Annotated in this window: 85 protein-coding genes and 1 tRNA gene; 25 read left to right on the top strand and 61 right to left on the bottom strand. The window is 66.5% G+C overall.

Annotated elements, in window-relative coordinates; genetic code table 11:
• Positions 1–121: 121 nt before the first annotated feature.
• Positions 122–559, bottom strand: a complete 438-nt coding sequence (locus BLS42_RS18020) for an RDD family protein (RefSeq protein WP_090583630.1) — start codon at positions 557–559, stop codon at positions 122–124.
• Between the two features lie 284 nt (positions 560–843).
• On the opposite strand from BLS42_RS18020, the gene glnA (BLS42_RS18015) reads away from it, so the two are divergent.
• Together glnA (BLS42_RS18015) and BLS42_RS18010 are read left to right on the top strand one after the other, a co-directional pair.
• Positions 844–2,268, top strand: a complete 1,425-nt coding sequence (glnA, locus tag BLS42_RS18015) for a type I glutamate--ammonia ligase (protein ID WP_090583629.1) — start codon at positions 844–846, stop codon at positions 2,266–2,268.
• Positions 2,269–2,484: 216 nt separating this feature from the next.
• Positions 2,485–4,680 carry an acyltransferase family protein gene (locus BLS42_RS18010; RefSeq protein WP_176803517.1) on the top strand — a complete coding sequence of 732 codons (2,196 nt, stop codon included), beginning with the start codon at positions 2,485–2,487 and terminating at the stop codon, positions 4,678–4,680.
• Between the two features lie 46 nt (positions 4,681–4,726).
• Here BLS42_RS18010 and BLS42_RS18005 read toward each other — a convergent pair whose 3' ends face one another.
• The 6 genes from BLS42_RS18005 to glnA (BLS42_RS17980) all read right to left on the bottom strand — a co-directional run bounded on the left by BLS42_RS18005 (position 4,727) and on the right by glnA (BLS42_RS17980) (position 11,109).
• Positions 4,727–4,927, bottom strand: a complete 201-nt coding sequence (locus BLS42_RS18005) for an AsnC family protein (protein WP_256336551.1) — start codon at positions 4,925–4,927, stop codon at positions 4,727–4,729.
• A 45-nt stretch (positions 4,928–4,972) separates the two neighbouring features.
• Positions 4,973–5,623, bottom strand: a complete 651-nt coding sequence (locus BLS42_RS18000; RefSeq protein WP_090583626.1) for an MBL fold metallo-hydrolase — start codon at positions 5,621–5,623, stop codon at positions 4,973–4,975.
• A gap of 70 nt (positions 5,624–5,693) precedes the next feature.
• On the bottom strand, positions 5,694–6,209 hold the full coding sequence (locus tag BLS42_RS17995) for a GNAT family N-acetyltransferase (protein ID WP_090583625.1): 516 nt from the start codon (positions 6,207–6,209) through the stop codon (positions 5,694–5,696).
• Positions 6,210–6,258: 49 nt separating this feature from the next.
• Complete coding sequence (locus BLS42_RS17990; protein ID WP_090583624.1) at positions 6,259–6,675, bottom strand: VOC family protein; 417 nt, start codon at positions 6,673–6,675, stop codon at positions 6,259–6,261.
• Between the two features lie 72 nt (positions 6,676–6,747).
• Complete coding sequence (locus BLS42_RS17985) at positions 6,748–9,759, bottom strand: bifunctional [glutamine synthetase] adenylyltransferase/[glutamine synthetase]-adenylyl-L-tyrosine phosphorylase (protein WP_090583622.1); 3,012 nt, start codon at positions 9,757–9,759, stop codon at positions 6,748–6,750.
• A 9-nt stretch (positions 9,760–9,768) separates the two neighbouring features.
• Positions 9,769–11,109, bottom strand: a complete 1,341-nt coding sequence (gene glnA, locus BLS42_RS17980; RefSeq protein ID WP_090583620.1) for a type I glutamate--ammonia ligase — start codon at positions 11,107–11,109, stop codon at positions 9,769–9,771.
• Between the two features lie 262 nt (positions 11,110–11,371).
• On the opposite strand from glnA (BLS42_RS17980), the gene panB reads away from it, so the two are divergent.
• The 3 genes from panB (at position 11,372) to BLS42_RS17965 (ending at position 13,790) form a co-directional block, all read left to right on the top strand.
• On the top strand, positions 11,372–12,337 hold the full coding sequence (panB, locus tag BLS42_RS17975; protein ID WP_090583618.1) for a 3-methyl-2-oxobutanoate hydroxymethyltransferase: 966 nt from the start codon (positions 11,372–11,374) through the stop codon (positions 12,335–12,337).
• 281 nt (positions 12,338–12,618) lie between these two features.
• Positions 12,619–13,008, top strand: coding sequence for an SHOCT domain-containing protein (locus BLS42_RS17970; protein ID WP_090583617.1), 390 nt, complete (start codon positions 12,619–12,621; stop codon positions 13,006–13,008).
• Between the two features lie 23 nt (positions 13,009–13,031).
• Complete coding sequence (locus BLS42_RS17965; protein WP_090583615.1) at positions 13,032–13,790, top strand: MBL fold metallo-hydrolase; 759 nt, start codon at positions 13,032–13,034, stop codon at positions 13,788–13,790.
• 44 nt (positions 13,791–13,834) lie between these two features.
• On the opposite strand, the gene BLS42_RS17960 is transcribed toward BLS42_RS17965, so the two are convergent.
• Both BLS42_RS17960 and BLS42_RS17955 read right to left on the bottom strand, forming a co-directional pair.
• A complete protein-coding gene (locus BLS42_RS17960; protein ID WP_090583613.1) occupies positions 13,835–15,865 on the bottom strand; it encodes a phage holin family protein in 2,031 nt (676 codons plus the stop codon).
• Between the two features lie 143 nt (positions 15,866–16,008).
• On the bottom strand, positions 16,009–16,173 hold the full coding sequence (locus BLS42_RS17955) for an SPOR domain-containing protein (RefSeq protein ID WP_018772367.1): 165 nt from the start codon (positions 16,171–16,173) through the stop codon (positions 16,009–16,011).
• A gap of 131 nt (positions 16,174–16,304) precedes the next feature.
• Here BLS42_RS17955 and map point away from each other — a divergent pair, with 131 nt between their 5' ends.
• Together map and ppgK are read left to right on the top strand one after the other, a co-directional pair.
• On the top strand, positions 16,305–17,183 hold the full coding sequence (gene map, locus BLS42_RS17950; protein WP_090583612.1) for a type I methionyl aminopeptidase: 879 nt from the start codon (positions 16,305–16,307) through the stop codon (positions 17,181–17,183).
• Positions 17,184–17,279: 96 nt separating this feature from the next.
• Entirely contained in the window at positions 17,280–18,083 is an 804-nt protein-coding gene (gene ppgK / locus BLS42_RS17945) for a polyphosphate--glucose phosphotransferase (RefSeq protein ID WP_090583611.1), read from the top strand.
• A 215-nt stretch (positions 18,084–18,298) separates the two neighbouring features.
• On the opposite strand, the gene nrdR is transcribed toward ppgK, so the two are convergent.
• The 3 genes from nrdR to BLS42_RS17930 all read right to left on the bottom strand — a co-directional run bounded on the left by nrdR (position 18,299) and on the right by BLS42_RS17930 (position 20,951).
• Entirely contained in the window at positions 18,299–18,802 is a 504-nt protein-coding gene (gene nrdR / locus BLS42_RS17940) for a transcriptional regulator NrdR (protein ID WP_090583610.1), read from the bottom strand.
• Positions 18,803–18,917: 115 nt separating this feature from the next.
• On the bottom strand, positions 18,918–20,270 hold the full coding sequence (gene hisD / locus BLS42_RS17935) for a histidinol dehydrogenase (protein ID WP_090583609.1): 1,353 nt from the start codon (positions 20,268–20,270) through the stop codon (positions 18,918–18,920).
• Between the two features lie 90 nt (positions 20,271–20,360).
• The gene (locus tag BLS42_RS17930; protein ID WP_090583608.1) at positions 20,361–20,951 is read right to left on the bottom strand and encodes a hypothetical protein; all 591 of its coding nucleotides are present in this window, start codon (positions 20,949–20,951) and stop codon (positions 20,361–20,363) included.
• Between the two features lie 195 nt (positions 20,952–21,146).
• On the opposite strand from BLS42_RS17930, the gene BLS42_RS17925 reads away from it, so the two are divergent.
• Positions 21,147–21,605: a flavin reductase family protein gene (locus tag BLS42_RS17925; protein WP_090583640.1), complete on the top strand. Its 459-nt coding sequence runs from the start codon at positions 21,147–21,149 to the stop codon at positions 21,603–21,605.
• 79 nt (positions 21,606–21,684) lie between these two features.
• Here the strand turns inward: BLS42_RS17925 and dnaE are convergent, their stop codons facing one another.
• From dnaE to dinB, 23 genes are all read right to left on the bottom strand, one after another.
• Entirely contained in the window at positions 21,685–25,242 is a 3,558-nt protein-coding gene (gene dnaE, locus BLS42_RS17920; RefSeq protein WP_090583607.1) for a DNA polymerase III subunit alpha, read from the bottom strand.
• 64 nt (positions 25,243–25,306) lie between these two features.
• Positions 25,307–26,269: an RluA family pseudouridine synthase gene (locus tag BLS42_RS17915; protein ID WP_090583606.1), complete on the bottom strand. Its 963-nt coding sequence runs from the start codon at positions 26,267–26,269 to the stop codon at positions 25,307–25,309.
• Positions 26,262–26,840, bottom strand: coding sequence for a signal peptidase II (lspA, locus tag BLS42_RS17910; RefSeq protein WP_090583603.1), 579 nt, complete (start codon positions 26,838–26,840; stop codon positions 26,262–26,264). The genes BLS42_RS17915 and lspA overlap by 8 nt, the downstream gene beginning before the upstream one ends.
• Before the next feature lie 167 nt (positions 26,841–27,007).
• On the bottom strand, positions 27,008–27,703 hold the full coding sequence (locus tag BLS42_RS17905) for a DivIVA domain-containing protein (RefSeq protein WP_090583602.1): 696 nt from the start codon (positions 27,701–27,703) through the stop codon (positions 27,008–27,010).
• Positions 27,704–27,866: 163 nt separating this feature from the next.
• Positions 27,867–28,175, bottom strand: a complete 309-nt coding sequence (locus BLS42_RS17900) for a YggT family protein (protein WP_090583598.1) — start codon at positions 28,173–28,175, stop codon at positions 27,867–27,869.
• 137 nt (positions 28,176–28,312) lie between these two features.
• The gene (locus BLS42_RS17895; protein ID WP_090583594.1) at positions 28,313–28,843 is read right to left on the bottom strand and encodes a cell division protein SepF; all 531 of its coding nucleotides are present in this window, start codon (positions 28,841–28,843) and stop codon (positions 28,313–28,315) included.
• A gap of 87 nt (positions 28,844–28,930) precedes the next feature.
• On the bottom strand, positions 28,931–29,728 hold the full coding sequence (locus BLS42_RS17890) for a YggS family pyridoxal phosphate-dependent enzyme (protein WP_090583593.1): 798 nt from the start codon (positions 29,726–29,728) through the stop codon (positions 28,931–28,933).
• Complete coding sequence (locus BLS42_RS17885) at positions 29,721–30,485, bottom strand: purine nucleoside phosphorylase YfiH/LACC1 family protein (RefSeq protein ID WP_090583592.1); 765 nt, start codon at positions 30,483–30,485, stop codon at positions 29,721–29,723. The genes BLS42_RS17890 and BLS42_RS17885 overlap by 8 nt, the downstream gene beginning before the upstream one ends.
• A gap of 114 nt (positions 30,486–30,599) precedes the next feature.
• The gene (ftsZ, locus tag BLS42_RS17880) at positions 30,600–31,817 is read right to left on the bottom strand and encodes a cell division protein FtsZ (RefSeq protein WP_090583591.1); all 1,218 of its coding nucleotides are present in this window, start codon (positions 31,815–31,817) and stop codon (positions 30,600–30,602) included.
• A gap of 309 nt (positions 31,818–32,126) precedes the next feature.
• Positions 32,127–33,026 carry a cell division protein FtsQ/DivIB gene (locus BLS42_RS17875; RefSeq protein ID WP_090583590.1) on the bottom strand — a complete coding sequence of 300 codons (900 nt, stop codon included), beginning with the start codon at positions 33,024–33,026 and terminating at the stop codon, positions 32,127–32,129.
• Positions 33,019–34,419, bottom strand: a complete 1,401-nt coding sequence (gene murC, locus BLS42_RS17870; RefSeq protein ID WP_090583589.1) for a UDP-N-acetylmuramate--L-alanine ligase — start codon at positions 34,417–34,419, stop codon at positions 33,019–33,021. The genes BLS42_RS17875 and murC overlap by 8 nt, the downstream gene beginning before the upstream one ends.
• Before the next feature lie 4 nt (positions 34,420–34,423).
• Positions 34,424–35,548, bottom strand: a complete 1,125-nt coding sequence (gene murG / locus BLS42_RS17865; protein ID WP_090583588.1) for an undecaprenyldiphospho-muramoylpentapeptide beta-N-acetylglucosaminyltransferase — start codon at positions 35,546–35,548, stop codon at positions 34,424–34,426.
• 10 nt (positions 35,549–35,558) lie between these two features.
• Positions 35,559–36,983, bottom strand: a complete 1,425-nt coding sequence (gene ftsW, locus BLS42_RS17860) for a putative lipid II flippase FtsW (RefSeq protein ID WP_256336549.1) — start codon at positions 36,981–36,983, stop codon at positions 35,559–35,561.
• 2 nt (positions 36,984–36,985) lie between these two features.
• On the bottom strand, positions 36,986–38,587 hold the full coding sequence (gene murD, locus BLS42_RS17855; protein WP_090583587.1) for a UDP-N-acetylmuramoyl-L-alanine--D-glutamate ligase: 1,602 nt from the start codon (positions 38,585–38,587) through the stop codon (positions 36,986–36,988).
• Positions 38,569–39,678, bottom strand: coding sequence for a phospho-N-acetylmuramoyl-pentapeptide-transferase (gene mraY / locus BLS42_RS17850; protein WP_090583586.1), 1,110 nt, complete (start codon positions 39,676–39,678; stop codon positions 38,569–38,571). The genes murD and mraY overlap by 19 nt, the downstream gene beginning before the upstream one ends.
• Entirely contained in the window at positions 39,675–41,255 is a 1,581-nt protein-coding gene (gene murF, locus BLS42_RS17845) for a UDP-N-acetylmuramoyl-tripeptide--D-alanyl-D-alanine ligase (RefSeq protein WP_090583585.1), read from the bottom strand. Before murF ends, mraY begins: the two co-directional genes overlap by 4 nt.
• 6 nt (positions 41,256–41,261) lie before the next feature.
• The gene (locus BLS42_RS17840) at positions 41,262–42,947 is read right to left on the bottom strand and encodes a UDP-N-acetylmuramoyl-L-alanyl-D-glutamate--2,6-diaminopimelate ligase (protein WP_090583580.1); all 1,686 of its coding nucleotides are present in this window, start codon (positions 42,945–42,947) and stop codon (positions 41,262–41,264) included.
• Between the two features lie 178 nt (positions 42,948–43,125).
• The gene (locus BLS42_RS17835; RefSeq protein ID WP_090583579.1) at positions 43,126–44,928 is read right to left on the bottom strand and encodes a peptidoglycan D,D-transpeptidase FtsI family protein; all 1,803 of its coding nucleotides are present in this window, start codon (positions 44,926–44,928) and stop codon (positions 43,126–43,128) included.
• A 41-nt stretch (positions 44,929–44,969) separates the two neighbouring features.
• Positions 44,970–45,647, bottom strand: coding sequence for a cell division protein FtsL (locus BLS42_RS17830; RefSeq protein WP_090583578.1), 678 nt, complete (start codon positions 45,645–45,647; stop codon positions 44,970–44,972).
• On the bottom strand, positions 45,644–46,642 hold the full coding sequence (gene rsmH, locus BLS42_RS17825) for a 16S rRNA (cytosine(1402)-N(4))-methyltransferase RsmH (protein WP_090583577.1): 999 nt from the start codon (positions 46,640–46,642) through the stop codon (positions 45,644–45,646). Before rsmH ends, BLS42_RS17830 begins: the two co-directional genes overlap by 4 nt.
• Positions 46,643–46,827: 185 nt before the next feature.
• The gene (gene mraZ / locus BLS42_RS17820) at positions 46,828–47,256 is read right to left on the bottom strand and encodes a division/cell wall cluster transcriptional repressor MraZ (RefSeq protein ID WP_028275887.1); all 429 of its coding nucleotides are present in this window, start codon (positions 47,254–47,256) and stop codon (positions 46,828–46,830) included.
• A gap of 401 nt (positions 47,257–47,657) precedes the next feature.
• Positions 47,658–48,029, bottom strand: a complete 372-nt coding sequence (locus tag BLS42_RS17815; RefSeq protein ID WP_090583572.1) for a DUF3040 domain-containing protein — start codon at positions 48,027–48,029, stop codon at positions 47,658–47,660.
• A gap of 304 nt (positions 48,030–48,333) precedes the next feature.
• Positions 48,334–49,554, bottom strand: coding sequence for a DNA polymerase IV (gene dinB / locus BLS42_RS17810; protein ID WP_090583638.1), 1,221 nt, complete (start codon positions 49,552–49,554; stop codon positions 48,334–48,336).
• Between the two features lie 163 nt (positions 49,555–49,717).
• Between dinB and BLS42_RS17805 the strand changes: the two genes are divergently transcribed.
• Both BLS42_RS17805 and BLS42_RS17800 read left to right on the top strand, forming a co-directional pair.
• Entirely contained in the window at positions 49,718–50,245 is a 528-nt protein-coding gene (locus tag BLS42_RS17805; RefSeq protein WP_090583570.1) for a hypothetical protein, read from the top strand.
• Positions 50,242–51,336, top strand: a complete 1,095-nt coding sequence (locus tag BLS42_RS17800) for a polyprenyl synthetase family protein (protein ID WP_090583569.1) — start codon at positions 50,242–50,244, stop codon at positions 51,334–51,336. Before BLS42_RS17805 ends, BLS42_RS17800 begins: the two co-directional genes overlap by 4 nt.
• Positions 51,337–51,461: 125 nt before the next feature.
• Here BLS42_RS17800 and BLS42_RS17795 read toward each other — a convergent pair whose 3' ends face one another.
• Entirely contained in the window at positions 51,462–51,815 is a 354-nt protein-coding gene (locus BLS42_RS17795) for an Rv2175c family DNA-binding protein (RefSeq protein WP_026538795.1), read from the bottom strand.
• A 306-nt stretch (positions 51,816–52,121) separates the two neighbouring features.
• On the opposite strand from BLS42_RS17795, the gene BLS42_RS17790 reads away from it, so the two are divergent.
• Positions 52,122–53,507 carry a lytic transglycosylase domain-containing protein gene (locus BLS42_RS17790; protein WP_090583568.1) on the top strand — a complete coding sequence of 462 codons (1,386 nt, stop codon included), beginning with the start codon at positions 52,122–52,124 and terminating at the stop codon, positions 53,505–53,507.
• Between the two features lie 103 nt (positions 53,508–53,610).
• On the top strand, positions 53,611–55,770 hold the full coding sequence (locus tag BLS42_RS17785) for a Stk1 family PASTA domain-containing Ser/Thr kinase (RefSeq protein ID WP_090583567.1): 2,160 nt from the start codon (positions 53,611–53,613) through the stop codon (positions 55,768–55,770).
• 108 nt (positions 55,771–55,878) lie between these two features.
• On the opposite strand, the gene BLS42_RS17780 is transcribed toward BLS42_RS17785, so the two are convergent.
• Both BLS42_RS17780 and BLS42_RS17775 read right to left on the bottom strand, forming a co-directional pair.
• Positions 55,879–57,270, bottom strand: a complete 1,392-nt coding sequence (locus BLS42_RS17780) for a class II 3-deoxy-7-phosphoheptulonate synthase (protein WP_090583566.1) — start codon at positions 57,268–57,270, stop codon at positions 55,879–55,881.
• An 88-nt stretch (positions 57,271–57,358) separates the two neighbouring features.
• Complete coding sequence (locus BLS42_RS17775; RefSeq protein ID WP_090583564.1) at positions 57,359–58,210, bottom strand: lysophospholipid acyltransferase family protein; 852 nt, start codon at positions 58,208–58,210, stop codon at positions 57,359–57,361.
• A gap of 113 nt (positions 58,211–58,323) precedes the next feature.
• Here BLS42_RS17775 and BLS42_RS17770 point away from each other — a divergent pair, with 113 nt between their 5' ends.
• From BLS42_RS17770 to BLS42_RS17760, 3 genes are read left to right on the top strand one after another with little or no spacing between them, the layout of a single operon-like run.
• Entirely contained in the window at positions 58,324–59,139 is an 816-nt protein-coding gene (locus BLS42_RS17770; protein ID WP_090583563.1) for an alpha/beta hydrolase, read from the top strand.
• Positions 59,136–59,939 carry an alpha/beta hydrolase gene (locus BLS42_RS17765; protein WP_090583562.1) on the top strand — a complete coding sequence of 268 codons (804 nt, stop codon included), beginning with the start codon at positions 59,136–59,138 and terminating at the stop codon, positions 59,937–59,939. The genes BLS42_RS17770 and BLS42_RS17765 overlap by 4 nt, the downstream gene beginning before the upstream one ends.
• Positions 59,932–60,660 carry a hypothetical protein gene (locus BLS42_RS17760; RefSeq protein ID WP_371129612.1) on the top strand — a complete coding sequence of 243 codons (729 nt, stop codon included), beginning with the start codon at positions 59,932–59,934 and terminating at the stop codon, positions 60,658–60,660. Before BLS42_RS17765 ends, BLS42_RS17760 begins: the two co-directional genes overlap by 8 nt.
• 82 nt (positions 60,661–60,742) lie before the next feature.
• On the opposite strand, the gene BLS42_RS17755 is transcribed toward BLS42_RS17760, so the two are convergent.
• The gene (locus tag BLS42_RS17755) at positions 60,743–61,834 is read right to left on the bottom strand and encodes an ROK family glucokinase (RefSeq protein WP_090583561.1); all 1,092 of its coding nucleotides are present in this window, start codon (positions 61,832–61,834) and stop codon (positions 60,743–60,745) included.
• 237 nt (positions 61,835–62,071) lie between these two features.
• On the opposite strand from BLS42_RS17755, the gene BLS42_RS17750 reads away from it, so the two are divergent.
• Entirely contained in the window at positions 62,072–63,895 is a 1,824-nt protein-coding gene (locus tag BLS42_RS17750) for an AMP-dependent synthetase/ligase (RefSeq protein ID WP_090583560.1), read from the top strand.
• Positions 63,896–64,006: 111 nt separating this feature from the next.
• Here BLS42_RS17750 and BLS42_RS17745 read toward each other — a convergent pair whose 3' ends face one another.
• Positions 64,007–67,402: a pyruvate carboxylase gene (locus tag BLS42_RS17745; protein WP_090583559.1), complete on the bottom strand. Its 3,396-nt coding sequence runs from the start codon at positions 67,400–67,402 to the stop codon at positions 64,007–64,009.
• A 318-nt stretch (positions 67,403–67,720) separates the two neighbouring features.
• Here BLS42_RS17745 and BLS42_RS17740 point away from each other — a divergent pair, with 318 nt between their 5' ends.
• Entirely contained in the window at positions 67,721–68,596 is an 876-nt protein-coding gene (locus tag BLS42_RS17740) for a ParA family protein (protein WP_090583558.1), read from the top strand.
• A 110-nt stretch (positions 68,597–68,706) separates the two neighbouring features.
• On the opposite strand, the gene BLS42_RS17735 is transcribed toward BLS42_RS17740, so the two are convergent.
• The 5 genes from BLS42_RS17735 to gcvH all read right to left on the bottom strand — a co-directional run bounded on the left by BLS42_RS17735 (position 68,707) and on the right by gcvH (position 71,922).
• A complete protein-coding gene (locus tag BLS42_RS17735) occupies positions 68,707–69,303 on the bottom strand; it encodes a MerR family transcriptional regulator (RefSeq protein ID WP_090583557.1) in 597 nt (198 codons plus the stop codon).
• A 353-nt stretch (positions 69,304–69,656) separates the two neighbouring features.
• The gene (locus BLS42_RS17730) at positions 69,657–70,160 is read right to left on the bottom strand and encodes a bifunctional nuclease family protein (protein ID WP_090583555.1); all 504 of its coding nucleotides are present in this window, start codon (positions 70,158–70,160) and stop codon (positions 69,657–69,659) included.
• On the bottom strand, positions 70,160–70,882 hold the full coding sequence (locus tag BLS42_RS17725) for a transcriptional regulator FtsR (RefSeq protein WP_090583547.1): 723 nt from the start codon (positions 70,880–70,882) through the stop codon (positions 70,160–70,162). Before BLS42_RS17725 ends, BLS42_RS17730 begins: the two co-directional genes overlap by 1 nt.
• Before the next feature lie 17 nt (positions 70,883–70,899).
• Positions 70,900–71,376, bottom strand: coding sequence for an FHA domain-containing protein (locus BLS42_RS17720; protein ID WP_090583546.1), 477 nt, complete (start codon positions 71,374–71,376; stop codon positions 70,900–70,902).
• Between the two features lie 159 nt (positions 71,377–71,535).
• A complete protein-coding gene (gcvH, locus tag BLS42_RS17715; protein WP_090583545.1) occupies positions 71,536–71,922 on the bottom strand; it encodes a glycine cleavage system protein GcvH in 387 nt (128 codons plus the stop codon).
• Positions 71,923–72,119: 197 nt separating this feature from the next.
• On the opposite strand from gcvH, the gene BLS42_RS17710 reads away from it, so the two are divergent.
• Both BLS42_RS17710 and BLS42_RS17705 read left to right on the top strand, forming a co-directional pair.
• Positions 72,120–72,989, top strand: a complete 870-nt coding sequence (locus tag BLS42_RS17710; protein WP_090583636.1) for an Fpg/Nei family DNA glycosylase — start codon at positions 72,120–72,122, stop codon at positions 72,987–72,989.
• Between the two features lie 123 nt (positions 72,990–73,112).
• Positions 73,113–73,697: an adenylate kinase gene (locus BLS42_RS17705; protein WP_256336547.1), complete on the top strand. Its 585-nt coding sequence runs from the start codon at positions 73,113–73,115 to the stop codon at positions 73,695–73,697.
• 87 nt (positions 73,698–73,784) lie between these two features.
• Here the strand turns inward: BLS42_RS17705 and BLS42_RS17700 are convergent.
• From BLS42_RS17700 to BLS42_RS17655, 10 genes are all read right to left on the bottom strand, one after another.
• A tRNA-Pro gene (locus tag BLS42_RS17700) sits at positions 73,785–73,861 on the bottom strand.
• A gap of 149 nt (positions 73,862–74,010) precedes the next feature.
• On the bottom strand, positions 74,011–75,561 hold the full coding sequence (der, locus tag BLS42_RS17695) for a ribosome biogenesis GTPase Der (RefSeq protein ID WP_090583543.1): 1,551 nt from the start codon (positions 75,559–75,561) through the stop codon (positions 74,011–74,013).
• Positions 75,558–76,238, bottom strand: a complete 681-nt coding sequence (locus BLS42_RS17690; RefSeq protein ID WP_090583635.1) for a lysophospholipid acyltransferase family protein — start codon at positions 76,236–76,238, stop codon at positions 75,558–75,560. Before BLS42_RS17690 ends, der begins: the two co-directional genes overlap by 4 nt.
• A gap of 73 nt (positions 76,239–76,311) precedes the next feature.
• Positions 76,312–77,085: a (d)CMP kinase gene (cmk, locus tag BLS42_RS17685; protein WP_256336546.1), complete on the bottom strand. Its 774-nt coding sequence runs from the start codon at positions 77,083–77,085 to the stop codon at positions 76,312–76,314.
• Positions 77,085–78,194 (bottom strand): prephenate dehydrogenase, encoded by a 1,110-nt coding sequence (locus tag BLS42_RS17680; protein ID WP_090583542.1) that lies wholly within the window; start codon positions 78,192–78,194, stop codon positions 77,085–77,087. Before BLS42_RS17680 ends, cmk begins: the two co-directional genes overlap by 1 nt.
• A 2-nt stretch (positions 78,195–78,196) precedes the next feature.
• Complete coding sequence (locus tag BLS42_RS17675; protein WP_090583541.1) at positions 78,197–79,453, bottom strand: pseudouridine synthase; 1,257 nt, start codon at positions 79,451–79,453, stop codon at positions 78,197–78,199.
• 119 nt (positions 79,454–79,572) lie between these two features.
• Positions 79,573–80,154 (bottom strand): SMC-Scp complex subunit ScpB, encoded by a 582-nt coding sequence (locus BLS42_RS17670; protein WP_371129614.1) that lies wholly within the window; start codon positions 80,152–80,154, stop codon positions 79,573–79,575.
• Between the two features lie 101 nt (positions 80,155–80,255).
• On the bottom strand, positions 80,256–81,188 hold the full coding sequence (locus BLS42_RS17665) for a segregation and condensation protein A (protein WP_256336545.1): 933 nt from the start codon (positions 81,186–81,188) through the stop codon (positions 80,256–80,258).
• Positions 81,189–81,232: 44 nt separating this feature from the next.
• The gene (locus BLS42_RS17660) at positions 81,233–82,132 is read right to left on the bottom strand and encodes a ParA family protein (RefSeq protein ID WP_090583539.1); all 900 of its coding nucleotides are present in this window, start codon (positions 82,130–82,132) and stop codon (positions 81,233–81,235) included.
• Between the two features lie 300 nt (positions 82,133–82,432).
• Positions 82,433–83,788, bottom strand: a complete 1,356-nt coding sequence (locus BLS42_RS17655) for a cation:dicarboxylate symporter family transporter (RefSeq protein ID WP_090583538.1) — start codon at positions 83,786–83,788, stop codon at positions 82,433–82,435.
• A gap of 138 nt (positions 83,789–83,926) precedes the next feature.
• Between BLS42_RS17655 and BLS42_RS17650 the strand changes: the two genes are divergently transcribed.
• Both BLS42_RS17650 and BLS42_RS17645 read left to right on the top strand, forming a co-directional pair.
• The gene (locus tag BLS42_RS17650) at positions 83,927–85,639 is read left to right on the top strand and encodes a sensor histidine kinase (protein WP_090583537.1); all 1,713 of its coding nucleotides are present in this window, start codon (positions 83,927–83,929) and stop codon (positions 85,637–85,639) included.
• A complete protein-coding gene (locus BLS42_RS17645) occupies positions 85,636–86,355 on the top strand; it encodes a response regulator (protein WP_090583536.1) in 720 nt (239 codons plus the stop codon). Before BLS42_RS17650 ends, BLS42_RS17645 begins: the two co-directional genes overlap by 4 nt.
• A 27-nt stretch (positions 86,356–86,382) precedes the next feature.
• On the opposite strand, the gene BLS42_RS17640 is transcribed toward BLS42_RS17645, so the two are convergent.
• Entirely contained in the window at positions 86,383–88,293 is a 1,911-nt protein-coding gene (locus tag BLS42_RS17640) for an AMP-binding protein (RefSeq protein WP_090583534.1), read from the bottom strand.
• A gap of 189 nt (positions 88,294–88,482) precedes the next feature.
• Here BLS42_RS17640 and BLS42_RS17635 point away from each other — a divergent pair, with 189 nt between their 5' ends.
• The 4 genes from BLS42_RS17635 (at position 88,483) to BLS42_RS17620 (ending at position 92,759) form a co-directional block, all read left to right on the top strand.
• On the top strand, positions 88,483–89,142 hold the full coding sequence (locus BLS42_RS17635; RefSeq protein ID WP_090583532.1) for a GntR family transcriptional regulator: 660 nt from the start codon (positions 88,483–88,485) through the stop codon (positions 89,140–89,142).
• Positions 89,135–90,655 carry an MmgE/PrpD family protein gene (locus tag BLS42_RS17630; RefSeq protein ID WP_090583530.1) on the top strand — a complete coding sequence of 507 codons (1,521 nt, stop codon included), beginning with the start codon at positions 89,135–89,137 and terminating at the stop codon, positions 90,653–90,655. Before BLS42_RS17635 ends, BLS42_RS17630 begins: the two co-directional genes overlap by 8 nt.
• Complete coding sequence (prpB, locus tag BLS42_RS17625) at positions 90,655–91,557, top strand: methylisocitrate lyase (protein WP_090583528.1); 903 nt, start codon at positions 90,655–90,657, stop codon at positions 91,555–91,557. Before BLS42_RS17630 ends, prpB begins: the two co-directional genes overlap by 1 nt.
• 62 nt (positions 91,558–91,619) lie before the next feature.
• The gene (locus BLS42_RS17620) at positions 91,620–92,759 is read left to right on the top strand and encodes a bifunctional 2-methylcitrate synthase/citrate synthase (RefSeq protein WP_090583526.1); all 1,140 of its coding nucleotides are present in this window, start codon (positions 91,620–91,622) and stop codon (positions 92,757–92,759) included.
• A gap of 65 nt (positions 92,760–92,824) precedes the next feature.
• Here BLS42_RS17620 and BLS42_RS17615 read toward each other — a convergent pair whose 3' ends face one another.
• The 5 genes from BLS42_RS17615 to BLS42_RS17595 form a co-directional block, all read right to left on the bottom strand.
• Positions 92,825–93,703 (bottom strand): hypothetical protein, encoded by an 879-nt coding sequence (locus BLS42_RS17615; RefSeq protein ID WP_090583524.1) that lies wholly within the window; start codon positions 93,701–93,703, stop codon positions 92,825–92,827.
• A gap of 168 nt (positions 93,704–93,871) precedes the next feature.
• Entirely contained in the window at positions 93,872–94,360 is a 489-nt protein-coding gene (locus BLS42_RS17610) for an 8-oxo-dGTP diphosphatase (RefSeq protein ID WP_090583522.1), read from the bottom strand.
• Between the two features lie 35 nt (positions 94,361–94,395).
• Entirely contained in the window at positions 94,396–94,764 is a 369-nt protein-coding gene (locus BLS42_RS17605; protein WP_090583520.1) for a hypothetical protein, read from the bottom strand.
• Between the two features lie 395 nt (positions 94,765–95,159).
• On the bottom strand, positions 95,160–95,663 hold the full coding sequence (locus BLS42_RS17600) for an RNA polymerase sigma factor (protein ID WP_176803513.1): 504 nt from the start codon (positions 95,661–95,663) through the stop codon (positions 95,160–95,162).
• 147 nt (positions 95,664–95,810) lie between these two features.
• Positions 95,811–96,674, bottom strand: a complete 864-nt coding sequence (locus BLS42_RS17595) for a hypothetical protein (RefSeq protein ID WP_090583516.1) — start codon at positions 96,672–96,674, stop codon at positions 95,811–95,813.
• Positions 96,675–96,926: the final 252 nt, after the last annotated feature.

The raw sequence follows: 96,926 nt of genomic DNA, 5'->3' as shown, positions 1-96,926 counted from the left end.
TCGCTGCGCCCATCTGACGCACATGGCCGCTATGCGCGGAGGTTAGCGGCCATTCGTGGCAAACGGACAAGGGGCCGCCGCGCCCTGGCAGCCTGGCACCGCCGTCGGACACGGCCGAAAGCTACAACCGGACGAGCACGGTATTCATGGCCTTGTCGTGGAGGCCGCGCTGGTCCGGGTCGAAGATGACGGCAGGGATAACGAGGCACAGCAGCAGCGTGCGCACCAGGGCCGCGAGCGGGCCCGCCGGGCCTCCGCCCAGCCGGACCACGTGGATCCCCACGATCCGGTGGCCGATGCTGTAGCCGAGGGTGCCGATCAGCAGGATCTGCTCGATGGCAAACACGGCAAGGGTGGCCCAGGAATCGCCGGCGAAGGCGAAATTGCTGATCAACAGCGCGATGCCCCAGTCAATGCAGATCGCCAGGATGCGCCGGCCGGCACGGGCGATCGATCCTGACCCGGCGTCGGGCAGTCCTAGCCGCTCCCCCGGGTACCTGGAGATGCCGGATGTGTCCGGCCCGGTGAGCCATGAACCGATGTCTTTGCGATCTACCACCCTCCAAGCTTATCGGCTCTGGCATGTCCACAGTGTGGGCGGTAGGGTGTCACACTGTGGACCGTATAGGCCACATTGTGGACCGGCGGCTAGCGTTTACGTGTCAGGGCATTCTGTAACCTCCCCGAAACAAGGCGGACACTGCGGGGAAATCCCATGTCCTTAGGGTGGTAACAGTTGCTAGCGACTGCGAAGCGGGGGAACTTTTGTGCTTTCCCCGCTGTTGGACTGCGCTGGACCAATGTGCCTGACGGCCAGATTTTTCATATGCGTAAGGAGCATAGATGTTCAAGACTGCGGACGAAGTCCTCAAGTTCATCAAAGACGAAGACATCAAATTCGTCGATATCCGCTTCACCGATCTCCCTGGCGTTCAGCAGCACTTCAACGTGCCCGCCAAGAGCGTTGACGCCGACTTCTTCGTCAACGGCCAGCTGTTCGACGGATCTTCGATCCGCGGCTTCCAGGGCATCGCCGAGTCTGACATGCAGCTCATCCCGGACGTCACGACGGCGTTCCTCGACACGTTCCGCATGGAGAAGACCCTTGCGCTGAACTTCTCGATCGTGAACCCGCGTACCGGTGACCCGTACCACCGCGATCCCCGCGGCGTGGCCGAGAAGGCAGAGGCCTACTTGGCTTCCACCGGCATCGCCGACACCGCGTTCTTCGCACCCGAGGCCGAGTTCTTCGTCTTCGACAACGTCCAGTACCAGTCCTCGCCGCAGGGCAGCTTCTACAAGATCGACTCCGAGGAAGCGCACTGGAACACCGGCCGTGAGGAAGAGGGCGGAAACCTCGGCTACAAGACCCCGGTCAAGGGCGGTTACTTCCCGGTCTCCCCCACCGACAAGCAGGTCGACCTGCGCGACGCCATGTGCGTTGCCCTGGACGAGGCCGGCCTTGAGGTCGAGCGCAGCCACCACGAAGTCGGCTCCGCCGGCCAGGCTGAGATCAACTACAAGTTCACCACCCTGACCCACGCGGCTGATGACCTGCAGAAGTTCAAGTACGTCATCAAGAACACCGCCGATGCCTGGGGCAAGTCGGTGACCTTCATGCCGAAGCCGGTCTTCGGTGACAACGGCTCGGGCATGCACTGCCACCAGTCGCTGTGGACCGGCGGCGAGCCGCTGTTCTACGACGAGAAGGGCTACGCTGGTCTGTCCGACACCGCCCGCTGGTACATCGGCGGCCTGCTGAAGCACTCCTCCGCCGTCCTGGCCTTCACCAACCCGACGGTGAACTCCTACCGCCGCCTGGTCAAGGGCTTCGAAGCCCCGGTCAACATGGTCTACTCGCAGGGCAACCGCTCCGCCGGTATCCGTATCCCGATCACGGGTTCCAACCCGAAGGCCAAGCGCATCGAGTTCCGCGCACCGGACCCCTCCTCCAACCCGTACCTGGCGTTCGCCGCCCAGCTGATGGCCGGAATCGACGGCATCCGCAACCGGATCGAACCCCCGGCTCCGATCGACAAGGACCTCTACGAGCTCCCCGCCGAAGAAGCCAAGGACATCCCCAAGGCTCCGGGCACCCTCGAGGAGGCCCTGGACGCACTGGCCGAGGACAACGAGTTCCTGCAGGCCGGCGGCGTCTTCACCCAGGACCTGATCGATACCTGGATCGAGTACAAGTACGAGAACGAGATCCGTCCGCTCTCGCTGCGCCCGAACCCCTACGAGTTCGAGCTCTACTACGGCGTCTAGCATCATCACGCGGCACGATCTCCCGCAGTAAGCGGAGTGGCCGCAATAATCGCCAGACAGAAAAGGCGGGTCCCGGGTTTGACCACCTGGGGGCCCGCCTTTTTGCGCACTCCGGAACGCGTCAGGCTTGCCGCTGCTCAGCCCCAACGGCAGGCTGGGTCCGTGCGGGTCTGTAGGATTGCAGGACCTGTAGGTCTCAAGTGGGGAAAGCATGTCGTGTCGCAACTGACGTTGGCCAAAATCAGGTCCTCGGCCGGACCTGGCCAGCCAGCCCCAAAAAGCAAACGTCGGGACATCCAGGGGCTCCGCGCCATCGCCGTCCTGGCCGTCGTATCCGACCACCTCCTGCACTGGCCGTCAGGCGGCTTTGTAGGCGTGGACGTGTTCTTCGTTATTTCGGGATTCCTCATCACCGGGCTTCTGCTCCGGGAGTACGACAGGACGGGGACGGTCTCGTTCTCCGGCTTTTACCGGCGACGCGTCCGGCGGATCATGCCAACCGCCGCCGTCGTTCTGGCCCTAACCTCTGCGCTCAGTTTCTTGCTGTTCAACGCCAGCCGTGCACAGCAGACCGTGGAGGACGCCGCGTGGAGCCTCTTCTTCTCGGCCAACTGGCATTTCGCCGCCGCCGGCACTGACTACTTCCAAGGCTCGGGACCGGTTTCTCCGCTGCAGCATTTCTGGTCGCTGGCCGTGGAAGAGCAGTTCTACTTTGTCTGGCCTGGGCTTATGCTGCTGATCTTCTGGCTGGGCCGGCGTGCGGGCACGTGGGGCAGGACGAAGACCCGCAAGGCTGTGGGCGTCGCAATGCTCGTCATTGTGGTGCTGTCGTTTGGCTGGGCCCTCGTTGAGTCGGCAGGGAGTCCGACGGTCGCCTACTTCTCGACTTTTACGCGCACCTGGGAACTGGGCGTGGGTGCGCTGCTGGCCGTGTCCGCTTCAGCGCTCGGGCGCATTCCGTCGATGCTTCGCCCGGTCCTGGGATGGGCCGGTCTCGCCGGTATCTTCTGGTCCATCTTTACGATTGGCAGTGACATGCCCTTCCCGGGCCCGGGGGCCGCATTGCCGGTGCTGGCGACAGCGCTCGTGGTCGCTGCCGGCACCGGCGGGGAGCAGCGGCATCTCTGGCCGCTTACCAACGGAGTATCCGGCTACGTGGGCGACATTTCATATTCGCTGTACCTGTGGCATTTCCCGGTCATTATCTTCCTGGGCTCATTCATCCCCCAGGGCACCCTGCTGTTCAATGCGGCGGCGGCCTCAGCCGCGCTGGCGCTGTCCGTGGTGTCGTTCCACTTCATTGAAGAGCGCGTCCGGAAGAGCGGTTGGCTCGACAATTGCGAAGCCGCGACGGCCAGCCGTGGGGATCGCCGGCGCAGGCGGTCCAGGCAGAGGCGCAGGACGCGGCTTATTACTGTCAGTCTGCTCGCTGTGCTGGGCCTCGGCACTTGTGCGTATGGGCTCATCAGTAACCAAACCGCCGGCACTGAAGCGTCGGTGCAGGACGCGGCGCCAGCATCCCCGCTCGAAGCCGGGACAACACCGGAGGCCGCCAGGGCCCACGCTCTGGAGGAAGCCTTGGCCGCGGACAGTTGGCCCAGGCTGACCCCGGACATCGGCGAGCTGAAGGCCAGGGGGTACAACAACATTTCCTGCCACGTCAGCCCAAGCGAACCGGATCCCTCCGACGCCGACGTCCTCGAAACCTGCCTGAACGGGGACAAGGCCGCACCGAAGACCGCGTTTCTGCTGGGCGACTCCTACGCCGCATCGCTGTCTCCCGGCGTCATCGCTGCCCTTGTCCCGGAGGGATACAGGGTGGTGGTTCTGGCACGAAGCTCCTGCCCTGCCGTGGGTATTGCCGTGAAGCTGGGCGATGGTTCGGAATATCCCGGGTGTTCCGATTTCCAAGGCTTCATGAGAACACAGGTTGCCAAGTATCAACCTGACCTGGTGATCCTGAGCAGTTGGCATGGCCATGTCGTGAACCGGCTCGCGTCCGGAGCAACCGGTCCTGAGGCCATGAGCCAATGGAAAACGGCACTGACGGCTACCGTGAAGGAGCTTTCGGCTTCTGCCAAGCGCGTCGTCGTCGTCTCAGGGACTCCCTCCGGCCGCAACCTCCAGGAATGTGCGACGCCGCTCAGCAAACCGGCGGACTGCGTCGCACCCGTCCCCGAAGCGTACAAAACGTTCACCGAAGCCGAGCGGTCCGCCGTAGGGTCGCTGGGCAGCAAGACAATCGGCTACGTTTCGGTGCAGGACTGGTTCTGCGCCTCTGGCCGCTGCCCGCCGTTCATCGGGAGAAACCCGGTCTATGTCGACGGCGGGCACCTGACCGCAGCCGCCGCGGAGGCGTTGGGTCCGCTGCTGCGCGCAGCCCTGCTACGGCCGCTCCCCAAAGACAGCTAGGGTTCCGGCGCGGCTGGAACGTTCCCCGGAATCTAGGCCCGTCGCTTCAGCGCTTTCCGTACTTCTTGTGCACCGCCTGCTTGCTGATGCCAAGGCATACCGCGATCGCCTCCCACGAGAGTCCCGCCCCCCGGGCACGCAGCACCATCTCGGTTTCCGTTCGCGCCAGTTCCTTGTGCAGCTCCGCCACGGCGTAGAGCGCCTCGGCCGGGCCTTTACCGTCCATCGAGCCAATCAGTGTTTCCACGCCACACCTCCTGGCGTCAACCCTAGTTGACAGACAATGCCGACGTCAACTACCGTTGACGATGGCGAGGAGACGGCGCAATGCCCCGACGGGGTCGGGAATCTCCGGCCCGTGGGAAAAGAGCATCCGATCCGGCTCCAGCAAGCTCAGCTTCCGAAGCGACTCCTCGGCCTGCGCGGAGTCGGCCGTAAACTGCTCCGGCGCCCGTCCCATGGCACCCCCAACAGTCCCCAGGGCGTCCCCCACGAACAGCATTCCGTCGTCGTGCAACAGGCTGATGTGTCCTGCAGTATGCCCAGGGGTCTGCAAAACGCGAAGGTTCCGGACCTTGTCACCCTCCAAGAGCTGGTGCGGCGGCGCGGCGGAGCGGATCTCCGGGCAGTCCGCCGCGCCGGCCCAGATCGCAGCCCGTGGGCTCCGGGCCACGACTTCGCCGAGGCCCCCCACATGGTCTGGATGCCAATGAGTGAGGACGACGTCTGTGATGTCACTCCAGCCTGCTCCGACGCGGACCAGGGCCGCCCCAATTGCGTCGGCGCTTCCAGTTGGACCCGCATCGATCAACAGCACTCCCGCCGTGTGGGGCACTACGAAACAACGTACGTCCATCGTCAACTCAACCGGCCCTGCCATTCCGGCGGGGATGCGGAGCTCCTGGATGACCGGTTCCACCGGGATCTGCGAGTGGTCCATCATGAACCTTTCTGGAGGCGGATCATGACCCAATACTGACGCACCCGGTGTCCGAGTCAAGGTGCGCTTCCGTTCAGAATGCCCGGTACATGATGCGTTGCGGGCCGGCGTCGCCGCCTTCGTAGCGGCCGCGGTCCTCGAATCCGGCCTTGCGGTAGGCCGCCAACCCGCCGGGGTTCAGTTCGTTGACGGAGAGTACGACGCCGGCCTGGCCGCTGCCCAGGCCCGCCGTCAGTTTGGCGGCCTCCCGTACTGCGGCCTCCGCGGCGAGGGTGCCGAGGCCCTTGCCTTGCTGGCGCCGGTCGATCAGGAAGCCCCGCAGGAGCCAGGCGGAGTCGTCGTCGGGCCAGCCGGCCAGGGTCGCGGCACCGTTCTGGAGCGTCAGCACGCCAACGGCGGTCCCGTTCTCATCCACGGCGAACGGGTGGCGGGCCTCTTCCTCGAGCCCCATCAGCATCATCCGCAACGGGTCCCCGACGAACTTCTGCTGCCCCTCACCGAGCTCCAGCAGCGCGATCTCCCCAAGCTTGATGGCCCGGGCGTCGTCGTCGAGGTTCTTCAAGGGCAGGAGCCACACATGTCCAGACATGTAGACAGCGTACCCGCGCCGGCGGCGCCTGCCGCCAAGCGTAAAGCAGCTACAGCGCAGCGTCCTTGGGCGGCCCGGCCGGATCCATCCAGAAGACTTCCCAGAGGTGGCCGTCCGGGTCCTGGAAGCTGTGCGTGTACATGAAGCCGTAGTCCTGGGCCTCCTCCGAGGCCGTGCCCCCGGAGGTCAGGGCGGTGCGGATGACCTCGTCCACGGCTTCGCGGCTCTCCAGCGAGAAGGACATGATGGCCTCTGCGGTGTCCGCAGTGGCGGCGACGGACTTCGAGGTGAAGGTCTTGAAGTAGGTCTCGACGAGCAACATCACGTACGCGCCGTCATTGACGATCATGCAGGTAGCGTTCTCATCAGTGAAGTCGGGGTTGAAGGAGAATCCCAGCGCCGTGAAGAACTCAACGGTCTTATCGAGGTCCTTCACGGGAAGGTTCACAAACAGTTGCCTGGCCATCCGCCCAAGGTAGCACCGCGCGGCAGCACGTGTCAGTAGGCGTGTCAGTAGCCGGCTGGCAGCCGCCGGGCGCTACTGGCCGTAGAAGACGCGCTCGAAAACCGCCCGGGCACGCCGGCTGAGCCGCAGGTAGTCCTCCTCCAGCGCCGCGGCGTTGCCCTGCCCGTAGCCGCACCAGCGCGCCACCGCCTCAAGGTCGCGGCGGGAGGACGGCAGCAGGTCCGAGGACCGGCCGGTCCAGATGACGTTGGCCGAACGGATCCGGCTCGCCAGCCGCCAGGCCCGGAGAAGGATTTCGGTGTCCTCCGCGTCGATGAGATCCAACGCAGCGGCCGACTCGAGGGCCTCCACGGTGGACGTGGTCCGCAGCTCCGGATGTTTGCCGGCGTGCTGAAGCTGGAGCAGCTGCGCGAGCCATTCGACGTCGCTCAGCCCGCCCCGGCCTAGCTTCAGGTGCCGGGCGGGATCTGCTCCTCGCGGCAGGCGCTCCGCCTCGACCCTGGCCTTGACCCGACGGACCTCCCGCACGTCCTGATCCGCCAACGACTCCGGGTACCGGATGGTATCGATCAGCGCCACAAAATCCTCAGCCAGGGCATCGTCGCCGGCCATGGGGCGCGCCCGCAGCAGCGCCTGGGCCTCCCAGACGAGGGACCACCGGCGGTAGTACTCGGCATAGGACTCCAAGGACCGCACCATGGGACCGCTCTTGCCCTCGGGGCGCAGGTCCGCGTCCACCGCCAGCACCCGTTCGGCCAGGATCGCCGGTTTGAGCGGCTGGGTCAGCAGGCTGGAGAGCTTGCCCACTATCTGCAAGGCCTGCGCCTGTGCCTCCTCGTCCGGCACGCCGGGGAGTCCACGGTGGACGTACATGACATCGGCGTCCGAGCCGTAGCCGATCTCCCGGCCGCCCTGACGGCCCATCGCGACCACCAGCACGTGCGTCTTCAGCGGTTCTTCGGCGGTGATTATCGTCTCCGCCACGCGCAGCGCCCCGAGGACGGCTGCCCGGTCAGTATCCGCGAGGGCTGCCCCGACCTGGTCCTGGTCCAGCAGCCCCTCACTGTCCGCAATGGCGATCCGCAGGATTTCCCGGCGCCGGATCAGCCGGATCAGCCGCATGGCGCTCTCCGGATCCGCGTGCCGGGACATCTTCGAGGTGATTTCAAGCCATTGGGATTCGAAGCTGAGCGGCACCAGGTCCTTGTCCGTGCCCAGCCAGGCCACGGACTCGGGCGAAACCTCCAGCAGGTCCGCGATCAGCCGGGAATTGGCGAGCACGTGGCAGAGCCGCTCGGCCGCGACCGTCGAATCCCGAAGCATGCCCAGGTACCAGTGCGTCGTGCCAAGGGCCTCGCTGACGCGCCGGAAGGCGAGCAGCCCGGCGTCGGGGTCCACGCCGTCGGCGAGCCAGTCCAGCAGGATGGGCAGGAGCTGGCGCTGGAGTGCGGCGCGCCGGCTCACGCCGGCGGTGAGGGCCTCAATGTGTCGCATGGCGCCGCGGGGATCAAGGTAGCCGAGGGCCGCGAGGCGGCCTTGGGCGGCTTCCGGAGTCAGGCGCGCCTCTTCACTGCTCAGGGTGGCGACGGTATTGAGCAGGGGGCGGTAGAAAATGCGTTCGTGGAGTTCCCGCACGGAGCGCTTGGTCTTTCGCCAGGCGGCGACCAGGGCGTCCGGCTTGGGCCGCTCGGCGGAGAACGGTCCCAGGACTGCCTTGGCGAGGGAGCGCAACGACGCATCGTTGACCGGCATGAGGTGGGTCCGGCGCAGCTGGAACAACTGGATCCGGTGCTCGAGCAGCCGCAGGTAGCGGTAGTCGCGGTCGAATTCCGCGGCGTCGGACCGGCCGATGTACCCGCCGGCGGACAGCGCGGCGATGGCCGAGGTGGTGTCCCGGCAGCGCAACGATTCATCGGACTTGCCGTGCACGAGCTGGAGCAGCTGGACGGTGAATTCGACGTCGCGCAGCCCTCCGCGGCCCAGCTTGATCTGCCGCTGTTCCTCCTCGGCCGGAATGTGCTCGGTGACGCGGCGGCGCATGGCGCGGACGGATTCGACAAAGCCTTCCCGGCCGGCCGAGGACCAGATCAAGGGCGTCACGGCAGCTTCGTAGCGGGCCCCGAGTGCCCTGTCACCGGCGATGGTCCGGGCCTTCAGGAGGGCCTGGAATTCCCAGCTCTCGGCCCAGCGCGCGTAATAGCTCTCGTGCGAGGCGAGGGTCCGGACCAGCGGCCCGGACTTGCCCTCGGGCCGGAGGTTCGCGTCCACTTCCCACAGCCCGGGTTCGCGGCTCGTGGACATGATCGCCCGCGAGATCCCGGAAGCCAGGACAGTGCCGATGGTGGTGGCCAGGGTTTCCTCCAGCGCACCGGAATCGATCACGTAGATAACGTCGACGTCGGAAATGTAGTTCAGTTCGCGGGCCCCGCACTTGCCCATGCCGATCACGGCGAGACCGACGTCGGCCACCTCCGCGGCGTCGAACTTCTCCGCAGCCTCGGCCCGGGAGACGGCGAGGGCCGCCTCGAGGGCGGCGCCGGCGAGATCTGCCAGTTCCGCACCGGCAGCCGGCATGAAGTCCAGCGGATCGGCTGCACACAGGTCCTTGACGGCGAGCTCCACGAGCCCGCGCCGGTAGGCGGTCCGCAGGGCCGCGTAGGCTTCCTGTCCGCTAAGGGCCGCCACCGGCCGGGCGGACTTGGGATCGGCCCGCACCGACTGCAGCAGCCGGGCCCGCAGGGCCACGGCGTCCGCGGCCAGCGGTTCCGGGCTGACCCTGACCTCGAAGGCGTCGAGGTGCTCGGGATGGCGGATAAGGAACTCACCCAGCGCCTCGGAGGCCCCCAGGACCCGGTACAGCGGTTCGCTGCTTTCCGGGTCCGCGACGGCAAGCTTGCGCAGGTCCGGGTGCTTCTCGATCAGCCGGACCAGGGACTGCAGGGCCGTGTCCGGGTTCGCCGCCAGCTGCAGCCCGGCGAACAGGGCATCCTGGTCGAGCCCCTCCAGTTCCCGGGCCGCCAGGAACCGCTCGCCCTTGTCCAGATCACTGAAGCCGGCGGCAATGAGGCGTCGTGCCAGGCTCATTGGGACAGCCTACAGAATGCCGAGATTGCGTTGCAGCTCGTAGGGCGTCACCTGGAGGCGGTAGTCCTGCCATTCTGCACGCTTGTTGCGCAGGAAGTGCTCGAACACCTGCTCGCCGAGGATCTGCGGCATCAGTTCGGATTCCTCCATGGTCCGGATCGCGTCGTGCAGGCTCGCCGGCAGCGGGTCGTGTCCCATGGCCCGGCGTTCCGCTGAGCTCAGCGACCAAATGTCGTCCTCCGCCGCCGCGGGCAGCTGGTAGCCCTCCTCGATGCCCTTCAGGCCGGCGCCGAGGAGCACGGCGTAGGCCAAGTAGGGGTTGGCGGCGGAGTCGATGCCGCGGTATTCGATCCGCGCGGACTGGCCCTTGCCTGGCTTGTACAGCGGGACGCGGACCAGGGCGGAGCGGTTGTTGTGGCCCCAGCTCAGGTAGCTCGGCGCCTCTCCCCCGCCCCAGAGCCGCTTGTACGAGTTCACGAACTGGTTGGTGACCGCCGTGAATTCGGGTGCGTGCTTGAGGATGCCGGCAATGAACTGGCGCGCCGTCTCAGAAAGCTGGAACTCTGCACCGGCCTCGTAAAAGGCGTTCGTGTCTCCTTCGAAGAGCGAGAAGTGCGTGTGCATGCCGGAGCCCGGGTGGGCGGTGAAGGGCTTGGGCATGAACGTGGCATACGTGCCCTGCTGCAGCGCGACTTCCTTGATGACCGTCCGGAACGTCATGATGTTATCCGCGGTCTGCAGTGCGTCCGCGTAGCGCAGGTCGATCTCGTTCTGGCCCGGCCCGGCCTCGTGGTGGCTGAATTCCACGGAGATGCCCACCGATTCGAGCATGGTCACGGCGGTCCGGCGGAAGTCCTGGGCCACGCCGCCCGGGACGTGGTCAAAGTATCCGCCCTCGTCCACCGGGATGGGTGATCCGTCGGGGCCCGGCTGCTGGGACTTGAGCAGGTAGAACTCGATCTCGGGGTGGGTGTAGCAGGTGAAGCCCATGTCCGCGGCCTTGGCCAGGGTGCGCTTGAGGACGTTGCGCGGGTCAGCGGCGGAGGGTTCGCCGTCGGGCGTCAGGATGTCGCAGAACATCCGCGAGGTGGCCTCGGTCTCGCCGCGCCACGGCAGGATCTGGAACGTGGCCGGATCCGGCTGGGCGAGCATGTCGGATTCAAAGACGCGGGCCAGGCCTTCGATCGATGACCCGTCGAATCCGAGTCCTTCCTCGAAGGCGCCTTCCACCTCGGCCGGGGCCAGGGCCACGGACTTGAGCGATCCCACGACGTCGGTGAACCAAAGGCGCACAAACCGCACATCGCGCTCTTCGATCGTCCGCAGGACAAACTCTTGCTGGCGGTCCATACTGGCCTCTTTCCGGTTCTTCCATCCGCCCCGGGCCCGCCTTTCATGGGCCCCGCGGCTGCACACGCTTCACTTTACTAAGCATTGCCATCGATTGCTGAAGCCGGAGCCCCGCGTAACACACCGTTAACACAAAGGCGGACGATTTCGCGGCGTGCGGCGGCGTTGCTCCCCCAAGCGGGCCGTCCGTGTGACGTGATTCACGGGCAACGGAGACGTTCCCCGGTAGCTGCGGCACTTCGTATCGCATTACGCTCGTGGCATGGCCACAAGTAACAGCTCTGATTCCAGCACGCCCGCAGAACTTGCGGCCCCCTACGGCAACGGCCCGGCAGCGGCTACAGCGGCCGTCCCTTCCGGAACCACGGGCGTAACCACTAGCGGTGGCCCCGGCGGCGGCCCGGGCGGGGCTGCGGAGGCGTCCCGGAAACCGGCGGCCAGGATCCGCACGCATCATCTGCACCAGGCCAAGGTCAACGGTGAGCGCTTCGCCATGCTCACCGCCTATGACCAGTACACCGCCGAGATTTTTGACCAGGCAGGCATCGAGGTGCTGCTGGTGGGCGATTCGGCCTCCAATAACGTCTTCGGCAACGAGACCAGCCTTCCCGTGACGGTGGACGAGCTCATTCCGCTGTGCCGGGCCGTCGCCCACTCCGCGCGGCGGGCCCTGGTAGTCGCGGACCTGCCGTTCGGCAGCTACGAGGTCTCCGCCCAGCAGGCGGTGGCTACCGGCGTGCGGTTCTTGAAAGAGGGCCTTGCCCACGCCGTCAAGATCGAAGGCGGAAAGTTCTATGCCGAGACTGTCCGCGCCATGGTCCAGGCCGGCATCCCGGTCATGGCGCACATCGGCTTCACCCCGCAGAGCGAGCACGCCCTCGGCGGCTACCGGGTCCAGGGCCGCGGCGATGACGCCCAGCGGTTGATCGACGACGCCGTCGCGCTGGCCGACGCCGGCGCGTTCTGTGTGCTCATGGAAATGGTCCCGGCCGCCACGGCGGCCGCCGTGGATGCCGCCGTCGAGGTCCCCACGATCGGCATCGGCGCCGGCAGCGCCACCACGGGACAGGTCCTGGTGTGGCAGGACATGGCGGGGCTGCGCGGTGGCAAGATGGCGAAATTCGTCAAGCAGTATGCGGACCTGCGGACCTCGCTCAGCGACGCCGCGAAGGCCTACGGCGAGGACGTGCGTTCCGGCCAGTTCCCGGGCCCGGAGCATTCCTTCTAGACGGCTGCTCCTTCTAAGTGACGCTTCGCTCTCCGCTCCTACGTAGGGGAAGCAGCCCGTCGGGCGGGGTTACTGTGGCATGCCACGGGGCGTTCGGTACTGATGTGCAGACCCTGAACTGGGCCGACACCTCATCCTTCACGGGGGATGCATTGCCCCGCCCGTCCGGGCAGGCTGGCCATTAAGGTCTGCATCAGGCCTCAAGATGTTCCGCCGGCCCGGACGGATTCATGCGCGAAGCGCTGGGTCAGGCTCCGGCGGACACGAGTGGAGGAGTATCGATGGACACGAATAGCTTCTGGGACGTCCTGCTGTGGAGTTTCTGGTTCTTTATCTGGATCGCCGCACTGATGGTGTGGTTCCGCTGCCTGATGGACTTGTTCAGCGACCGCGAGCTTAGCGGCTGGGCCAAGGCCGGCTGGGTGATATTGCTGATCTTCGTGCCCTGGCTCGGCGCCCTCATCTACCTGATCGCCCGGGGCCGCAGCATGACCGATCGTCAGATGAAGGCGATAGCCCAGCAGCAGGCTGCCCAGCAGGAGTACATCAAGCAGGCCGCAGGCACGACGTCCAGTCCGTCCGCCCAGATCGCCGACGCCAAGGCGTTGCTCGATTCCGGAGCCATCGACCAGACCGAGTTTGATTCCCTTAAGGCCAAGGCCTTGGCCTGACGCGATAACGGGCGACGCCCGGCATGAGAATCACCTGGCTGGGTCATTCCTCGGTGGTTCTGGATCTGGACGGGGTTCGGGTCCTGACCGATCCGCTGCTTCGTGCCCATGCCGGGCTGTTGCGGCGCCTGGCACCGCGGCCGGATCCGGCGTCGTGGAGCCAGCCGGACGTGGTGCTCCTCTCCCACCTGCACCACGACCACGCCGAGCTGCGCTCCCTGCGCATGCTGCGCGGGGCAGCACTGATGAGCGCTCCGGCGAACGTTGCCTGGCTGCGTCGCCGAAAGCTGACGCACACGGTTCCCTTGGGGGACGGCTGGACCCCGGTGGGCAGCGGGGTCGAGATTCGCCAGGTGCCGGCCGAGCATCGCAGCCGCCCCATGCCGCACCGTCCTAACGACGCCAATGGCCAGCTGGTTCGGGGCCCATCGGGCATCGTCTGGATCGCCGGCGACACGGGGTTGTATTCGGAGATGGCCGCGATCCCCGCCATGGCGGGAGGGCCTATCGATGTCGCCCTGGTGCCGGTCTGGGGGTGGGGACCGAGGCTCTCGGCGGGACACCTGTCGCCCGAGACTGCGGCTCGGGCTGTTGCGATGAGCGGCGCGCGATTCGCCCTGCCGGTGCACTGGGGAACGCTGCACCCCCCGTTCGTCACACAGTTTGCCAGGCGCTGGATCGAGCAGCCCGGACACCGGTTTGCTGACGCCGTGGCGGAGCAGGCTCCTGGCTGCACGGCAGTGGTCCTCGCCCCCGGCCAGTCATGGGTGGCGCCCGTGTGAGCCAGGGGGCTCGAACTGTGGCCCCGCACCCGGGGTTCTCCTCCCTAACCGCGGGACGCCGTCGTGGCTCGCTGGCCGCAGGACTCGAGCATCGCCACCAACACCCTGTGGAGTTCTCCGGCACCTTCGATCCGCTCGGGCAGTCCCACCATGAGGTCGGCCGGGGCCATCAGCACGGCGCGGTCCTGCCAACCGCCGAGGCCCCCGTGGGATCCGACGAGGCCTTCAAACGCTGAGACGTCGTCGGTCACGGGATCGACCGTACTGTTGACGTAGAGATCCGGTGCCTCGGGGTGCAGCAGCGCACGGGCGAGCACCCGCGCCGCGTGGGACCCGAAGCTGGCCAACGGATCGGTGCCCTCCACAGCGCCGCTTTCGATGTTGAGGCGCCCACTGCTCCCGATCGCCCACGCCCGGCCGTCTTCATCGATGCCGGCGACAAAACCGACGCCGGGATGGCCTGCCAGGCCGGGGATCAGGGCTGGCCACTGACTCTCGAGGGCTTGGAGGGTCAAGCGCCGCTCACCCCGCACGTAGACCAGGCCCAGGTTGCCTGAGCCCAACACGACCACCGGATCCTCGGCGTCGCCGGGAGCCGACGTCTGTTGTGCCTTGGTCAGCACGTCGTCGGCACGGCCGGCCAGTTTCCCGGTCATCCCGCCAGTCGAGATGTCCCCGGCGATGGAGTCCGCGCGCCCGAGCCCTTCCACGGACGCGTCGACGTTCTGAACGTGTTCGTTCATGAGTTCGGAACACAGATCGCCGAGGGTCTGGCCATACTGGTCGGCGAAGGGGGTGCCCTGGGACTGGCCGTGGTCCGAGAGCACCACCAGCCGATAGCGGCGGGGAGCGAACTCGGCGAGCTGGGCCAGGGATCCGAGCGTGCGGTCCAGGCCATCCAGGGCCGCGAGCGATTCCGGTCGGAACATGCCTGCGTGGTGGGCGATCTCGTCGTAGTCAACGTAGTCGACATAGATGCACTTCGTGCCACGACGCAGCTCCTCTGCCACCAAGGCCGTGTTCAGGTCTCGCAGGATACCGTTAGTGACTGCTCGCAGCAGGGCGAAGGTCCAGTCTCGACGCACACGCGGATTGAGGTCACGCTTGACCTGTCTCCGGGCCTGCCAACGCTCCTTGAGGATCTCAGCGACTGTCCGCGTGAAGCTACGCATGAATCCGTTCGGCGACGCAAAAAACCAGGCGAACGCACGACGGGTTTGGGTAGACCCGCGCCGGACCTCCACCCGGCTCATCGTCAATAGCGATCGGGGCGCGTCACCGGTGAACAGGTTCGAAATGGAGACGCCGTCGTCGCAGAGCAGGCCTTGGCCCGTGCTGTGCCTTTCCTCGATCACCCGGGCGTCTGCCGGACGGTTGGCCACCAGGACCCGTTTGAGCTCACGGTCATACCACCGGAAGGCAGGGATCCCGTCTACGGTACCGTGCAGAATGCCCAGCTGGCTGGCTGGCGTGGTGCATGGCAGCTGCGGAGTCCATTCACGGAACTGGTAATCCCCCGAGGTCAGCCAGTTCCGGATATGGGGTACGGCCCCGGACTGGACCGCCCACTGCAAAACCGGGAAGGGGACACCGTCGAGCTGCACGAAAAGAACGCCGTCAATCTCCGGATCGGTCACCGTTTCCTGCCGGCGCGCCCTTCCCGCCAGCGAGGCGATGAGTCCGTCATCAGTTCCGGCCGTGCTGGCCCACGAGATGAGCGTGCCCACGACCGCACTGACCCAGGTTGCGACAAGGGCGGTCCATGGCGTCGACTCGATGCCAGGCACCAGAAGGATGGCGACATACATGATCAGGGCCTGCCCGATCAGAGCGGTAAGAAGCACCGCCAGCCAGCCCACCCTGGCAGAGATCTCCACCAGCGCGGGGCGGAGGATCAGACCCACGATGCCCGCCACCGCTGCCACGGCGGCGTAAGCCCACCAACTGGTTGCTGAGAACCCCGGCAGCAGCGCGCCGGTGATAATGAGGGCTACCGTCGAGGCAGCCCAGGCAACGGCCAGCCTGGCCAGGTCGGTGACTCGGGCGCCGCGGGTGCGGGTAACGCTCGTCGGCATTTTCTCAGTATGGCTGGCCGTAACCGGCTGGCACTCACCCTCACAGGGTGAGAATGACGGACTGAGAAAAATCAGTCCCGGTGCGGGGTGTCCGGTCTGCGATTGCCAGGGGATGCCCTCATTGGCGCGGCAGGCGGAACGGGCTAGTCGTCCTCGTCCTTGTCCCACGCCTCATTACGCGCCTTGACCTTTTCCAGGGCGTGTTCGGCTTCCTCACGGGTCTTGTACGGTCCGATCAACTGACTCCAGTCGGACATCGCGTCTTCCTCGATCTCGTGAGTATTGACGTTGTACCAGTATTCGGGCATCGGGGTTCCTTCACTGTTATTCCGGCTGTTTCCTGCTGGTTTCCGGAGGTATTTTCCGGGCCCCATTTTCCGGGCTCTGTTTTCCGGGCTCCATTTTCCGGGCAGAGCCCGGCTGCTTATATGATCAATCTATGCCTTCACTAGCCTCAACCGCACCCATCGGCACGCTTGTCCCGGGGACAGTGAGCCCGCAGCTTCCCGTACCGCCCTCCATCCCCCGTCCGGAATATGTGGGCAAGCCGGCGCCTGCAAAGTTCACAGGCTCAGAGGTCAAATCGGCAGAGACCATCGAAAAGATCCGGATCGCCTCCAAAATCGCCGCCCAGGCCATCGTGGAGGTCGGCAAGTACATCGAGCCCGGCGTCACCACCGACCATCTGGACCGGATAGGCCACGAGTTCCTGCTGGACCACAACGCGTACCCCTCCACCCTCGGCTACCGGGGCTTTCCGAAGTCCCTTTGCTCCTCCCTCAACGAGGTCATCTGCCATGGGATCCCGGACACCACGGTAGTGCAGGACGGCGACATCCTGAACATCGACATCACGGCCTTCGTCGGCGGCGTTCATGGCGACACCAATTACACGTTCCTGGTCGGCGATGTCGACGAGGAATCCCGCCTCCTCGTCGAGCGCACCCGGGAATCGCTGAACCGCGCCATTCGGGCCGTAGCTCCGGGACGCGAAATCAACGTGATCGGCCGGACCATCGAGTCCTATGCAAAACGCTTCGGCTACGGCGTGGTCCGCGACTTTACCGGACACGGAGTCGGGGAAGCCTTCCACACCGGGCTGATCATTCCGCACTACGACGCCGCGCCCGCATACAACACCACCATGGAAACCGGTATGGTGTTCACGATCGAGCCAATGCTGACCCTGGGCACCGTTGACTGGGACATGTGGGCCGATGAATGGACCGTCGTGACCCGCGACCGCAAGCGCACTGCCCAGTTCGAGCACACCCTGCTCGTCACGGAGTCCGGTGCCGAGGTCCTCACGCTGCCCTGACCGCCCGCTCCACACGCTATTTCCCCGAACATCCCGCTCTTTCACCCGGGCCCGGCCCGGTCACCACAGCCCGCCCCTGCCACGAACGGAACGACATTGGCCAAGAAGGACGAAAAGTCGAAGAAGAACGCCCCCTTGATCGGCATTGACATCGGCGGCACCGGTATCAAGGGCGGGATTGTGGACCTGAAGAAAGGGAAGATGATCGGTGACCGCGTGCGCTTCCCCACGCCGCAGCCCTCCACCCCCGAGTCCGTGGCCGAAGTGGTCGCAAAGGTTGTCGCCGAGCTCACGGCACGTCCCGACGCCCCCGACGCCAGCAGCCCCGTGGGAGTCACCTTCCCCGGCATCATCCAGCACGGTGTGGTCCACTCGGCCGCGAACGTGGATAAGTCGTGGCTGGAAGCCGACATCGATGCCATGCTCACGGCACGTCTCGGCCGCCCCGTGGAGGTCATCAACGACGCCGACGCCGCCGGCCTCGCCGAGGCCCGCTTCGGTGCCGGCGAGGGGATCGACGGCACCGTGTTGGTGATCACCCTGGGCACGGGCATCGGCTCGGCCTTCATCTTCGACGGCAAGCTGGTTCCTAACGCCGAACTCGGCCACCTGGAGATCGACGGCTTCGACGCCGAAACCAAGGCCTCGGCCGTGGCCCGTGAACGCGAAGGCCTCAGCTGGGAACAGTACAGCGTGCTGCTGCAGCGCTACTTCTCCCACGTGGAGTTCCTGTTCTCCCCCGAGCTCTTCATCGTGGGCGGCGGCATCTCCAAGCGCGCCGACGAGTACCTGCCGCACATGAAGCTGCGCACTCCGATCGTTCCGGCCGAACTGAAGAACGACGCCGGTATCGTGGGCGCGGCCATCGAGATTGCCCTGAAGCACAAGCTGGCCAAATAAAGGCCCGCCAAATAAAAGCGAGTGAGCTGTAAAAGCCAATTGAGCTATCACTCCGGGTCGTTCTGAACGCTGGGAACGACCCGGAGTGATAGCTCAATTTTTTTGGAGCCGGTGGTGGCCGCGGCTTCCCCTCCGCTGCCACCACCGGAGTCTGTGGTGGATCCTAGGACGCAGTCACTAAGACAACAGTCACTAGGACAAAAGAATCACAATAATTACGACGGCGCCTCAAGAGTGCGCTTGTCCGGGCTCTTGCCGTCCCGGCCCTTGGTCTCCGCCTCGTGGCGAAGCAGGGAAATCGCCGATTCGAAGTCCTCCAGCGACTCGAAGGCCTGGTAGACGCTGGCGAACCTCAGGTAGGCGACCTCGTCGAGACGCTGCAGCGGCTCCAGGATCGCCAGACCGACTTCGTGGGCATCGATTTCGGCGGCGCCGGAGCCCCGGATCGTCTCCTCGACTTCCTGCGCCAGCAGAGCGAGATCGTCTTCGGTGACCGGACGGCCCTGGCAGGCCTTGCGGACGCCGTTGATGACTTTGCTGCGGCTGAATGGTTCACCGACGCCGGAGCGCTTGATGACAGTCAGGCTGGTGGTTTCCACCGTGGTGAACCGGCGGCCGCATTCGGGGCACTGCCGGCGGCGCCGGATGGCGGAGCCGTCGTCGGCGATCCGGCTGTCCACGACGCGCGAATCAGGGTTACGGCAGAACGGGCAATACATGTCGGTTCCCTCCCTGTCGCAAGTGCAGCCGGCGCTGCCCTGTATCCCCAGTTTACGACTACATGTAGCCGAATAACAAGCCTGTAATTACTACATGTAGTGGTCTGGGCCTTGGCTACCGGGCGGCGAACCGTACCGTGACGGCCTCGCCGTGGGCGGGCAGGTCCTCCGCGCCGGAGAGGCTGACGATGTGGCCGCTGACCTGCTCCAACGCTGAGCGGGTGTAGTTGATGACCTGGATGGCCCGCAGGAACGTGGTCACGTTCAGTCCGGAGGAGAAGGCCGCCGTGCCACTGGTGGGCAGCACGTGGTTGGAGCCGGCGCAGTAGTCGCCCAGGCTCACGGGGCTGTAGTCCCCTACGAAGATCGCACCGGCGCTGCGGATCCGGCCGGCCACCCGGGCGGCATCGGCGGTCATGATTTCAAGGTGTTCCGCGGCGTACGCATTGCAGGCGGCGATGCCCTGCTCCAGGTCCTCGACCAGCACCACCCCGGACTGCGGGCCCGAGAGTGCCTCGCGGACGCGGCTGGAGTGCTTGGTGGCAGCGGCCTGCCGCTCAAGCTCCACGCGGACGTCGGCGGCGAGGGCCTCTGAGTCGGTGAACAGAACCGATGCCGCCTTGGGGTCGTGCTCGGCCTGGCTGATGAGGTCCGCGGCCACAAGGGCGGGAGTGGCGGTGGAGTCCGCGAGGATCGCAATCTCCGTGGTGCCGGCCTCGGAATCGATCCCCACAACCCCCTTAACCAGCCGCTTGGCAGTCGCCACGAAGATGTTGCCCGGACCGGTCACGACATCCACGGGGTCGATCCCGGGGAGGTTCCCGGCGTCGGACGCGTCGGCCGGGATGCCGTACGCGAAAGCGGCGATGGCCTGTGCCCCGCCAATCGCGTAGACCTCGTCGATGCCCAGCAGGCAGGCCGCCGCCAGGATCGTGGGGTGCGGGAGGCCGCCGAAGTCCTTTTGCGGCGGCGACGCCAAGGCAATCGATTCGACGCCGGCGGCCAGGGCCGGGACCACGTTCATGATCACCGAGGACGGGTAAACGGCCAGGCCGCCGGGGACGTAAAGCCCCACACGCGCCACCGGCACCCAGTTCTGGCTGACCACGGCGCCTTCGCCGAGCTCGACGTCGATGTTCGCCGGCCGCTGGGCGTCAGCGAAGGCGCGGGCACGCTTGATGGACTCCTCGAGTGCCGCGCGCACGGCCGGATCCAGGCCCTCAAGGGCCGCACGCAGCGCCTCGGCCGGGACCCGGGGGTGCGTCTGCTCGACGCCGTCGAAAGCCAGTGCCAGCTCCCGGAGGGCGCTGATGCCGCGCGTACGGACGGCGGAGATGATCTCCAGGACCTTGCCCTCGGCGTCGGCCATGGTGCCGGACTGTGCCCGGGGCACGGCAGCGCGGAGTCCGGCGAGGGACAGTTGCGCACCGCGCACGTCCACCGTGCGGAAGTTGAGGGCGGCGGTCATCGGGGTCACGGGGCTGTCAGGAGTTAGGCTCACCCGATCATTTTACGTGTCCTGCCGCAGCGGGCCGTCGCTGTGACGCGGCCCCAGAACTTAGCGGCGAGGTTTGCCGCCGGAGCCCGGGAAGAGGGTGTTCAGGAAGATAGCCAGGGCGATCGCCGCGGGCCAGATGGCGAGGACCGCATAGGAGCGCAGTGAGAAGGCGATGCTGGCGCTGGCCGATGTATCCGCCGGCGCTCCCCACCACTGGGCGCTGAGCACGCCGGTTCCCCACGCGATGAGCGCGCCGGCAAGGCCAGCGAGGACCACCAGGATGACGGTGCCGGGTCCGGGCTGGTGGTGCTTGGTGCCGGCGACGAACGATCCGGCGATGCACCCTGCGAGCAGGAACAGCCCCGCCAGCACAAGGTCCCTGGGCAGCCAGGTTGCCGTGTTGGTGCCGGCGGCGAGGTCCGGGTCTCCCGTCAGGAGATTCAGGCCCGACGGCGCCAGCAGCCACCAGAGCAACCCCACCGGAACGCCGGCGGCCGCGATGACGGCGGCCTTCCGCCAGGGGGTCCAGTCGGGTCCGGGCTGCTCAGGGTTTGTCTCAAGGGAAAGGTTTGTCTCAAGGGACATCGGCCGGTCCGGCTGCGCCGGCTCCCCGGTGTGGTGGACGGGGCCGTCTACTGCGGGCTGTGTCATGCAACAAACGGTAACAAGGATTCCGCCGGCGCATGAGAACGCCCGGCAGCACATGACGGCGGAAGTAAAGAAAATGCCGCACTCGAACACCGGCGCAATACGCTGGCAGAGTAGGAACTACGACACGCACGTGCAGCAGGGAGATGGATCGCAGTGGCCACAGATGAAGGAATCTCCGAGGGGACATTCAAGGAAATGTTCCGGCGGCACGCGGCGGGCGTCGCCATCATCACCGCCAACCACAACGGTGTCCCGTTCGGGTTCACGGCAACCTCCGTTGCCTCGCTGTCCGCCAAGCCGCCGCGCTTCACGTTCAACATGGCCAGGACCTCCAGCTCGTGGCCGGCCGTGGCGAACACGACCTACATTGGCGTGCACATGCTCGGGCTGGAAAACCAGGAGCTCGCCGACCGCTTCGCCCGGGCCGGCAACCGGTTCGACGGCGACCACTGGGAGCTCGGACCCCACGAGGTGCCCGTACTCAAGGGAGTCAGCGGCTGGCTGATCGGCAAGGTCCAGATGCGGCTCTCCTTCGAGAACAACGCCGTTGTGGTGGTCGAGGTGGTGGAGGGCCAGGTCGGCGACGACGGCACTCCCCTGCTCTACCACTCCGGGGCTTACAGCCAGCCCGTTCCGCTCGACTACGAGATCTGAGACGGCCGGCCGCCCGTCCGGCCGGAGCTGGCCCCCGTCACTAGTGACCGGGGCTAGCGTCACTCACTAGTGGCCTGCGCTAGTTGTCCAGGCACGTCGGGCCGAGTAGCACCTTCAAATCGCCGAACAGCGACGGGCTCGGATTGACGCGCAAATGCACCGGCAGGCCCATGACCTCCACCCGGGTGTCGCCCTGCAGGTGCAGCCGGACCTCGGAGTTTCCGCGGTGGGTGCGCAGCACGTCGCCCAACTCAGTGACCACGGCCTCGGTGGCCTTGTGGGTGGCCATGGTGATGACCACCGGCCCGTTCTGGCTGTCGCTGAGGTCCGGCACGGAAAGTTCCATGCAGTTCAAGGTGACGGCGCCGTCGTCGCGCCGTTGCAGGCGGCCCTTGACCACCACGATCAGGTCCTCCGCGAGCACCGAGGCGATGGGGCCGTAGACCTGGCCGAAGAACATGACCTCCATGGAACCGGCGAGGTCCTCGATCTCGGCGCGGGCGTAGGCGTTGCCGCTTGCCTTGGCGATCCTGCGGCTGAGCGAGGTGATCATGCCCGCGATGGTCACGATCGCGCCGTCCTGCGGGCCGTCTTCGGCGATGATCGAGGTGATCGACCGGTCGGCGTGCTGGCTCAGGAGCCCTTCCAGCCCTTGCAGCGGGTGGTCGGAGACGTAGAGGCCGAGCATGTCGCGCTCGAACGCCAGTTTGTCCTTCTTCTCCCATTCCGGCAGGTCGGGGATTTCCGTGCTGAGCGAAGCCTCGGGCTCCTGGTCCTCAAAGCCGGCGAAGAGGTCGAACTGGCCGATCGCTTCGTTGCGCTTGAGGGTGATGACGGAGTCGATCGCCTCTTCATGGATCATGGCCAGGGCCCGCCGGGGATGGCCCAGCGAGTCGAAGGCGCCGGCCTTGATCAGGGATTCGATGGTGCGCTTGTTGCAGACCACCGCGGGGACCTTCATGAGGTAGTCCTTGAAGGACGTGTAGGCGCCTTCTTTTTCGCGCGCCGCCACCATGGCTTCGACGGCGTTCACGCCGACGTTGCGGATGGCGCCCATGCCGAAGCGGATGTCGGTGCCAACAGGGGTGAAGTTGAGGGCTGACTCATTGACGTCGGGCGGCAGCACCGTGATGCCCATCCGCCGGCATTCGTTGAGGTAGATCGCCGACTTGTCCTTGTCGTCGCCCACCGAGGTCAGCAGCGCAGCCATGTACTCCGGGGCGTAGTGCGCCTTCAGGTACGCGGTCCAGTAGGAGATCACGCCGTAGGCGGCCGAGTGCGCCTTGTTGAAGGCGTAGTCGGAGAACGGCAACAGGATGTCCCAGAGGGTCTTGACCGCGGCCATGGAATAGCCGTTGTCCTGCATGCCCTGGGAGAAGCCCGCGAACTGCTTGTCCAGCTCGGATTTCTTCTTCTTGCCCATGGCGCGGCGCAGGATGTCGGCCTGGCCCAGGGTATAGCCGGCGAGCTTCTGCGCCACGGCCATGACCTGCTCCTGGTACACGATGAGCCCATAGGTCCCGCCGAGGATTTCGGACAGCGGTTCCTCGAGCTCGGGGTGGATCGGGATGACCTCTTGGATCTTGTTCTTGCGCAGCGCGTAGTCGGTGTGCGCGTTGGCGCCCATGGGTCCGGGCCGGTAGAGGGCCAGCACAGCGGAGATGTCTTCGAAGTTGTCAGGCTTCATCAGCTTGAGCAGGGAGCGCATGGGTCCGCCGTCGAGCTGGAAGACGCCCAGCGTGTCTCCCCGGGCCAGCAGCTCGTAGGACGCCGTGTCATCCAACTCAAGGGTTTCGAGGTCGAGGTCGATGTCCCGGTTCATCTTGATGTTTTCCAGGGCATCGGAAATGATCGTCAGGTTTCGCAGCCCGAGGAAGTCCATCTTGATCAGGCCGAGGCCTTCGGACGTCGGATAGTCGAACTGGGTGATGACCTGGCCGTCCTGGAAGCGGCGCATGATCGGAATCACGTCGATGATGGGGTCCGAGGACATGATGACGCCGGCGGCGTGCACGCCCCATTGCCTCTTCAGACCCTCGATGCCCAGGGCCGTCTCGAAGACCTTGGCAGCCTCCGGGTCAGTGCTGATCAGTTGGCGGAAGTCGCCGGCCTCGCCGTAGCGCTTGGATTGGGGGTTCTGAATGTCGGCCAGCGGGATGTCCTTGGCCATGACGGCCGGCGGCAGCGCCTTGGTCAGCTGCTCGCCCATGCTGAACGGGTAGCCCAGAACGCGCGAAGAGTCCTTGAGGGCCTGCTTGGTCTTGATGGTGCCGTAGGTGACGATCATGGCGACGCGTTCGTCGCCGTATTTGCGCGTGACGTAGTCAATAACTTCGGAGCGGCGCCGGTCATCGAAGTCGACGTCGAAGTCGGGCATGGAGACGCGGTCCGGGTTGAGGAAGCGCTCGAAGATCAGGCCGTGATGCAACGGGTCAAGGTCGGTGATACGCATGGCGTACGCCACCATGGAGCCGGCACCTGAGCCACGCCCGGGACCGACCCGGATGCCGTTGTTCTTGGCCCAGTTGATGAAGTCGGCCACCACGAGGAAGTAGCCCGGGAAGCCCATGGAGGTGATGACTTCCAGCTCATAGTCGGCCTGCTTGCGGACCTTGTCCGGGATGCCCTTGGGATAGCGGTATTGGAGTCCCTTGTCGACTTCCTTGACCAGCCAGGACGTTTCGTCCTCCCCCTCCGGGCAGGGGAACCGGGGCATGTAGTTGGCGCCGGTGTTGAACGAGACTTCGCAGCGCTCGGCAATCAGGAGCGTGTTGTCGCACGCCTCGGGATGGTCACGGAACAGCTCCCGCATTTCCTGCGGTGACTTCAGGTAGTAGCCGCTGCCGGAGAAGGCGAAGCGCGAGCCGCCGTTGTCGTAGGTCGGCTCCAGGAGGGTGGAACCGGACTGGATGGCCAGCAGGGCCTCATGCGCCTTTGCGTCGTGCTCGTGCGTGTAGTGGAGGTCGTTGGTGGCCACCAGCGGCAGGTTCAGGTCCTTGGCCAGGCGCAGCAAGTCGCCCGTGACGCGCCGCTCGATGTCCAGGCCGTGGTCCATGAGCTCGCAGAAGTAGTTCTCCGCACCAAAGATGTCGCGGAACTCGGCCGCAGCCTCAAGCGCCTCGCGGTACTGGCCCAGGCGCAGCCGGGTCTGGACCTCACCGGACGGGCAGCCGGTGGTGGCGATGAGCCCTTCCGAGTAGGTGTTCAGCAGCTCACGGTCCAGCCGGGGCCATTTGCCGAAGACCGAGTCCAATGATGCAATCGAGGAGGCCCGGAAGAGGTTCCGCATGCCCACGTTGTTATAGCTGAGCAGGGTCATGTGCGTGTACGAGCCACCGCCGGAAATGTCATCCTTGCGCTGATGTTCCTCGCCCCACCGCACGCGGGTCTTGTCCGTGCGGGCGGTCCCGGGAGTCACATAGGCTTCGACGCCGATGATCGGCCTGATGCCCTGGTCGGTTGCCCGCTTCCAGAAGTCGAAGGCGCCAAACAAGTAGCCGTGGTCCGTCGTGGCGAGGGCCGGCATGCCGAGCCGCTCGGTTTCGTCGAACAGCTCACCGAGCCGGGCGGCACCGTCCAGCATCGAGTACTCGGTGTGGTTGTGGAGATGGACAAACGAGTCGTTGCTGGAAGTCACCGCACCATTCTAGTGCCGAGCCACGACGGCGGCGTGCAACCACGACGGCGGGAGCGGAACCTGCTCAGGCGTTTCCGGATTCCAGGACCGTGAGCGCATACTTCAGGTCGTCCGGGTACTCGCTGGTGACGGTAACCCGCTCCCCCGTCCGGGGGTGGTCGAAGGACAGTTCCCGGGCGTGCAGCCACTGCCGGGTCAGTCCGAGGGTGGCGGCCAGCCGCGGGTCCGCGCCGTAGGTGAGGTCGCCGGCACAAGGGTGCCGCAGGGCCGCGAAGTGCACGCGGATCTGGTGGGTGCGGCCCGTTTCGAGGTGCACCTCCACCAGCGAGGCCTTCCCGAAGGCTTCCAGGACCTCGTAGTGCGTCACCGAATCACGGCCATCTTCGATCACAGCGAACCGCCAGTCATGGCCCGGGTGGCGGCCGATGGGCGCGTCGATGGTGCCCGCCAGCGGGTCGGGGAGGCCCTGGACCACGGCGTGGTAGACCTTGTCCACGGTGCGTTCCTTGAAGGCCCGCTTCAGTACGGTGTAGGCGTTTTCGGTTTTGGCAACCACCATGACGCCGGAGGTCCCGACGTCGAGCCGGTGGACGATGCCGGCGCGCTCGGGGGCGCCCGACGTCGATATCCGGTACCCGAGACCGGCGAGGCCACCTACCACCGTGGGCCCGACCCAGCCGGGCGAGGGGTGGGCGGCCACGCCGACCGGTTTGTCGATGACAACAAACTCGTCGTCGTCCAGCAGGATCAACAGGTCGTCCACTACTTCCTCCACGATTTCCAGGGGGTCCCTGCGGTCCGGCACGACGACGTCGAGGACGGTGCCGGGGGTGAGCTTGAGGGATTTGCCGACGCTCCTGGCATTGCTGGTGACGTGCCCCTCGGCGATCAGGGCGGCTGCCTGAGAGCGGGAGATGTCCATGAGCCTGGCCAGCCCGGCGTCCACGCGGGCGCCGGCCAGGTCCTCCGGAACAGTGAACCGCAAGGGCCCCGAGGCTGTCGCGTTATCAGGGGTGTTCTCAGACATCCTTGGCCACCGTATCCTTCGTGTGGCGTGAGCCGTCCAGGGAGATCCCGCGGAGCGTGAGCAGGCAGATGATCACGACGGCGGAGACCACCGCCGAGTCGGCGATGTTGAAGATCGCGAAGTTTGGGAGCTGGATGAAGTCCACCACGTGGCCCATGGCGAAGGAGGGCTCGCGGAACAGCCGGTCCGTCAGGTTACCGAGTGCGCCGCCGAGCAGCAGCCCCAGCGCCAGCGCCCACCAGAGCGAGCCGAGCTTGCGCAGCTGCAGCAGGATCGCGACGGCCACGGCCGCCATGATGATCGTGAACACCCACGTGACGTTCTCGCCGATCGAGAACGCAGCCCCGGAGTTGCGGATGTAGAACCAGTGCAGGAGCGGCGGAAAAACGGGGATCCGCTCGCCCTCGGTCATGGTGCTCGTGACCCAGAACTTAGTCAGCTGATCGAACACGTAGGCGAACACCGCGAAGGCAGCGAACAGGACAAACAGCGTTGCCCGGCGCGGCCGGGCGTGCACAGGCTGTGCCGCCTCGACAGGCTGCGTGGCGTCTGGTGATGGTGCGTCAGTCATAGGGCTTTCGTTCGGGAGCCAGTGCGGAGACCGGGGTCGGGTGCCCGGCAGGCGCCGGCCACCGGACCCGGTGGCGGCACCGTGCAGGAATAAGACAGTGCGGGAAAATGAAAAGCCGGCGGCCGAGGAAACCTCAGCCACCGGCTTTCAGAATACTTGCTTTATGCCTAGCTGTTGGCCTCGACCTCAGGGGCTGCCACGGAACCGCGGGCATCCAGATCGCGGAGCTGGCCTTCGATGTAAGCCTTCAGGCGTGAGCGGTAGTCGCGCTCGAAGCCGCGAAGCTGCTCGACCTTGCGTTCCAGCACGGAGCGCTGCTGCTCGAGGGCACCAAGGATCTTGCGGGACTTTTCCTGCGCATCGTTGACGAGGCTGCTGGCCTCGATCTGGGCTTCGGCGATGATCTTGTCCCGCTGCTGCTCGCCGTCGGCGACGTGCTTGTCGTGCATCTGCTGCGCCATGGCGAGCAGGCCGGCGGCGGACTCGGAAGCCGGGGTGACACCGGAGCGCGCCTGTTCGACTTCCTGGGCTGCCTTGGCTGCCTGCTCGGCTTCCTTCTTGTTGGCTGCTTCTGCGGCCGCCTTTGCCTTGGCCTCGGCCTCGGCCTTGGCGGTGTCTTCCTTCTCGGCCTTGACGGGCGCCGCAACCTTTTCCACCACGGGTGCGGCGGCTGCGGAGCTGGCAGGCGTGCCGGCGCCGGATTCGGCGAGCTTCTTGCGCAGCTCGTCGTTCTCCTGGTTCAGGCGCCGAAGTTCGACGACGATCTCGTCCAGGAAGTCATCAACCTCGTCCTGGTCGTAGCCTTCGCGGAACTTGGTCGGCTGAAAGCGCTTGTTGACAACGTCTTCTGGCGTCAAAGCCATCTGGTCACCTCGTTGGTCTAGTTAGTCAGTAGGCCTTCCGGCCGTCAAAACTACGGTACCTAAATATGGTCTGGTTCCTCTAATTCAACACCGCAGTGTCAAACCGGAGTTTCTTTCGGTTGGGGCCTAGCCCCGGGCAAGCCGCCTGTGCTGCTGCGGCGGCTCATGCTGCGATCGGCTGGGCGTACACCAGGCCCTTGACGATCCACATCGCCACGCTGACTGCCACGAACAGCAACAGGAACCCTATGTCCAGCGACATTCCGCCCAACCGCAGCGGCGGGATGAGCCGGCGGAGCAGTTTGAGGGGCTTGTCTGTGACCGAATACACAGCATGGGCGGCGACGAGTGCCATACCGCGCGGCCGCCAGCTTCGGGCAAACATCTGCACCCAGTCGTAGACCAGGCGGATGATCAACGCCACGAAGAAAAGCAACAGAACGATATAGACGAGCCCCAAAACAATTCCCATGAGCTAACTCATATCTCCATGTTCATTCCGGATACCGCAGTGTCCTAAGGAAAGTGTTACTTCTATTTCAACACGGATAATTCCGCACGGATGCCAGGCAGGTGTCCCCGCCTGGCATCCGTACCGAATATTCGGGCCTAGCTCTGGTTGAAGAAACTCGCCTGGGTCTCGCTGACCTTCTTGTCGTCGCCAATGACTTCGATATACGACGGCGAGAGCAGGAAGACCTTGTTTGTTACCCGTTCGATGCTGCCGCGGAGGCCGAAAACGAGTCCGGCCGAGAAGTCCACGAGGCGCTTGGCGTCAGCCTCCCCCATGTCGGTGACGTTCATGATGACCGGGATGCCGTCGCGGAAGCTTTCGCCGATGAGTTTGGCGTCGTTGTACGACCGCGGATGGATGGTCGTGATTTGCCGGAGTCCGGTGGTCTCTTCGCGGCTCGATGCCGCACGCTTGATGGGTGTCACAGGTGCGCGATATTCCTCTTCAGCGGCTTGAGGCTCTTCCCGGGGGACCTCGCGGACGGGCGTCGGCGCACGTCGTTCCTCGCGGTCCTGCTCCATGGATTCGTCCTCATCCTTGTGCGGTGTGGGGTGCTCAGACTCGTAGTGTTCGTCGCCGTCGGCGAGCCCAAGATAGATCATTGTCTTGCGCAGAGCGCCAGCCATGGTCGACTCCTAATCTTGTCCGTAAGCGGGCCGCTTAATGACCAGACAGCCTTGGAATCCCCGCCATTACCTTCCAATACGTCGAACTTACCGCAGGGCCGGACGCGGACCGAGAATATCGGAGCCAATGCGCAGGTGTGTCGCACCGAAGCGGACGGCTTCTTCGAGGTCCTGGCTCATTCCGGCGGATATCCCCGTGGCGTCCGGAAATTGTTCTCTCAGCCGCCCGGAAATGCCTGCCAGCTTCTCGAAGGCAGCCGCCGGATCCGCCCCGAGCGGGGCAACGGCCATGACACCGGCGAGCCTCAAACCGGCGGCGCCGGCCAGTTGTTCGGCCAGCGCGGGGACCTCCCCGGGGGCTGCGCCGCCGCGGTGGGCCCCTGCGTCCTCGTCCAGGCCGACCTGGATAAAACAGTCCAGGGGCGGGCGCCCGGTGCGTTCGCTTTCGGCTGCCATCGCCTTGGCAAGGGCGGAAGCCAGGGCCTCCCGGTCCACGGAGTGCACCGACGCGGCATACTTCACCACGGACTTGGCCTTCTTACTTTGGAGCTGGCCGATGAAGTGCCAGCTCAGGCCGAGATCCACGAGCTGCGCCGCCTTTTCCGCGGCCTCCTGGTCGCGGTTTTCCCCGACGTCGGTGACGCCCAGCGACGCCAGCCGCCGGACGTCCTGCGCCGGATGGAACTTGGTGACGACGATCAGGCGTGGCGGCGCCGCCTGGCGGCCGGCGGCGGCCACGGCGTCGTTGATCCTGCGGCGCACGGCCGAGAGGTTCGCGTCCAGCTGGGCCAGCCGGGGGCCCTCCAGCGCGTCCGGCCGGCTCTCCCCCGGCAGATTGACCGGCTTGACCACGTCGGTGTCCGGTACTTCCACGGGCTCAGTCATGGCCATGCGCCCTGGCCCCGTGCGTCCCGTCCGTCCAGGCCAGCCCGGCGAAGCGGCCGGTGTGGCTGTTGCGGCGGTACGAGAACAGGGTGTCGTCCTCGAGGGTGCAGCCCCCGGAGTATTCGATCGCGACGCCCGTTGCTTCCAGCTGGCTCCGGACGCCTGCCGGCAGGTCCAGGCCGGGGGTGCCGGCGGACGTCGTGCACCAGGTGGCAGGCACGGCTGCGGCAACGTCCGCGCGCAGGGCTTCGGGGACCTCATAGCAACGGCCGCAGACCGAAGGCCCAACCCAGGCGCTGATGCTGTCCGCACCGAGCTCCCGCAGGCGGGCCACAGCGGCCGGCACCACGTCGGCCGCAACGCCGGGCCGTCCGGCGTGGACGACGCCGAGGACAGGTGCCCCCGCCACGTCCTCGCCGATTAGTACGACCGGCACGCAGTCCGCTACCAGGACGGCCAGCGGCTCGGTCCGGGAAACCATGGCATCGGCAGTGGGGGCAGCCGGAGCTGGGCGCGGGGACTCCGCTGTCGCCGTCTCCATCTCAGTGGAGCCAACGATCGTGGCGACATCATTGCCGTGAACCTGGTTCATGTACCGGAAGGAGCGCCCGCCAAGACCGGCGGCCGCTTCGAGCTCCGCGCGCCGGCGGTGGACCGCCGCGGGGTCATCGCCAACATGCAGTGCCAGGTTCCCGGCTCCGGCGTCGGTGAAGGCCACCCATACGCCCGGCCGGACTTCAGCCCGCCAGCAAAACAATCACAACACCGCCATCGACATGTCCGGAATACCTACGTTCATACAATCCACCGTAACCCGCCGCAAAGCAGCATGGCACCGCCGGACGGCGGTGCCATGCTGAAGCGGAACGATTTACTTGAGGAAGTCAGGGACATCCAGGTCATCGGAGTGCCGGCCGGACAGGTCCGGCTCCACGACGGCCGGCAGGTCGACGTCGAAGCCCGAATCGGCCGGTACCGCAGAGGGACGCTGCTGGCCCCAGCCGCCGTAGCCGGAGGCGCCGACAGTGGCGTGCAGCGGCTGGACCGGGGCGGAGACGGGTGCCTGCGCCGGAGCGGGCGCGGCGGACGCGGGCCGCTGCGGCGCGGCCGGCAGGGACTGGTCCATGGACGGCGAGGTGGCCTTGACGTCGTCGAAGCCGGCGGCGATAACGGTGACGCGTGCCTCGTCGCCGAGGGCGTCGTCGATCACGGCGCCGAAGATGATGTTGGCCTCCGGATGGGCGACTTCCTGGACCAGGCGGGCTGCCTCGTTGATTTCGAACAGGCCAAGGTCCGAGCCGCCCTGGATGGACAGCAGGACGCCGTGCGCGCCGTCGATCGATGCTTCCAGCAGCGGCGAGGCGATGGCCAGCTCCGCAGCCTTGACCGCACGGTCCTCGCCGCGGGCAGAACCAATGCCCATCAGCGCGGAACCTGCACCCTGCATGACGGACTTGACGTCGGCGAAGTCGAGGTTGATCAGGCCGGGGGTCGTGATGAGGTCCGTGATGCCCTGGACGCCGGAGAGCAGCACCTGGTCGGCGGAACGGAACGCATCCAGGACCGAGACGTTGCGGTCGCTGATGGAGAGCAGACGGTCGTTCGGGATCACGATCAGGGTGTCGACTTCGTCGCGCAGGGCGTCGATGCCGGCCTCGGCGGAGCCTGCCCGGCGGCGGCCTTCGAAGGTGAAGGGACGCGTGACGACGCCGATGGTCAGCGCACCGAGTGAACGGGCGATCCGGGCGACGACGGGGGCGCCGCCTGTACCGGTTCCGCCGCCCTCGCCGGCCGTGACGAAGACCATGTCTGCGCCCCGGATGACCTCTTCGATTTCATCGGCGTGGTCCTCGGCGGCCTGCCGGCCAACCTCAGGGTTCGCGCCAGCACCGAGACCACGGGTCAGTTCACGCCCGACGTCGAGTTTGACGTCGGCATCGCTCATCAACAATGCCTGGGCATCGGTGTTGATGGCAATGAATTCGACGCCGCGAAGACCGACCTCGATCATGCGGTTGACTGCGTTCACGCCACCGCCGCCGATGCCGACGACCTTGATGACGGCCAAGTAATTCTGCGGAGCTGCCACGTTACGTGTCCCTTGTTCGTGTACTAATGCGAAAACTGATCGAGTCCTGCTTGAAGCTTTGAACCTTAACCTTCGACTTGAAGGTTATAGTTATGTCAAGTAACTCATGTCTGTGACGGTATTTCCTATGCAGGGGACATTCAATAACCGGCGCCGCGTGTCGCGCGAATACCGGGCAAATCACCCCTGTAAGTAGTCCCGCGACCGGCTGGACGTCCCCTGGACGTCCCGCGGGTTGCCCGCGGGACATCCTGCGGGTCGTCCCGCGGGTGGTCCCTCCGGGCCGCGTGCAGCGATACTGGCAGCAAGCTACCGGGTGACCGGGTGCCGGGGCACGCTGACATCGTAGACGTTGACGGGGTTCTTCGGATCGGCCGGGACCTTCAGGAGGGCCGAAAGTACCCGCGCCTTCAGCGCCTTCTCCCCCGCGTTGCCCCAGAGGATTGTCTGCCCGTCGACGAGTTTGAGTTCGACGGCGTCGGCGGAGGCGGCGGAGGCGTTTGAGAGCCGGGCCAGCACATCTCCCGGCAGTGCCCCCAGCACCGCAGTGATGGCGTGGAACAGGTCCTTCGGAAGCGTCCCGCTGCCACCGTCGATCACCGGGAGCGACACCGAGGCGGCATCGGCGGTGGTGCTGAGCTGCACACCGTCGACGTCCACCAGCTGGAATTTTTTGCCCTGCTTGACCAGGGCCACGGGAATGCGCTCGGTGACGTGCACCTGCAAGGTGCCGGGCGGCAGCGCCTTCGCGGTGACGTCCTTGACCTGCACCAGCGGCTTGAGCAGGGCGGTGACCTCCTCCTCGCTGATCTGCGGCAGCGGCTTGCCCTGAAGGGGCGCGAGGGCCGCCTGAACCTGATTCGGTTTTAGCAGCTTCGTGCCCTCCACCGTGACCGTCCGCAGGGCAAGCACCGGCGAGTAGACGGCGGCCGCGACGATCCCTGCCATCAGCACGGCAAGGATGCCGATGGTACTGAGCACGATGCGCCGGCGGCGTTTGCCCTTGGGCTCGGGGAAGGACAGCACATTGCCGGAACCGTTGTCCGATGTGACCTGCGGTTTCCGCGGGTTCTGCGCGTTGCCGCTCCCGGTGTCCACGGCGTTCTTGGACGCCGAAATGACATCGGTGCCCGTTCCGCCGGGCGGCCGGGAGCCGGTTCCGGAGGCGTTGGATCCGCCCCGGTAGGTGGGCCGCCTGGTGCTAGGCACCGGCGGCCCCGGCCGTGAGGGCGTCGACAACCAGCGGCCCGTAGGCCGTGACGTCGCCTGCGCCGGCGGTCAGCACGATGTCCCCGGGCCCGGCGGCCGCGAGCAGTGCCTGCACAGCCGCCCCGCCGGGTCCGACGAGGCGGCCGCCGGAACCGAGGTGCTCGGCGATCAGCTCGCTGGTAACGCCGGGAATGGGATCTTCGCGGGCAGGATAGATGTCCAGGACCAGGGCCGTGTCCGCCGCGTTGAGGGCTTCGGCGAACTCGCGGGCAAATTCGCGGGTCCGGGAAAACAGGTGGGGCTGGAAGAGTACGTGCACCTTGTGTTCCCCGGCGACGGCACGTGCCGCGGACAAGGCGGCCCGGACTTCGGTGGGGTGGTGGGCGTAGTCGTCGTAGACGCGGACGCCGCGCCCTTCGCCCTTGAACTCGAACCGGCGCGAGGCCCCGGAGAAGTGGGCCAGTGCCGCCGCCGCGGTGTCCGGCGCGACGCCGAGTTCGACCGCCACGGCGAAGGCGGCGGCCGCGTTGAGCGCGTTGTGCCGGCCCGGAACCTGGAGTTCGACGGCGAAGGTGCCCCCCGTCGTCGAGATACCCATCCGGCCCGGTTCGGCGTCGTGCAGCCTGATGGCGGCGTCGGCCGCCGTCCCGTACAGCACCACGCGGGTGTTGCCGCGGGCCAGGGTGCGCTCGGCGAGGGCCCTGGCCCCGGGGTCGTCCGCACAGGCCACCAGGACGCCGTCCGCGGGGAGCAGGGCCGTGAAGCTGTCGAAGGAGGCGTAGACGGCCTCTGCGGTGCCGTAGAAGTCCAGGTGGTCCGGCTCGACGTTGGTCACCACGGCGATCGTGGGGCGGTAGTTCAGGAAGGAGCCGTCCGACTCGTCGGCTTCCGCCACGAAGATCCCCGAGCTTCCGTGGGCCGCGTTGACCCCGAGCGCCGGGACGTTGGCGCCAATGGCGAAGGACGGGTCCAGTCCGGCGCCCTGCAGCAGCACCGTGATCATGGAGGTCGTGGTGGACTTGCCGTGCGTTCCGGCGACTGCCACCACGGTGTCCTCCGCCATGGTGGCGGCCAGCGCCTCGGAGCGGTGCAGCACCGGGAGCCCGGCGGCGCGGGCCGCTGCGAGCTCGGGGTTCTCGGGCCGGATCGCCGAGCCGGCGACCACCGTCTGGGCGTCGCCGAGGTTGCCGGGACCATAGCCCACGGCGATCCTTGCCCCGGCGGCTGCGAGGTCCGCCATGACGGGCAGCGACTTGGCGTCGGAGCCGCTCACCGGGACGCCGCGCGCCACCATGATGCGGGCAACGGCGGACATGCCGACGCCGCCGATGCCGATGAAGTGAACGCGGCCAAGGGATTCCAGGGAACGTGTTCCGTGTTGGGGCTGGGTCATGGCTCTACTGCTTCCTGCCGTGCTGGTTTGAGGACGCGACTTCGAGGATGAGGTCGGCCATGCGCCGGTCCGCATTCCGGATGCCGAGCTGTTCGGAACTGGCGGCCATCTGTGCCAGCCTGTCCGTGTCCAGGAGCAAGGGAATGATGTTCTCGCGGATCCAGTCAGCGGAGAAGGCCGTGTCGTCGACGATCAAGGCGCCGCCTGCGGCGACAAGACCTGCGGCGTTCAGCGCCTGCTCGCCGTTGCCGATGGGCAGGGGGACGAAGACAGCGGGCACGCCCACCGCGGCCACCTCGCAGACCGTGGCGGCACCGGCACGGGCCAGCAGCAGGTCCGCCGCGGCATAGACGGTTTCCATGCCGTCCACGTACTCCACCTGCCGGTAGCCCGGCGCGGCGAGCGGCTTGCCGTCGGCGTCGTGCACGGACTTGCCGCGGCCGGTGATGTGCAGCGTCTGCACGCCGGCGTCGGCGAGGGCTCCCACGGCCGCGGCGAGTGACCGGTTGATGCTCTGGGCGCCCGAAGAGCCACCTGTGACGATCAGCGTCGGTTTGTCCGCGTCCAGCCCGAGCGCCTGCCGTGCACCGGCCCGGGCGCCCGCGCGGTCGAGGCCGGAGATCTCGGGGCGCATCGGCATGCCCACGTGCCTCGCACGGCCCAGTTTGGTTGCGGCGAAGGCGACGGCCACGTGGGCGCCGAGGCGTGCGCCGACACGGTTTGCCAGGCCGGGTCGGGTGTTGGCCTCGTGGACCACGATCGGGATCTTCCGGCGCCGTGCCGCGAGGTACATCGGCGTGCACACGTAGCCGCCGACGCCCACCAGGACGTCGGCACCTGCCTCATCAAGGATGGAGCCCGCCTGCTTCACCGCACCGGCCATGCGGCCCGGAAGCCGGAGCAGGTCCGCGGAAGGCTTGCGCGGGAGCGGGACCTTGCTGATGGTGGCGAGGTCCAGCCCGGCCGCCGGGACCAGCCGCGCTTCCATCCCGCCGGGGGTGCCGACAGCCAGGAGCTGCACTCCGGGGCGGGACTGCCGGAGGGCGCCGGCGATGGCCAGCAGCGGGCTGATATGTCCGGCGGTTCCGCCGCCGGCAAGGACCACGGACAGGGGTGACTCGGTGTTCATGAAGGGCTGTTTACGCTTTCGTACGGTTCTTGGAGGCGGGGGTCTTGCGGGTGGGGATTTTGGTTGTCGGCTTTTTGGCCGAAGGCTTACTGGCCGCCCGGGCAGCGCGGGCGCTCCTCACGGAATTCGCGAACGCGGCCGGCCCGAACCTGAGCATCTTCTTCGGCTGCATGCCCGGGTCCATCTGGGCCCGCGCCAGGGACAGGACGACGCCGATTGCACACAGCGACATCAGCAGGGCCGAGCCGCCGTAGGAAATGAAGGGCAACGGGACGCCGATCACCGGTGCCAGCCCGGTGACTACGGCCATGTTGACGCTCGCCTGGCCCAGCAGCCACACCATGATCGCGCCGGCCAGGACGCGGTGGAAGACATCATGCTGGGCGACGACGACCCGGTAGATGGCGGCGCCGAGGATGGCGAAGAGGACCAGGACGACGAGGGTTCCGACCAGTCCGAGTTCCTCGCCGATGATCGCGAAGATGAAGTCGTTGTGCGCCTCTGGGATCCAGCTGTATTTCTGCCGGCTCTGGCCCAGTCCGACGCCGAACCACCCGCCGGACGCGAGCCCGTACAGGCCGTTGGTGGACTGGTAGTTCAGGTTGGAGCCATCGGCGCAGGACTGGCCCGTCCATGACAGGATGCGGCACATTCGGTTCGGGCTCGTGATGGCGAGGACCGTCGCGAAAACGGCCAGGAATGCCCCGGCAATGCCGAAGAAGTAGAGCCGGACGCCGGCGAAGAACAGCGCGGCGGCCACGATGATCATCACGATCATGGCCGTGCCGAGGTCGTTTCCGGCGAGAATGAGGCCCAGGACCGCAAGGGCACCCGGGACCACGACCGGAATGAGCGCGTGGCGCCACTGGTGGAGGAGCTTCGCTTTGCGGTCAAGCACCGTGGCCATCCAGAGCGCGAGGGCAAGCTTGGCGGCTTCGGAGGGCTGGAAGGTGAACGGCCCGACGTCGATCCAGTTCTGGTTGCCCAGGGCGCTGCGCCCTACCAAAAGGACCAGGCCCAGCAGCGCAATGGCCAGCCCCATGACAAGCCAAGCGATTCGCCGGAGCCAGACGACGTTGACGCGTGAGAGGACAAACATCGCGAAGACGCCAATCGCGGCGAATCCGCCCTGTTTGAGGGCCGCGGAGTACGGCGACTCCCCCGCCGCGATGGCTTCCACACTGGAGGCGGAGAGGACCATCATGATGCCGATCGCCGTCAAGGCCAGGGTGGAGCCAAGGATCAGGTAGTACGTGGATCCATTGCGGGACTTGCCGGTGCCTTCAAGCGCGGACCAGAATCCGCGGTTCCAGGCACGCACGCGGTCCGCCGGAGTGACGGCTGGAGCCGCAGGGGTCCGGCTGCCGGCGGTCCTGGTGGCGGACGTGCCGCCGGCGGTTCGTGCCGCCGTCGTACGTGTGGGCGTGCTCACCATTGTTACTCCTCGCTGGTCTGAGCCTGCCCTTCCACGAGCTCGCGGACAGCTTCGATGAAGGCATCGCCACGGTGAGCATAGGAAGAGAACTGATCCATGGAAGCAGCCGCCGGGGCGAGCAGCACAGTGTCCCCGGAGGCGGCCAGCTGCGCCGCCGAAGCAACGGCCTGGGCCATCACAGTCTCGCCGAAAATCGGCGAAGGCCCTGCGTCGGCTTCAGCCGTTCCGGCAGTCTGCACGTCTTCAGTCTCGCCCTTGGCCGGCAAGATCACGGGGACATCCGGCGCGTGTCGCTTCAGTGCGGCCTGCAGATCGCTGGAGTCCGTGCCGATCAGGACCACAGCCTTGAGCCGGTTGCCCTGTTCCTGGATCAGGGAGTCGTAATTCACGCCTTTGGACAAGCCTCCGGCGATCCACACCACGTGCTGGAAGGCGGACAACGCGGCGGCGGCGGCGTGCGGGTTGGTGGCCTTGGAGTCGTTGACCCAGAGCACACCCTCATGGCGGGCCACGGGCTGGATCCTGTGGTCTCCCGGAAGGTAGTCCAGCAGGCCCTGGCGGACCGCCGACGGCTCCAGGCCGTAAGCCCGGACCAGGGCGGCCGCTGCCAGCGCGTTCGCCACCATGTGGCGCGGGGCAGCCGACCCCAGGTCAGCAATCGAGGCGAGTTCGGCAGCGCTGTCCTTGCGTTCGGCGATGAACGCGCGGTCCACCAGCAGTCCCTCCACGACGCCGAGCATGCTGATAGCCGGCGTCAGTGTGGTGAAGCCCACGGCCCGGCAGCCTTCCACCACGTCCGCGTCCTCGACCATGCGCTCGGTCTCGATCTGCTCGGCGTTGTAGATGCAGGCTTTCTGCGTGTTCGCGTAGACCTTGGCCTTGTCGGCCAGGTAGGAGGTGTAGGAACCATGCCAGTCCACGTGGTCTTCAGCGACGTTGAGGCACACGCTGGCCACCGGGGACACCGAGTGGCTCCAATGCAACTGGAAACTGGAGAGTTCCACCGCGAAGACGTCGTAGTCCACCGGGTCGCGCAGGGCGTCCAGGATCGGGGTCCCGACGTTGCCTACGGCGATCGCCTTGAGCCCGGCGGCCTGGAGCATGGACTCCGTCAGGCCGACTGTGGTCGTCTTGCCGTTGGTGCCCGTAATGGTCAGCCAGTCGGCGGTCTTGCGGCCCTTGCGTTCGCGGAGCCGCCAGGCGAGCTCGACGTCTCCCCACACCGGGATGTGCGCCCGCGCCGCTGCGGCGAGCAAGGCCTGGTCCGGGCGCCAGCCCGGGGACGTTACCACCAGGTCGGGCTTGTGCCCGTCGATCTTCGGAACCGACTCCACCGCTTCTTCGCCCAGCAGGACGTCCGCCGCGCCAACGATCCGGAGCGTGTCAGCCTGGGCCAGCGCCTTGGCGCTGGTGGCGGTGTCCACCACCACCACCCGGGCACCGAGTTCAATCAGGGTATCGGCGGCGGCGAAGCCCGAGACGCCGATGCCCGTGACCACGACCCGCAGGCCGGACCAGTCGGAGTCCCAGGTGGTGAGTCCCTGCAGCCGGGGTGAGGTGGTGAGGGGGGCGGGGATGGATCCGGTCACAGGAGCACCACCCATTCGGCGTAGAAGATGCCCAGGCCCGCGGCGACGAATAGTCCGCACAGGATCCAGAAGCGGACCACCACCGTCACCTCGGCCCAGCCCTTGAGTTCGAAGTGGTGCTGCAGCGGCGCCATCTTGAAGAACCGTTTGCCCTTGGTGAGTTTGAAGTAGCCCACCTGGATGATGACCGAGAGAGTGATGAGGACGAAGAGGCCGCCGATAAAGGCCAGCAGCAGTTCGGTGCGGGACAGGATGGCGAATGCTGCGACGGCACCGCCGATCGCGAGGGAACCGGTGTCGCCCATGAAGATCTTCGCGGGCGAGGTGTTCCACCAGAGGAACCCGACCATCGCCGCGCTCAGGATGGCGGCCAACAAGGCGAGGTCCAGGGGGTCGCGGACCGAATAGCAGCCGCCGCCGGCCTGCCGCGGAGACCCGCACGCCTGGTTGCTTTGCCAGATGCCCATGAGCGTGTAAGCCCCGAACACCATGACCGAAGCGCCGGCGGCCAGGCCGTCGAGGCCGTCGGTGAGGTTCACGCCGTTGGTCGCGGCGGTGACGATCAGATTGGACCACAGCACGAACAGGATGGCACCGAGCACGGTGCCGGCAAAGGCCAGGTTCAGCCACGGGATGTCGCGCACCAGGGAGATCTGGGTGGACGCCGGCGTCAGTCCCGCGGAGTTCGGGAACCGCAGCGCCAGGACGGCAAAGATAATGCCGACGGCGGCCTGGAGGATCAGCTTGGCCTTGGCGTTCAGTCCCAGGCTGCGCTGCTTGGAGATCTTGATGAAGTCGTCCAGGAACCCGACCAGCCCCATGCCCACCATGAGGAACAGCAGCAGCAGCCCGGAGGCGCTCGGTCCCGGGGAATGCGGGTTCATCATCCACATGAACAGGTGGGTGAGAAAGTAGCTGACGAGGACCGCCACCACCACAACGGTGCCACCCATCGTGGGCGTGCCGCGCTTGGTGTGGTGTGAGGTGGGTCCGTCGTCCCGGATGAATTGTCCGTAGCCCTTGCGGACCAGGAACCGGATGAACAGCGGGGTGCCCACAAACGCGAGAAGGAGCGCCATTCCGGCGCCCATCAGCAGTGCAATCACAGCTGTGCACTCCCTTCGGTGGCGGTTGCGGCAGTTCCCTCGGCAGGTCGCTCGGGAGAGTCTTTGGTGGCATGTGGGGGTAATGCTATCCGATCCCCCAAGTGGCGCAGCCCGATGCCGTTCGATGACTTGAACAGGACCAGGTCGCCGGGCTGGAGCTCGGCTTGAAGAAGCTCGTAGGCCTCGTCCACAGTTTCGGCGAACACACATTCATCGCCCCAGGAGCCCTCGTTGACGGCGGAGACATACAGCGACCGCGCCTCCCGGCCCACCACGACGAGGCGGGAGATGTTGAGCCGCACCACCTGGGTGCCGACTGCCATGTGCTCGCGGATGGAATCCGGGCCAAGTTCCAGCATGGCGCCCAGGACCGCCCAGGTGCGGCGGCCGCGGCCCAGCTCGGCCAGCGTCCGCAGTGCGGCCCGCATGGACTCCGGGTTGGCGTTGTAGGCATCGTTGATGACGGTCACGCCGTCGGGACGCTCCGTGCGCTCCATCCGCCAGCGGCTGGCGGCGGCCTGCGCGCTGAGCGAGGCCGCGATCTGCGCGCCAGGGATGCCGGCCGCGTGCGCCGCGGCCGCAGCCGCGAGGAGGTTGGCCATGTGATGGGCACCGATCAGCTTGGCGGCGACGTGGTACTGGGTTGTCCCGTGCAGTGCATTCCCGTTCGGGGGGGTCCCCTGTTGGCTCCCGTCGCCGGGCAGGAAAAGCTCAAATTCCGGATGGCCTTCGGCGTTCAGTTCCACGCCCTCGGCCCTAACCACATCGGCCTGGGCCACGTCCGCCTGGCCTGTGTTGGCCGGGCGGGCGGTGTAGCCGAGCACCCGGGCCCGGGTCCGGGCAGCCATCGCGGCCACACGGGAGTCGTCCAGGTTCAGCACGGCGGTGCCCCCTTCAGGGAGCGCCTCGACGAGTTCGCCCTTGGCGACTGCGATGTTGTCGACGCCGCCGAATTCCCCAGCATGGGCGGAGCCGACGCCGAGGACGACGCCGATCTCCGGCCGGACCATGTCCGCGAGGTATTGGATGTGGCCGATGCCCGTGGCGCCCATCTCGATGACGAGGTAGCGGGTATCGAAATCGGCTTTGAAAACGGTGAGCGGGACGCCGATCTCGCCGTTGTAGGACCCCTGGGGCGCTACGGTGGCGCCGTCGGTGTCGGCGGCCGCGAAGATTCCGGCGAGCAGGTCCTTCGTGGTGGTCTTGCCGGCGGAACCGGTGATGCCGATCACGGTGAAGGCGGCGCCGGCAGCTGCGCGGCTGGCCCGGATCCGGCGGACGGATTCAGCGGCCAGTGCGCCCATGGCAAGGACAGCGTCCTCAACGACGACAGCGGGATAGTTCGTTCCGACGGCGTCGGCGACCTCGCGCTCTACGAGTGCCAGGACGGCGCCCCGGTCAAAGGCGGCGCCCACGAAGTCGTGTCCGTCGGCGTTCTCCCCCGGTTTGGCCACATAGAGGGAACCCGCCGTGGCCTCGCGGGAGTCGGTCACCACGGATGCCGGGGTAATTCCGGGTTCCGCGGCGAGCCGGCCGTTGGTTATGTCGGCGATTTCCGCCGCTGTAAGTGCAATCATCTCGGTTTAGGACTCTATCCGGTGGTCTTCGAGAACGGTGAATCCCCGTGCTGTCAAGGCGTTCCGCAGCTCCACCCGGTCATCCAGTGCCAGGTTGACTCCCTTGACTTCCTGCCACACCTCGTGCCCGCGCCCGGCCACGAGGATGGTGTCCCCGGGCCCGGCGAGCTCTACGGCCTTCAGGATGGCGGCGTCGCGCGGGAAAACCTCCAGTACCGTGCAGTCCAGGCCTTCGTCGTCCTTGGCCGCCAGGGCCCCGGCAAGGACGTCCGCGCGGATGGCCGCCGCGTCCTCGTCGTGGGGATCGTCGTCGCTGACAATCACGGTGTCCGCCAGGCGGGCCGCGATGGCACCCATGGCGGGCCGCTTGCCCTGATCGCGCTGTCCGGTGGCGCCGAAAACGATGATCACCTTGGATCCGGGCTCCGGGGACCGGACGGCTTCGAGGGCACGTTCCAGGGCGTCGGGGTTGTGCGCGAAGTCCACGACGGCCGCAGGGGCCGTGGACACGAGCTGCATCCGGCCGGGCACGGCGACGGTGAAGGGGTCTGCGGCGTGCAGGGCAGCCTGCACGGCGGCAGGCTCGTGGCCACTGGCGAGCACCATCACCGTGGCCAGCGCGGCGTTGGCGACGTTGAAGCCTCCCGGCAGGCCGGTGTGGACGCGCAGCTCGGCGCCGTCGCGGTGCCGGAGTACGAAGTCGGAGCCGAGGCCCCGCGGAGCGGTCCGGGCCACCGTCCAGTCCGCGGTCGCGACGGCGGTCCCGGCCGCGGTCCCGTCGGCGTCAGCCTCTCCCCTGCCGGTGGTCCCGGCCGTGGCCAGGGTCGTCACCGGGATTTCGGCGGCGGCCGCGAGCTTCAGGCCCCAGGCATCATCGATTGTCACCACCGCGGCACGGGCGCGTTCCGGCGTGAACAGCCGGGCTTTGGTCTGGAAGTACTCTTCCATGGTCCCGTGCAGGTCCAGGTGGTCCTGGGTGAGGTTCGTGAACCCCGCGACGTCGAACACCACGGCGTCCACGCGGTGAAAGGACACGGCGTGCGAGGAAACCTCCATGGAGGCGGCATCGAGCCCGCGTTCGCGCATGAGCGCCAGCAGGGCGTGCACATCCGTGGATTCCGGGGTGGTCAGCAGGCTCGGGATCGGCTCGCCGCCGGCCAGGATCTCAATGGTCCCGATCAGCCCGGTCCGTTTGCCCAGCGCCCGCAAGAGCGCATTGATGAAGTAGGTGGTGGTGGTCTTGCCGTTGGTGCCCGTCACGCCGAAGAGGGCCGGCGCCCCGGCGCCGTCGGGCCGGCTCTGGTAAATGAGGGCTGACAGCCGGCCGACCACGCTGCGCGGCTCGTCGGCCAGCAGCACCGGGACGGGGATGTCATTGGCCAGTGCCAGCAGCCGCGCTCCGGCGTCGTCTGTCAGGACCGCCACGGCGCCGGCGTCGACGGCCTGGGCCACGAAGTCGGCCCCGTGCCGTGTGGCGCCCGGCAGGGCCACATAGAGGTCTCCCGGGCGGACCGACCGGGAATTCAGGGAGATCCCGGTGACCGGGACGGCGCTGGATGCCCCGGGAACGGCGACGCCGATCGCCGCACCGATGGCTGCCAGCGGCACTGCGGCAACCGCAGTGGGCCGGAAGCCCGGGGTGGAGTCATGGCCGGACGGCGCGGAAGCATCGGGGTCGGTGAGCTCTGACAAGTGGATCTCCGTTGTGGTGCTAGTGGATCGGGCACTAAAGTATCGGGCACTGAATGAATCGGGCACTGAAAGAAATCGGGCACTGATGGACCGGAACCTTCGCGCGAAGACATGCTCCGGCACGCAGGCACTGGGAGGGGCCCCGGCTGGTGATTTCCGGGTGCCGGTGGAACAGGCGTTACTTGGCGTACTGCGGCAGCCGCGAGGGTTCGCCGGTGGAGGGCTGGACGTTGAATGTGCGCAGCGTCTGGCTCATCACTGAACGGAACACCGGTCCGTTGGTGATTCCGAAGATGCTTCCCTTGGGCCGTTGCAGGACCACCTCAACAATAAACCGCGGATTGTCCATGGGCGCCATTCCGATGATCGAGGCGGTGTAGCCGCAGAAACCGGATTTGCCGTCGTCGCACGGGGATTCGGACGTTCCTGTCTTGGCGCCCACCCGGTACCCGTCGATCGCGGCCTCCTTGATCTCGCCCTCGGTCACGGCGCTCTCAAGGATGTCGCGGACCTGCTTGGCGGTCTCCTTGGAAACGATTTGCTGCGGGTCCTTGGCCGGGACTTTTTCCTCGGTTCCGTCCGGGTTGATGTAGCTGTCGATCAGCCGCGGCTGGAGCATGACGCCGTCGTTGGCGATGCTCTGGTAGGCCCGGACTGTCTGAAGGGTGGATTGGGCGACGCCCTGGCCGAAGAGGACGGTGTACTGCTGGCGGCCATCCCACTGGTCGGCCGGGGTCAGGATGCCCTTGGATTCGGCCGGGAGCCCGATGTCGGGGGCCTCACCGATCCCGAACTTCCGCAGCCAGGCATAGCGCTGGTCCTTGCTCAGGCGTTGACCCACCATGACCGTGCCGGTGTTCATGGAATAACCGACGATTCCGGCCAGCGTCCGGCGCTCGGTGCCGTGTTCGAACGCGTCGCTGAAGGTCTGCCCGTCCACGGTGTAGGTCGGCGGAATGGTGAAGGTGTCCATCGGGCTGGATTTGCCTTCTTGGATCGCGGCGGCGGCGGTGATCATTTTCTCCACCGACCCGGGCTCGTAGGAAGCGGTGACGGCCCGGACACCGCGGTTCTCGGCGGCGACCTTGCCGGGATCGTTGGGATCCGGGGCGTCGGTGTCGGCCATAGCGATGATGTTGCCGGTCTTGACATCGGAGACTACGATCACGCCCCATTCGGCGCTGAGCTTGTCCTTTTGGCTTTGGATCGCCTGCTGGGAGAAGTACTGCAGGTCCGAGTTCAGTGTGAGCTTGATGTCCTTGCCGTTGATCGCCGGCGTCAGCTCGTCCACGCCCACAGGGATGCGCAGTCCGTCGGCGCCGATTTCGAACACGCGCCTTCCCGGTGTCCCCCTGAGGATGTCGTTCTGGGTCTGTTCGAGACCTGCCTGCCCCGTGGTGCCGTCATGCAGGAACCCGACAATCCCGCCGGCCACCGAGCCGTTGGGGTAGACGCGCTTGCTGGTGCCTTCGGTGACAATGCCCGGAATCTGCAGCTTGGAGACCCGGTCCTCGACGTCCGGCTTCAAGTCCTTGGCCACGATGTAGTACCGCTGCAGTCCGGTCAGGGCGTCGCGCAGGGCGCCACGGTCCATGCCGAGCACGCCGGCCAGCTCGGAGATGCCCTGGTCCCGGGTGACCTTGACGAGCTCTTCCTTGCCGTTGATGGTTTCGAACCGGCGGAAGGATTCCGTCTTCGTGTTGACGGTCTGGTCCACCACGACGTTGTAGCGGATGACACTGCTGGCGAGGACCGTGCCGGAGGAATCGAGAATACTGCCCCGCTCGGCAGGCAGCACTGTAGGCGTGAGCCGGTTGTTGAGGGCGGCCTCCGCCATGCCCCCGATGTCCAGGCCCTGGACCATGAACAGCTTGCTGCCGACCACCAGCAGGAGCGCCAGCATGATGCCGAGCCCCCAGCGGAGCCGCCGGGTGGCGTTTGGGGCTTTCGCCTTGCTTGCCTTGCCGGAGTTCTTCGCCACGGTGAGTCCTTGCTGCTTGCCTTGCTGGTGGTCAGTGAACGTTACTGCCCGGGTGTCTTCTGTGCGGGGGCGGGAACCGATCCGCCGTGGAGCTCCACGGCGGGTGCGGGAGGCGCCGCGGCGGGAGGCGCCGCCGCGCGTGCGGGTGCGGGCTCTGCGGCTGCCGGCGCCGGCACGGTGTCCGCCGCTTTTCGCTGGGCGAGCGGCTCATTCTCCGACACCGGAGGAACAACGTTGAGCTCTCCGGCGACGGCGGGTGCGGCGATGACGGCGCCCGGGGCATCGCCCTTGACGGCCGGTTTGGCCTTGCCGGTGACGCTAAGGGTGGAGAGGTCGATCTGGCCCTTGGCGAGGGAAGCCACCATGCCCAGTTCCGTCGCCTTGGCCGCGAGGTTCTGCGGGGCGTCGAAGTTCTGGACTTGCTGGGTGAGGTCTTGGTTCTGCTTGGTCAGGGTGGTCTGTTGACTGCGGAGCTCGACCAGCTGGTACTGGGCGGAGGAGACGGAAATGTTCAGGACCAGCACGGCCATGAGGGCAATCGCCAGGAGGCCGAAGCAGAGGACCACGAAGGGCGCGCGGCGTTTGCGGGGCACGGAGCGGACCAACGACAGCGGAGTGCGTGCCTTCCGGGTCTTTTCAGTGCCGGGGTGGCGGCCGGGCAGGGCACGTGCAGTAGCGCCCTGGGCAACGGGGTAGCTGTTGACGGCGGCGGTGCTCATGCGGTTCTCCTGGCTTTGATGCGTTCGACGGCGCGCAGCCGGGCGGACGCCGCGCGGGGGTTTTCGGCGATTTCAGCGGCGGTAGGTACCTCGGTGCCCTTTGTCAGGGTTTTGAGTTCGGCTTTGTGCTCTTCGAGCTCGACCGGGAAGCCGAGCGGCGCCGAGGACTTCGATCCGGCCTGGAAGAAGCCCTTGACGATCTTGTCTTCCAGGGAGTGGTAGGACATGACCACCACGCGGCCACCGAGTGCGATGGCCTCGATGGCTGCCGGGATGGCGCGCTCCAGGACGTCCAGTTCCTCGTTGACCTCGATCCGGAGTGCCTGGAAGGTGCGCTTCGCGGGGTGGCCGCCGGTCTTGGCGGCGCCGGCGGGCACCACGGACCGGATCTGTTCGACGAGTTCGCCGGTGGTGGTAAGGGGCTTTTCTGCGCGCGCGGCCACGATCCTGTTGGCGATGCGGCCGGCGAACTTCTCTTCGCCCCATTTCCGGATGATCCGGACGAGATCCTCTTCGCTGTAATTGTTGACGACGTCGGCCGCAGTCTGGCCGCGGCTGGTGTCCATCCGCATGTCCAGGGGCGCGTCGAAGGAGTAGGCAAAGCCTCGCTCCCGCTCGTCCAGCTGGAGGGACGAGACGCCAAGGTCCATCAGCACACCGTGAACTTCGGTGAAGCCCAGGTCCGCGAGGACGTCCGGAATTTCGTCGTAGACGGCGTGCACGAGATCGGTCCGGCTCGCGAAGGGTGCCAGCCGCGCCCCCGCCAGCGCCAGGGCTTCCTCGTCGCGGTCGATGCCGATCAGGTGGAGGTCGGGAAAGCGCTGGAGGAGGGCCTCGGAGTGGCCGCCCATGCCGAGCGTCGCGTCGATCACCACGGGGGTCTCGCCGCGGCTCCGGGCAGCCTCGAAGCCCGGGGCCAACAAATTGATGCACCGGTCCTTGAGGACCGGTACATGGCGTTCGGACGTAGGCTTCGCCTGGTCGGGATCGGTCATGCCTTCGTCCTTTCGTTGCGGGAATTTGCGGGTTGCGGCTCTTACGCAACGTTCCTTGGTCCAGATCCCCATCCGCGCCTACCCTGCGCCGGCCTGGCTCCGGGGAAGTGAGCCAGGACAACAACCGGATGGGCGGCTGGAGATCTCGATCAAGGAACGTTGTGTGCTGGTGGATCAGTGGGGGTTCAGAGAATCCCCGGGATAGCGTCGTCTGTTTCTGAGAAGGCGGTTTCCTTTTCAGCCAGGTACTCATTCCAAGCCTGGGCGTCCCAGATCTCCGCGCGGGATCCTGCGCCAATGACGGCGAGTTCCCGGCCAAGACCTGCGTACTCCCGGAGCGCCGGCGGAATCGTCACGCGCCCCTGCTTGTCAGGTACCTCGTCCGAGGCTCCAGAGAGGAAAACACGGATGTAGTCACGTGCCTGCTTGGAGGAAATTGGAGCCTCCCGCATCTGCTCGTGAACCCGGCCGAATTCCGCCTCACTGAAGACATAGATGCAACGTTCCTGACCCCTTGTGAGAACCAGCCCGCTCGCAAGTTCCTCGCGGAACTTCGCGGGGAGGATAATTCGACCTTTTTCGTCCAGACGCGGCGAATGTGTGCCGAGAAACACGGCCCACCACCCGTCTGTTCTAGAAAGTCCAACGTCCCCTGTGTTGCCACTACCCTCTTACGTCCTCCACATTACTCCACATCACTCCACAGTCAACGACACGCCCGGGATGTTGAGACAAATTTGCGGATGTTTATCCCCTTTCTTCCCAGTATTTGCAGGGAAACAGCATTGGTGGGGGAAAGTGGAGCGATTTTGCCTGATTGCCTCACTCGCCCTCGCCGATTCACGGCGGGGACCGGCGCCGGGGTCAAACAATTCGACGGGGTCGCCCTTTGCGTCCGAATCGCAGCAGAATTTCGGCTTTAAATGGCGAAAGACCCGCCGAAGCGGGTCTCGCGCCGTCCGCCGGCGTACCGGTGGCGGGAAGTGGAGGGCTTAAGGCGCCATCACGGATTGGTTCAGGATTCGCCCCCGTGCCGTTCGTCCCAGCGCTGCTCAAGGTTGCTCATGAACGAACTCCTGGGCTTGCCCTGCTTGCGGCCGCCGGCGGCCCGGGCCTTGCCGACAGCAGAACTGCGCATCGTGGCGAAATAGACTCCTGCACCCATCACCACAAAGCCCACGACCCCGACAATGATGATTTGGGTCGACACCCCGACCAATAACAGCAGCACGCCCGCGAGTGTCGCGAGCACGCCCAAGACCAGGTGGCGCGTGGACCAAGAGCGCCCGGGGACCGATCCCATCGAGCTTGCAAACTTTGGGTCGTCCTCATGCAGCTGCTTCTCAAGTTGCTCCAGCAACTTCTGTTCGTGCTCCGAGAGCGGCATCACGACCTCCTAAAGTCTGCCATCGTCCGGGCGTGGCGTGGCCATTGCCCTTATCCCCTAACGCACGGGATTCCGAAGTGGTTCCCATTCACCGCCGTTGGTGAAGGGGCAGTTCAACAGTCCCGTGCCGGTCTTAGCTGGCCAGGTCGCCCGAACGGTCGATCCAGTAGTCGTAAACCTAGGTATTAATAAGGATAGATTGTTGCGGCCTGTTCTGAAAGACAGTCTTAAGGCCCTGTCCGTTGCCCTAAACCCTTCGTCGGAACCGCTGCCGGGGCGGCGCCGCCATATCCCTGCGCCGAGCTCATTCGACGGGGCCTCCGGAATCCAGGAGCCGTGCCGGTAGAACCGACTTATTGCCGAACTTCCGGGTGACAGCATCGAGGGCTTGTTCGGCGGCCCGCCAGTTGTCGTCCCGGCGGTCCAGGCTGAGCTGGAGCGGGGCGTGTTCCGCCTCTTCCAGCTGTTCGGCCCGGATGCCGACCAGCCGGACCGTCATGGGCCGGTCTCCTACCGATTCCAGAAGCTGCACTGCCACGGCGTAAAGGAGTTGGGCGCTGTCGATCGGTGTGCTGACGGTTCGGCTGCGGGTAATGGTGGAAAAGTCCGCGTAGCGCAGCTTGAGGGCCACGGTGCGGGCGTGCATGCCGGCGCCGCGAAGGCGCTCCGCCGTCCGGTGCGAAAGCCGCAGCAGCTCGCGGTGCAGCAGGGCCTCATCCGCGGTGTCAGTGGCGAACGTCTCCTCTGCTCCAATGCTCTTTTCCAGCCGGACCGGTGTCACGGGCCGCGGATCAATGCCCCAGGAGAGCCGGTAGACATGCTCCCCCGAGGCGCCCAGCAGCTTCCGCAGCGAGGGCAGCGGCGAGGCGGCGACGTCCGCCACCGTCCGGATACCCCTGCGGGCAAGCACTTCCACGGTCTTGCCGCCGACTCCCCAGAGCGCACTGACAGGAAGGCTGTGCAGGTACGGGACGGTTTCCTCAGGCCTGATCAGCAGCAGCCCATCCGGTTTGCACCGGGTGGAGGCGATCTTGGCCACAAACTTGCTGGCGGCAATGCCCACCGACGCCGTGATTCCCAATTCCCGGAAGACCCGGGCCCTGATCAGTTCTCCAATCTCACGGGGCGGACCGAGCCGCCGGATGGCGCCCCCGACGTCCAGGAATGCCTCGTCCACGCTGAGCGGCTCGACGAGGTCTGTGATGGAACCAAAGATTTCCATGATCTGGCCGGAGACTTCGTAGTAAAGCTTGTGGCGGGGCTCGATGATGACGGCCGAGGGGCACATGCGTGCCGCCACCACCATGGGCATCGCTGATCTGACGCCGAACGCCCGGGCCTCGTAGGACGCGGATAGCACTACGGAGCGGTCCGCAGGATAGCCCACAATCACAGGCTTTCCCTTCAGCTCGGGACGGCTGCGCAGCTCCACGGAGACAAAGAACGCGTCCATGTCCACGTGCATGATGCTGCTGCGCCTCAGTTCCAGCAGGGATTCCCCGCTCAGGCGGCCGGGAGGCTGGATGTGGGGCTGCGCGTTCGGCCGCCCCTGAGGGTGCACATTCGTCTGCACTCCCTGCTGAACTCCCTGATCATTGTCTGCGTCCGGCCCCACGTCTTCAATCCTATGCCCGGGGACTGACTAAACTGGAGGCTGATTCCGCTTCAACACCAGGAGGAAAGTCCCTGTGAAGGTATTTGGACAGCGCAAACGTGCCGCAGCGGTCATCGCGGCGGCGGGCGCACTATTGGCCTTGGCCGCATGCACGCCTGCCGGCTCCGGGAGCCCTGCGGCGTCGTCGGCGTCGAACCCGGCCGCATCTGCGCAGTCCTCCACCACGGCTCCCCCCAGCCCTTCCGCGGAAGCCGGCACCTCGGCCACGGTCGGCGCCCTGGTTCCCGGCTTCCCGCAGAAGCTCCTGCCGCTCATGCCCGGGGCCAAGCTGGTGTCCAGCAGCATTGATAAAACCACCGCGCCGGCAACCGTGGCACTGGTCGGCAGCGCCACTGCCCCCGCCGCCAATGTCCTGGCCTTCTATACCAAGGCGCTGGAGGCACAGGGCTTCAAGGCAGTACCCGGTGAAACCGTGGGCGCCCTGCCTTCCAAGGACTTCCTTCGCGGGGACAACGAAACCGTAAACATCGCCGTCGTGCAGACAACAGGTGTGTCCACGTTCACGATAGGTGCGAACGTCGCTGCCGAGTCCGTCAAGTGAGTCTCGCTGAACAGCTGCGGCTCGAGCAGGCCGATTACGTGGCCGCCGTCGCCGGCAAGCTCACGGAGTTCCTGACCAGCCGCCAGGCCGTCATGTCTTCGATCTCCCAGGACATCGATCCGCTCATGGGCTCGATCTCAAACCTGGTCACGGGCGGAAAGCGCCTGCGGGCGCTCATGTGCTACTGGGGATGGCGTGGCGCCGGCGGGGAGGCCGGCGCGGCCGAGGTGGTCACGGCCGGCTCGGCCCTGGAGTTGTTCCAGGCCGCGGCCCTGATCCACGATGACATCATTGACCGCTCGGACACCCGCCGCGGCGGTCCCAGCGTCCACCGCCGGTTCATTGAACTGCACGAGGCCCAGGGCTGGGCGCTGGACAGCGAGCGGTTCGGCCACGCGGCAGCCATCCTGACCGGGGATCTCTGCCTGTCCTTCAGCGAGGAATCCTTCACCGAAATCGGACACCGCGCCGCCTCCGGCAGCCCGGCACGGCTGATCTTCAACCTGATGCGCGCCGAAGTGATGGCCGGACAGTACCTGGACATCCTCGAAGAGGTCGCCGGGCCCAGGCGGGACCGCGCCGGGGCAGTCAGCCGGGCCCAGTCGATCATCCGGTTCAAGTCGGCCAAGTACTCCACCGAACACCCGCTCGCTCTCGGCGGCGCCCTGGCCGGCGCCGGCGACGAGCTGCTGCGCGGCTATTCGGCCTTCGCCCTGCCGCTCGGCGAGGCGTTCCAGCTGCGGGACGATGTCCTTGGCGTCTTCGGCGACCCCGTCACCACGGGCAAACCTGCCGGGGACGATCTCCGTGAGGGCAAACGCACGGTCTTGGTGGCTTTCGCCCTGGACCAGGCCTCGGCGGCCGAATCAGAGTTCATCGACGCCAAGCTGGGCAGCCCCGATCTCAGCGACGCGGACATCGAGGAGATCCGGCGGATCATCGTGGACTGCGGTGCGCTCCAGGCCACCGAAGTTCTCATCGAGGAGTTCGGCAAGGCGGCCTTCGCCGCCCTGGACCTCCTGCCGCTCCAGGAGCTGCCCAAGACCGCGCTCCGCAGGCTGGCAGAGGCCACGGTCAGCCGCGCCGCCTAGTCCGGCCGTCCAGGCAAAGGTGCCCGGAAAAGCGGGCGGGCCGTGCACAGCTGCTTGCGCTGGACACGACCCGTAATGGCACGTCGTAGGGATGCTGCCGGCTCCTTGATGTTGCCGGAGTGCGCCTACCAGGCCAGCGACTGCGCCCTGCGGCGGATTTCGGTCTTGCGCCCTTCCCGAAGGGCGTCGATCGGCCGGCCGCGGAGGGACTCGTCCGGGGTGAAGAGCCAGTTGATCAGTTCCTCATCGGAGTACCCGGCGTCCGAGAGGACAACAATGGTGCCCTTCAGGCTCTCCACTGCATGCCCGTCCTGGATGAAAGCTGCAGGCACGGACCGGATGCGCCGGTCGCCGATTCTCACAGCCGCCAGCGCACGCTCGTCCAGCAGTGCATGGACCTTTGTAATAGATACGTTCAGAAGCTGTGCGACATCGGGCAGGGGCAGCCATTCGCCCACGAGGCTTTCTACATTACTCACGCATAAAGATTGCCACGGCGGGTGCCCCGCCGCCTAGTCGGCAGCCACAGAAATCATGGCCGCGACCACGGCCCATCCCGCCGCCGGAAGGCCGCCCAGGTTCACACGGGACTCCGCGGGGACGGCGTTTGGCCGACATTGCGCCGGAGACTGGTTTGCGGAATGTCAAACAGTTCTTGTACTAATTGCCAATTCATGAGACATTCACATAGATCACATTTGTAACAGAAATAACATTTGTCACACTGGTAACACCAGTTCTACCGGCCTGACCGCAGCGTTGCCGCTGAGAAGAGGATCTTTCCAATGACAACCTCACGTTCGCCACAGCTCCGTCCGGGGCGCAGCCTGCCGCTGATCGCGGCGACGACGGCGGCGCTTCCCGCCGTCGTGCTTTCTTCCCTGGCGATCGCCCAGCCTGCCGCCGCCGAATCGCGTGTGCGTTCGGTCCCGGCAACCCTCGCGGCGGCCATGCGTGCCCAGGCAACGGCGGACGCAACGACGTCCCAAAAGGCGGCACTGATCCCCGCCGCCTCCGTCCCGGCAACGCTGCCCAGCGCCATGCGGCCCGCGAAGTCCGCGGTTCCCGCCGTCTACACGATCGCCCGCGGCGACACCATCAGTTCCGTTGCCGGCCGCTATGGCCTGGACACCTTCGCCGTGCTGAAGCTGAACAACCTGAAGGCGAACACCCTCATCTACCCGGGGCAGAAGATCAAGCTCACGGGCTCGAAGCCGGCGCCGGCAGCCACTCCGGCCGCCCGGGCCTCTTCAACTTCCGCGGCTGTTACCAAAGCTGCCTCCAGCGCCGGCCGCGTCTACGTCGTGAAAGCAGGCGACACCCTGAGCGCCATCGCCACACGCCACGGCGTTGGGCTTTCCGAGGTCGTCAAGTGGAACGGGCTCGGCATGAGCTCGGTGATCTATCCCGGCCAGAAGGTCAAGGTCGGCGGCGGTTCCAGCAGCCCGGCTCCCGCCGCGACAAAGCCCGCGACAAATTCCGCACCGGCCAGCTCGGGCTCTTACACCATCAAGGCGGGCGATACGCTTTCCGGCATCGCAGCCCGCAACGGCGCAAGGCTCTCGGACGTCCTGTCGGCCAACCAGCTGACAATGTCGAGCATCATCTACCCGGGCCAGAAGCTCGTCATCCCCGGCGCGTCGACCATCGCACCGGCGTCGAGCAAGCCTGCTGCAACCACGCCCCTCGTGCCCAGCACGTTCCTCGGGTTCAGCTACCCGGCCGCGGTGGTCAGCTCGGCCAACCAGAACAAGGCGCTGCTCAACGCCGCTCCGGTACCCAGCCTTCAGCAGATGAAGTCGATCGTGGCGGATACGGCACGGCGCATGGGCGTAGATGCCAGCCTCGCCATGGCCTTTGCCTACCAGGAATCCGGCTTCAACCAGCGTGCCGTGTCACCGGCCAATGCGATTGGCACCATGCAGGTCATCCCGTCCTCCGGACAATGGGCCTCCGATCTCGTGGGCCGCAAACTGAACCTCCTGGATCCGTACGACAACGCCACGGCAGGCATCGCGATCATCCGCCAGTTGGTCCGCACGAGCCCTGATCTGGACACCGCGATCGCCGGCTACTACCAGGGCCAGTACTCGGTCAGCCAGAATGGCATGTTCGAAGACACCAAGGCGTACGTCGCCGCCATCAAGGCCAACCGGAGCCTGTTCCGCTAAATACAGACTCCAGCACAGGCTCCCTTGCAACGGAGCGTGAGCCTACGGGCCCGGATCGCATGTTGATTCGGGCCCGTTTCTGTCCAGCGACTACGATTGTAAGGTGCAAGATTACGTGTCGGACGCTCTCGTAGGGAACCTGGTGGACAACCGCTACCAGGTTCAATCCAGGCTTGCCCGCGGCGGGATGTCCACCGTGTACCTCGCCACGGACCAGCGGCTTGACCGGGATGTCGCGCTGAAGGTGCTCCACCCCCATCTGGCGGACGACCCGCAGTTCCTTGACCGGCTGGGGCGCGAAGCCAAGGCTGCCGCCCGGCTTTCGCACCCCCACGTGGTGGGCGTCCTGGACCAGGGCGAAGACGGCCGGCTCGCCTATCTGGTCATGGAGTACATCAAGGGCCACACGCTGCGGGACGTCCTCAATGACAAGGGCGCCCTGTCACCGCGGCTGGCCCTTGCGCTGATCGATCCGGTCGTCGAAGGGCTCGGCGCCGCGCACGCCGCCGGAATGATCCATCGGGACATCAAGCCGGAAAACGTCCTGATCGCCGACGACGGACGGATCAAGCTAGGCGACTTCGGCCTGGCACGCGCTATCTCGACGTCCACGAGCACCGGCGCCCTCATCGGGACTGTTGCCTACCTCTCCCCCGAACTTGTCCTGGGAAAACAGGCAGATGCCCGCAGCGACATCTATTCGGTGGGGATCATGCTCTACGAGATGATCACTGGCCGGCAGCCGTTCGACGGCGACGTGCCCATCCAGGTCGCCTACCAGCACGTCAATTCCACCGTGGAAGCTCCCTCCGTGGAGGTGCCCGGGCTGGCTACGGAAATCGACGAACTCGTCCAGTGGTGCACGGACCGGGACCCGGAAAAACGCCCCGTCGACGGGAGCGCACTGTTGTCCGAACTCCGGCACATCAGGACCAACCTCACGGACGCCGAACTCGACCTCCAGCCGCCGGCGGCTGTCCGCAGCCCGCTGCCGGCCGTGGCCGCCCCGCCGGGCTGGCCGCCCGGCCATACCGGCGCGGCGTCGGACGCGCACGACGCGCAGGACACCGCCTACGTGCAGCCGCCCACGGAATTGCAGACTGAGGTTTACGGCAGCCTTGCCCGGCCCACCGAGATGATCTCCCGCACCACCGCCAACCCGACCACCGTGATGTCCGGTACCCCGCGGCGTCCGGCCTACGGACCGTTGTCCGCTCCGGACGAGGCCGCCTACGACGGCGCCGCCGGGTATGACGATCCCACGGAATTTGCGATTGCCCCCAGCAAGCGCGCACAGCGCAAGCTGGACCGAGACGACGAGAAGGCGCGCCAGCGCGCGGCGGCCACGCCCACCAAGACACTGCACGAAGGGAACGCGCGACGCCGCGGGCTGTTGTGGATCGTACTGCTCGTGGTCGCGGCGCTGCTCGCCGCCGTCGCCGGCTGGTTCTTCGGCATGGGCCCGGGCTCGCCCGGAACGATCCCCCCGGTGGCGCACAAGACCGTTGCCGAGGCCCAGGATCTGCTGCGCACCGCCGGTTTCCAATCCACGGTCAAGGATGTCTTCAACGACGACATCAAGCCGGGCCTCGTGGTCGGCTCGGAGCCGAAGGCCGGCGAGGTCGTCCGCAAGTTCCTACCGGTGTCGCTTGCCGTTTCCAAAGGCCCGGAGCTGTTCCCGCTACCGGAACTCACCGGCAAGACCCTGGACGAGGCCAAGAAGGCCCTCAACGGCGCCAAAATGGCCCTGGGCCCGGTTACCGGAACGTTTGATGAGTCGGCGCCCGCCGGGACTGTCCTGGCTCAGGCGCCGCGCAGTGGGAACCCCGTGAGGCACGGCACGCCGGTGGGCCTGACGGTCTCGAAGGGCCCGCAGCCCATTCCCGTTCCAGATGTCCGAGGCCAGGAGCAGGGTGCCGCCGTCGATGCCCTCGAGGCCGCCGGGCTGAAGGCCGTGGTCTCCCCGGCGCGGGTCAACGACAAGAATGTACCCGAGGGCGCTGTGGTGGCGCAGGATCCTGCCTCCGGCAACCTGACCAAGGGCGGGACTGTGACCCTGACCATCTCGAAGGGCCCGAAGCTCGTCGAGGTACCCAGTTTCATCGGGAAACAGGCCAAGGAAGCCAAGGAAGCCCTCAAGAAGCTCGGATTCAAGGTCGAGATCGATGAGATCCTGGGCGGGTTCTTCGGAACAGTCCGCGACCAGTATCCGGTGGACACGTCCGTGCCGGAAGGCTCGACTATCACTCTGACTGTGGTCTGAGCGCACCAGGCTCAGGGCAGACCCACTCCAGATAAAAGTTCCGCCCGGCTGCATCAGCCGGGCGGAACTTTTTTATCAACCTGCTTGGTTGTCGATCAGTGCAACGGGTCAGCGCTTTGCGAGGGCACCGGCGACAAGGAACGCCATTTCGAGCGACTGCATGTGGTTCAGGCGCGGATCGCAGACCGACTCGTAGCGGTCCAGGAAGGCTTCCTGGTCGATCGGATCGGCTCCGCCGAGGCATTCGGCGACGTCGTCGCCCGTCATCTCCACGTGCAGTCCGCCGGGAACGGTGCCGAGCGAGTGGTGGACTTCGAAGAATCCGCGCACTTCGTCGATGACGTCGTCGAAATTGCGGGTCTTGTAGCCGTTGGGCGAGGTGACCGTGTTGCCGTGCATGGGGTCGGTGACCCACAGGACCTGGGCCCCGGAGGCCGTGACGCGTTCGACGATCGCCGGCAGTTTCTCGCGAATGTTGCCGGCACCCATACGGGTGATGAAGGTGAGCCGGCCGGGTTCCCGGTCCGGATCCAGCTTGTCGATCAGGCGCAGGGCGTCGTCGCCGCTCGTCGACGGGCCGAGCTTCACGCCGATCGGGTTGCGGACGCGGGCGAGGAAGTCAACGTGTGCTTGGTCCAGCTCGCGGGTGCGCTCCCCGATCCACAGGAAGTGTGCCGAGGTGTCGTAGGGCAGCCCGGTGCGCGAATCGATGCGGGTCAGGGCGCGCTCGTAGTCCAGCAGCAGGGCCTCGTGGCTGGCGTAGAACTCCACGCGCTTGAGTGCCTCGAAGTCGGCGCCGCAGGAGGACATGAACTTGATGGCGCGGTCGATGTCCCGGGCCAGGGACTCGTAGCGGGCGTGGGCCGGGTTTTCGGTGAAGCCCTTGTTCCACTGGTGCACCAGTCGCAGGTCCGCGAAGCCGCCCTGGGTGAAGGCGCGGATCAGGTTCAGCGTCGAGGCGGAGGTGTGATAGGCCTTCAGCATCCGGCCGGCGTCATGGGCGCGGGAAACGGGTGTGAAGTCGTAGCCGTTGACGATGTCGCCGCGGTAGGCCGGCAGCGTGACGCCGTCGCGCGTTTCATCGTTGGAGGAGCGGGGCTTGGCGAACTGGCCAGCCATGCGGCCCATCTTGATGACGGGCATGGCCGCACCGTAGGTGAGGACGACGGCCATCTGCAGGATGGTCCGGACGCGGGCGCTGATCCTGTCCGCCGTCGCCGCTTCGAAAGTCTCGGCGCAGTCGCCGCCCTGGAGCAGGAATGCCTTGCCCTGCGCGGCGGCGGCAAGCCGTTCACGAAGGATGTCCACTTCGCCGGCGAACACGAGGGGCGGGAGGACGGAGAGTTCCTTGACGGACGCCTCAAACACAGCCGGGTCCGACCAGGTGGGCTGCTGCGAGGCCGGGAGCTCCCGCCAGTTGTCCAGTCCGGGATAGTTGGCGGCTCCGCTCTGGGCAGTGCTGTTCAGCGGGGAAACTGGTTTCTCAGATAGCTCGGTCACCCTCTAAGGATAGTTGCCGCGTCGAGGTTCGGCGGCCCTGCCTGTCATTGACAGCTCCGTTGCCGTCACATGGCACCTGTAGCGCCAGTTAGGCAGTCCCGGGAGCCTCGGGGCCGTCTTCCGCGGCGGCAGTCGGCGCGCCGGGGTTCTGAACGTCGTCTGGTGTTATGTCCGGTGTTATGACTGGGGCTGTGTCGGGGGCCGCTTCCGGCACCGCACCGGGGCCCGCGGACGCTTTGTCCGGGGTTGCTTCCTGGGCTTTGCCCGCCAGGCGGAGCTTCACGACTGCAGCGTACTCGTCCACGTATTCCTGGCCGGACAGCCGCATGAGTTCATACATGATCTCGTCGGTCACCGAACGCTGGACCAGCCGGTCATCTTCCATCCCGTAGTAGCGGCTGAAGTCGAGCGGTTCGCCAAAGATCATGCCGATGCGACGGATATTGGGCACGCGCTTGCCGATCGGCTGGACTTTGTCCGTTCCGATCATCGCCACCGGAATGACCGGGACACGGGCCTGCAACGCCAGGCGGGCAACGCCCACCTTGCCGCGGTAGAGGCGCGCGTCGGGGCTGCGTGTCCCCTCGGGGTAGATGCCCATGAGCGAGCCGTTCCTGAGCACGTCCATGCCTGCGTTCAAGGACTGCGCGGACGCGGCTCCCCCGGACCGGTCCATGGGGAGCTGGTTGGTGAGCCGGAAGAAGGCCGCGGTCAGCTTGCCCTTGATCCCGGTGCCGGTAAAGTATTCGGATTTCGCCAGGAATACGACCGGCCGCGGCACCATGAGCGGCATGAAGATGGAATCCGAGAAGGAGAGGTGGTTCGAGGCCAGGATCGCGCCGCCCTCGGCCGGGACGTTGTCGAGGCCCTTGACCCAGGGTCGGAACAGCAGCTTCACTACCGGTCCCAGGACGAACGTCTTCATGAACCAATAAAACACTCGGTGACCTCTCCGGAAGGCGTCTGGCCGGCCGCCCGAATCGGGTCCGGCCCGGACTTCAATGGACACCTTACTCTAGTGAGTTTTGCCTCCAAGGGTGACACGATGGGCTCATGACTGAAAGCAGCACTTCCCCGGCGCCCGCCGCTTTCAGCTACCCCGGCCACGGCCCCAACGCCCGGACCGGCGTGGCCATCTGCCACGGCTTCACGGGCAGCCCGCACAGCGTCCTGCCGTGGGCCCATCACCTCGCCGCCCAGGGCTTCGCGGTATCAGTGCCACTTCTGCCCGGGCACGGCACCCACTGGCGGGACCTCGCCCGGCAAGGCTGGCAGGACTGGTACACGAGCTTTGAAACGGCGTACCTGGACCTGGCCGCCCGGACCAATGACTGCTACGTCGCAGGGCTGTCCATGGGCGGCACCATAGCGCTGCGCACAGCGGCCCGCCACAGCGTGGCCGGCGTCGCCGCCGTCAACCCCGGCCTGAGCTTCTATGACCGCAGGGTCAGGATCGTGGGACTGCTCAAGTACTTCCAGCGCACCACCACGCCGATTCAGGAGGAGAACTCCACGGCGGCCACCACCGACGACGGCGACTACTCCGTGACGCCGCTGGCCGCCGTCCACCAGCTGCGCCGGCTGTTCTCCGCAACCCTGCGCGACCTGCCGGCAGTCCAGGCTCCTACCCTTGTCTTCAAATCGGGGACCGACGCCGTGGTCCCGCCATCATCCCTCGCTCTGCTGCGCAGGAGACTCGGATCCCGGGATCTCACGGTGGTCCCACTCCCGCGCAGCGGGCACGTTGCCACCCTGGACGCCGATGCGCCGCTACTCTTTGAAGAATCAGTCCGCTTCTTCCTTCAGCATGCCCACGCCACCCACACACGGTCCACCATGCCGCCCACCGCCCCCTCGGAGACCCCATGAGCATCCTCCCGGACCACTCGCCGTTCAGCAGCCCGTTCACGGGAACCGGCCCCCGAACCGGCGTCGTGGTGTCCCACGGCTTCACCGGCAGCCCGCACGGTGTACGGGACTGGGCGTTGTCCCTGGCCAGTGCCGGGTTCGCCGTCCGGCTGCCCCTGCTGCCGGGGCACGCAACGAGCTGGCAGGAGCTGGCCAAGAACCGCTGGCAGGACTGGCACGCGGCCCTGGACGCGGCCTACCTGGAACTTGCGGAAGAATGCGACGTCGTGGTCATGGCGGGACTGTCCATGGGCGGCGCCCTGGCGTTGCGGATTGCGGCCACCCGCCCCGTGGCGGGGGTCGTGGTGGTCAACCCCGGCCTGGTCATTGATGATCCCCGCGCCCCGCTGGCCGGCATCCTAAAGTTTGTCCTCAAGAGCACCCCCGCGATAGCCAATGACATCCTCAAACCGGGCATGAATGAGGGTGCGTACCCGCGGACGCCCGTGGCCGCCGCGCACGAGCTCAACAAGATGTTCAAGGACACCGTACGGCTGCTGCCCCGCATTACGGCTCCTGTCCGGGTGTACCGTTCCGCAGTGGATCATGTGGTGTCTGAATCCAGCATGGTGGCCCTGCGCTGCGGGTTGACCCACGCCCCGCTCGAGGTGGTCCGGCTCGAAAACAGCTACCACGTGGCTACCATGGACAACGACGCGCCCGAGATCTTCCGTGGCACGGCCGAATTCGTCCGGTCCGTTGCATCGGCAGCCAGTCCGGGCGCCGCCCGCGCCAGCCGGAAGGACACGGCCAATGACTAAACCAGACCCCGACCTCCCGGATCCCGAGGCCCCGGACCCGGACCCCGCCGACGCCCGGTCCCCTCTCCCTGACGCTGACGCTGCCACTTCCGGCGCCCAGCACTCGGGCGCCACCCCGCCCCAGGAGTCCCAGCCCCCTCAGTCCCAGCCCCATGAGTCCCTGACCGGGGACGCACAGGCCGCCGACGACGACGCCGTCTGGCTCGATCTCGTCGCCAGGCTTGAAGGGGTGTGGGCAGACGGGGACGAGGCAGCTGGCGGCCCGGCCGGCGGAACCGACAGCGCCGCCGGCGCTGGCTCGGGTTCTGCCTTCCCGCCAGGCAGGACGTTCCGTGATTTTGATCCGCTGGGTCTCTCCGGCGCCGCGCCGATCGAGCTCTCCGCCAAGGAGCGGCTCGCCCCCGCCCCGGGGCAGCCGGCTGCGGGCAGCAACGAGATACCGGACACAACGCCCGGTCCCCGCGACTACGAGCCCGACGACGACGGCGCGTTCGTCCCGGAGGAGCCGCCGAGTCTGGCAGGGGCAGATCCGATGACTGTCCTCGCCTGGATTGGCGCGGTGGGCGGCCCGATTGCGCTCGTACTCTCGGCTATGTTTTGGCGCTCGGCCCCGCTGCTGGCGATCCTTGGCATGGTGGCCGCGTTCGCGGTCGCGGTGGTCTTCCTGATCATGAAGCTGCCGGGCGAGAAGGACGAGCACGACGACGGGGCACGCATCTAGTCCACCCGATCATCTAGTTCACCCGGGCATTTAGTCCACCGGATACTCCGGTGGTTACTCCATGGCCGGTTCGGTCGCGCTGCTACGTGTGCATGCGGCTGCTGACCCGGGAGAGGTCGGCGGCGCCGATCAGTCCGGCGTTGGGTCCAAGGGCTGCCAGTTCGATCTCCGCAGCGGGGCGGAAGCCGCGGCCGGTAAGGTTCCGCGCGAAGGCCTTCCGGGCCGGCGCGACGAGCAGTTCGCCGGCATCGCACAGTCCGCCGCCAATCACGAATTTTCCGGGGTCCAGGGCCGCTGCGAGGTTCGCCAGGCCAAGGCCCAGCCATTCCCCGACGTCCTCGAGGAGTTCCCGGGAGGTCGGGTCCCCGGCCTTGGCCAGCTCGGTGACGATCACGCCCGTGATGCGTCCTACGTCTCCGTCCACGGCCTTGAGCAGTTCCTGGGCAACCGGAGAATTCGCGGCGGCCAGTTCCCTGGCCTCGCGGCCGAGCGCATTTCCTGAGGCGTACTGTTCCCAGCAGCCGCGGTTGCCGCACTCGCAGCGGTGCCCGCCCGGCATGATGATCTGGTGGCCGAACTCCCCCGCCACCCCGAAGCGGCCGCGTTCCAGCCGTCCGTCCATCACCATGGCGCCGCCGATTCCGGTGCCCAGGGTGATGCAGACCAGACGGTTCTGTCCCTGTCCGGCGCCGAAGCGCCATTCCGCCCAGGCGGCAGCGTCGGCGTCGTTGGTCAGCAGGACCGGGCGGCGTAGCAGCAGCTGCAGGTTCTCGCGCAGCGGTTCATTGCGCCAGGCCAGGTGCGGGCTGAAAAGTACCGTGCCGCCGTCGAGGTCCATCCAGCCGGCGGCGCCGATTCCCACCGACCAGATCCGGTGCCCGGCGCCCAGTTCTTCGACCAGTTCGACAATGACCTGCTCCACGGCGCGCGGGTCGTTGCCGGGAGTGGAGCGTTTCGCCTGGCTGAGGATCCGGCCCTCGGCATCGACCACCCCGGCAGCAACCTTGGTTCCCCCGATGTCGACGCCGATCGCCAAGCCCTTGCGGCCCAGCCGCAGGTGTGAACGAATGTCGTGTCCGGCCGTGGCGGCCGCCGCTCCGGCCACGTTCCTGCTCCGCCAGGCGGCGGTCCGGCCGCGCAGGGCGGGCTGCCGGCGGGGTGTTGGTGTCTGCATGGTGCCCCATTCTATTCGCCGGGGCCGTCGCAGCCGCGAAGGCCCCGGCAGCATGACTTCCCCGGGCGGGTCGGCAGCACAACGCCGCGCCCGTGTCCGCAGCATCCCTGACTAGCGGAATGGCGGGCCCGACCGTAAAGTTACTGGCCAGTAGGTGTCGCAGAACACACCTTAGGGAGACCGCATACTAGGCTTAGCGGTACCCCTTGCGGGCCTATGGATACCTAAGGAGCTCTCGTGCGAGAAATCATTGTCCCGCCCCTGGTGAACGTCGATCCGGACACCAACGTCACAAACCTCGTGCTGCGTCAGGCGGCCAAGGCCTCCAACCCTGCGCTGTTCTCGCGGCTCGACGCGGCGGGCCAGTGGCAGGACGTCCGTGCCACGGATTTCCTGGCAGACGTCTCGGCCCTCGCCAAGGGCCTCATGGCCAGCGGTGTGGCCGCCGGCGACCGCGTTGGCATCATGTCCCGCACACGTTACGAATGGGCCCTGATCGACTTCGCCATCTGGTTCGCCGGCGCCGTCTCTGTCCCGATCTACGAGACCTCCTCCCCCTCGCAGGTGGCCTGGAACCTGGGCGACTCTGGCGCCGTGGCGGCGTTCGGCGAATCCGCGCACCACGAGGACATCATCCGGCAGGCCGCAACTTCCGAAGGGCTCACCGACCTGCGGCATGTCTGGCAGCTTGAGGGCGACCGCCTGGACGAGGTCCGTGCGGCGGGAGCCGGCATCAGCGACGCCGAGCTCGAAGCGCGGCGCGGACAGGCGTCCCTGAACGATATCGCCACGATCATCTACACCTCAGGAACCACCGGGCGGCCCAAGGGCTGCGAGCTGACCCACGGCAATTTCGTGGAACTGTCCGAGAACGTCCTGGTCACGTCGCTGGGCAGGATCGTGCATGAGCAGGCCAGGACCATCATGTTCCTACCCCTGGCCCACGTCTTCGCACGCTTCATTTCGGTGCTGGCCGTCGCAGCCGGCGTCACGGTGGCGCACACACCGGATATCAAGAACCTGCTGCCGGATCTGCAGAGCTACAAACCGACCTTCATCCTCGCCGTCCCGCGCGTCTTCGAAAAGGTCTACAACTCCGCCATGACCAAGGCCGAGGACGGCGGCAAGGGCGCCATTTTCCACCGCGCCGCGGACACCGCCATCGAATTCTCCCGGGCCCGCCAAGCCGGCAAGGTGGGGCTCGTGCTGAGGCTCAAGCACTCCTTGTTCGACAAGCTCGTGTACAGCAAGCTTCGGGCGGCCATGGGCGGGAACGTCTCCCATGCCGTTTCCGGCGGCGGCCCGCTCGGTGAACGGCTGGGCCACTTCTTCCAGGGCATCGGCATGCAGATCCTGGAAGGGTACGGGCTGACCGAAACCACGGCCCCGGTCACGGTCAACACCCCGGACTTGATCAAGATCGGCACCGTCGGCGCCCCGATTCCCGGCAACTCCGTCAGGATCGCGGACGACGGCGAGATCCTCGCCAAGGGCGTGTGCGTCATGCCCCGCTACTACAAGCGCGATGACCTGTCCGCCGCGACCTTCGACGACGACGGCTGGTTCCGCACGGGCGACATCGGACAGCTGGACGAGGCGGGGTTCCTGACCATCACCGGGCGCAAGAAGGAAATCATCGTCACCGCGGGGGGCAAGAACGTGGTCCCGGCCCTGCTGGAGGACCAGATCCGGGCGGACGCGCTTGTCTCGCAGGTGCTCGTGGTGGGCGACAACCGCCCGTTCATCGGCGCCCTTGTGACCCTGGACGAGGAAGCCCTCCCCGGCTGGCTGGGCCGCCACGGGCTCCCGGCCTCGACCTCGCTCGCCGAGGCTGCCGAGAATCCGGCGGTCAAGGCCGCCGTCCAGGAACTCATCAACCACGCCAACCAGACGGTTTCCCAGGCCGAGGCGATCAAGTCCTTCCGGATCGTGCCTGCCGACTTCACCGAGGCCTCCGGCCACCTGACCCCCTCAATGAAGGTCAAGCGGGCGCAGGTGCTCAAAGACTTCGAGAACGTGATCGAGGAAATGTACAGCGCCAAGCGTCCCACGCTCGCGTAGGCGACGGATTCCCCGCACCAGCAAAACCTGCACCAGCAAAAGGGTCCTTCCAGCTTTCGGCTGGAAGGACCCTTTTGGGTTGCTACGGGCTGTTGGGGTGCTGCACTGCCGCTATTCGACGACGAGCAGCAGGTCCCCGCCCTGGACCTGTTCGATCGAGCCGACGGCGAGGCGCGCCACGGTGCCGGCCACCGGCGTCGTGATGGATGCTTCCATCTTCATGGCCTCGATGGTGGCCACCGTGTCTCCGGCCTTGACCGTGTCCCCGGCCTTGACGGTCAGCGTGACGGCACCGGCGAACGGTGAGGCCACCTGGCCCGGCTGGGAGGCGTCGGCGCGTTCGGCGGCCTTGACGTTGCTCACCACTGAACGGTCACGGACCACCACAGGCCGGGACTGGCCGTTGAGCGTGCACATGACTGTGCGCATGCCCTTCTCGTCCGGCTCGGACACGGCCTCGAGCGAGGCGATCAGGCGGACGCCCTTCTCGAGCTCGATCTCGTGCTCCGCGCCGCGCTGCAGCCCGAAGAGGTAATCGCGCGTGTCCAGCACCGAAAGGTTGCCGTAGGACTCGACGCTCTTCTGGTAGTCCTTGGTGGGACCGGCGAAGAGCAGCCGGTTGAGGGTGCGCCGACGGGTCTTGGAATCGCCGTTGAGCGCAGCGCTGTCCTCGGTGCTGAGCTCAACGTCGCGGACCTTGACGGTCCGGCCCTGCAGCGCCTTGGTCCGGAAGGGCTCAGGCCAGCCGCCGGGCGGGTCGCCGAGTTCGCCGGAGAGGAAGCCGATCACGGAATCCGGGACGTCGTACTTCTGCGGGTTTTCGTTGAAGTCCGCGGGATCGGCGTTGAGGCCCACCAGGTGCAGGGCGAGGTCGCCCACCACCTTGGACGACGGCGTCACCTTCACCAGGCGTCCGAGGATGCGGTCCGCCGCGGTGTACATGTCCTCGATGGCCTCGAAGCGTTCGCCCAGGCCCAGCGCCATCGCCTGCTGACGCAGGTTGGACAGCTGCCCGCCCGGAATCTCGTGCTGGTAGACACGGCCCGTGGGCCCCGGCAGACCGGACTCGAACGGCGCGTAGACCCGGCGGACGGCTTCCCAGTAGGGCTCGAGGGCACAGACGTTCGCGAGGCTGAGGCCGGTGTCGCGCGGCGTGTGGGCCAGCGCGGCGACGAGGGCCGAGGCCGAGGGCTGGCTGGTGGTTCCGGCCAGGGAGGCCGACGCCACGTCCACGGCATCCACGCCGGCATCCACGGCCGCGAGGAGGGTGGCCAGCTGGCCGCCTGCGGTGTCGTGGGTGTGCAGGTGGACGGGGAGGTCGAACCGCTCCCGCAGCGCCGAGACGAGCCGTGCCGCGGCAGCCGGACGCAGCAGCCCGGCCATGTCCTTGATCGCGAGGATGTGCGCCCCGGCGTCGACGATCTTCTGCGCCAGCCCCAGGTAGTAGTCCAGCGTGTAGAGCGTTTCCTCCGGATCCAGCATGTCCGCGGTGTAGCAGAGGGCGACCTCGGCGACGGCGGTACCGGTCTCGCGGACGGCCCGGATGGCCGGGGCCATCTGGTTGACGTCGTTGAGGGCATCGAAGATGCGGAAGATGTCGATGCCCGTGGCGGCGGCCTCGTTGACGAACGCCACCGTGACCTCTTCCGGGTAGGGCGTGTAGCCGACGGTGTTGCGGCCGCGGAGCAGCATCTGCAGGCACAGGTTCGGCATCGCCTTGCGCAGGGCAGCAAGCCGGTCCCACGGGTCTTCGCCGAGGAAGCGAAGGGCGACGTCGTAGGTCGCCCCACCCCAGGCCTCGACCGACAGCAGCTCCGGGAGCAGCTTGGACTCGGCCGGACCGGCTGCCACGAGGTCGCGGGTGCGCACACGGGTGGCGAGCAGGGACTGGTGCGCGTCGCGGAAGGTGGTGTCCGTGACGGCCACGGCGTCCTGCGCGCGCAGGGCCCGGGCAAATCCTTCCGGGCCGAGCTCCAGGAGCCGCTGGCGGGACCCCGGCCGGGCCTCGGCGTCGTCGAGGGCTGGAAGCTTGTCGGCCGGGTCCGTGTGGACCTTAAGTTCGCCGTTGGGCTTGTTGACAGTGACTTCGGCAAGCCAGGTCAACAGCTTGGTGCCGCGGTCTGCGGAGACCCGCGCCTTCAGCAGCTCGGGCCGTTCGTCAATGAACGAGGTGGCCACATCCCCTGCGACGAAGTCGGCATCGTCCAGGACTGCCTGCAGGAAGGAGATGTTGGTGGACACGCCGCGGATGCGGAACTCGGCGAGGGCGCGGCGGGCCCGGGCCACGGCGGCCGGGTAGTCGCGGCCGCGGCAGGTCAGCTTGACCAGCATGGAGTCGAAGTGCGGGCTGATCTCCGCGCCGGAGTAGACGGTGCCGCCGTCGAGCCGGACACCGGCGCCGCCGGCCGAGCGGTAGCCGGTGATCTTGCCGACGTCGGGCCGGAAACCGTTGGCCGGGTCTTCCGTGGTGATGCGGCACTGCAGGGCAGCGCCCTTGAGCTGGACGCTCTCCTGCGACAGGCCAAGGTCCGCGAGCGTCTCACCGGCGGCGATGCGCAGCTGCGCCTGGACGAGGTCGACGTCGGTGACTTCCTCGGTGACGGTGTGCTCGACCTGGATGCGCGGGTTCATTTCAATGAACACGTGCTGGCCGGCGCGCTCCCCCACCGTGTCGACAAGGAATTCGACAGTGCCGGCGTTGACGTAGTTCAGCGCCTTCGCGAACTTCACGGCGTCGCGGTAGAGCGCCTGCCGGATGCCTTCGTCGAGGTTCGGGGCCGGTGCAATCTCGATGACCTTCTGGTGGCGGCGCTGGATGGAGCAGTCACGCTCGAAGAGGTGCATGATGTTGCCCTGGGCATCGGCCAGGATCTGGACCTCGATGTGCCGCGGGCGCAGGACGGCCTGCTCGAGGAACATGGTGGGATCCCCGAACGCTGCGTCCGCTTCGCGCATGGCGGCCTGCAGGGCCTCCGGGAGCGCTTCGCGGGTGTCCACGCGGCGCATGCCGCGGCCGCCGCCACCGGCGACGGCCTTGGCGAAGATCGGGAAGCCGATCTCATCAGCGGCGGCGATCAGCTCGTCCATGTCCTTCGACGGCTGGCTGGACTTGAGCACCGGGACACCGGCCTTGCGGGCGGCCTCGAGTGCGGCAACCTTGTTGCCCGCGAGTTCCAGGACCTCCGCCGGCGGCCCAACGAACGTGATGCCGGCCGCCTTCGCGGCCCGCGCCAGGCGCGGGTTCTCGGAGAGGAAGCCATAGCCGGGGTAGATGGCATCCGCCCCGGACTCCTTGGCTACCCGCACCACCTCGTCAACGTCCAGGTACGCCCGGACCGGGTGTCCCTCCTCGCCGATCAGATACGCCTCATCGGCCTTCTGGCGGTGAATCGAGTTGCGGTCCTCGTGGGGAAACACAGCGACAGTCTTGGCACCCAGCTCGTAGCTCGCGCGGAACGCGCGAATCGCGATTTCGCCGCGGTTGGCCACCAGAATCTTAGAAAACATGCTTCTCCTGCATCATCGCGGGCGTATCGGTAAGTGCTCACAGTGTCTAGGACCTGTGCTGGCAAACACAAATCATTGTGGCCACTGTCACAGCATTATCCGTCACGGACGCCGCGATGGGCAGGGCCCCGGCCATGGAGCTTTCCCCGTCTGCCCGGTTCGCGAGGTTCTGGCGCCCCGGGGCCGGATGAAACGGGTTTCGGCGGAGCATCAACATATGATGAGTGGGTGGGTGGCGCATGCACGCCCCGGCTCCGAAGAACGCAGGAGCCGGCACGACCCCGTCTCGGCAACCGGCGTTAGGTATTGGTTTTTCAAGTGCAAGTAGTGAGCATCAGCAGCCTCAAAGGCGGTGTCGGCAAGACATCCGTGACCACCGGACTGGCGTCAGCGGCCTTGGCCGCCGGCATCCCCACCCTCGTCGTCGACCTTGACCCGCACGCTGACGCCAGCACCGCCCTCGGCGTGAGCCCGGACGATCAGCTCGATATCGGGCGGATGCTGAGGTCGCCCCGGCGGGCGCATCTGGCGGACAACGTGGTTCCCAGCGGCTGGGTGGAACACGCCAGAATCAACGGCCGCGCCAACGGCAACGCCAACCGCACAAGACAGTCCGGCGCTGCAACCTCGGTCCTCGACGTAGCCGTCGGCTCTGCCTACACCGGTATCTACGACCGGCCCGACCTGGGCCGCCGCGACCTCCGCCGGCTCTCCACTGTGCTGGCCGGTGCCACGAACTATGAGCTCGTCCTGGTCGATTGTCCCCCGTCGCTGAACGGCCTAACCCGGATGGCGTGGTCCGCAAGCGACAAGGTGACCCTGGTGGCCGAGCCCGGGCTCTTCTCGGTGGCCGGCACGGAACGCACCATGCGCGCCATCCAGCTGTTCCGGCAGGAATTCGCCCCCAATTTGTCCCCCGCCGGCATTGTGGCCAACCGGGTGCGCAGCGGCTCGGCCGAGCACACCTTCCGGCTCTCGGAGATGGAGTCCATGTTCGGCCAGCTGCTGCTGAGCCCGCACATCCCGGAACAGGCCAACTGGCAGCAGATCCAGGGCGCGGCCCACTCCATCCACCACTGGCCCGGAGACTCAGCCAAGAATGCGGCCGGGCTCTTCGATGCCCTGCTGCAGAATCTGCTGCATCCCAACGGCGTGGCCCCGGCCGGCACCGTCCGCAACCGCAGCCTGCGTTAGATAGGACTGCCAACCAGGGGCTGCCCGGCACCAACCGCCCAACGCTCAACGAACTGAGGCCGCCTTCCCTGTCCGGGAGGCGGCCTCAGTCTTGTCTGTAACGGTGTGCGCTAGCCGATCTTGCGGGCCGCGCGGCGCTTGCTCAGTTCGTCGTCCGGAAAGGACTGGTCCGCGGCGTGTTCGCTGGGAAGGGCTGCGAGGCTTCCTTCAACTTCGCGCCACACACGGCCGACGGCGATGCCGAACACCCCCTGGCCGCCCTGGACGAGATCGATCACTTCATCCGCGGAGGTGCACTCGTAGACGCTCGCACCGTCGCTCATGAGCGTGATCTGCGCGAGGTCTTCGACGCCGCGCTCCCGCAGGTGCTCCACGGCGGTGCGGATCTGCTGCAGGGAGACGCCGGTGTCCAGGAGCCGTTTGACCACCTTGAGGACCAGGATGTCGCGGAAGCCGTAGAGCCGCTGCGAGCCGGAGCCGGCTGCGCCGCGGACGGCGGGCTCAACCAGACCGGTGCGTGCCCAGTAGTCGAGTTGGCGGTAGGTGATGCCAGCCGCCTTGCAGGCGGTGGGGCCGCGGTAGCCCGCGTCTTCGTCCAGAACGGGAAGATCCTCGGTGAACAGCAGGCCTTGGGCACCGCTGGCGGGCACAGCAACGCCGGCCGTTGCGGTCTGCTTCAGCTCGCCTGCTTCGCCTTTCGGACTCACGTGGACCCTCCTTGTCGTGGGTTCCCCTGGGTAATTTGCATCGGCAGCAATATATGTGAACAGCTACATGACACAGGATGATGATTTCATCCGTGTAATTCAGCCGGGGGTGCACTTTCCAGTGTGACTTGCGCGGCTACCGTATGCAATGGGAACTTGTACCTCCGACGTTAGGCCTGCTGGGGCCCAAGGTCAAAGACGTTGGGGCTATTCGGCGGGCGTGTCGAAAGTTTCATCCTCGACTTTAACGTTTGGAGCCGCCACAGCTGTCCCGGGCGTTTCAGGAACCTCGGCAGTCACAGGCGCACCAACAGCTCCGGCAGCCTCCTCGGCCCCGGTCGCCATGGGGCACTTCAGCCGCCGAAGTCTTCGGGTTCGACGTCGTCGAGGAACTCGCGGAAGCGCCGCAGTTCGCGTTCCTCGTCCACGGCGGGTTCGGGATGCGTGTCCTCGCCCTCGTCGTGTTCAGTGATCCGGACGCCGGCCTCGTCCATGACGGCGTCGGCACACCAGATCCGGCACTTGGCGCGCAGGGCAAGCGCCAAGGCATCCGAGGCCCGGGAGCTGACGGTGGTTCCGTTCTCGAACTGCAGCTGACCGTAAAAGATGTTGTCTTCCACCGCGACGATGTTGACGCTGACGATCGTGTGGCCCAGGGCCTCGACAACGTCCACCAGAAGGTCGTGGGTCATCGGCCGGGGCGGGATGACTCCCTGCTGGGCCAGGGCGATGGCGCTGGCTTCCGGAGTCCCGATCCAGATCGGCACGTGCCGCTCACCATGGATTTCCTTGAGCAGGACAAGCGGCTGGTTGGACGGCAACTCAATCCGCACGCCGACAATCTCCACCTCAATCATCAGATGTCCATCCTTGAGATGCGGTCGTGGACCAGCGCCTGGTGCAGGGACAGGCAGAGGTCGCTGATTTCCCGGGCAGCCTCGGCGGCGCGGGCGTGGGAGGCCGCGTCCTTGCGAGACGTCAGCGTGGCCACGGCGCGTTCCACGAGCCCGAATTCGCGGTCGGCGGCTGCCTGGAACGGCCGCAGGTGGCGGGGCTCCAGGCCATGGCTCTCTAGCTGGACGCAAGCACGCGCCACCTGCAGGGCGTGTTCGTCAAACTTGCCGTTGATGTGCCCGATCAGGCCGTAGCTCAAGAGCGACTCCAGCAGCGGGACGCTGGCCCCGGATTCAGCGCGGAGCTGCTCCTCGCTGAGCCGCCGCGCACGGCTCTGCAGCTCGGTGGCGAGCTCCTCGGAAACGATCCGTGGCGAGACCGTGACGCCTGCCGGCAGGTTTTCCGGTCGTTCGCCCCGGTCGATCGCGTCAAGGTAGTCCTTGATGACCTTTAGCGGCAGGTACTGGTCACGCTGGAGGGCCAGCACAAAGCGCAGCCGTTCGACGTCGTTCTCGGAATACTGCCGGTAGCCGGCAGGGGTCCGCTGCGGGTTGATGAGTCCCTTTTCCTCAAGGAACCGGATTTTTGACGCCGTCATGCTGGGAAAGTCGTCGCTCAATTGAGCCAGGACTTCCCCGATGTTCAGAACCTGGGGTCCGCGCCGATCCGCTTGTGCCGTGGCCACAGGCAGCTACCCCGGAATCAGACGTTGCCTGCTGCGCGGGCAGGGCTGAGGTAGAAGGTGAGGCGGAACTTGCCGATCTGGACCTCGTTGCCGGACTTCAGTTCCACGGAGTCCACGCGGTCGTGGTTGACGTAGGTGCCGTTCAGGCTCCCGGTGTCCACTACCTCGAAGCTGCGCGCGGTGCGGCGGAATTCCACGTGCCTGCGGGACACAGTGACGTCGTCAAGGAAGATATCGGCGTCCGGGTGGCGGCCCGCCGTCGTGACGTCCGAGTCCAGCAGGAACCGCGCGCCGGCGTTGGGGCCGCTGTGCGCCACGAGCAGGGCCGATCCGAAGGGAAGGGCCTCGACCGCTGCCCGTTCCTCGGTCGAGAGCTTCGGCGTGAAGTCGGTTTCATCGCGCACCGGAGTGAGGTTGATCGACGTGGTCTCCGAAGCTTTCACTCCACCCGTGCCGTAACCGTCACCGGTGTCGTTCCGTTCGTGCCCAAACATTGAGTCCTCCTCATTCGTTGCAGGTGTCCCCCCTGCAAACAACGCATGCCGTCCGGAAAAGCCTCGCAGTCCCGGTATTGAGGCCTGTCGGCGGGGCGCGGCTTTGTTATTTATCCCAACAACACTCTCCGGCGACCCCGGACCGAACGACCTCTGTCTTTAGCCTACCTGCTGTTCATACTCGGATGCACTGAGGAGGGACTCGACCGCGTCGGCTTCCGCGAGCTTGATTTCGATCAGCCAGCCCTCACCGTACGGATCGGAGTTAATAAGGGCGGAATCAGTGTCCAGGGCCTCGTTGCGGGCCACGACCTCGCCCGTCACGGGGGCGTAAATGTCGCTGACGCTCTTGGTGGATTCGACTTCTCCGACCACGTCGTTGGCCTTGATGGCTGTCCCCACTTCGGGCATCTGGGCGTAAACGACATCCCCGAGGGCGTCCTGGGCAAAATCGGTGATGCCCACGCGCACAATCCCGTCGGTGTTGGGGGCCGAAACCCATTCGTGTTCTGCGGTGTAGGACAGGTCTTCGGGAATGATGCTCATGACGGGCCTTTCATCGGGTCAATCACCTATGCGGCGGCAGTCGTTTGTTCTAGCCGCCGCTGAAAGTATAGGCATACCGGGCAGGGGCCGGGGAGGGATCTGAGAAGATAGTGCGATGGCAGAACATGCGCCGCTGACGGTCAGGAATGTCAACAGCCGGGGCGCCGGGACCCCTCCGGACCGGCCAGGGCTGGGCCATGCCTGAGCTTCCGGAAGTTGCGGCCCTGACGGACTTTCTCAATGAGCACCTGCGCGGAGCAATTGTGACGAAGATCCAACTGGTCTCCTTCGCCGTGCTCAAGACGGCAGACCCTCTCTTCACCGACCTCGAGGGCAGGGCCGTCACCGGGGTGCGCCGGTTCGGCAAGTTCGTCGGCATGGAAGCCGAAGGGCTGCATTTTGTCTTCCACCTGGCGCGGGCCGGCTGGGTCCGCTTCACTGACACCCCCACTGACGCACAGCTGAAAATGGGCAAGGGGCACATCGCGGTGCGGCTGACATTTGCGGGCGCTTCCGGCCCGGTGGGCATGGACCTGACCGAAGCGGGCACGAAAAAGAGCCTGGCGGTCTATGTGGTCCGCGATCCCCGCGACGTTCCCGGCATCGCGGCGCTCGGACCGGATCCGTTCAGTCCAGGCTTCGACGTCGACGCTTTGGCTGGGATCCTCGGTTCCAGCTCCCAGCAGATCAAGGGCGTCCTGAGGAGCCAGAGCATTATCGCCGGGATTGGAAATGCCTACAGCGACGAGATCCTGCACGCCGCCAAGACCTCCCCTTTCGCCCTCGCCAAGTCCTTGGACAGGACGGACGTCCAGCGCCTCTACGACGCCATCCACACCATTCTGGGAACGGCAGTGGAGGAAGCCCAGGGCAAGCCGCCCAACGAACTCAAAGACACCAAGCGAAGCCACATGAGGGTCCACGGCCGCGCCGGCGAAGCGTGTCCGGTGTGTGGCGACACGGTTCGGGAGGTCTCCTTTGCGGACACCGCCCTGCAGTACTGCCCGACGTGCCAGACGAAGGGAAAGATCCTGGCCGACCGCCGGACTTCCCGCTTCCTAAAATAGGCGCTCCCGGAAATAGATGCTTCTTGAAACGGGCGCCGGCGCCTCAATCCCTTGCGCTGGCGCCTCCCAGCGAACACGATACAAGGACACGTTTCAACAGCGCCTGAGGGAGTTGTCTCAAAGATGCGAATGCTGATTATGGGTCCCCCGGGGTGCGGCAAGGGCACCCAGGCCGAACGTTTGTCCCGGCGCCTCGACATCACCGTGGTGTCCACTGGAGAGGTTTTCCGCGACCATGTGAAGAACCTGACGCCGCTGGGCCGGGAAGTCACTGTGCATCTGGACGCGGGCGATTTGGTGCCCGACACGCTGACAAACCGTGTGGTGCGTGACCGTCTGAACCAGAATGACGTCAGGGTCGGGTTCCTCTTGGACGGATATCCCCGAAACACGGCGCAACTGGCTGAACTCGACTTAATCCTTGCCGCCAACGGGCACGAGCTGGACGTTGCAGTCCAACTGACGGTTGACGACGCGGAGCTCGTCCGCCGAATGCTCCACCGCGCCACCATGACCGGACGCAGCGACGATACCGAGGACGTCATCCGGCACCGTTTGGAGCTCTACCGCCACGAGACTGTGCCGGTGGCCACAGCATACTCAGAGCGCGGGATCCTCCTCAGCGTCGAAGGCACGGGCAGCGAGGATGAGATCTTCGGCAGACTGCTTGCGGCACTCCGTGCGTCCTTCCCCGCGGCCATACGTTAAACAGTAAAGGCCGCCGCGATTTCCCGGGAGTTCGAGAAACAGAAAACCCCGCCATTCCCTTATGAGGAATGGCGGGGTTTCTTCTGTTGGTCGGGCTGACAGGATTTGAACCTGCGACCCCTTGACCCCCAGTCAAGTGCGCTACCAAGCTGCGCTACAGCCCGCTGGTTCCACCGTTCTCCGCTGGGAAGTCGTCCCGGATTCTCTCCAGGTTTTCTTCCAAGCAGTCCGGCCGAACCACCTCCAAAAGCTTACACGATTCCGGAGGGTGCCTGTGACAATTTCATGCTGTCACAGCCATGGTGTGTCGGAATTAACGTTTCTTGCCGCGCTTTTCGCGTACACGCATGTTGACCTCGATCGGCGTGCCCTCGAAACCGAAGGTCTCGCGGAGGCGCCGGGTGATGAAGCGGCGGTATCCCGGATCCAGGAATCCGGTGGTGAACAGCACGAACTTCGGCGGCCGGCTCGACGCCTGGGTGCCGAACAGGATGCGGGGCTGCTTGCCGCCGCGGACCGGGTGCGGGTGCGCTGCCACGAGCTCGCCCAGGAACGCGTTGAGGCGTCCGGTGGGGATGCGCTTGTCCCAGTTCTCGAGGGCAATGTCCAGGGCCGGGGTGAGCCGGTCCTTGTGCCAGCCGGTCAAGGCTGAGATGTTCACGCGCGGGGCCCAGGCGACGTGTGCCAGGTCCTGCTCGATTTCGCGTTCCAGGTAGCGGCGGCGTTCGTCGTCGAGGAGGTCCCACTTGTTGAAGGCGAGCACCAGGGCGCGGCCGGATTCGACGGCGAGCTGCAGGATGCGGACGTCCTGCTCGCTGAGGACTTCGTCCACGGCCAGGAGCACGACGGCGACCTCGGCCTTTTCGAGCGCGCTCTGGGTGCGCAGGGAGGCGTAGAAGTCCGCGCCCTGAGCCATGTGCTGGCGGCGCCGGATGCCGGCGGTGTCCACGAAGCGCCACGTGCGTCCGCCGAGTTCGATGAATTCATCGACCGGGTCGCGGGTGGTGCCGGCGGTGTTGTCCACCACCACACGCTCGGAACCGGCCAGCTTGTTCAGCAGCGAGGACTTGCCGACGTTCGGGCGGCCGATCAGCGCCACACGGCGGGGTCCGCCGGAGCGCTCGAGGCCTTCAATCAGGGAGTACTCCGGGAGGGTGTCCATGACGTGATCCAGGAGGTCCGCCACGCCGCGGCCGTGCAGGGCCGAGACGGGGTACGGCTCGCCGAAGCCCAGGCCCCAGAGGGTTGCCGAATCGGCTTCCTGGGCGAAGTCATCGACCTTATTGGCAACCATGATGACCGGCTTCTTCGACTTACGCAGCATCTTCATGACGCCTTCGTCGGTCGCGGTTGCGCCGACGGCGGAGTCGACGACGAACAGGACGGCGTCCGCGAGTTCCACGGCCATCTCGGCCTGCTCCGCCACACGGGCGTGGATGCCGCGGGCATCGTGTTCCCAGCCGCCGGTGTCCACGACCGTGAAGTTGCGGCCGTTCCAGTTCGCCGAGTACATGACGCGGTCGCGGGTGACGCCGGGGGTGTCCTCCACCACTGCCTCGCGGCGGCCCAGGATCCTGTTGACCAGGGTGGACTTGCCCACGTTGGGCCGGCCGATGATGGCCAGGACCGGATCGAGTTTGACCGGACCGTCAAAGTCCTCGTCGTCGAACTGGCCGCTCAGCAGCGCGGCGTCGTCCTCGTCCAGCTCGTAGTCGTCAAGGCCGGCCCGAAGGGAGGCCGCGCGGAGCTCCGCCTCGTCATCGTCCAGGGCGGCAAGGTGTTCAGCCACCTGGTCGGTGCCGGTGGGCGTGTATTCGTCTTCGCCGGCGCCAAAATTGCCGGAGGTTTGAGTCGTATCGCTCATTGCACTTTCCTTAGGTGGTGATCTGCCGGCGTCCCGGCTACTGCTTCATGACGTTCATGCGGTGATTCCGCGTGGGGCAGGGACTGCCCGGTTCTTAGTACTGAGTCCTGGACATGGCGCGCTAGCGCGGCCCGGATTTCGATTCCCGCCCTGTCCATTGAAACACGGCCGGTCTCACCGGGCCTGCGGCTGACGTTGATGGCCCCGCCAAAGCTGACATGCAGCCGCCGGCGGGGCGCGGGAACCGTGTCCAGGTGTTCGCCGCCGATTCTGGTGCCCAAGATAGCCACGGGAACCACTGTGGCGCCGGAGTTGAGTGCCAGCCAGGCGACGCCGTTGTTGATCGCGGCGGCCTCACCGCTCCCCCGGGTGCCTTCGGGCAAAATCCCGACACACCGTCCGGCGCCGAGCAGGCTCCGGGCCGTGGCCAACGCCGCGCGGCCGCCGCGGCGGTCGACGGGCAGCTGGCCCGAGGCCTTGAGCACCCGCCCGAGGAACCCGGTGAACATCTCCTGCTTGACCAGGATGTGCATGGGCCGGGGCGCTGCGCCGAACATGACGGGCCCGTCGAGGAAGCTGATGTGGTTGCCCGCGAATATCACGGGGCCGGCCGCCGGGACGTGGGACCGTCCGGTGACCGACGTGCGGTAGACGAGGTGGTCGAGGATCCAGCCCACGGGACGGCTCCACACCGTGGTCCAGTGGCCGGGCAGGGAGGAGTGCTCTGTGGCCTGTCCTCCGGCGCGCCCCTCAGTCACCGTAAACAACCCGGTGAGGGACGGTTTTCTGCTGTGCGGCGCTCTGCTGGAGCGCTGAGTGGTTAACCACGGTGTCCACGATGTCTAGGGCGGCCTGAACCGTCTCGTCAAAGTCCAGCTCCGAGGAGTCCAGGGTGACAACGCCGTCGGCGGCCGTGGTGAAGTTCACCACGGTGGAGTCCTTGGCATCGCGGTGCGTGACCTGGGCTGCCAGCTGCTCGGAACTCTGGCTCCCGCCCAGCTGGATGCCGCGGCGGCGCAGCCGGGCTTCCTCGCTCGCGGTCAGCAGCATCCGCACCTCGGCATGGGGCGCGACGACGGTGGTGATGTCCCGGCCTTCGACCACCATGCGGCGGTGGTGCTTTTCGATCAGCTCGCGCTGCCGGCGGATCAGTTCCGTACGCGCGCCCAAGGTGGTAGCGACGGCGCTGACCGCCGCGGAAATGGCGGGCTCACGGATGGCAAGAGTGACATCTTGCCCGCCGACGCGGACGTACTCTTCTTGCGGACTCGTGCTGATGTCCAGCGGGAGGGCCTCGGACGCGGACTCGACGGCCGCCCCGTCGTCCAGGTCCGTGCCGTTCTCCAGGCAGAACCAGGTCAGGGCGCGGTACATTGCGCCGGTGTCGAGGTAGGCCAGTTTGAGCCGGCGGGCCACCTCTTTACTGACGCTGGATTTGCCGGAGCCGGAGGGGCCGTCGATGGCGACCACAAGGCTTTTTCCGGGGCGGAGCACGTCCACTGTCTCTATGAGTTCCTGGGTCATTACTGGAGTACCCGCCATCCGCGGTCGTTGAGGGCTTCGATCAAAAGGTCATGCTTGTTGGGCAGGACGGAAATTTCCACCATGCCCACGTTCTGTCCCGACGAGTGGTCGAGGCGGAGATCCTCGACATTGACGCCGATCTCGCCGATCTCGGTCAGGAGTTTGGCGATCTGTCCCGGCGTGTCATCCACCAGGACTGTCAGCCAGGAGTAGGCCTGCGGGGGTCCGCCGTGCTTGCCCGGGATCCGGGACTGGCCGGCGTTGCCTTCACTGATCAGCTGGGCCAGGTCCAGCCGGGCGCCGGGAGCGGTCGGGGCCTCCAGGGTGCCGATCAGCCGGTTGAGGTCCTCGCGGACTCCGTGCAGAATCTCCACCACCTTGTCCGCGTTCGCCCCCAGGATCTGGACCCAGAGCGTGGGATCGCTCGCGGCGATCCGGGTGACGTCCCGCAGCCCGTTCCCGGCCAGGGACAGGGCGTGCAGCGGTGTGCCCTGCAGGCGGCTGGCCACGAGCGAGGACATCACCTGCGGCAGGTGTGAGACGAGCGCCACGGCCTCGTCGTGTTCGTCGGCGGCGAATTCGGACACGACGGCGCCGAGATCGCCGGCCAGCGCACGCGCCACCTGCAGGGACTCCGGCAGAGTCTCTTCCGCCGGGCACACGACCCACGGCATGGACGTGAACAGCTCGCCGCGGGCAGCGACGGGACCGGATTTCTCGCGCCCTGCCATGGGGTGGGTCCCCACGTAGCGGCCCACGTCGGCGCCGCGGCTGCGGAGATCGGCCAGAATGCCTGCCTTCACGCTCGCGATGTCCACCACGACGGCGTGCGGGTAGTCCCGGAGCGCGTCGGCAACGACGTCAGCGGTAACATCCGGTGGCGCAGCCACGACGACGAGCTCCGGCTGGTCCCCGTCGAGGCGCGCCAGCGGCAAGCCGGCGCCGATGTCAACGGCGACAGCCTGGTTGGTCGGCGACGGATCCGAGAGGAACACAGCGACACCACGCCCCCGCAGCCCCAGCCCGATGCTGGTGCCCAGAAGCCCGGAGCCCAAGACGACCACCGGGCCGTTCAGGTGGCCTCGGCCGTGCGTGCGGAAGGCGGACATGCCTACAGCCCCACGGATGCCAGCAGGTGGCCGACTTCCTGCTTGCCGAGGTTGCGGATGCTGCCCTGGCGCTGGTCGCCCAGCCCGATGGGGCCAACCTTGACGCGGACCAGGCGCAGCACGGGGAAGCCGACGGCGTCGAACAAGCGACGGACGATCCGGTTCTTGCCCGAGTGCAGCACGACCTCGATCAGCACGTGGCCGGGGGTCGAGTCGACGAGCTTGAAGGAGTCAACCGAGGCGATACCGTCCTCGAGCTCGACACCGCCCTTAAGTTCGGCACCCACGCCCTGCGGGAACGGCCCACGGACCTGCACGAGGTAGGTCTTGGGCACTTCATAGGACGGATGCGTCAGGCGGTTTGCGAGCTCGCCGTCGTTCGTCAGGAGCAGCAGCCCTTCCGTGGCGACGTCGAGCCGACCCACGTGGAACAGGCGTTCGCCGTGGTGGTTGCGGACAAAGTCGCTGATGCACGGGCGGCCGTCCGGGTCCTCCATGGTGGAGACAACGCCCTTGGGCTTATTGAAGACCATGTAGACCATGTTCTCGTCCAGCTGGATGCGCAGTCCGTCGACGTGGATCACTGCCGTCTTCGGGTCGACGCGCACGCCGAGTTCGGTCACCACCTGGCCGTCGACCTCGACGCGGCCTTCGGCGATCATTTCCTCGCAGACCCGCCGTGAGGCGACTCCGGCCGAGGCCATAACCTTCTGGAGGCGGGTGCCGTCGGCGTCGTGCAGCTCAGACTGCGGCACCTCGCGGCGCGGTCCGCGGTTGCGGGCGGGCTTGCGCACCGGCCCGAGGTTCTGGCCGAAGCGTTCGCTGCCGAAGGCGCGGGGGCCGGCGAACTTGGCGGCGCCGGTGCGCGGCTTGGGCTTGAGGGCACCGGGAGTGCCGGGGGCCTTGCCGAAGCCGGGCTTGCGGGCCGCCGCCTTGCGGGCTGCTTCCTTGCCGGAAGGCGCCTTGGACTTCCAGTCAGCGGAAGCCGGGCGGGCAGCCGACGGCGCGCCGTCGGGACCCTGCAGATCCGGATCGATGAAGGCCTCTTCGCGAGGCTTGGGGTGCTTGAAGGGGCGGTCTCCGCCGCCCTTGGAGAAGTCACGGCCTCCCTTGCCGCCGGCAGCGCGCGGGCCGCCGCCCTGGACCGGACCGCGTGCGGTCTTACCCTGACCTGCCCTGCTCTGTCCGGCACTGCCTTGTCCGGCACTATTGCGTCCCGAACTGTTACGTGGTGAACCCTGGCGTCCCGCCTGTGTCATGACCCGTCCTTACGTTGGTGGCCTGCGGCCGCTGTCTCCCGACAACACCCGCCGGCCGGGCAAATTGTTCTGCCCGGTGGATACTCTTGCGCAGACGTTGTGCCTGCACAAGATACTGCTTACATTCTTCCTGCGTCGTAGTATTCCTCGATGCCTTCCAGACCCGGAAGGTGGGGGGAAAGCTGCGGCAGTTCAGCCACGGAGCCGATTCCCATCCGCTCAAGGAAATACGATGTCGTGCGGTACAGGATTGCTCCGGATTCGGGATCGGTTCCCGAGTCCTCGATCAGCCCCCGCTGCGTCAGCGTCCGCACCACAGAGTCAACGTTGACTCCTCGAATTGCAGACACCCGCGCCCTTGATACGGGCTGGCGGTAAGCGATGACGGCGAGCGTTTCGAGCGCCGCCTGCGTCAGCCTGGCTGTCTGTCCTTCCAGCACGAATCCGCCAACGATCTCGGCGAACTCCGCGCGGGAATAGATCCGCCAGCCTCCGGCGATATTCCGCAATTCAAAACCCCGGGGGGCGGGAGTGTTGCCGTCATTGTTCCTGCGATGGCTGGCAACGTCCGCATCCGGGGCATTAACAGTATAGCCGTTATACTCCCGCTGCAGTTCAGCCAGGAGGGACTCGACGACGTCGACCGTCAGGTCCAGTCCGGCGGCGAGGGCCGTGGCTGTGGCCGGTTCGTCGATCACCATCAGGACGGCTTCGAGGGCCGCGCGGGCCCCACCGGGCAGGTTCGCGACGTCCGGCCGCGTGTCAGGCTCGGTGTCCGGCACAGTGTCTGGCAATCTTTCGTTCACGGCTGGTCCTCGTATTCTTCACTCAGGTTTTCGCTGCTCCACCCGTCGGTATCGGCCGTCCAGTGCACGGTCAGGTCGCCCAGCGGCAGCAGCTGGTCAAAGCCCACCGCGCGGTCGCGGAACAGCTCCAGCAGCGCCAGGAACCGCGCCACCACCACCAGGGTGGATTCGGCGTCGGCGATCAGCGCCCGGAACGTCAACGGCGTGCCCAGCCGCAACCGGTTCCCCAGAAGCTCGGCCTGTTCCTTGACACTCACGGGCGTACCGTGCAGGTGCGCGAGGCCTACTTCCGTGGGGGCTGCCTCCTTTGGCTTGAGGGCCGCCTCGGCCAGGGAAGCGAACTGCTCCGGGGTGTGCCGCCACAGAAGTTCCGGCAGGAGGGCAGCGAAGTGTCCCTCCAGGGCAACCTGCCGGGGATGCCGCCGGGCTTCGAGCTCAAGCGTGGAGCCGATCATGCCCGCGACGTGCTTGAAGGCCTTGTACTGCAACAACCGGGCGAACAGGAGGTCCCGGGCTTCCAGCAGGGCAATGTCCTCATCGTCCTCAACCTCGCCTGCGGGCAGCAGCCGGGCCGCTTTGAGGTCCAGGAGCGTGGCCGCAATCACCAGGAATTCGCTGGCCTCATCCAGCGCCCACTCCTCCCCCAGCTGCTGCAGGCCCCTGATGTATTTGATGAATTCGTCCGTGACCGTCGACAGCGCCACCTCGGTGATGTCCAGCTGATGCTTGGAGATCAGGCCGAGCAGGAGATCGAACGGGCCGGTGAAGTTGGCGAGCCGCACTTCGAATCCGGGCTTCTTCCCGGCCGGGCCTGCCGTCACGTCCGGCTCTGCCGTCACGTCCGGCTCTGCCGGGGCGTCCGGCAATGCCGGGGCGTCCGGGGCTGCGGACTGCGCGGAATCCGCGCGTGTGTCGAGCTCCGCGGGCATGTCGAGCTCCGCTGGCGGAGAGGAGGCGCCTGCCACGATCCTGGTTAGGGCGCGCCGCCGCGCGAGATCAGCTCTTTGGCCAGGCGGCGGTAGGCGTCGGCACCGACGTGGTTGCCCGCGTAGGTTGTGATGGGCTCGGCCGCGACCGTGGCGTCGGCAAACTTGATGGAGCGCTTGATGACGGTTTCGAAGACCTTGTCGCCGAAGGCCTCCACCAGCCGGGCGATAACCTCGCGACCGTGAAGGGTCCGCGCGTCGTACATCGTGGCGAGCACGCCGTCGACCTGCAGGCGCGGATTGAGGCGGTCCTGGACCTTGTCGATGGTTTCCACGAGCAGCGCCACGGCGCGCAGGGCGAAGAATTCACAGATCAGCGGGATGATGACGCCGTGGGCGGCAGTCAGCGCGTTGACGGTGAGGAGGCCGAGTGAGGGCTGGCAGTCAATCAGGACGACGTCGTAGTCGTCCTCGACCTTTTTCAGCGCCCGGTCCAGGACCTGCTCGCGGGCCACTTCGTTGACCAGCTGCACCTCGGCGGCGGAGAGGTCGATATTGGCCGGGAGCAGATCTACGTTTTCCACGCCGGTCTTCTGAATGGCGTCGCGGATGTCCACCTTGCGGTCCATCAGCACGTTGTACACGGTGAGGTCGAGCTCGTGCGGGTTCGTGCCCAGGCCGGCGGACAGGGCGCCCTGCGGATCGAAGTCGACCAGGAGCACGCGGCGGCCGTATTCGGCCAAGGCTGCGGCGAGGTTGATGGTGGACGTGGTTTTGCCCACCCCGCCCTTCTGGTTCACCATGGCGATGACCCGCGCAGGACCGTGGGAAGACAGCGGTGCGGGCTCCGGAAAGTCGCGATGGGGCCGCCCGGTGGGGCCCATGACGGCGTCTTCCAGATCGAGTTCGGTGCCTTCCAGAGTTGCTGAACCCTGTTCGCTGCTCACGTATCTATCCACACTTTCGATGACGGTGATTGTCGTGCTTCATATTGCGCCTCTGGGCTCCCAGAGCCCAGCGCGTTCCTCCCAAGGTTACAGCGCCCGACACGGTATTCGCCGGACCTTGACAACCGCCGTCATCTGAGCCTTTACCTTCGAGTAGAAGTCGAAGGTTCATGCATGTAGTGGAACGGGTGTCGCAGACCGGGGCGTCGGCGGGCCCTGGCCGGTCCGGCAGAAAACTGCCCGGACGCTGGCGGGCGTCCGGGCAGTTTTCCGTGGTTATCGGCTCAGGCGGGGTCGGTTCTACGCGTAGGCGGGGACCGGCTGCGCCGGTTCTTCGATGGCGTCCTGCACACCGGTGTGGCCGGCGAGCATGGTCTCTTCGTCGAACGGCTCGGCACCGGCGAGGACACGGTCCACGCGTCCGCCGTCGATCTCCTTGACCCAGGTGCCGATCAGCACCGTGGCGACGGCGTTGCCGGTGAAGTTGGTCAGGGCCCGGGCCTCGGACATGAACCGGTCGATGCCGACGATCATGCCCACGCCGCCCAGCAGCTGCGGTGCATGCGCCTGGAGTCCGGCGGCCAGGGTGGCCAGGCCGGCGCCGGTGACGCCGGCGGCACCCTTGGAGGCGATGATCATGAAGATCAGCAGGGAAATCTGGGCGCCGAGGTCCAGCGGGGTGCCCATGGCGTTGGCGACAAAGAGCGCGGCCATGGTCAGGTAGATGGCGGTGCCGTCAAGGTTGAAGGAGTAGCCGGTGGGGACGGTGACACCGACGACCGGCTTGGACACGCCGAGGTGTTCCATCTTCGCGATCAGGCGGGGCAGCGCGGCTTCGGAGGAGGAGGTGGAGAAGATCAGCAGATATTCGCGGCCCAGGTACTTCATGAGCTTGAAGATGCTGACGCCTGCGACCGCCTTGAGCAGGCCGCCGAGGATCACGACGATGAACAGCGCGCAGGTGATGTAGAAGGCGCCCATCAGGGTCGCCATGCTGATGATGGCCTGGAAGCCGGTGGCACCGACAACTGCGGCGATCGCACCGAAGGCTCCGACCGGGGCCAGCCACATGATCATGATGAGGATGCGGAACACCAGGGCCTGTCCGTAGCCGACGGCCTTGAGGATCGGGGCTCCCTGCGGGCCCATCTTCTGCAGGGCGAAGCCGACCAGGATCGCGGCGAGGAGCGTCGGCAACACCGGCATGTCGCCCGGGATGATGCCAAGCAGGAAGTCAACGGTGCTGTCGACCGCCGCCTTCTTGTTCGGATCATAGGGGGCGAGCTTGAGGCCCTCGCCCGGGTGGATCAGGTTGCCCACCACGAGGCCGATCGCCAGGGCGAAGGTGGACATGACGACGAAGTAGCCGAGCGCCAGGCCGCCGACCTTGCCGACTGTGGCGGCCTTGGCGATGGATCCGATGCCCAGCACGATCGTGCAGAAGATCACGGGCGCGATCATCATCTTGATGAGCTTGATGAAGCCGTCGCCCAGCGGCTTGAGGGACTTGCCGACCTCGGGGAACAACAGCCCGACAACGGCACCCGCAATCACGGCGACGATGACTGCGATGTAAAGGTAGTGGGACTTGTCCAGCCCCTTGCGCTTTTTGGCCGGCGTCGCCGTTCCTGCTGACTCTCCTCGTTGAGAGGCCATGGTGTTCTCCTTGGATAGGCTGGACTTGGTGCGGTCCAGGCTGTGGTCCGCTCACGTCCGTTCTTGTGTGTAACCCCATCATTGATGACGAGGTGACGCGCATCACTGTTGCGTTCATATTGGTCATGGAAGGTGTTGATGATCCAGCGTTGGAGCATCGCCCGCAGGCTGTTTGTGGCCCAGTTGCTGTTCGTGGTGGCCCTGACGGCCATCGTCGGCACGGCCGCGTTCGTCGACGCGCGGGACCACGCCTATGAGGAGGCCGGACGCCGGATGGCCGGCATCGCCACGACGGTGGCCGACGCCCCCTTCGTCCTGCAGGCGGCGAGCGCCGCCGACCCGTCAGCTCTGCTCCAGCCGTATGCCCTGAAGATCATGAAGGATGCCGACGCGGATTTCGTCACGATCATGGCCCCGGACCGCACGCGGTGGACCCATCCACGGGATGAGGAACTGGGCAAACCGTATATCGGTTCCATTGACGCGGCCCTCAACGGCCAGGTGTTGACGGAGGTCACGGCCGGCACGCTCGGCCCGTCCGTTCGCACCATCGCCCCGGTCAAGGATGCCGACGGCAAGGTGCGGGCGCTCGTAGCCGCGGGCGTGACGGTCCGGACGGTGGATGTGGCAGTCTCCGGCAGGCTCCCGGCGGTGCTGGCCATCGCCCTGGCGCTGCTGGTAGGCGGTTCGGTGGCATCTTGGCTCCTGGGGCGATACCTGCGCCGGGTGACCGGCGGCTGGGGTCCGGAGCAGCTGGGCCAGCTCTTCGCGTACTACGAATCGGTGCTTCACTCGGTGCGTGAGGGCGTGATTCTGATCGACACCAAGGGCAAAGTGGTGATGTACAACGACCAAGCCGCCGAACTGCTGGGGTTGCCGAAGCAGTCAAGCGACGGCGTTCCCGCTGAAGGTATGGGCGCTGCCGGCGCCGACGCTGCCGGGGCTGCGGGAGGCGGCCGCCAGACGGCGCCATCCCTCGCGGACTTGCCGCTTGCACCCAGCCTCAAGGAACTCTTCGAATCCGGGCGGACCGCCCTCGATGAGATCCATCTGACCGAGTCCCGGGTCCTGGTGGTCAACCAGGGCCCTGCGGTGGGCCCTGCATCCGCCGCAGGACGCCAGCGGGGAGCGGCTTCCGGGGCGCATGTGTACGGCACTCCTGTCTATGGCACGGTGGCCACCATCCGTGACCGCACCGAAATCGAATCCCTCGGCAGCGAACTGGAAACCATGCGCACGCTTTCCGACGCCCTTCGTGCCCAGACCCACGAGCATGCCAACCGCCTCCACACGATCGTCTCGCTCATGGAACTGGGGCGGGCGCCCGAGGCGCTGGACTTCGCCACGAAGGACATGGAACTGAGCCAGCGCCTGACGGATGACCTTGTGAGTTCCATCGAGGAACCCGTGCTCGGCGCCCTGATCATGGGCAAGGCAGCCGAGGCGCATGAGCGCGGCGTCGAACTGATCCTGAACACTTCCGGCTCCACGGCCGTGACTGGACTGGCTGTGCAGGACCTCGTGGCCATCCTTGGAAACTTGCTGGACAACGCCATCGACGCCGCGGCCGAGGCGCCGGCGCCCCGGCTCGTGGAGCTGACCGTCGAGACCACCGGGTCCGCCCTGGAGATCACGGTGGAGGACAGCGGCCCCGGGATCGACCCCTCGGCCGTGGACGACGTCTTCCGGCACGGCTTCAGCACCAAGGCGTCGGGACCGTTCGGACGGGGCCTTGGCCTGGCCCTGGTCCGCCAGGCCGTGCAGCGGCTGGGCGGTACCATGACAATCACCAGTCCGGCCGGGGCGCTGTTCCGCGTCACGCTGCCGGTCACAACAGAGGGACAGCCATGAGCGAGATCCGGGTGCTCGTCGTCGAAGACGAGCCCATCGCCGCCGCGGCGCACGCCGCCTATATCGAAAGGCTGGACGGTTTCACCCTGGCGGGCTCCGCGCCGGACGGGCAGTCCGCCCTGCGCCTGCTCACGGATTTCGCAGCGGCGGGCAATCCGGTGGAACTGGTACTGCTGGACATGAACCTCCCGGACCTGCACGGACTCGACATCGCACGCCGGATGCGGGCGGCCGGGCTCTTCGCGGACATCATCGCCATCACCGCCGTGCGAGAACTGAATATTGTGCGCAGCGCGGTGGCCACCGGCGTGGTCCAGTACCTGATCAAGCCGTTCACTTACGCAACGTTTGCGGACAAACTCGCCAGCTACCGGCAGTTCCGCGAGCAGCTGGCTCCGCCCCAGGCCGGCGTGGCCGGGGCCCGGGCGTCGCAAAGCGATGTGGACCAGGCCTTCGCCAGCCTGCGTGCCCCGTCCGAAGTGTCGCTGCCCAAGGGCCTGGCCGTGTCCACACTCGAATCAGTCCAGGACTACATCAAAGAGCAGGACGGGGCGGTCTCGGCCAGCGAGGTCATGGAGGCGCTCGGCATGTCCCGGGTCACCGCCCGGCGCTACCTCGAATACCTCGCCGACGCCGGAACGGTCTCCCGCGCCGCACGCTACGGCGCCCCCGGCCGGCCGGAGAACGAATACCGCTGGAACCGGCCGCGGCCCTAACCGCGCAGCGCCGTCAGGCTGACCCGGTCACTCCGGATTGGCGGGGCGCAGGGATTCGAGCAGCCGGTCGATCACGCCGGCGTCCTCGATTGTGGACGGCACCACGTAGTTCTCGCCGTCGGCAATCTGGCGCATGGTCTTGCGCAGGATCTTTCCAGAACGGGTCTTGGGCAGGGCCTCCACGACGGTGACGTGCTTGAAGTCCGCCACGGCCCCGATGTCGCGCCGGACCAGGGCGATCAAATCCTTGGCCAGAATGTCCTCCTCAACGTCCACACCGGATTTGAGGACCACGTAGCCGCTGGGACGCTGGCCCTTGAGCGGGTCGGCGAGGCCGATCACCGCGCATTCGGCGACCGCCGGGTGTTGGCCGATCACCTGTTCCATGGCGCCGGTGGAGAGCCGGTGTCCGGCGACGTTGATGATGTCGTCGGTTCGGCCCATGACAAAGACATAGCCGTCCTCGTCCCGGTAGCCGGAGTCGCCAGTGGCGTAGTAGCCATCGAACGCCTGCAGGTAGGAGGAAATGTAGCGTTGGTCGTTGCGCCAGAGCGTGGTCAGGGTGCCGGGCGGCAGCGGCAGGCCAAGGACGATGTTCCCTTCCGTGCCGGCCTCGACGTCCCCGCCCGCGCCGTCGACGATGTTGAGCCGGAAGCCGGGCATCGGGACGCTCGGCGAGCCGGCCTTGATCGGCAGCCCGTCGAGGCCGCGGGGGTTGGCGCAGATGGCCCAGCCCGTCTCGGTCTGCCACCAGTGATCGACCACCGGAACGCCGAGGACCCGGGAAGCCCAGTGGAAAGTGTCGGTGTCCAGCCGCTCGCCGGCCGCGAACAGGGTCCGCAGGCTGGAAATGTCGTATTTTTCGAGCATGTGCGCCTCAGGGTCGGCTTTGCGGATGGCGCGCAGCGCGGTGGGCGCGGTGAACAGCACGTTGACCTTGTGGTCCTGGATGACCCGCCAGAACGCACCGGCGTCGGGCGTCCCCACCGGCTTACCTTCGTACAGCACCGTGGTAGCGCCGGCAAGCAGCGGCCCGTACACAATGTAGGAGTGGCCCACCACCCAGCCGACGTCCGAGGCGGTCCACATGACGTCCCCGGGGCCGACGTCGTAGATGTTTTCCATGGTCCACTTCAGGGCTACGGCATGGCCGCCGTTGTCCCGCACCACGCCCTTCGGCGCCCCGGTGGTGCCCGAGGTGTAGAGGATGTACAGCGGATCCGTGGCCGCGACATCCACCGGCGCGGCAGGCGCGGCGGAGGCCATCTCGGCGTCCCAGTCGAGCCACCCGGGCTGTTCGGCCGCCATGGAGGCCACCGTCGAGGCGAAGCCTTCCCTGGCCTTGACCAGCACTGGGGTGTCCGGGGCGCCGGCGATGCCGAGAGCCTCGGCGACGGCGGGCAGGTATTCAATACGGCGCGACGGCTCGATGCCGCCGGACGCCGTCACCACCGCGGCAGGCGCGGCGTCGCGGATGCGGGCGGCAAGTTCCTTGGGGGCGAACCCGCCGAACACGACCGAGTGCACGGCGCCGAGCCGCGCGGTGGCCAGCATCGCGATCGCAGCCTCCGGGATCATCGGCATGTAGATCACCACGCGGTCGCCCTTGCCGACGCCGCTCCGGCGCAGGACACCGGCGAACCGGGCCACGAGGTCCGTCAGCTCCGCATACGTGTAGCTCTGCCGGATGCCCAACATCGCGGAGTCGTAGACCAGGGCGTCCTGGGCACCCCTGCCCTGGGCGACGTGCCGGTCGAGGGCGTTGTAGGACGTGTTCAGAACACCGTCCGGAAACCAGTCGTAGAGCGGCGCCCGGCTTGGATCGAGGGCCTGCCGCGGTGGCGTCTGCCAGGAGATCCCGCCCGCGGCCTCCAGCCAGAACTCTGCGGGATGGTCCAGGCTCCGCTGGTAGGCGGCCTGGTAGCTCTTGGTGACCATGACGTACATCCTGTCCACGACGTTGTGTTGCAGCCCATGGTAGACCGGGGCGGACCGGCGATACAAGGGTCTCTGTATACACAGCTGGCCCATTTCCCTACTGTGGGCGCCAATTGCTGGGCAAAGCTCTCCTGCGTGTATACACTGTTGATGTTCCACCCTTACAGAGCCACCACCGAAGGAGGCAGGATGCGCGCCAGCGACAAGGCCTACGCGGCCCTGCGCGACGACATCATCGAATGGCGCCTCCTGCCCGGAACCGTGCTGGCGGAGGTGGAACAGTCTGGGCGTCTCGGCATCTCCCGCACCCCGCTGCGTGAGGCCCTGAGCCGGCTCACCGCCGAAGGCCTGACGACGACGGCGGGCGGCCGCGGCGTCGTCGTGACCGACATTTCCCTGGACGACATCGATGAACTGTTCGAACTGCGCGAGACCCTCGAGGGCAGGGCCGCCGCCCTGGCCGCCGAGCGCGGAGACCCCGCGACGTTCGAACAGCTCCGGCGCGAACTGCTCCAGGCCCCGGAACTGATCGGCGGGCAGGATCCGGCCCTGCACGACTACTACGGGCTGGTCGGACGGCTGGACGCGGCCATTGACGCCGCAATCTCCAACGCCTATCTCGTCCAGGCCATGCGCAGCCTCCGCGTCCACCTCGTGCGCGTCCGGCGCCTGGCCGCCGACGACGCCGCACGGCTCACCGCCGCCGCCGCCGAGCACGCCGCCATCGCCGAGGCGATCGCCGCCGGCAACCCGCGGCTGGCCGAGGCCGCCACCACGCTTCACCTGCACCGCAGTCTTTCGCACGTCAAAGCCACCCATACACCTCAGCAAAAGGAGCACCATGGTTAAGGAACACCACGTCCGCGTTTACAAGAGCGAGGAAAACCTGGGCCGCGAGGACCAGCTCGCCTACAAGATCGCCAAGGTCGCCGCGGATCCCGTGGATGTCACCGATGAGGTCACCGATATGGTGATCAACCGGATCATCGACAACGCCTCGGTGGCGATCGCGTCCCTGAACCGTGCCCCGATCGTCGCTGCCCGGGCCCAGGCCCTCACCCACGGCCCCAGCACCGGCGGCAAGGGCTCCAAGGTCTTCGGCATCGAGGAACGCGTCTCCCCCGAATGGGCTGCTTGGGCCAACGGCGTCGCGGTCCGCGAACTCGACTACCACGACACCTTCCTGGCCGCGGACTACTCGCACCCGGGCGACAACATCCCGCCGATCCTGGCCGTCGCCCAGCACGTCGGTTCCAGCGGCAAGGACCTGATCCGCGGCATTGCCACCGGCTACGAGATCCAGGTCAGCCTGGTCAAGGCCATCTGCCTGCACAAGCACAAGATCGACCACGTGGCGCACCTCGGCCCCTCCGCCGCCGCCGGCATCGGCACCCTGCTGGGACTCGACGTCGAGACCATCTTCCAGTCTGTCGGCCAGGGCCTGCACACCACCACCGCTACCCGGCAGTCCCGCAAGGGCGAAATCTCCACGTGGAAGGCCCACGCCCCCGCGTTCGCCGGCAAGATGGCCGTCGAATCCGCGGACCGCGCGATGCGCGGCCAGACCTCCCCGGTGCCGATCTACGAAGGTGAAGACGGCGTGATCGCCTGGATGCTGGACGGCCCGGACGCCTCCTACACCGTGCCGCTGCCCGAAGCCGGCGAGGCCAAGCGGGCCATCATGGACACGTACACCAAGGAACACTCGGCCGAATACCAGGCCCAGGCGTGGATCGACCTCGCCCGCAAACTCCACGGCGAACACCCCGAGGTCACCGACCCGGCCAACGTCGCTTCCGTGCTGATCAAGACCAGCCACCACACCCACTACGTGATCGGCTCCGGCGCCAACGACCCGCAGAAGTACGATCCCACGGCCAGCCGCGAGACGCTGGACCACTCGATCCCGTACATTTTCACCGTCGCCCTGCAGGACGGCACCTGGCACCACGTGGACTCCTACGCCCCGGAACGCGCCGCCCGCCCCGACACCGTGGAACTCTGGCACAAGGTCACCACGGTCGAGGACCCGGAATGGACCCGGCGCTACCACTCCCTGGACATCGCCGAGAAGGCCTTCGGCGGCACCGTGGAGATTACGCTCAAGGACGGCACCGTCATCACCGATGACATTGCGGTCGCCGATGCCCACCCGCTGGGCGCCCGCCCGTTCGCGCGGGAGCAGTACGTCAACAAGTTCCGCACCCTCGCCGCCGGCCTGGTGGCCGACGAGGAGATCGAGCGCTTCCTCTCCGCTGCCTCCCGGCTCCCCCAGCTCGCCGCCGGCGAGCTGGACCAGCTGAACATCCGGGCGGCCGACGGCGTGATCGACCTCGCCGCCGCACCGAAGGGACTCTTCTAATGCTGTATTCGAAAGTCACGCCGGAGCAGAAGCGGATCCGGTTCCGCGAACTCCTCGCGTCCGGCACCATCGCCCAGTTCCCCGGCGCGTTCAACCCGCTCTCGGCGCGGCTGATCGAGGAGAAGGGCTTCGCCGGGGTATACATTTCCGGTGCCGTCCTCGCCAATGACCTCGGCCTGCCAGACATCGGGCTGACCACCCTCACCGAGGTGGCCACCCGCGCCGGGCAGATCGCCCGGATGACGGACCTGCCGGCAATCGTCGACGCCGACACCGGCTTCGGCGAGCCCATGAACGTGGCTCGTTCGGTCCAGGAGCTTGAGAACGCCGGCCTGGCCGGCTGCCACATCGAGGACCAGTTCAACCCCAAGCGCTGCGGCCACCTCGACGGCAAGAACGTCGTGGACCTGGACACCGCCACGAAGCGGATCCGGGCCGCGGCCGACGCCCGGCGTGACCCGAACTTCCTGATCATGGCCCGGACCGACATCCGCGCCACCGATGGGCTACAGGCCACGCAGGAGCGCGCCAGGGCCCTGGTCGAGGCCGGTGCGGACGCGATTTTCCCCGAGGCGATGAAGGACCTGGCTGAGTTTCAGGCCATCCGCGACGCCGTCGACGTGCCGATCCTGGCCAACATGACCGAATTCGGCCAAAGTGCCCTGTACACCGTGGAGGAGCTGGCCGGTGTCGGCGTCAATATGGTGATTTATCCGGTGACGCTGCTCCGTAGTGCCATGGGCGCTGCGGAGCGTACTCTGGAATCGATTAAGGCCGACGGAACCCAGGAGGCACAGGTTGGAAGCATGCTGACCCGTGCGCGTTTGTACGATCTCGTTGATTACGAGGCTTACAACCGTTTCGATACCGGAGTTTTTAATTTCCAGATCCCCGGTAAGTAAGCCCCGCACAGAACCTCCGGCACGTGCCGGTATACAAGCGTTAGGAACAAAGGAGTTTCAGCATGGCTGAACAGGACATCAAAAAGGGCCTCGCCGGCGTCGTGGTGGACTACACCGCGGTTTCCAAGGTCAACCCGGACACCAACTCGCTGCTGTACCGCGGCTACCCCGTGCAGGAACTGGCTGCCAAGTGCAGTTTCGAGGAAGTCGCGTACCTGCTCTGGAACGGCGAGCTGCCCAGCGCGGAGCAACTGGCGGAGTTCACCGCCCGGGAACGCACGGGGCGCGCCCTGGATCCGGTTGTCAAGCAAGTGATCGATGCGCTGCCCACCACCGCGCACCCCATGGATGTCTGCCGAACTGCCACGTCGGTTATGGGGGCCCGGCACCCGTTGGCGGAGGATTCCTCGCGCGAAGCCAACCTGGTCAAGGCCGTTGACCTGTTCGCCGCGATGCCCGCCGTCGTGGCCTACGACCAGCGCCGCCGTCACGGCCTGGACCTCGTGGAGCCCCGCGACGACCTGGGCTACGACGCCAACTTCCTCTGGATGACCTTCGGCGAGGAGGCCGTCCCCGAGGTGGTTGACGCGTTCAACGTGTCCATGATTTTGTACGCCGAGCACTCGTTCAATGCCTCCACCTTCACGGCCCGGGTGATCACCTCCACGCTCTCGGACCTGCACTCGGCCGTGACCGGCGCCATCGGCGCCCTCAAAGGCTCGCTGCACGGCGGTGCCAATGAGGCCGTCATGCACACCTTTGACGAGATCGGGATTCGGCCGGAGGAGTCACTGGAGGACGCTCACGTCCGGGCCAAGGCCTGGATGGAAAACGCCCTGGCACACAAGAAGAAGGTCATGGGCTTCGGCCACCGCGTCTACAAGCACGGCGACTCCCGCGTCCCCACCATGAAGTCTGCGCTGGATAAGATGATCGCGCACTACGGCCGGCCCGAGCTGCTGGGCCTCTACAACGGGCTCGAGACGGCGATGGACGAGGCGAAGGGGATCAAACCGAACCTCGACTATCCGACCGGACCCACGTACCACCTCATGGGCTTCGACACCGCCACCTTCACTCCCCTGTTCGTCGCCAGCCGCATCACCGGCTGGACGGCGCACGTCATGGAGCAGCTGGATTCGAACTCCCTGATCCGTCCCTTGAGCGAGTACAACGGCGTCGACGAACGGCACCTGGCGTAGCAGTTGCCAGCAAAAAAGCACGGGCCGTCCACCACTTGAAGGTGGACGGCCCGCGCTTTTTGTTGCTAGTCCTGCATCTGCAGGCTGACGATCATGGTCTTGAGCTTCTTGTACTCCGGGGTCCGCATGTAGTCCTTGGCTTCGGCCAGCGAGTTGAAGACGGGGTCATCATGCCTCTGGCTTTGGGAGGTCCGGTCGGCGAAGGACAGCGTGCCCTTGGGCGCACCGGACACGAAGGAGAACATCATGCAGCTGTCCTTCAGTTGTCCGCTCACGTTGTCGACCAGGCCAACCTGGTAGTCGAAGGCGCCGCCGTCTGCCCGCAGATCCAGGACGCGGTAGGAAAACCGCACGCCCCTTGCCTTGGCCCACGGCGTATCCAGGGCCGGCGCTGTGTCGAGTTCCGTCATCTTGTAGGGACCCGGACCGCAGGCGCCGCCAACTCCGCCGGTGGCGCCGTTGTAAAGCTCGGCCACCTGCATCCTGGCTTCGTTGAAGACGATGATTTTGGCACCCGGATACTCGGCGGACCCGCCCTTCATTTCCTCTACCGTCCAGCGGTCGGGCAAGTTGAACGAGACCCCGGCCGAGGCGCTAACGTATCGCCCGTTTTCGACTCCGCTGACCGCCCCGTCCGTTGCGGGGGCCGTTGTTGCCGACGGCGTCACAGCCACCGGCGTCGCGGTGGTGGGCGACGGCGTCGTCGTAACGGCAGCGGATGCTGTCGGTGCGGTCACCGCGGCCGTCGAAGCCGTCGAGGCCGCAACGGGGGCCGGCTTCGCGGTGCCCATGTTGCCGGCCACGGCGATGCCGCCACCGACAGCCGCCAGTGCGAGGGCAACGACCGCGGCCGCCCATGGCCAGCGCCGACGTGCCCGGGTGTCCTGGGACGGTTCGTCGTCGTAAGGATCCGTGCCCGGAAGGTCGTGATGGTTCGATTTCATGCCGTGCCCCCAAAATAGCCGGTGTGCCGCTCGCCGGTGTGCGATGAAAGTGCGTGGATCGCCGCGGCGCAATGTTCGCCCCTCAGGCTACCGGCCAGGCCGCGGCATTCCCGGCACTCCCGGCATCACGATTCAGTCACGGAATTCTGCGGAGCGGAAACCCAATGCTCACCTCCGCGGTGAGGGATACCGGACCGACGCAACGGTCTCGTTGTCGTCGTTGAGGACCACGACAACGTCGATCGTTTCCCCTGCCAGCGCCGGGGGCAGCCAATGCCCCGCATCCTGCCACATCCGTTCCAGCGGCAACGTCGCGGTATCGAACCACTCGGGCGTGATTTCCGGGCTCTCGACGGGTTCGCCGTCCCACCGCCGGGTGGTGAAGAGCCGGCACGACATGTTCCACTCGGCCCGGGCGGGAAAGATGAACTCGACGACGCCGGCATGGGCCAAGTCCTCTTGGAGCACCACGATGCCGGTCTCTTCCCAGACCTCGCGGACCACTGCCTCGGCGTCGCTCTCCCCCGGCTCGACGTGGCCGCCGATGCCCACGATCTTGCCGATGCCGAATCCGGTCCTTTTCAGGCCCAGCAGCACCTCGGTGCCGGTCTCTGCGTCACGGATTGGGAAGCAGAGCGTGACTGGCGTGAGCTTCATGTGCTCAACCCTATAGCGGCCGCAGGCTGCCGACGCTATCCGGCTGCCGGACCATCGCCTACAAGCTCCGGCCGCAGTTCGACGGGAATCCCCTTGTCCGCGAATTCCTTGTCCATGGCCTGCTGGGCAGTGAGTCCCTGATTGTTCGTCGCCTGGAACTCCCAGTTGAAGACGCTGGCCCACTCCTGCCGGACATCGCAGAGGAAACGGCCGTTCTGCAGCCTGGCAATCTTGTACCAGGCATTGCCGCCGTCTAGCTGGAGTGCCCGGACGCCTGCATCGGAAATCGAGTAGGCGAGCCATCCATCGGCACAGCCCAACACTTTGTAATAGTGCCGTTCAGCGGCGGGTACCGCCTTGATAGCCCGAACCTGGTCGTTGCGTTGTTGGTCGATGTTCGCCATGGTGCAGTCTACGCCGCGGGTGCTCAAGGCAGCGGCGGCGGTACTCGCTTTTGCGGGAGGGGCGGTGGGAGCGGCAGTGGATGGGCGTGGGGAATCCGGCGAGGGGCTGGCGGAGACAGTCGGCGTCGGGATACCCGTCTGGGCCGGTCCGGGCGCCGGCTGCGGCATCAAGTGGCCGCCAACAACCACTGCGCCAACCACAGCGGCAGCGGCCAGTACAGTCGCGGCCGTAGCCCGCACGGCATTGCGTCGTGCCGGAGTGCGCCCTGCCAAACGAACAAGGTTCGGATCCGTGGAAAAGGCAATCGAGCGGGCAGAGTCGCCTTCCGGCGCTGCCTCTGGCGCTCCCACCCGAGGTTTTGCATCCTTCATGAGCTGTTCGATGCGGTCCATGGCTAGTCCTTCCGTTCGGTCATGAGATGTGCCGGGGCGGCTTTCGCGAATGCCCGGCGTGCCCGGTGCAGCCGGACCGCCGCGGCGGAAGAAGAACATCCCAAAGTCTGGGCCAGTTCAGCGGTGGTCAGCTCGTCCCAGTAGCTGAGCATGAGGACCTCGCGGTCCCGCTCCCTGAGCCGCGCCAGGACGTCCGCCACGGCGGCCCGTTCTTCATCGTTTGACTCGGGGACTTGGCTACGGACATCATCTTTCAGCCGTTCGACAAGTTCCTGGCGGCGACGGCGGCCTTTGTACTCATTGCCCAGCACGTTCCGGGCGGTCGCCAACAGCCACCCAATGCCGGGCGGTTCCGCCAGTTCTTTCTCCCAGGCAATTCTGAAGACGTCCGCAGCCAGTTCCTCGGCGCGGTGCCGGTCGCTGATTCGGCAGGCAATATAGCGGTATACCCGCGTGGAGTGCTGAGTGTGCAGATCAATGAACGCTTGCTCTTTGGCAGCCAACATGGTGCTTCCCCCGGACAACGATGACTTCTTCTTGATCCCTTAGTGTCCTGTGAACGGTACTTTCTTACACGGGCCATGAAAGAAAGTGCACAACCGTGATTTCCATGCGTCGCTGCGTCCAGCGGGGTTAAAACGCCCCCTTCGCCACTAGTACTTGCGGCGGTCCCGGTAGTGCTGGAGGACCCTGAGGAATTCGTCGGCTGAGAGCCCTTCGAGGGTTAATCCGAAAACGCCCCCGCGTCCTTCGAAGAGCTTCGCGACAAGTTCCCGGTCGGATGGCGATTCGGTGAGGAGCCAGCGGACGAAATAAGGAGTCAGGTGCTGAAGATGCCTGCATCGTTCATGCATCTCATCCCCGGCGCTGTAGCCGGTGCCGATCACCAGACCGCTCTGCCGACTGCGCTGGACCGAACGGAGAGCCGCCCCGATGAGCAGGACATCCTCGACCGTCGGCAGTGAATACTTCTCAGCGGCCAGATCGGCAAGGCCGACGTGTTCGGTCAGTTCAAGGGCCACGTATGCGTCCAGAATGATCTCAAAATTGGCTGGCCTAAACGCCAGGAAATCCCGGATGAAGCGTTCACCGGAAAATTCGGTCTGGAAGCGGCGTACGAACCCCTCAGTGGCACCATGCTGATATGTGGGGCTCGGTTTTGGCTTGCCGTCGTGGCGACTGATCCTCATCGCTGCGGCGAATGGCCCGTCGGACTGCAGGTCCTGATCGAAGTCCATCAGCGTTTCCGTTGAGAACGTGCCGAAAAATTTGAGGCCTTCCGCTATTTTGGCCCGCTCATGGGCACGTTCCCTATCCCTTATTCTCGCCGTATGCAGCGCGGATTCACGGCGCCACTCTTGCGTCAAACCGATAGCCTGAAGTCTTTCCTCGGAAACAGCGGCCGACCGCTCGGCCGCCAGTCGGTCTGCGGCCTCCACTTTCAGCCGGTGGTCCTCCCACGCGCGTTCAGCCAACTCCGCCAGGATCCGCATCCGCTCCCCATTAAGCTTCCCCATGCAGCTGATTCTAAAGGCAGGTTTCGCCGAAATGGACACGACCGCCCGCAGCGAGGATTCTGGCAGGATGTCGTGATGTCCTTCAGGCTGCTACGCGTTCCATCAGGCGCACTGGAGCTGGAAGCATTCGGGCAACGGGTCATCGAACGACGCTTCCCAGCCCGGATCGTCCATCTCTGCCGCGGGGATTTCGTGCCAGCCCAAGAATTGGTGCCAGTCCGGGAAAGGGTCCGGCGGCAGCTCCAGGTCGGG

Source organism: Arthrobacter sp. ov407 (genome assembly GCF_900102895.1).
Classification (GTDB): domain Bacteria; phylum Actinomycetota; class Actinomycetes; order Actinomycetales; family Micrococcaceae; genus Arthrobacter.
This window is presented reverse-complemented; position numbering and strand designations above follow the sequence as displayed.

Bases quoted from the DNA above. Each gene is read 5' to 3' on its own strand.
- BLS42_RS17655 (WP_090583538.1), bottom strand. From the start codon at position 83,788: ATGGCCTCTCAACGAGGAGAGTCAGCAGGAACGGCGACGCCGGCCAAA.
- BLS42_RS17610 (WP_090583522.1), bottom strand. From the start codon at position 94,360: ATGAAGCTCACGCCAGTCACGCTCTGCTTCCCAATCCGTGACGCAGAG.
- BLS42_RS17665 (WP_256336545.1), bottom strand. From the start codon at position 81,188: ATGCCCGCGGAGCTCGACACACGCGCGGATTCCGCGCAGTCCGCAGCC.
- BLS42_RS17615 (WP_090583524.1), bottom strand. From the start codon at position 93,703: ATGAAATCGAACCATCACGACCTTCCGGGCACGGATCCTTACGACGAC.
- glnA (WP_090583620.1), bottom strand. From the start codon at position 11,109: ATGGACCGCCAGCAAGAGTTTGTCCTGCGGACGATCGAAGAGCGCGAT.
- gcvH (WP_090583545.1), bottom strand. From the start codon at position 71,922: ATGAGCATCATTCCCGAAGACCTGTCCTACACCGCAGAACACGAATGG.
- murD (WP_090583587.1), bottom strand. From the start codon at position 38,587: ATGGGTGGTGCTCCTGTGACCGGATCCATCCCCGCCCCCCTCACCACC.
- BLS42_RS17900 (WP_090583598.1), bottom strand. From the start codon at position 28,175: ATGGGAATTGTTTTGGGGCTCGTCTATATCGTTCTGTTGCTTTTCTTC.
- BLS42_RS17705 (WP_256336547.1), top strand. From the start codon at position 73,113: ATGCGAATGCTGATTATGGGTCCCCCGGGGTGCGGCAAGGGCACCCAG.
- BLS42_RS17915 (WP_090583606.1), bottom strand. From the start codon at position 26,269: ATGTCTGAGAACACCCCTGATAACGCGACAGCCTCGGGGCCCTTGCGG.
- lspA (WP_090583603.1), bottom strand. From the start codon at position 26,840: ATGACTGACGCACCATCACCAGACGCCACGCAGCCTGTCGAGGCGGCA.
- glnA (WP_090583629.1), top strand. From the start codon at position 844: ATGTTCAAGACTGCGGACGAAGTCCTCAAGTTCATCAAAGACGAAGAC.
- BLS42_RS17635 (WP_090583532.1), top strand. From the start codon at position 88,483: ATGCGCGCCAGCGACAAGGCCTACGCGGCCCTGCGCGACGACATCATC.
- BLS42_RS17995 (WP_090583625.1), bottom strand. From the start codon at position 6,209: ATGTCTGGACATGTGTGGCTCCTGCCCTTGAAGAACCTCGACGACGAC.
- BLS42_RS17895 (WP_090583594.1), bottom strand. From the start codon at position 28,843: ATGGCTGGCGCTCTGCGCAAGACAATGATCTATCTTGGGCTCGCCGAC.
- BLS42_RS17925 (WP_090583640.1), top strand. From the start codon at position 21,147: ATGTTCCGGCGGCACGCGGCGGGCGTCGCCATCATCACCGCCAACCAC.
- BLS42_RS17605 (WP_090583520.1), bottom strand. From the start codon at position 94,764: ATGGCGAACATCGACCAACAACGCAACGACCAGGTTCGGGCTATCAAG.
- BLS42_RS17710 (WP_090583636.1), top strand. From the start codon at position 72,120: ATGCCTGAGCTTCCGGAAGTTGCGGCCCTGACGGACTTTCTCAATGAG.
- BLS42_RS17985 (WP_090583622.1), bottom strand. From the start codon at position 9,759: ATGAGCCTGGCACGACGCCTCATTGCCGCCGGCTTCAGTGATCTGGAC.
- BLS42_RS17960 (WP_090583613.1), bottom strand. From the start codon at position 15,865: ATGCCGACGAGCGTTACCCGCACCCGCGGCGCCCGAGTCACCGACCTG.
- murC (WP_090583589.1), bottom strand. From the start codon at position 34,419: ATGACCCAGCCCCAACACGGAACACGTTCCCTGGAATCCCTTGGCCGC.
- BLS42_RS17640 (WP_090583534.1), bottom strand. From the start codon at position 88,293: ATGGTCACCAAGAGCTACCAGGCCGCCTACCAGCGGAGCCTGGACCAT.
- BLS42_RS17745 (WP_090583559.1), bottom strand. From the start codon at position 67,402: ATGTTTTCTAAGATTCTGGTGGCCAACCGCGGCGAAATCGCGATTCGC.
- BLS42_RS17600 (WP_176803513.1), bottom strand. From the start codon at position 95,663: ATGTTGGCTGCCAAAGAGCAAGCGTTCATTGATCTGCACACTCAGCAC.
- BLS42_RS17990 (WP_090583624.1), bottom strand. From the start codon at position 6,675: ATGGCCAGGCAACTGTTTGTGAACCTTCCCGTGAAGGACCTCGATAAG.
- murF (WP_090583585.1), bottom strand. From the start codon at position 41,255: ATGATTGCACTTACAGCGGCGGAAATCGCCGACATAACCAACGGCCGG.
- BLS42_RS17930 (WP_090583608.1), bottom strand. From the start codon at position 20,951: ATGACACAGCCCGCAGTAGACGGCCCCGTCCACCACACCGGGGAGCCG.
- cmk (WP_256336546.1), bottom strand. From the start codon at position 77,085: ATGACCCAGGAACTCATAGAGACAGTGGACGTGCTCCGCCCCGGAAAA.
- map (WP_090583612.1), top strand. From the start codon at position 16,305: ATGCCTTCACTAGCCTCAACCGCACCCATCGGCACGCTTGTCCCGGGG.
- BLS42_RS17905 (WP_090583602.1), bottom strand. From the start codon at position 27,703: ATGGCTTTGACGCCAGAAGACGTTGTCAACAAGCGCTTTCAGCCGACC.
- prpB (WP_090583528.1), top strand. From the start codon at position 90,655: ATGCTGTATTCGAAAGTCACGCCGGAGCAGAAGCGGATCCGGTTCCGC.
- rsmH (WP_090583577.1), bottom strand. From the start codon at position 46,642: ATGACCGATCCCGACCAGGCGAAGCCTACGTCCGAACGCCATGTACCG.
- BLS42_RS18000 (WP_090583626.1), bottom strand. From the start codon at position 5,623: ATGATGGACCACTCGCAGATCCCGGTGGAACCGGTCATCCAGGAGCTC.
- BLS42_RS17645 (WP_090583536.1), top strand. From the start codon at position 85,636: ATGAGCGAGATCCGGGTGCTCGTCGTCGAAGACGAGCCCATCGCCGCC.
- panB (WP_090583618.1), top strand. From the start codon at position 11,372: ATGGCCACAAGTAACAGCTCTGATTCCAGCACGCCCGCAGAACTTGCG.
- murG (WP_090583588.1), bottom strand. From the start codon at position 35,548: ATGAACACCGAGTCACCCCTGTCCGTGGTCCTTGCCGGCGGCGGAACC.
- BLS42_RS17595 (WP_090583516.1), bottom strand. From the start codon at position 96,674: ATGGGGAAGCTTAATGGGGAGCGGATGCGGATCCTGGCGGAGTTGGCT.
- BLS42_RS17760 (WP_371129612.1), top strand. From the start codon at position 59,932: ATGACTAAACCAGACCCCGACCTCCCGGATCCCGAGGCCCCGGACCCG.
- BLS42_RS17670 (WP_371129614.1), bottom strand. From the start codon at position 80,154: ATGGTGATCGACGAACCGGCCACAGCCACGGCCCTCGCCGCCGGACTG.
- BLS42_RS17755 (WP_090583561.1), bottom strand. From the start codon at position 61,834: ATGCAGACACCAACACCCCGCCGGCAGCCCGCCCTGCGCGGCCGGACC.
- der (WP_090583543.1), bottom strand. From the start codon at position 75,561: ATGAGCGATACGACTCAAACCTCCGGCAATTTTGGCGCCGGCGAAGAC.
- nrdR (WP_090583610.1), bottom strand. From the start codon at position 18,802: ATGTATTGCCCGTTCTGCCGTAACCCTGATTCGCGCGTCGTGGACAGC.
- BLS42_RS17765 (WP_090583562.1), top strand. From the start codon at position 59,136: ATGAGCATCCTCCCGGACCACTCGCCGTTCAGCAGCCCGTTCACGGGA.
- BLS42_RS17630 (WP_090583530.1), top strand. From the start codon at position 89,135: ATGGTTAAGGAACACCACGTCCGCGTTTACAAGAGCGAGGAAAACCTG.
- BLS42_RS17790 (WP_090583568.1), top strand. From the start codon at position 52,122: ATGACAACCTCACGTTCGCCACAGCTCCGTCCGGGGCGCAGCCTGCCG.
- BLS42_RS17970 (WP_090583617.1), top strand. From the start codon at position 12,619: ATGGACACGAATAGCTTCTGGGACGTCCTGCTGTGGAGTTTCTGGTTC.
- BLS42_RS17680 (WP_090583542.1), bottom strand. From the start codon at position 78,194: ATGTCCGCCTTCCGCACGCACGGCCGAGGCCACCTGAACGGCCCGGTG.
- hisD (WP_090583609.1), bottom strand. From the start codon at position 20,270: ATGACCGCCGCCCTCAACTTCCGCACGGTGGACGTGCGCGGTGCGCAA.
- ftsW (WP_256336549.1), bottom strand. From the start codon at position 36,983: ATGGTGAGCACGCCCACACGTACGACGGCGGCACGAACCGCCGGCGGC.
- BLS42_RS17730 (WP_090583555.1), bottom strand. From the start codon at position 70,160: ATGATTGAGGTGGAGATTGTCGGCGTGCGGATTGAGTTGCCGTCCAAC.
- BLS42_RS17890 (WP_090583593.1), bottom strand. From the start codon at position 29,728: ATGACTGAGCCCGTGGAAGTACCGGACACCGACGTGGTCAAGCCGGTC.
- BLS42_RS17770 (WP_090583563.1), top strand. From the start codon at position 58,324: ATGACTGAAAGCAGCACTTCCCCGGCGCCCGCCGCTTTCAGCTACCCC.
- BLS42_RS17965 (WP_090583615.1), top strand. From the start codon at position 13,032: ATGAGAATCACCTGGCTGGGTCATTCCTCGGTGGTTCTGGATCTGGAC.
- BLS42_RS17720 (WP_090583546.1), bottom strand. From the start codon at position 71,376: ATGTTTGGGCACGAACGGAACGACACCGGTGACGGTTACGGCACGGGT.
- BLS42_RS17955 (WP_018772367.1), bottom strand. From the start codon at position 16,173: ATGCCCGAATACTGGTACAACGTCAATACTCACGAGATCGAGGAAGAC.
- BLS42_RS17815 (WP_090583572.1), bottom strand. From the start codon at position 48,029: ATGCCGCTCTCGGAGCACGAACAGAAGTTGCTGGAGCAACTTGAGAAG.
- BLS42_RS17675 (WP_090583541.1), bottom strand. From the start codon at position 79,453: ATGACACAGGCGGGACGCCAGGGTTCACCACGTAACAGTTCGGGACGC.
- BLS42_RS17650 (WP_090583537.1), top strand. From the start codon at position 83,927: ATGATCCAGCGTTGGAGCATCGCCCGCAGGCTGTTTGTGGCCCAGTTG.
- BLS42_RS17620 (WP_090583526.1), top strand. From the start codon at position 91,620: ATGGCTGAACAGGACATCAAAAAGGGCCTCGCCGGCGTCGTGGTGGAC.
- BLS42_RS17830 (WP_090583578.1), bottom strand. From the start codon at position 45,647: ATGAGCACCGCCGCCGTCAACAGCTACCCCGTTGCCCAGGGCGCTACT.